Origin of the sequence: Nocardioides sp. NPDC057767 (assembly GCF_042798275.1) — a bacterium.
Lineage (GTDB): Bacteria > Actinomycetota > Actinomycetes > Propionibacteriales > Nocardioidaceae > Nocardioides.
This window is the reverse complement of the sequence record NZ_JBHVKJ010000011.1, coordinates 1-110,921: the sequence shown is the minus strand read 5'-3', so window position 1 is coordinate 110,921 and position 110,921 is coordinate 1. Positions and strand designations below refer to the sequence as shown.

Sequence of the window (110,921 nt, the reverse complement as noted above, 5' to 3'; positions counted from 1 at the left end):
CAGGGTGCTCCAGCCGAGCCCGCCGAGACCGACCACCCCACCGAAGTTGAGGCTGATCAGGCCCCACCCGCTGCACTGGTACTCATAGGCCGACGGACCGAACTCGGACTCGTCCAGCTCGACCCGGGTGATCACCGGCTCGGGGCCGGTGTTGGGGGCGTAGAGCTTGAACGCAGGCCGGGCCGCGAGCAGCGAGGCCGAGGCCGTCGTGGTGATCTCGCTCAGCGGCTGGCCGGGGGCCGAGTAGGCGTCGAAGACCCTGAAACCGAGGTCGAGGGCATAGCCGACGACGAACCGTCGGTCGTCCTGGGCAGCGTAGAAGTTGCGATTGAACACGTTGGGGGGAAACCTCGCTTGTGCCCCACCGACCACCCGCTCTGATTCGCTGCGGATGACCCGGTGGGATGTGGTTCGGGCAGCGCGACACTATCGCGCCAGGCACGTCGACCTGGCAACCGGTTGGTGATCTGTGTCTCTCGCGAGTCCCTCAGGAGTAGGTGCCGCGCACGGTGTCGGTGGTCGGCAGCGACTGACAGCCCAGCCGGATCCCGTCGTCGAGGTCCTCCTGCTCGAGCACGTCGTTGCGCACCATCTTCACCTCGCCCTCGAGCAGCCGGAAGGCGCAGGCCGAGCACTCCCCCTCGCGACAGGAGTACGGCGCCTTGACCCCCTTCGACTCGAGGAAGTCGAGCATCGGGGTGCCCGGGTCCCAGTCGTCGTAGGTCGTCGTGGTGCCGTCGAGCTCGATCTCCAGCGTCACCGGCTGCTGGGCCACACTCTCGCCGTCGACAACCTCCGCCTCGGCCTCCTCGACCGGGGCGACATCCCCGAACGGGTTGCCGCCCAGGGACGCGAACTTCTCCTGGTGTCTCCGCGCCCGCGGGAACTCCAGCTCCTTGAGCGCCGCGATCGTCGCCTTCATGAACGGCGCCGGACCGCAGACGAAGGCGTCGTACGTCAGGTGGTCGGCCGCGAACGCCTTGAGCTGCTCGCCGGTGGGCAGGCCCTGGACCGACTCGAGCCAGTGCACCACCTGCAGCCGTTCCGGATGCTCGGCGGCCAGCCGCGCCCACTCCTCGGCGAAGATCACCGAGCGCTCGTCGCGGTTGGCGTAGAAGACCACGATCCTTCCGGTGCCCTCCCGCAGAGCTGTGCGGGCGATCGAGATGATCGGCGTGACGCCCGATCCGCCCGCGAACAGCAGGAAGTCGGCGTCGATGTCGGCGGGGGTGAAGATCCCGCTCGGCGGGAGCACGCGGAGCGTGTCACCGGGACGGAGGTTGTCACAGATCCAGTTGGAGGCGTAGCCGTCGACGGTGCGCTTGACGGTCACCGTGAGCGGGTCGCCCGGAGCGCTGGACAGCGAGTAGCAGCGGGCCGCGAGACCGTCGCGGTCGCTCGGCACGGCGACGGTGAGGAACTGGCCCGGCTTGGGCTGGAAGGCGTGCTTCACGTCCTCGGGCAGCTCGAAGACGATCGAGTGCGCCTCGGCGGTCTCCTTGACGACATCGCTGACGGGCAGCAGGAAAGAGTCAGTAGCCATCCTCGGCTCCGATCTGGATCCGGCCGTCGGCGACGGCTGCTTCGATGGACGCGGCCAGACGAGGGCAGCGGGCGTGGACGAGCCGCGCGCCGTCGGCGGCGGCCTTGCGGCGTACGAGATCCGGACACTGGGCCTGCGCCTCGGCCGTCCACTGGACGGAGGTCTGGTGCTCGCTGTTCTTCTTGACCCCGACGCGGGCGAGGCAGTCGAGGCACTCCACCTCCACCAGGCGGGCCTGGGTGTAGAGCCGCTGGTCCTCGATGGTCTCCTGCGACGTCGGGACGAACGAGGCCATCAACTGACCCCTGCGTCACTCGACTCGGAGGCGTCAGCGGTCTCTGCCTTCTCTGCCTCGATCCGGCGGAGGTTCTCGGCGACCTCCTCGTGCCAGAACTCGTTGGCCTTGGTGGTGTCGACCTCGAACTCGAAGCGGGCACGCATCTCCGGCTCGATGTCGGCGACGTCGACATAGAACTGCTCGTACCAGCGGCGCAGTTGGTAGACCGGGCCGTCCTCCTCGCACAGCAGCGGGTTCTGCACCGGCGCCTTGTTCTCCCAGATCGCCACGTCCTGGAGGAACCCGTCGCCGAACATGTCGGCGTACTTCTTGCCGATGAAGTTGGCGGTCTTGTCGTCGAGGCCCTCGGGCTTCTTGACGGTGATGCCGTACTGCAGGAGGAACGAGTCCGGACCGGTCGGGATGTGGCAGTTGATCAGGATCACCTCGGTCACGAAGCCTTTGTAGTCGACCTCGAGCCAGTTGATCATGTAGGCGGGGCCGTAGTAGGTCGCCTCGGACTTCAGGAACATGTCGGCGTCGCCGTAGCCGCCGGCCACGTCCGGCCGCCCCTTCGAGGCCATGTACTGCGTCGCGGTGTGGTCCTCGAAGACGTTGCGGAAGTCGGTCGGGAAGGCGAAGTGCACGTAGTAGAAGTGCGCCATGTCGACCACGTTGTCGATCAGCTCGCGGCAGTGGCTGCCCTTGATCGGGACGGTGTTCCAGATCCAGTCGGTGTAGACCTCGCGGTTGCTGACGTCGGGCAGCTCCGGCGGCAGGATGTCGTAGTCGGCCTTCGAACCCTCGGGGTCGTGCCAGATCAGCAGTGAGTCGTTGCGGATCACCGTCTCGTACGCCTTCGTACGGGCACGCAACGGGACCCGGCGGGCGTAGGGGATCTGCTTGCAGCGGCCGTCGGCGCCCCAGCGCCAGTCGTGGAACGGGCAGCCGATCTCGTCACCCTTCACGGTCCCCTGGGTGAGGTCGCCGCCCATGTGGCGGCAGTAGCCGTCGAGCACGCCCAGCTCGCCCTGGGTGTTCTCCCACACGACCAGCTTGCCGCCGAACGCCTCGACCGCGTGCGGCTTGCCGTCCTTGAACTCGCTGGCCAGGCCCAGGCAGTGCCAACCGCGCGCGAAGCGCTCCGGCTGGGAGCCGTGGTCGAGCGTGCGGGTCTGGGTGGTGGGGTCGGCCATGGTCGTACCTTCCGCTGGTCTGTTCGCTGGGCCCTATTCAAAACGTAGAACCTGTTCTAGTTTTATCACATGCATGTGGCCTTGACACCCGCCCAGGAGCAACTTCGCTCAGAGCTCAACTCCTATTTCGCCCAGTTGGTCACGCCGGAGCGCCGCGCGGCGCTCGCGCGAGCGTCTGGCGAGTTCGGCGACGAGGCCGACAAGGAGGTCTACCTCTCGACCATCCGGCAGATCGGCGCGGACGGATGGCTCGGGATCGGCTGGCCGAAGGAGTACGGCGGCCAGGACCGCTCCATGGTGGAGCAGCTGATCTTCACCGATGCCGCCGCCGTGGCGGGGGTGCCGATCCCCTATCTCACGCTCAACACGGTCGGCCCGACGATCATGCGGTTCGGGACCGAGGAGCAGAAGGCGTACTTCCTGCCGAAGATCCTCGCCGGCGAGCTGCACTTCTCGATCGGCTACTCCGAGCCGGGGTCGGGGACCGACCTCGCCTCGCTGCAGACACGCGCCGTTCTCGACGAAGGCACCGGCGAGTGGGTGATCAACGGCCAGAAGATGTGGACCTCGCTGATCCAGTATGCGGACTGGATCTGGCTCGCCTGCCGGACCGAGCCGGAGGCGTCACGTCACAAGGGGCTGTCGATGATCCTGGTGCCGACGTCGTCCTCGGGTTTCTCCTATACGCCGGTCCAGACCGTCGCCGGCGTCGGCACCTCGGCGACCTACTACTCCGACGTGCGCGTGCCGGCCTCGAACCTCGTCTCCTCGCGCGGAGGGGGCTGGGCGCTGATGACCAACCAGCTCAACCACGAGCGGGTCGCGCTCACCTCGGCGGCGCCGCTGGTGCACTCGCTCGGGCTGGTCGAGGAGTGGGCACGCACCACCCTCGTGCCCGACGGCAGCCGCGTGATCGACTCCGAGTGGGTGCAGGTCGCGTTGGGTCGGGCGCACGCGCGGATCGAGGCGCTCTCGCTGATCAACTGGAAGCTCGCCTCCGACGCCGACCACGGCGTCGCGCTATCGCCGGCCGAGGCGTCCGCGACCAAGGTGTACGGCTCGGAGCTGGCCACCGAGGTCTACCGCACGCTCATGGAGATCGTCGGCCCGCACGCCGGAGTGACGGCCGACTCCCCTGGCGCCGTCCTCGCCGGCCGCCTCGAGCGGTTCCACCGCTCGTCGTTGGTCATGACCTTCGGCGGCGGCACCAACGAGATCCAGCGAGACATCATCGGCTACGTGGGCCTCGGCCTCCCCGCCGCCAAGCGCTGACCCATCCACCCGTCGGTCGAGCCGCGAGCGCCAGCGAGCGTGTCGAGACCAACACAGTCGATTGCGAGACACCATGGACTTCTCCTTCACCACCGAATCCGACGACGCGGCCGAGCTCGCGGCCAAGATCATCGGCGATGCCACCTCGCTCGACCGGCTACGTACGGTCGAGACAGACGCCGGCGACCGCGGTCGCTTCGACGCCGCCCTCTGGTCCGCCCTCGGCGAGGCCGGGCTCCTCGGGCTCCATCTGCCCGAGGCGTACGACGGTGCCGGGCTCGGGCTCGTCGAGCTGTGCCGCGTGCTCGTCGAGACGGGGCGACGCGTCGCGCCGGTGCCGCTCGCGGTGCACGGCCCCTGCGGGCTGCTCCTCGCGGAGACCGCTGCGAATGCGCTGACCGGCGTTGCCGACGGGTCTCGCGTGCTGTGTGCCGCGGTCGCCGAGGAGCACTCCCATCTGCCCGACTCCCCCATCGTCATCGCCACGGGCGACACGATCACGGGCGTGAAGACGCTGGTCAGGGCGGGGATGATCGCCGATGCGTTCCTCGTCACCGCCTCGGCACCGGACGGCACCACCGGGGTCTTCCTGGTCGAGGCCTCAGCCGAGGGCGTCGACCGCCGTGCGCAGCACACCAGTGACGGCGACGTCACGGCGCTCGTCTCGTTCGCGTCCGCCCCGGCTCGACGGATCGGCGACGCCTCCACCGCTGCCCGCCTCGGTGAGCTGCTGACCGTCGCTGCCGCCGCCGAGCTGCTGGGCGTCACCGAGGGCGCGCTCGCACTCACCTCGTCCTACGCCAAGACCCGGGAGCAGTTCGGCCGCGCCATCGGCACCTTCCAGGCCGTCTCCCAGCGGCTCGCGGACGGGTTCATCGACGTACTGGCCCAGCGGCTCACCCTCTGGCAGGCCGTCTGGCGGGTCTCCTCCGGGCTGCCCGCCGCCGACCAGGTCGCGGTGGCCAAGCTCTGGGCGGCCGACGCGGCCCATCGCCTGGCCCACACGACCGTCCATGTCCACGGCGGCGTCGGCATCGACCTCGACGGCGAGGCGCATCGCTACTTCACCACCGCCAAGCGCTTCGAGTTCGTCTTCGGAGGTGCCACCGAGCAGGCTCTGCGGATCGGGCGCGCGTTCGCGGCGTCCTGACCTCGAGCAGATCTCAGAGGGGCTCCGGCGATCGCCGGAGCCCCTGTTCTCGCGGCGGTTGTCTGTGCGGTATCGCGGCAAGCAACCAGGATGTGCGATAGCGCGTCGATCTATCGGGAGTGCTGTTGCGGACGGAGACGCCGGCCTGACCGACATCGGCAACGACATCGGCAACGACTTCCGCCTCGACTCCGCCGCGATGACCGTCTTCGCCATCGGGCTCGTGTTCGCGATCGCTGGCGTGCTCGCCGCCATCGCGGTCTGACGCTGGGCTCCCTCCCCTGCTGGAGCGGCGCGCGCCGCTCGCCGCGCTTTCTCGCCCGATACTTCGTGCCGCACGCGGGGCGGGTCGTCTGGGGGCGTTCTCGTTGCCGCTGCGGCCGTGGGGCTCCTCGGCTCTTGGCGGGCGGCGGTGGGCCTTGGCGTGTCGGGGCGCGCGGTTCGCTGGCCGCGATCGGGTGGGGAGGGTTGGGGTGTGTCTCTTTGGTCTCGCATCTGGGTTCCAGCGCGGGTGGGGCCAATACGTTGTTCGGGTTGGGAGATTTACAGGCCAGGGTGTCTGGGTTGGGTGCCATTTGCCTGACTTGTCTGGGTCCCAGCAACGGTTCGGGTTTTGGATGGGGATACCTGTCCCTGATCGGGTTCAGATGAACTGGGTTCGCCTGATCTTGCTTTGTCTGATAGGATCGGCGTAGGCGTAAACGTGATGGCCGACCACCTCGAAAGAGGCGTGCCCACCCCGAAGAAGGTGGGTAATCCAGGGGAACCAGGGGCGTGAGCGCCGAGCTGCGAGGGTAAGTAATAGCCCGTACTGCCGGGCCTCCAAGACCAGCGAACCAGACGGATCTGCGTGTGCAGATCCTTGAGTTCGTACGTCGGGAGGTGACGGTTCGATGACCACGCTGCAACAACCCCCACACCCCGTGCTGGAGGCGGTGGTCACGATCACCGGCGCCCTTGATCGGGTCGCCGATGCGAACCCGTCGTTCATGGCCACCGACCAGAAGGCCGCCACCCTGGTCGAGATCGCCCGGGCCAAGGCCCAGCTGGCCGAGCTCGAACTCCGGGTGATCGCAGCTGCCGATGACGTCGCCGCGGAGTCGGCCGCACGGGATGTGGCGGCCTGGCTGCACCACCACACCCACCAGCGCCCCGAGAGCCTGCGGGCCGACCTCCACCTCGCTACCGCACTGGACCGGACCTACGCCCTGGTCGCCGCGGCGATGCGAGCCGGTGCCTGCAACCCCGCCCAAGCCCACGTCATCGTCAACGCCCTCGACGACCTCCCCGCTGATCTCGATGTCGAGATGAAGACGAAGGCCGAGGAGGCCCTAGTCGCCTACGCGCGCCAGTTCGACCCGGTCCAGCTGCGTCGTCTCGGGCGTCGCATCCTCGAGGTCATCGCCCCCGAGATCGCCGAGGCCGAGGAAGCCCGACGCCTCGCCGCCGAAGAAACACACGCCCGCAAGAAGACCCGCCTGGCCATGCGCCGCCTCGGCGATGGCACCACCCGCATCTCAGCCGTGGTCCCGGACGCAGCAGCGGACCGGCTCGCGACCACCCTGGAAGCCTTCGCCTCACCCCGGCGCGAGGACGGCACCCGCACCGACACGGGTGAGTTTCTTCCTTATGGCCGTCGGCTGGGTCGCGCGTTGTGCCAGCTGCTCGAGACCCTCGACCCCGCCCGGCTGCCCATCCACAGCGGCGACGCCACCACCGTGATCGTCACCATCGACCTCGACCAGCTCCGCACAGAAGCCGGCATCGCCCAGGTCCTCGGCGGCACCCCGATCACCGCCGCCGAGGCTCGGCGGCTGGCCTGCACCGCGAACATCATCCCCGCCGTCCTCGGCGGCAACTCCGAGATCCTCGACCTCGGCCGCAAACAACGCCTCTTCACCGCAGCCCAACGCCGAGCCCTCCTCCTCCGCACCGCCACCTGCGAGGCCGAAGGCTGCGACATCCCCGGCACCTGGGCCGAAGCCCACCACTGGATCGCCTGGGCCCAAGGCGGTGCCACCGACCTCGACAACGCCGCCCTCCTCTGCTCCCATCACCACCACCGCGCCCACGACCCCACCTACCTCCACGAACGCCTACCCAACGGCGACATCCGCTTCGCCAGACGCACATAGACCACCGCCTGGGGCCACTGGCTGTACCCAGCCAGGACGTTGGTGCGGCGAGTCCGGCTGATCGTTCGACGCCACCAATCAGGCTGGAAGCGAGCACATCTCGCTGCGGCGACGGGAGGACGTGTTCGGCCTCGAACTCGGTGTGCCGTCCCGACGCCGCACACAGCTTCGCCGCACCGCCTCCAGTTCGGCGTCGAACCTCACCGCTATTTCCCCATCGAGAAGCGCTTCGAGTTCATCGCTGACCGGGTGACCCAGCAGACGCTGCGGATCGGCCGCCCGTCTGATCTCGTCGCGGGCCCACGCCCGTGCCGGAGTCTGTCGAAGCAGCCTTCATGAAACCGCGAGCGGTCTACGGTGTCTCCCGAACCCCAGGAGGACACATGAGCACAGCCGAGAACAAGCAACTCCTGCGCGAGGCGTTCGACGCCTGGGCCGGCGGCGACATCCGCCTGTTGCTCGCCGCCATGGATGACGACGTGGTTTGGACGGTCAGCGGACACAACAGCTGGGCGGGCAGCTTCACCGGCAAGGACGCCGTTCGTCGAGACCTGCTCGGGCCGTTGGGCGCGCAGTTCGCCGACACGTACACGAACACCGCGAGCCGGTTCGTCGCCGAGGACGACATCGTGGTGGTCGAGGCGGAGGGCCGCGTGACAACGAAAGCCGGCCCGCGCTACGACAACAAGTATTGCTTCGTGTTTCGATTCGAGGATGGCCGGATCCGCGAGATCACCGAGTACATGGACACTCAACTGGTCGCGGAAGTACTGAACAGCCCGCCCCGCTAGATGTACCCGGCCATGAGGTCGGTAGCAGGTCGTTGACGTGGAGAGAGCCTCCGGGTGAGGTGTGGATTGTCGAGATTCACGCCGCCCAGGAGGCGCTCGTATCCCACCGTAACGCTCGCACCACGTTTCACGGCAGGTTGCTGATCATTCATCGTCACCGTGCTGGTTGGCCCCGGGCGCATATCGCCACGGCGACGGGAATCTCGCGTCGCTGTGTCGCGAAATGGATCGGCCGGCTCGAGGCCGAGGGCGAGGCCGGCCTGGTTGATCGTTCGTCGCGACCGCACTCGTGCCCGCGAGCGTCGCGGCCGTGACTGGGTCGCGGTCGAGCTGAACATCTCGCCGCGGACCGTGTCTCGGGTGCTGGCCCGTCATGCCGTGCCGCTCTTGTGCGATCTGGACTCGATCACCGGTGAGCTGTTGCGGGCCTCGAAGAAGACCATGGTGCGCTACGCGCGTGAGCGGCCCGGCGAACTGGTGCACATGGACGTCAACAAACCAGGCAAGATCCCCGATGGTGGCGCCGCCGAGGCCCTCACCGACCAACGGGCGCAGGAGCACGACGCGAGCCTGCAGGTCGCCGGGTTCTACCCGAGCCTGCACCTCAACATCGCCGACAACCTCCGGCGGCTGGGCGCCTTCGCGGCCGCGGCTGAACAGATCGGCAAGGCCGAGGAACGCGTGGCGGCACTTCCACCCGGGGCGTACGGCGACATGATCCGTACGGCCATCCAGGGTGTCGGCGAAGCGATCACGGCTCGCGACACCGCACCCCGGCCGACGTCGCCGACCGCCGGCGGGACGGAGTAGGGACCGCGGCGGCGAGCCAGACCGATGCCGCGCCCGCGACCGCCGTGATCGCCGGCCAGAACCACCACGGGACCGAACCCGGCAGCAGCTGACCGATACCGAGGAATCCGACCACGGCGAGCGGTAGGGCGATCAGGACAGCCAGCCAGGCACGGCCGAAACCGGATGCTCCGAGTGCCAGACCCATCGCCGCCGACGGCATCACCACCACCACGGTGAGCAGCACGACGGCTGCTAAGAAGACCGCGGCAAGCACCGCCCCCAGCGCCCCGAAGCCGCCCGTGAGCGCGTCGCCCACGACGGATCCGGTGTCTGCCTCTTCCACCTCGACGAATCGACCGAAGAAGGTGACGGCCGGCGAGAACAGCAGCTTCATCAGCCCGACCCCCGCCGACGCACCGGCCGCAGCGGCGACACCAGCCACCGCCGCATGGCGCGCCACCCGGCCCGGATCTTCACTCACGCCGATCCGCCCTCGCGATGGTCGAGAGGATCGCGTCGGCAGCCGCCTGGGGCGCCTTGGTGGGGATCCAGTGGCTGACGCCGGTGAGCTCGATGAACTCGTAGGGGCCGGTGACGGAGCTCTCGTTGCCCTCCAGCGCGGTGCGGCCGATCGCGACGTCGCGGTCGCTCCAGAGCATGGTCGTCGGGACCGAGACCCGGCCGACGCGGGGGGCCAGGAAGAGGGCGCGGTACCAGCCCAGGCCTCCCGGGAGCGCGCCGTAGTCGACGATCTCCTCGCGGAAGCGCTCGATGTCGTCGTCGGCCCAGCCGCTCCCCCGCATCATCCGCTCCATCCGGCCGCCGCGCCCGGAGACCAGCTCGGGGAGGAACGGGATGTTGAAGTAGGCCATGTAGGCCGACTTTCGTCGCTGCGGGCCCTTCATCGACCGCGCGAACGGGACCGGATGCGGTACCGACATCGCGGTCCAGCTCCGGACCAGGTCGGGCCGCTTGGCCGCCACTCCCCAGCCGACCGCACTCCCCCAGTCGTGCCCGGCCAGGTGGACCGGACGGCCGATCTGGTCGATCAGCGCGACCACGTCCTCGACCAGCTCGCCGGCGCCGTAGCCGAGGCGGGTGCGCGGCCGGGCACCCGGCGAGTAGCCACGCTGGTCCGGCGCGAGGGTGCGGAAGCCGGCCTCGTGCAGGATCGGCGACACCTCGCGCCAGCAGGTCGCCCGCTCCGGGAACCCGTGTAGGAGCACGACCGGGTCGCCGTCGGCGGGGCCCGAGTCGATCACGTCGAAGGTGAGTCCGTCACGTACGTAGCTCGAGATCGTCACCTGCCCCATCCTGTCAGCCTCTCGCTCCTCGTGGCGGGTTGTGCGTGCGATAGCGGCGGCAGCAACCAGGCTGTGCGATAGTGCTTCGCCGTAGGGCGAACGGACATCTGGGCGTACAAAAGAGGCGCCGGCTCGTTCGAGCCGACGCCTCTGAGGCTTCTACTGCGGGTTCCGCTACCCCTCGGAGATCGCGTCCAGCCGCTTGACGGTCGCCTCGAACTCGGCGATCAGGTCGGCCATGACCTCTGCGACCGTACGCACCTCGTTCATCCGGCCGACGATCTGACCGACCGGCATCGCGACGACATCAGGGTCCCCCGCCGCGTTGATGCGGTTGTGGGCGTCGGAGACGAGCAGGTTCTGCAGCGGCATCGGCAACGGTGCGGGCGAGCCCTCGGCCTCCCAGGCGTCGGTCCACTTCGACTTCAGCAGCCGCGCGGGCTTGCCGGTGTAGATCCGCATCCGCCGGGTGTCGGCCGAGGTCGCGCGGGTGAAGGCGGTCTCCCAGCCGGCGTGGGTGTTGAGGTTGCGGTACTCCGACGTCCCGAGCCAGATGGAGCCGGTCCACACGCCCTGCGCGCCGAGCGCGAGCGAGGCGGCGATCTGCCGGCCCGACCCGATCCCGCCGGCCCCCAGCACCGGCACGTCGGGCCCGACCGCGTCGACGATGTCGGGCTGGAGCACCATCGAGGCGATCTCGCCGGTGTGCCCACCGGCCTCGTAGCCCTGGGCGACGATGATGTCGACGCCGTTGGAGACGTGCGAGACCGCATGCTTCGGGGCGCCCGCGAGCGCGGCGACCTTGATCCCGTGCTCGTGCGCCTTCTCGATCACGTCGTTGGGAGGGGTGCCGAGCGCGTTGGCGATCAGCACCGGCCGGTGCTGCAGCGCGACGTCGACGTGCGAGCGGGCCGTCGAGTGCAGCCAACCCAGCACACCCTCACGCCCCTCCCCCTCGGGCAGCGGCGGGACGCCGAGCGAGAGCAGCGTCTTGTCGACCCACTCGGTGTGCTCTGCCGGGATGTAGGCGGACAGGTCGGTCGAGGTGCCCTCGGTCGGCACCTTCATCGGCATGACCACGTCGACGCCGTAGGGCTTCCCCTCGGTGTTCTCGTCCATCCAGGTGAGGGTGCGGTCGAGCTCCTCGGCGTCGTTGAAGCGTACGCAGCCCAGCACGCCCAGCCCGCCGGCCTTGGAGACCTCCGCGGCCACGTGCTCGGAGGGGGTGAAGGCGAAGATCGGGTAGTCGATCCCGAATGCCTCGCACAATGGCGTACGGATCATGCTGTTGCTCCTTCGGAGTCCTGCTCGGTCGCCTGGCTGGCCAGGGCGATCTCCTTGGCCTTGGGGTACTGGGCCTTGCCGGTGGCGTTGCGGGGCACCTCGTCGACGATGGTCAGGGCTCGGGGCAGCTTGTAGCCGGACAGGTGCGCCCGCAGGAACGTACGCAGCCCCTCGAGCTCGATCGTCGCGCCCGGTCGAGGCTCGACGACCGCGGCCACCGCCTGGCCGTAACGCTCGTCCGGGATGCCGACGACGAGCGTGTCGTAGACGTCCGGGTGTGCCTTGATGGCCGCCTCGACCTCCTCGGGGTAGACCTTCTCGCCACCGGTGTTGATGCAGTTCGAGCCGCGGCCCAGGAGTGTGAGACGGTTGCCCTCCTCGATCCGGGCGTTGTCGCCCGGGATCGCGTAGCGCTCGCCGTCGATCTCCACGAAGGTCTTCGCAGACTTCTCGGGGTCCTTGTAGTAGCCGACCGGCACGTGACCCTTGCGGGCGGTGCGGCCGATCTTGCCGACGTCCTTGGCGAGGTCGAGCGGGTGGCCGTCATCGCCGATCACGGCGGTGTGCGCACCAGCGGTGACCACCGGCCCGTCGGTCGAGAGCGCGGAGGCATCCTGCAGGCCGGTGCCCTGGAAGCCGGTCTCGGTCGAGCCGATCGAGTCGGTGAAGACCGCGTTCGGGAACGCCTTCATCCAGCGCTCCTTGACCGACTTGGAGAAGATCGCGGCGCTGGAGGCGATGGCGAACAGCGACTGACCGTCGAAGCCGCCAGCCTCGTAAGCGTCGATGAGCGGCACCGCCATCGCGTCGCCGGTCATGAACATCATCTGGACCTTCTCGCGGTCGACGATCTCCCAGGTGCGTACCGGGTCGAACTTGGGCTCCAGGATCGTCACCTGGCCGGCGAAGAGGTGCATGAGCAGGCTCGCCTGGGCGCCGCCGTGCATCAGCGGGCTCAACGGGAGCGTGATGAGGCCGTCGCCGGCGGCCTGCTTGGACTGGTCGTACTCCTCCAGCGGCACACCGGTCATGAAGTCGATACCGCCGCCGAGCACCCGCCAGAAGTCCTCGTGGCGCCACATCACGCCCTTGGGGAACCCGGTGGTGCCGCCGGTGTAGATGACGTGGATGTCGTCGGGGCTGCGCTCGCCGAAGTCGCGGGCGTCGGACTGGCCGGCCTGCGCCTCCTCCAGCGTGACGCCGCCGAACGCGCTCAGGTCGGAGTCGTCGCCGGGCTCGAGCGGGTCGGGCACCGCCACGAAGGTCTTCAGTGCCTCCAGCTTCGGAGCGACCTCGGCGACCAGCGGCGCGTAGACGCGGTCGTGGACGAGGGCCTTGAGGTCGGCGTTCTCGAAGAGGTACTCCAGCTCACCGGCGACGTAGCGGTAGTTCACGTTGATCGCGACGGCACGGATCTTGAGGATCGCGAGCAGGGCGACGACGTGCTCGACGGAGTTCTTGGAGTAGAGCCCGACGTGGTCGCCCTTCCCGATCCCCTGGGCGGCCAGGTAGTGGGCCAGCTTGTTGGACTCACGCTCGAGCTCGGCGTAGGTCACTGTGCGGTCGCCGACTTGGACCGACACCTTCTCGGGCGCGGCGTCGACGGCGTGTTCGAAGAGGTCAGCAAGGTTCAGCGCCATGACTGCGAGACTAGAACACGTTTCAGTTTTCCGCTAGGGTCGATGTCATGCCGATCACAGAATCTTCTGCCGAGACGCCGCACGCGATCGTCGAGCAGGACGGCCACAAGCTCATCGTCACGATGAACCGTCCCGAGCGCCGCAATGCGCTCTCCTCCGAGATGCTGCGGATCATGGAGGACGCCTGGGACCGGGTGAACTCCGACCCGGAGATCCGGGTCTGCATCCTGACCGGCGCCGGCGGCTACTTCTGCGCCGGGATGGACCTGAAGACGGCCGACGAGAAGCCGCCATCGGAATCCTTCGAGGAGGGCTTCGACCCGACGGTGCTCAAGGGCCTGCTCAAGGGGTTCCGGCTCACCAAGCCGCTCATCGCAGCCGTCGAGGGACCCGCCATCGCCGGCGGCACCGAGATCCTGCAGGGCACCGACATCCGGGTGGCCGGCGAGTCCGCCAAGTTCGGCGTCGCCGAGGCGCGCTGGTCGCTCTACCCGATGGGCGGCTCCGCGGTCCGCCTCCCCCGCCAGATCCCCTACACCGTCGCCGCCGAGCTGCTGCTGACCGGACGTACGTTGAAGGCCCCCGAGGCCAAAGAGCTCGGCCTCATCGGGCACGTCGTTCCCGACGGCACCGCCCTGGCGAAGGCCCACGAGCTCGCCGACATGATCGCCGCCAACGGCCCGCTCGCGGTCCAGGCCATCCTCCGCACCATGCGCGACTCCGAGGGGAAGCACGAGGAGGAGTGCTGGGCCGACGATGCCAAGGTCGGCGCCGCCGTCTTCGCCTCCGAGGACGCCAAGGAGGGCCCCAAGGCCTTCCTGGAGAAGCGCAAGCCGGAGTTCAAGGGACGCTGAGTCCCGGCTGTCTGATTGAGCAGAACCCGATCGTGGTGTTGGTGAGCGTGGTCGACCGGCCACGCCTCACCGCCACCCCAGGAGGGTTCCCATGTCCGAGACTTCACGCACACCGATCCGACTGACCATGTCCATGACCCTGGACGGGTTCGTCACCGGCCCCGACGACCGCCACGGCCAGGGCCTCGGGCGGGGCGGCGGGCGGATCTTCGACTGGCTCGACGACAGGCACGACGCCGGCGTGAACGGCGACGTCTACCGCGAGTACCTCGCCACCGGAGCGCTGATCTCGGGGCGGCGTACGTACGAGCTCGCCGATCGCTGGGGCGGCGACCACCACGACGGCGTGCCGATCCACGTGCTCACCCATCGCCCCGACGACGTGCCGCCGGGCAGCGCCCGCTACTACACCGACGTCGAGCGGTGCGCCGAGGAGGCACGCGAGGCGGCCGGCGGCAGGGCCGTGATGGCCCACGGCGCCGGCCTCGCCCAGTCGCTCCTCGCCGCCCAGCAGCTCGACGAGATCGAGGTCCACCTGGTGCCGGTGCTCCTCGGCGCCGGGCGACGACTCTTCCCCGACGACGGGGTCGGACCGGTCGAGCTCGAGCCCGTCCGTCGCCTGGAAGGTCGCGGCGTCACCCACCTCCGGTACGCGGTGCGGTACGCCTGAGGTCCTCAGCCGGAGAAGCGGGCCCGGAGGGCCTTCTTGTCGGGCTTACCGAGGGCGGTCATCGGGATCTCGTCGACCTCGATCACCGACTTCGGCGCCTGGACCGAGCCCTTCCGCTCCTTGACCAGCGCCTGGATCTCGGCGACGACCTCGTCGGTGAGGGCCGCGCCGGGACGTACGACGACGGCGGTCACGGCCTCGCCGAACTTCTCGTGAGGGGTGCCGATGACGGCCACCTGGGCGACGGCCGGATGAGTCGCGATGACGTCCTCGACCTCGCGGGGGAAGACGTTGAAGCCGCCGGTGACGATCATGTCCTTGGTGCGGTCGACGATGTACCAGAAGCCGTCCTCGTCCTCGCGGGCGACGTCACCGGTGTGCATCCAGCCGTCCCGGAAGGTCTCGGCGGTGATCTCGGGCAGCTGCCAGTAGCCGCCGGAGAGCAGGGGTCCGGCGACGCAGATCTCGCCCGGCTCGCCGGGTGCGACCGGGGTGCCGTCGGGACCGATCAGGGCCGTACGCACCAGCGCCGAGGGGCGGCCGCAGGAGGTGAGTCGGTGGGTGATCGGCCTGCCGTCGGCGTCGACGTGGTCGGTCTTGGCGAAGTAGGTGATCGCCATCGGAGCCTCGGACTGGCCGTAGTACTGCGCGAAGATCGGCCCGAACCGCTCGATCGCCTCGGCCAGGCGCACGGGGTTGATCGCGGAGGCGCCGTAGTAGACGGTCTCGAGCGAGGACAGGTCACGGGTGCGTGAGTCGGGGTGGTCCAGGAGCGCGTAGAGCATCGTCGGCACCACCATGAGCGAGGAGATGCGCTCGCGCTCGATGGTCGCGAGCACCTCGGCCGGGTCGAACCTCGGCAGCACGAAGAGCGTGCCACCCTTGATCACGACCGGCACGAAGAAGGCGGCCCCGGCGTGCGAGAGGGGCGTGCACATCAGGAAGCGCGGCGCCTCGGGCCACTCCCACTCGGAGAGCTGCACCTGGGTCATCGTCGCGAACGAACCGGCCAGGCCGACGACACCCTTGGGCTTGCCGGTCGTCCCACCGGTGTAGGTGATCGAGGTGACGTGGTCGGGCGGGAGCAGCCGCGCGCTCAACGGCTCGACCGGATACGTCGCGGCCGCGGCGACCAGGTCGACCCCCACCTCGGCCAGCTGCGGCGGCACCGGGCCGATGGTCAGCACCTGCTTGAGGCCCGGGCACAGCTCGAGCAGCTCGACCGCTCGGTCGGCGAAGTAAGGGTCGATGACGATGCCGGTGATCCCGGCGTCGTTGATCACGTACGCCTGGTCCTCGGCGCTGCCCAGCGGGTGCAGCGAGGTGCGCTGGAATCCCTGGGTCTGGCCGGCGCCGAGGATGAAGAGCACCTCGGGACGGTTGAGCGCGAGCAGCGCGGTCGCGGAGCCGGTGCCGGCGCCGAGCGCCTCGAAGGCCTGGACGTACTGGCTGATCCGGGCCGCCACCTCCGCCCCGGTCAGACTCACCGGAGCATCGGTGGTCGAGCCTGTCGAGACCATCATGATCGGACGGTGCTTGTGGCGCTCCAGCGCCGAGACCATCAGATGACCGTTGTGGGGACCGATGCGGCTGGTATCCATGTCCCGCACCATACCGTGAACCTAGAACGTGTTCTAGAGTCTAGGCGTCGCCGACGTGTTCCCGGTCGGCATCGGCCATCGCCTCGCGGGCCCAACGGGGCAGGATGAAGATCCCCTCGGCCTCGACGCACAGCGTCGGCTCGGAGCCGTCGTCCGGACGGGTCAGCAGCCGGCCGCGTACGGTCGCCTTCACACCCTCGGTCGACTCGATCCGCGCCTCGCCGCGGAGCGGACCCAGCGGGGTGCCGTGCCGGTAGACGATCGTCAGGGTGCCGGTCATCCCGGGCCGGCCGCCCGCCGACGCGGCCTCGCCGAGCAGCTGGTCCAGGATCAGCGCGGAGACGCCACCGTGAACGAGCCCCGGCGGGCCCTCGTAGGCCGGGCCGAGCTCGAAGTCGGCCCAGACGTCCTCGCCGTCGCGCCGGACCACCAGCGGCGGGGCGAAGGCGTTGCCCTTCCCGACCACCGGGTTGCCGTAGTTGCGGAAGCCGCCGTCCGCCCCGAACCGGACCCCGTGCGGACCCGGCAGCGCCTCGGCGAGCAGCTCCTCGGTCAGCGCCTCGACCCGGCGGCGTACGTCGTCGAGGACCGCGTCCGGGACCTGGGTGCGCACCACGGCGTCGACGAGCCCGCGCACCGAGTCGGTCAGCGGGACCAGGGCGGCCTCCCGCTCCTTGATCTCGGCGTCGGTCATGTCGTCGTGGACGTAGCCGGGAGGAGCCTTCGGGTGGTGGGCACGTCCGTAGTGCATCGACATCTCGGTCCTCGCGTTCACGATGGGGGCAGCAGGATGGGGTGAGCTTCACCGTAGACGTGCTCGTCGTCGAGGTGGCAGTGGGTCCCCGGGTAGATGGTCGACATGCACAGGTTGCAGTGGGTGCATCGCGACACCGCTGTCGGGTCCTCCCGCAGGCGGTTGACCAGGTCCGGCTCCCGTAGGAGTGCGCGGGCCATCGCGACGTACTCGAAGCCCTCGTCCATCGCGGTCCGCATCCCGGTGAGGTCGGTGACCCCGCCGAGGAGCACGAGCGGCATCGTGAGCGCGCGGCGGAACTCGCGGGCGTTGTCGAGGAAGTAGAGCCGCTTGTAGGGGTACTCCTTGAAGAAGCCCTTCCCCACCATCCGCATCCCCATCCTGATCACCGGGTGCAGCGGCATGTTGGCGGCCATCTCCCGGTAGGGGGCGTCGCCGCGGAAGAGGTACATCGGGTTCATGAACGAGGAGCCGCCGGTGAGCTCGAGCGCGTCCAGGTGTCCGTCGGCCTCCAGCAGCCGCGCGAACTCGACCGACTCCGGCCGGTCGAACCCGCCGCGGTAGCCGTCGCGCATGTTCATCTTGGCGAGCACGGCGACCTGGCCCCCGACCGCCTCCCGGACCGCGGCCAGGATCCGGCGTGGGAAGGAGGCCCGGTTGGCCAGCGATCCGCCGAACTCGTCGGTGCGCGGGTTGAGGCGCGGGCTGAGGAACGAGCTGGGCAGGTAGTTGTGGCCGAGATGGACCTCGATCGCGTCGAAGCCGGTCTCGACCGCCATCCGCGCGGCCGCCCCGTGCTGCTCGACGACCCGGGCGAGGTCCTCGGCGGTCGCGGCGCGGTTGAAGGCCATCCCGAGTGCGTTGAACGACCGCGCCGGCGCCAGCGAGGCGGCGCCGTTGGACTTCGCGTTCGCCACAGGTCCGGCGTGGCCGATCTGGGCCGAGACCTTGGCGCCGGTCTTGTGGATCTCCTCGGTCAGCCGCCGCAGCCCAGCGAGGGCCTCCGGCCGCCAGTAGATGCAGTCGGCATGCGTACGTCCCTCCGGGGCCACCGCGAGATAGGCGACCGTGGTCATCCCGACGCCACCCTCGGCCACGGCGAGGTGGTAGTCGATCAGCCGGTCCGAGACCAGCGCGCCCGGTGATGCGCCCTCGAAGGTCGCCGCCTTGATCACCCGGTTGCGCAGCGTCACCGGGCCCAGGGTCGCGGGAGCGAGCGGGTCGGTCATCGACGTTCCTTCCTGAACTCGCGCATCCTGCGCAGATAGCCCCGCAGCCGCCGGCCGGGCACCGGCCGCGGCCAGTCGTCGGCCCGGAACCAGGCGTCGCTGCCGCCGTCGACCACGACCACGCTGCCGACCATGAAGTCCGCGGCCGGGCTCAGCATGTGGATCACCCAGTCGGCGAGCAGGCCCGGGTCGCCGTAGCCGCCCGCCGGGACCGGGAACGACCGGATCGCCTTCGCCTCGCTCGGCGTGGCCAGCTGCTTCTCCAGCAGCGGCGTCAGCACCGCGCCGGGCGCGATCGCGTTGAGCCGGATCCCGGCACCGATCCAGTCCGGCTCGACCGCACGCCGCCGCAGCCAGCGGGTCACGGCCACCTTCGAGGCGCCGTAGGCCATCGCGGGCGCGTTCCTCCCGAAGACCCGGTACGCCTTCACCGCCCGCTCCGCATCGCCGGCGAGCAGCGCGGCGACCGCCCGGCCCGGGACCAGCGGCATCGTCGTGGTCGAGTTGCTGGAGAAGACCACGACCTTGGCGTCTCCGGCGGCCGCCAGCGCCTCGCGCCAGCCCTCCAGCAGCTCGACGACGCCGACGTAGTTGACCTGGGTGATCAGCGTGGGCCGCTCGCGCCCCGGGGCCGGTCCGAGCCCGGCAGCGAGGACGGCGCCGTCGAGCCGGCCGCCGACCGCTGCCAGCACCTTCTCGACGGCGTCGCGGCGGCCCTCCGAGGTCGACAGGTCCGCGACCACATCGGCGTCGCGCAGATCGACGGTCACGACCCGGTGGCCCGCGTCGACGAGCCGTTCGACCACCGCGGCGCCCATGCCCGAGGCAGACCCCGTGACGGCGTAGACCGCCATCAGCGGACCGCCCGCGAGAGGCGCGCCGCCGTCACCCGAGCACCTCGGCGATCCGGCGGACATCGGCGGCCGAGCCGAGGCTCAGCAGCAGCGTGGTCACACCGGTCTCCTCCCACTGGGCGACCTTGTCGCGTACCTCACCCTCGGTGCCGATGATGTGCAGGTCGTCGACGAGCTCGTCGGGGATGAGCGCGGTCGCCTTCTCCTTCTCACCGGTCAGGTAGAGCGCCTGGACCTGGCCGGCGAGCTCGGCGTAGCCCATCCGCTCGAAGACCTGGTTGTGGAAGTTCTGCTCCTTGGCGCCCATCCCACCCATGTAGAGGGCCGCGAACGGCTTCATCGCCTCGAGCGCCGCCTTCTTCTCCTCCGCGTCCGCGACGATCTGGAGATGGCAGGTCGCGGCGATCTCGAAGTCGTCGGCGGTGCGCCGCGCGCCGGGCCGGGCGAAGCCTTCGGCCAGCCAGTCTGCGTACATCGGAGCGGACCGGGGCGTGTAGAAGATCGGGATCCAGCCATCGGCGATCTCCGCGGTCTGGGCTACGTTCTTGGGCCCCTCCGCGCCGAGCCAGATCGGGATGTCGGCACGTAGCGGGTGGACGATCGGCTTGAGCGGCTTGCCGAGCCCGACCGACCCTTCCCCGGTGAACGGGAGCGGGTAGTGGGGGCCGGCATTCGTCACCGGCGCCTCCCGGGCGAGCACCTTGCGGATGATCGAGACGACCTCGCGGGTGCGGGCCAGCGGCTTGCCGAACGGCTGGCCGTACCACCCCTCGACCACCTGCGGGCCACTCACCCCGAGCCCGAGCACGAACCGACCACCGCAGAGATGGTCGAGCGTCAGCGCGTGCATCGCGATCGAGGTCGGCGTACGTCCCGACATCTGCACGATCGAGGTGCCGAGGCGGACCCTGGAGGTCTCCCGGCCCCACCAGGCCAGCGGCGTGAAGGCGTCGCTCCCCCACGCCTCGGCGGTGAAGATCGCGTCGAACCCGGCCTCTTCTGCGGCGGCGACGAGCTCGCCGACCCCGCTCGGCGGCTGTGCTCCCCAGTAGCCCAGCTGTAGCCCCAGCTTCACTCTCATCGACTCCTTCGTCCGTGGGCTCCGTAGCCGTTCGGCAGGGAGTACGGGTTGTGGCCAATACTAGAACGTGTTTCACTTTCTATCATGAGTCGCACCTTGCAGGCACCCGTGACGGTGGCCTTCGACTACACCAGATCCACAGGCCCGGTGCTCGGCCGCTTCCTGACCGGACTGAGGGACGCCACCATCGTGGGCGGACGCCTCGGTGACGGTCGAGTGGCCGTCCCACCACCCGAGTACGACCCGGTCACGCACCAGGCCGTGACCGAGTTCGTCGAGCTCCCCGACACCGGCACGGTCACGTCGTGGACCTGGGTCAGCGAGCCCGTCGCCGGTCAGCCGTTCCAGAAGCCGTTCGCGTTCGCGCTGATCACCATCGACGGCGCCGACACCCCGTGGCTGCACGCGGTCGAGGTCGCCTCCCCCGACGACATCGAGACCGGGATGAAGGTCCGCGCGCGCTGGGCCGAGGAACGCACCGGGGCGGTCACCGACCTGGTCTTCGTGGCCGATGCCGGCAACGCGCCTGAGACGGGCACGCCCGTGGGAGGCACCGAGGATGTCAGCCTGATCGTCACCCCGGTCAGCCTCGACTACCGCTACGCGGCCTCGCCGGAGGAGTCCTCGTTCTTCCGCGGCCTGGCCGAGGGCCGGATCCTGGGCCAGCGGTGCCCGAAGTGCAGGAAGGTCTACGTCCCGCCGCGCGGCGCCTGCCCGACCGACGGCGTGCCCACCTCGGAGGAGGTCGAGCTCTCCCACGTCGGGACGGTGACCACCTTCTGTGTCGTGAACGTCCCGTTCCTGGGGCAGCGGATCAAGCCGCCGTACGTCTCCGCGTACGTCCTCCTCGACGGAGCCGACATCGCGCTGCAGCACCTGATCCTGGAGGTCCCGGCCGAGGAGGTCCGGATGGGGATGCGGGTAAAGGCGGTGTGGAAGCCACGCGAGGAGTGGGGCACCAGCATCGAGAACATCAGCCACTTCGCGCCGACCGGTGAGCCGGACGCGGACTTCGACAGCTACAAGCACCACCTCTAGGCCCGGGAGAGGACCACATGAGAGACGTTGCCGTCGTCGGGTTCGCCCAGCGACAGATGAAGGACTTCGACGGGTCGCCGAGCATGGCCGAGCTGCTCGTGCCGATCCTGGCCGAGTGCTACGAGCAGACCGGATGGGCGAAGAAGGACATCGGGTTCTGGTGCTCCGGCTCCTCGGACTACCTGGCCGGCCGGTCGTTCTCGTTCGTGAGCGCGATCGACGCGATCGGCGTGCTTCCGCCGGTCAACGAGTCGCACGTCGAGATGGACGCCGCCTGGGCGCTCTACGAGGCGTGGATCAAGATCCAGACCGGCGAGGTCGACACCGCGCTGGTCTTCGGGTTCGGCAAGGCGTCGGCGGGCGTGCTGCGCCGGACGCTGACGCTGCAGCTCGACCCCTACACGATGACGCCGCTGTGGCCCGACACCGTCTCCCTGGCCGCGCTGCAGGCGCGCCTCGGGCTGGACGCCGGGCTCTGGGACGAGGCCGCGATGGCCGAGATCGTCAACCGGTCCCTGACCGACGCCGAGAAGAACGAGTACGCCGTGCGCGCCGGCGGCTCGTCGGTGCGCGAGCTGCTCGCCCGGCCGATGTTCGCCGACCCGCTGCGCAAGCACGACTGTGCTCCGGTGACCGACGGCGCGGCTGCGATCGTGCTCGCCGCCGGCGACCGGGCCTACGAGGCCAACCAGCGTCCTGCCTGGATCACCGGGATCGCGCACAGCTCCGACGGTCTCCACCTCGGCACCCGCGACCTGACCGTCTCGGGCTCGGCGCAGCGGGCCGCGGCCGCCGTGGGCGGCGTCGAAGGGGTCCAGGTCGCCGAGCTGCACGCGCCGTTCAGCCACCAGGAGCTCGTCCTGCGCTCCGCGCTCGGGCTGGGTGGTGACGTACAGGTCAGCCCTTCGGGTGGGGCGCTCGCCGCCAACCCGATGTTCAGTGCCGGGGCGCTCCGGATCGGCGAGGCCGCGAAGCGGATCTGGGACGGCAGCGCCGACAAGGTGCTCGGCCACGCGACCAGCGGGCCGGCACTGCAGCAGAACCTCGTGTGCGTGATGGAAGGACGAAACTGATGGGGAAGATCCCAGCCGCCGTGATCGGGATCGGCCAGACCCACCACCGCGCCAAGCGCGAGGACGTCTCGATGGCCGGGCTGTGCCGGGAGGCGATGGACCGGGCCCTGGAGGACGCCGGGCTGACCCTCGACGAGGTCGACGCCATCGTCATCGGTAAGGCGCCGGACCTGTTCGAGGGGGTGATGATGCCCGAGCTCTACCTGGCCGAGGCGCTGGGCGCGGCCGGCAAGCCGCTGCTGCGGGTCCACACCGCCGGCTCGGTCGGCGGCTCGACCGCCATCGTCGCCTCCTCGCTGGTGCAGGCGGGCGTGCACAAGAAGGTGCTCACCGTCGCCTTCGAGAAGCAGTCGGAGTCCAATGCGATGTGGGCGCTGTCGGTGCCGATCCCGTTCGTGATGCCGGTGCACGCCGGCGCGGGCGGCTACTTCGCCCCGCACGTACGCTCCTACATCCGCCGCGCGAACGCGCCCTCGCACATCGGGGCGATCGTCGCGGCCAAGGACCGCAACAACGCCCTGAGAAACCCCTTCGCCCACCTCCACAACGAGGGCACCACGGTCGAGTCGGTGCTGGCCTCGCAGATGCTGTGGGACCCCATCCACTACGACGAGACCTGCCCGTCCTCCGACGGCGCCTGCGCGATGGTGATCGCCGCCGAGGACGTCGCGAAGACGTACGACGCCCCCGCCTGGATCCACGGCACCGCGATGCGCTCGGAGCCCACCTCGGCCGCCGAGCGCGACCAGGTCAACCCGCAGGCGGGCCGTGAGGCCGCGGCGGCGTTGTGGAAGTCGACCGGGATCACCGACCCCGCCCGCGAGATCGACTGTGCCGAGATCTACGTGCCGTTCGCCTGGTTCGAGCCGATGTGGCTCGAGAACCTCGGCTTCGCGGCGGAGGGCGAGGGCTGGAAGCTCAGCGAGGCCGGCGAGACCGCGATCGGCGGCAGCCTGCCGGTCAACATGAGTGGCGGAGTCCTCTCCTCCAACCCCATCGGCGCCTCCGGGATGCTCCGCTTCGCCGAGGCCGCCCTGCAGGTCAGGGGCCGGGCCGGCGAGCACCAGGTCGACGGCGCCCGCCGGGCTCTCGGGCACGCCTACGGCGGCGGGTCGCAGTTCTTCTCGATGTGGGTCGTGGGGTCCGAGCAGCCGGCGAACTAGCCTCTCGCCTCGGCCACGGTGAAACGCCTGGCTCCCGGACGGTCATCCGTGGTGACCGACCGGGAGCCACCGGCGAAGGCGATCCGCGGCAGGCGTTCAGCCGAGAGTTCCAAGGATGGGCTGGGACTCGATCAAGCCCTCGTCGCTGGGTGCTTGACGGTCGTCGAAGACACGCGCCCGCTGACGCGCACGCAGATCGAGATGCGCCTGGGCCGGCTTGACGTACCCGTAGCGTTCCCGCGCCTGGGCAGGCGTGAGCACGACCGGGTCGAGGGGCGGGATGCCCCGCCAGACGGGCTCCATGATCGGCAGGGTCTTCGGCGCGAGGATGTGGAGCATCCACCGCTGGAGCGTGCGACTCCGGTGGACGACCGCCATCATCACCTTCATGATCGCGGTCACCACGGCGTCCGTCACCCGTGACTGCCGGATGTCGGCGAGCCGGCGCATGTGTCGTGGCAGCGTGGCGATCGTCGCCCGGCAGATCAACGCGTTCGCGACCGGACGAACCAGACCCAGCAGACCCCTGCGGGGAAGGACCGCGTTGGTGCCGTTCAGCAGATGGTGCATCATCCGCTGGGTGGCCTCGCTCGCCGCGAGCCTGGGACGCCACTCCTCGAAGTACGCGCGCACCTCCTCGCGCGTGCGGGGAACCGCGCGGGGGTCGCAGGTCTGGAACTCCGCCGCGATCGCGCACTCCGCCCAGAACCGCTCGACCTCGGCGTCGGAGAGCCTGCCGGGCCCGAACGTCTCGTAGGCGGTCAGGACCGAGTGCCAGCCCGTGACGAGGATCCAGAGCTGGGAGTCGGGGTCGTTGGCGTCGTAGCGGTTGCCGCTGACCGGTTCGATGCCGATCGCCTTGGAGTGGATCTTGACCAGCACGTCGGCCATCTTGGCGACCGTCCGGCTGTCGGCGAACGCCACCGCGGCGAAGTACTGGACCGTCCTGGGGTAGCGGGTGTCGAGCCGGTCGTAGTTCGCGCCGGTGTTGTGGACGGCGGCGAGCAGGTTGGGATCGAGCTCCTCGATCGTCACCGCTCGTACGATGCCCATCAGCGGGACCGCGGGATGGCCCCACACCTTCTGGGTGATGGAGTCCGGGCCGAAGAACCCGTAGTCCTCGTGCGGCGTGATCTCGCGCGTCTTCCTCATCGCTTGCTCCTCCTCGGTCGGTTCACGGGTTCATCGCGTAGGTGCCGGCGGTGGCGCGAGCCTCCGCCCACACCCGGGCGGTGCGCTCGGCGTCGAAGGTCGGACGGCGCTGGATCGCGTCGGCGGCCCTGGCCTGCACGTCGGTCAGCGACGGCTTGCGCGTCAGGGTCAGAGCGTGGGCGGAGACGTCTCCGACCATGACCTCGAAGATGCTCTCGACCAGGTCGTCGTCGACGCCCCAGATCGTCGCCTGCTGCAGGATGAGGTCGCCGTAGGCGATGGTGGTGAAGATGTCGCCGACGACCAGGAGCAGATCCAGGTCGCGCATCTGGGCCTTGGACAGCGGCGTCGCGACGAGCAGCGCCTGGAAGGCGTCGACCTGCTCGAGCAGGAGCCTCACGTTCGGCAGGTGGGCCCATGCGGCGTACACCGCACGCCAGTCGTGGAAGGCCACCGTGCCGAGCCCCTGGGCCGGACCCTGGCGAAAGAGGAAGGTGTCGTCCACGGGATCGCGCCGCCGCGGCGGCAGGGCAGCCGGGCTCGGATCGGTAGGGCTGAAGAGATAGCTCAGCAGGAACTTCAGCGCCAGCGCCATGTTGACGTGGACCGTGCCCTCGAGCCGGGGCAGGCCCATCATGGCGACCGCGCCGACCGGGTAGTACATGTCGTTCTCGAAGCCCCGGGCCGCGATGCAGTCGGCGATCAGGTCGTAGACCTTCGCGCCCTGGCGGCTCACGCTCATCTTCTCGATCGCGTCGAAGAGCAGGTAGCGGCGGTCGTCGGCGCTCCCGGAGCGCATGTAGTCGATGGCGCGCTCGCCGAACAGCTCCATCGCGGCGAGCCGGACCCAGCTCTCGATGAACAGCGCCCGGACCTGCGGGAAGTCGGTGACCTTGGTGTCGAAGAGAACGCGGCCGTCGGCGTGCGTGATGCCCTCGTGCCAGACGTGCTGCACCGCTCCGAGCGACCCGAAGCCGATGTTGAACTTGCCGACGTTGACGGTGTTGATGGCGGCGTCGAACGCCTCCGAGCCGACATGGATGATGTCCTCCTCGCGGATCGGGTAGTCCTCGAGGTCGAAGGCCGCGACGTACATCTGCGAGTTCACGACGTTCTTGCGGAGCTTGTACGCCTCGTGCTGGCTGTCGACGACGAAGAAGACGTAGCCGTCCTGGGTCTTCGGCCCGGTCGGCAGCCCCTCGACGCGACCGAAGACCGACACCATGCCGGCCTTGTTGCCGTTGCCGATGTAGTACTTGCCACCGTTGGCCAGGTAGCCGCCATTGCCGTCCGGGGTCAGAACCATGTCGGAGGTGTAGACGTCCGCGCCGTGCTCGCGCTCCGAGAGGCCGAAGGCGAAGATCGCGCCGTCGTCGAGGAGGCGCGCGGCCCGGCGCTTCACCAGCTCGTTGCCGGACTGCCAGATCGGACCGAGGCCGAGGATCGTGACCTGCCAGACGTACCAGTAGGACATCCCGTAGAAGCCGAGGATCTGGCTGTACATGGCGATGCGGGCCTCGTCCCAGCGCTTGTTCGGGTCGCCGTCGGCCTGGGTCGCCGGGGTCAGCAGCGTCGCGAAGACCTTCTCCCGCTTCTGGAAGGCGAGGAACTCGTCGTACCAGACGCGGTCGCGGTCCTGCTGGAGCAGCCACTCCTTGCCCTTGCTCTCGAAGAAGTCGATCGTCGCCTCGAAGATCCGGCGGGTCTCGTGGTCGAACTCGTCGAAGTCGGGCTTGTGCGGGTTGAACAGCGGCATGTGGACACTCCGTGATGAGGGGACCTCCTCACATTAATACACTCGTGTAGGAATTTGCTACAGGTGTGTAGGAATTTCTCCGATCACCTAGGATCGGCTCATGCCACCGCCCACCACCGGTCAAGCGCAGCGCGCTCGCGCCCCTCATCTGGGTCCGGAGCGCCGGCGCCCTCTCGTCCTCGACGCGGCCCGTACGATCGCCGTCGCCGACGGCATCGGCGCGGTGACCATCGGTTCGGTCGCGGCGGCCATGGGCGTGACCCGGCCCGTCGTCTACGCCTGCTTCGCGGACCGGGTCGAGCTGGTCGACGCGCTCCTCGACCGGGAGTCGAGCGAGCTTCTCGAGGCGATCCTCGCCGCGTTGCACGGATCCGCGAACCCCGACGACCCGGAGCAGGCGTTCGTGGACGGCTTCCGAGCCCTCCTCGACGCCGCCGCTGCCGCACCCGAGACCTGGCGCTTGGTCTTCTCCGGCGAGCCGGACCCGGCCATCGCCGAGCGCTTCCGCGATGCGAAGGCGCTGGTTCAGGCACAGGCGACCGACTGGATCCGACCCGCCATGGAGCGCTGGTGGCAGACCTCCGACCTGGAGCGCAAGCTCCCGGTCCTGATCGACCTCTTCCTGTCCTCGTGCGAGTCGGCGGTGCGGTCGCTCCTCGACTCGAGCAACGACTGGGGTCCGGACGACCTCGGCACCTTCATGGGCAAGGCGCTCCACCGCGCGTTCAAGGACGCCTGAGGGTCTCCCTATCCGGTCGAGCCGGGCGCGTTGTCCGCTCCGCGCACGACCCGGTCGGGCGGCGCGGAGCAGTGGCCGTCCTCGTAGAGCGGCCTGGGGGTGGTGTCGGTGGCCGGATACTTGGGGCCGCCGTAGTCGCACTGGTAGTCGGTGTCGAGGACCAGGCCGCCGTGGATGGCGCCGTCGTACATCGCGTCCGCCAGGGAGCGGATGGCGTCGGGATATTCGGCCAGCAGCTCGCGCAGATGCGGGTCGCGGACGACGAGGATGTCGGTAAGGGCGGTGGTGCGCTCCAGGGTCGGCGGCAGCGTACGGTCCAGGACTCCGACGAGACGGACGAGGTCGGCGAACTGCTCCGGGCCGCGGTCGAAGGCGCGCCGCAGCTCGGGGTCGGCCTTCTCCAGCTCGGCGGTGAGCAGGGCGAGGTCGTGCGCGGCGGCACGTACGTCGGAGGCGTGTCGGTCGCCGATGCGCAGCAGCGACTCGGTGTTGACCAGGACGCGGGAGATGGTGGGCCACTCCTGGTCGAGGGTGACCAGCAGGACCTGGCTGCCCTCGACCAGGTCGGCGAGCTCGTCCTCGCGGCCGGCGAAGGTCGTGCGCAGGCCGGTGACCACGGTGCGCAGCTGCTCGGGGTCGACCTGGTCCATCAGCTCCTCGAGGCTGACCACGGTGCTGGCCAGGGTGGTGGGCAGGTCGACCGCCTCGGCGCGGACCCGGCTGCCGTCGCGGAGGTAGGGACCGGCGGCGGTGGTCGGCTGGAAGTCGAGGTACTGCTCCCCCACCGGGGAGAGGCTGCGCACCTCGGCCGGCGAGTCCTGCGGGATCCGGACGCCCGGCTCCAGCCTGATCCGGGCCAGAGCCCCTCCGTCGGTCGTCAGCTCGATCGTCTCCACCACCCCGGCCTTGGCGCCGCGGTAGGTCACCGAGGAGCCCTCGTACAGGCCGCCGGTGCGCTCCAGGTCGACGGTCACCGTGGCCGGCCGGGACAACAGCGGGATCTCGAGGGTGACCAGGAGGAGGTACGCCGCCACCGCCACGAACACGACCACGGCCGCCCCGAAGCCGACGAAGAGCGGCCGGTCGGTCTCGCGCAGCGCCATCAGCCGACCCCTCCGAGAACGTTGCCCTCGCCCAGGAGGCTGCCGAGGTCCCACTGGCGTTGCTGTGGCAGGACCGGCGCCTCCAGGAGCGGTGGCAGCGGGTTGAGCGGATCCTGCTCGACGGACTCGCCGATGTCGACGTGGAGCTGGATCGGCAGGTGGTCGGCGGGGATGACCTCGAGCAGCTCGTTGATCGCCGAGCTGAACGTGTCGAGGCCGGGGCCGAGATCGCCGCTGATCCGGCGGACCTGGGCGAGGATCGCCCCGGCGTCGCGGACCACGGCGACGGTGTCGTCGTCCATCCGGTCGAGCACCCCGTTGGCGTCGCGGGAGAGCCGCACGAGCCGGTTGAGCAGGGCGATGATCTGTGTCGTCTGCTGCCGGACGGTGCGCGCCGCGGGCCCGATCGCCGCCAGCGCGTCGGTGATGGTCTGCCTCTCCTGGGCCAGTGTCGCCGAGACGGCGTCGAGCGAGGTGAGGGCGCGGTCGATCTCCGCGGTGGTGCGGTTGGCCTGGGTGAGGAAGGTCGCGCTGCGGTCGAGCACCTCGGCCACGTCGGTGCCGTCGCCGACGGCCCGGTTGAGCTCGTCGACGATCCGGCCGAGATCGCCGATGCCGCCGCCGTTGATGAGCAGCGAGGCCGAGGCGAGCGCGTCCTCGACCGTGGGTGCCGTCGTCGACCGCGCCGGGTCGAGCCGTCCTCCCTCGGGGATCGCCCGGCCGCCCTCGGGGGTGGTGACCTCGACGTAGACCTCACCGAGCGGGGTGTCGTAGCGCAACCGTGCCGCGGACAGGTCGGTGAGGCGTACGCCTTTCTCGACGCTCATCTCGGCCACCGCCGAGTAGCCGTCGGTGGACAGGGCGGTGACCCGGCCCGCGTCGACGCCGTTGACGCTCACCTTCGAGCCGACGCCGAGGTTGAGGGCGTCGGCGAAGGTGGCCTCGACCGTGGTCGCGTCGTCCCCGGCGCGGGTGCCGGGCAGGGGCAGCGTACGGGCGTCGATACCGCACCCGGTCAGCAGCAGGCCTGTCACCGCCGACATCAGCACCAGGCGCCTCATGGACGGCCTCCGGTGTTCAGCGGGTCCGTGCCGACGATCTCGCACACGTCCGAGAGGGACTCGCGGCAACGGCCGGCGAGCTCCTCGCTGAGCGCGTCGGTGAGCGGCACACGCAGCATCACGCCACCCGGGGCACGAGCCTGCTCGACGTTCTGCAGGGCCAGCGGAAGCACCTCGACGAACTCCTCGATGTCGTCGGTGTGCGCCAGGATCAGATCGAGCACGGCGTTGACCTGCCTCAGGGCGGCCTGGAGATCCTTGTCGTTGGCCTGCGTGAACCTGGCCAACGCGTCGACCGCCTCCCGGGTCGTACGCAGCGTGCCGGTGAACTCCGTGCGCTGCTCCGCGAGCAGGTCGGAGGTCGCGGCGACGTTCTCGATGAAGAGCTCGATCAGCGCGTCGTGGGCCACCATCGCGCTGGTCAGCTCGTCGGTCTCGTGCAGCGCGGTGACGGCGGAGTCGGTGTGGCCGTTGACCTCGTTCAGCGCGGCGGCGAGATCGGCCAGCGCCGCCCCCGCACGCTGCCCGTTGGGCCCCAGGGTCGCCGATCCGGCCTGGAGGAACCGGTCGACGCTCTTTCCGTCGCCACCCGCGAGCCCGCTGCTGAACCGGTCGAGCGCGTCCAGGATGTCGTCGAAGTCGGCCGGGGTGCGGGTGCGTTCGCTGGCGATCAGGTCGCCGTCGGCGAGCACCGGCCCACCGGCATAGCGTGGGGTGAGCTCGACGTAGCGGTCGTTGGCGACCGAGCGGGAGACGATCAGCGCCTGCGCGTCCGCCGGCACGATGACATCCCGGTCGAGCTCCAGGTCCACCTCGACCCCCGCGCCGGCGGGCGTGATCCGCTCGACCTCGCCGACCTTGACACCCAGCACACCGACGTCGTTGCCGACGAAGAGGCCGGCGGTGTCGGCGAAGGCGACGGTCACCGAGTAGGTGCTGGTCAGCGGGATCGCCGCGGCACCGGCGCCCACCGCGGCGGCCACCGCCACCAGGATCGCGACGTACCTGCCCAGCCAGCCCGAGTTCGACGACGTCCTCATCAGCACAGTCCCTTCAGCCGGCAGGTCAGCCCGTCGGGCAGCGCCCGGTCGTCGGGCCGGATGTCGACCCAGGGTCCGTTGCCGGTGGCGTTGGCAAGGTAGCGGGCAGACGGACCGAGCACGTCGAGCGCGGCGCCGAGCTCCTTCTCCTGAGCGCGCAGCCCCTTGATGACCACGGCCAGCTTGGTCAGCGCGACCTCGAGGTCCCGCTCGTTCTCGGAGACGACCCGTTTCAGGGTGGTGGTGAGCCGCTGGGCATCCGCGAGCAGCTGGCGGATAGCCCCACGGCGGCTCTGCAGCTCGGCCATCACCGCGTTCGCCTGCTTCATCAGCGAGACGATCTCAGTGCTGTTGGCGTTCAGCCGGCTCGTCACATCGGTCGCCGCCCTGACCAGCGCGTCGGCCTGGTCGGCCCGGGTCAGCACGACCTCGGAGACAGCCGAGACACCCTCGAGGGCAGCGGCGAGATCGGGCTGCGAGCTCGCCATCGCACTGCCGACCTCGTCGAGGGTGCGGGAGAGAAGCTCGGGGTCGAGCTCGTCGAGCGAGGCGCTGCCGCGGTCGACGATGTCCTGGAGGTTGTAGGGCACGCTCGTCGCCGAGAGCGCGATCGTGTCCTCGGCCAGCTCTCCCTCGCCGGCCGGCGTGACGGCGAGCAGGTGCGTGCCCAGCAGGGTGGCGACCTCGATCTCGGCACGGGTGCGGGCGCCGAGCCGGATGTGGTCCTCGACGGTGAACTCGACGATCACGTCGCGGGCACCGAGCTCGATCGAGCGCACCTCGCCGACCCGCGCACCGGCCACGGTCACGTCCTCGCCGACCCGGAGGCCGGCGGTGTGCTCGAAATGGGCCACGCAGACCCGCTCGCCGAAGCCGAGCGCTCCGGCACGGAAGACGAAGACGACCGCCAGTGCGGCGAGCACGACGGCGACGATCCCGACCTTGAGCGGGTCCATGGTTCGCAGTGGAGTCATCCGGAGCACACCTCGGAGTAGCGGTCGTCGCTCGGTGGCAGCGCCAGCACGAGCTCGTCGACGGAGAAGTCGTAGCGGCAGACGTAGATGTTGAGCGCGTTGCGGTAGGACGTGATCCGCCCCAGCGTCTCGACCAGCTGCGCGAAGGAGACCACAGCACCCTTGAAGCTGGTCAGGTTGGCCGCGAAGGCGGTCACCGAGACCCGCAGGTTACGGCTCAACGTGCGTGCGGGAGCCTCGATCTGCGTACCGAAGTCGGCGCCGGTGGCCAGGAGCCCGGACAGCTCCTCGACGGAGGCGCCCAGGGCGTCGCGCTGCTCGGCCAGGCCCTTCATCAGCTTCTCCAGCTCGCGCACCGTGGTCTCGAACTCGTCCCCCTGGGCGGCCAGGTCGGCCAGGAACGGGGTCAGGTTGGTCAGCACCCGGTCGAAGACCTGGTCGCGAGTGGCCACGAAACGAGTCAGGTCGGCGGTCTGCTTCAGCAGCACCGGGATGCTGCCACCCTCGTCCTGGAGGACCTTCAAGATGGTGGCGGCGAGCTGGTTGACCTCGGCGGGATCGAGTACGTCGAAGAGCGGCCGGAACCCGTTGAGCAGCTCGGTCAGGTCGAACCCGGCGCTGGTCCGGCTCGCCGGGATCCGTGCCCCGGCATCCAGTGGCCTCCCCGACCCTCGGGTCTGCTCGATCCCGAGGAACCGCTGACCGGCGATGTTCTGGTAGCGGACCGAGAGCCGCGCGGTGTCCAGCACCTGCTGCTTCCGCGAAACCGTCAGCTCCACCGTCGCCTTCCCGGTGGCGGTGACGGTGATGTCGGTGACCTTGCCGACGCTGACCCCGGCGATGCGTACGGCATCGTCCTCGTGCAGGCCGTTCACGTCGGCGAACTCGGCGGTGTAGGTGACCAGGTCCCCGGCGACCGGCGCCTTCAGCGTGCCGAGGACGAGCGCGAAGGCGAGCCCCGCGACCAGGGTGAACGCGGCCAGCTTGAGATAGGTCGCTGTGGGGCGGCCCGAGGAGCCGCGCAGTCCGGACATCAGCAGTCCCCTGACGTGTTGCCGTAGGTCGGGCAGTCGCGCTCGCGGGTGTAGTAGGGCGGCGCCACCCGGTGCAGGATCAGGTCGAGCGCGGCCCGGCCGTCGTCGATCACGGTCGGGATCTCCTGGCCGATCTCGCGGTTGGCCCGGAAGCTCTCCACCACGGCGTCCTCCCGGTTGTCGGCGACGGCGTCGGCGACAACCGCCGCCTGGTCCATCGCCTCGACCAGCTCGGCGCCGTGCTCGTCGAGGAACCGCTGCGCGTCGGCCGTCAGGGTGAGGCCGCCGGAGAGCAGCGCGGCGAGCTGCTCGCGCTTGGCTGCGATCGTCTCGGCGGTCGTCGTGCCGGACTCCAGGGCAGCGAACAGGTCGGCGGCGGAGGCTTCCAGGGTCTCCAGGTTGACCGCCAGCAGGGCCGCCGTGGACCGGATCGTGGGCAGGTCGGCCTCGGCCTGCTCCAGCACGTTCGCGGCGAGCACGAGGGTTCGGTGGATGTCGTCGCCGCGGCCGTCGAGCCCGCCGGCGACCGCCGCCAGTGCGGCGTTGAGGTCGGCCGGGCTGACCGCCTTGACCAGCTCGTCGATGCTGTCCAGCGCCTGCTGCAGCTCGACAGTGCCCTGACGCAGGTCCTGCGGGATGGTGCCGCCCGCCCATCTCCCCGGCCGCGAACCGGTCGAGACCAGGTCGACGTAGGCGGTGCCGAAGACGGTCGCCGGCAGCGCCCGCGCCGCCACGTCCGCCGGGAGCCTGTCCGCCGCCTCGTCGTCCAGGCGGATCGCGACCGAGGCCTTCGAGGACCCGGCGGCCCGCGAGATGCCGGTGACGGTGCCGATGATGACCCCGCCCATCTTCACGTCCGATCCGGTACGCAGCGAAGCACCCACGTCGACCATGGCGGCCCGGGTCGCGACGTCGTCGGAGAACGGGCGCGCGGAGAGCACGATCATCCCGGCGGCGAGCAGTCCGCAGGCCAGGACGCCGGCGGCGCCGCGTACGGCCAGGGTGCGGGGGCTCGTGCCGCGGCTCATCCGGAGATCCTGAAACCCGGGTCGCCACCCCACATGGCGACGGTGAGCAGCATGTTGAGCACGACGATGACCACGAAGCTGGCCCGGATCGAGCGGCCGGTGGCCTCGCCGACGTTGAGCGCGCCCGCCGAGACGGCGAGGCCGTACCAGCAGTGGATCAGCACCACGATCGCGGCGAAGATCAAGATCTTGATCAACGAGAACCCGATGTCGCGCATCGTCAGGAACTCCAGGAAGTAGTGGTCGAACTGACCCGGCGACTGGCCGAAGAGCATCACCACGGTCGACTCGGAGGCGATGTAGGAGCCGAGCAGCCCGATCACGTAGAGCGGCACGATCGCGAGCATGGTGGCGACCAGACGGGTGGCCACCAGGTAGTTGACCGGCCGGACCGACATGACCTCGAGCGCGTCGACCTCCTCGTTGACCCGCATCGCACCGAGCTGCGCGGTGAAGCGACAGCCCACCTGCGCCCCCAGTGCCAGCGCGGCCACCAGCGGACCGAGCTCCCTGGTGTTGGCCGTGGCCGAGATGAACCCGACCAGCGGCGCCAGGCCGACGAGCTCGAGCCCGTTGAACCCCTCGATGCCGAGCGAGGTGCCGACCGAGACCGAGAGCAGCACCATGACGCCGATCGTGCCGCCGCCCACGATGATCGCGCCCTTGCCCCAGCAGATGTCGGAGAAGTGCTGCAGGCAGGTGCGCCAGTGGTGCACCAGCGTGGCCGGCACCGCCAGCAGGACGGCGGCGCTGAAGGTGAGGAAGGAGCCGAACGGCACCAGCGGGCTCGCCCAGCCGGCCGCCGGTCCGTCGGTCTCGACCGCGGCCATCAGGCACCTCCCCCCGGCGCGAGCGCCAGATATCCCTGGGTGACGACGGCGTTCACCACGGCCAGCACGATCACGTTCAGCACGACGGTCTGGTTGACGGCGTCGGCCACACCCTGCGGTCCGCCGGTCGCGCCCAGCCCCTTGTGGGCCGCCACCGTGGTGCCGATCAGCCCGAACAGCACCGCCTTGCCCTCGGCCAGCCACAGGTCGGCGCTCTGGCTGAAGTTGGTGAACGCGTCCAGATAGGTCCCCGCACCGACCACGCCCCGTCCGACGTTCATCACGTAGCCGGTCGCGATCGCGGCCACCGCCACGATCGCGGTCAGCATCACCGAGAGGAAGACCGCCGCCACGATCCTGGGCGCGACCATCCGTTGGACCGGGTTGGTCCCCATCACCTCCAGGGCGGCGATCTCGTCGCGGATCGCACGCATCCCGAGATCGGAGCAGATCGCCGAGCCGACCACGCACGCGATGATCAGCGAGGTGACCAGCGGCGCCGCCTGGCGCAGCACCCCGACACCGTTGACCGCACCGCTGAAGGAGGAGGCGCCGATGCTGTTGGCCACCGCGCCGACCTGGATCGAGGTGACCACCCCGAACGGGATCGCGACCAGGATCGTCGGCAGCAGGGAGACCCGGGCCATGAACCAGGCCTGGTCGGCGGCCTGTGCCCAGTCGAACCGGCCGGTGACGATGTCCCTGGCGGCGTACGCGCACGCCTCGGCCCCCAGCGCGATGGTCTCGCCGACGGTCCTGAGCCCGTCGGCGAAACGGCGCCAGAGGCTGGTCGCCAGCCGTTCGGGCAAGGTTGCGGTCACCCGGGAACTCCTTCTCGTCGGCGGGCGGCGTCAATTACTACACGGGTGTAGATTCGCACATCGTGTGGCTTGTGTCACCCCTTCCGCCGCGCGTCCTCCTACCCGTAACGTTTCGTCGTGATGGCCAACGACCAACCCGCCTCGAGGCGACGCTATGCCGCCCGGATGCCTCTCGAAGAGCGTCGGGAGGCGCTCCTGGACGCGGCGCTTCGCGTGCTCGGCCGTGACGGCTACGGCCACCTCACCATCAGCTCCATCGCCGCCGAGGCAGGCGTGACCCGACCGGTCGTCTACGACGCGTACGGAGGGATCGACCCACTCCTCCACGCCCTGCTCGACCGCACCCAGCAGCGGGCCGCCGACGCAGCACTGGCGCTGATCCCGGCCGACGGCGTCCCGGTCGACCTCGACCGATGGCTGCTCGAGGCGGCCGACGGACTCCTCCGGGCGGTCCAGGCGGATCCGGAGACCTGGCGACCGGTGCTCGGGCTGATCGACGGTGCGCCGCCGGTCGTGCGCGAACGCATCGAGAGCACCCTGGTCCTGCTGCGCGGGTTCGTCGCCGATGTGCTCGGCACCAACCTCGGGCCCGAGTCCCAGCTCGACGTCGAGGTGGTCGCCCATTCGCTCGTCGCCCTGGTCCAGGAGTTCGCCCGGCTGCTCCTGGCGAGACCAGAGGAGTACCCGAAGGAGCGGCTGCTGGCAGCGTACGCCGGGATGCTGGCCGTGCGTCGCTGAACGTAGCCTTCGGGCATGAGCTACTCAGGACTGAGCAGGCTGCTCGCCGTCCCCGCCGGGTTCGAGGCGCCGCAGGTGCTCACCCACGGCGACCTGACCGCACGGCCGCTGTCGCGCGAGTGCCTGGCCGACGACGTACGCGCCATCAACGCCGACCGCGACCTGATCAACGCCACCCGGGGCGGCGGCTGGCCCGTCGGGCCGACCTCGGAGGATGAGGACTACATCGACCTCGTCTGGCACGAGGGCGAGTGGAAGGAGAACAAGTCGTTCTCCTACGTCCTGGAGACCTCAGAGCTCGGCTACGTCGGGTGCGCCTATCTCTACCCGCTGGGCGTCCGGCAGGAGCTGAACGAGGAGCTGGCTGCGTACGACGTGGACGTCAGCTGGTGGGTGACCACCGAGGCCTACGAGCAGGGGCTCTACGAGGTGGCCTATGAAGCACTGAAGAAGTGGGTGCCGGCGGAGTATCCGTTCCGCCGGCCCCACTTCTCCAACGTGGTCGTGCCCTGACGCCCGGAATCAGGCGTAGGTGACCGGCATCTCCTTGATGCCGTTGATCCAGGCGTGGCGCAGCCGGCGCGGGGTGCCGTTGGGCTTGAGGTCGGGCATCCGGTCGGCGATCACGTCGAACATGATCCGCACCTCCATCCGCGCCAGGTTGGCGCCGATGCAGTAGTGCGCACCGTGGCCACCGAAGGCGAGGTGCGGGTTGTGCTCGCGGGTGATGTCGAAGGTGTCCGGGTCGTCGAAGACGTCCTCGTCGTGGTTGCCGGAGGCATAGAAGATGCCGACGCGCTGGCCCTTCTTGACAAGCTGCCCGCCGACCTCGACGTCGTTGAGCGCCGTACGCTGGAAGACGGTGACCGGGGTCGCCCAGCGGATCACCTCGTCGACCATCGTGTCGGGGCGCTCCTTCTTCCACAGCTCCCACTGATCAGGGTGGTCGAAGAAGGCCTGCATACCGTGGGTGATCGCGTTGCGGGTGGTCTCGTTGCCGGCGACCGCGAGCAGGATGACGAAGAAGCCGAACTCGTCGTCGCCCAGCGCGCCACCCTCCAGCTCGGCGTTGACGAGCTTGGAGATGATGTCGTCCTTGGGGTCGGCCTTGCGCTCGGCGGCGAGCGCCATCGCGTAGGACAGGATCTCGATCGAGGCGGCCTCGGGATCGGCGTCGTACTCCGGGTCGTCGTAGGCCAGCATCTGGTTGGACCAGTCGAAGAGCTTGCGCCGGTCCTCCTGCGGGACCCCGAGGAGCTCGGCGATCGCCTGGAGCGGGAGCTCGGCGGCGACCTCGGAGACGAAGTCGCCCTCGCCCTTGGCCAGGGCGTCGTCGACGATGTTGTTGGCCCGCTCGACCAGGCGCTCCTTGAGGGCGTTGATCGCGCGCGGGGTGAAGCCGCGGCTGATGATCTGGCGCAGCTTGGTGTGGTCCGGGGCGTCGTGGTGGATCAGCATCGCGCGCTGGAGCTCGACCTGCTCACGGGTCATGTCGGGCGCGAACCGGATGATCACGCCGTTCTCGTTCGTGCCGAAGTTCTCGCTGTCCTTGGAGACGGCCAAGATGTCCTCGTGCTTGGTCACCGCCCAGAACCCGGTGTCGAGGAAGCCCGCGCGTGCTGCCGGCGACTGCTCGACCCACCACACCGGGGCGGTCTTGCGCAGCTCGAGGAACTCCTGCAGCGGGACGCGCTCCTCGTTGAGCACGGGATCAGTCGGATCGAAATCCACAGGGAGAGCGGTCACGGGTGTGCTCCTTCGAGATCTTTTCTGTAACACGTTCTAGTTTATCGTCACACAGTGCTCAGCATCACACAAGGGTTGCGCCAAACGAGAACACGTTCTAATTTGGGACAATCGAGTGTAACCGGTGTCACGTCACCGGAGTCCAGCGTGCGCGGCCGTGCACCAGCGACTTGTCGAAACCCCCGAAGAGCGAGGTTCCATGGGCACGCCCGTCATCGTCGAAGCCGTCCGCACCCCCATCGGCAAGCGCAAGGGCTGGCTGGCCGGCCTGCACCCGGGCGTGCTGCTCGGTGCCGCCCAGGTCGAGGTGCTCAAGCGCGCCGGAGTCGACCCTGACCTGGTGGATCAGGTCATCGGCGGCTGCGTGTCCCAGGCCGGCGAGCAGTCGAACAACATGGTCCGCCGGGCCTGGCTCCACGCCGGGCTGCCGATCCACACCGGCTCCACCGTCATCGACGCGCAGTGCTCCTCGGCCCAGCAGGCCACCCACCTGATCAACGCGATGATCGCCTCCGACCAGATCAAGGTCGGCATCGCCTGCGGCATCGAGTCGATGTCGCGCATCCCGCTGGGCGCCAACGTCCCCAAGGGAGCCGGCGACCCGCGTCCCGCGGACTGGAACATCGATCTGCCCAACCAGTTCGAGGGCGCCGACCGGATCGTGAAGGACCGCGGCTTCTCCCGCAACGAGGTCGACGAGTTCGGGCTGTGGTCGCAGGTGAAGGCCCGGCACGCGCGCGACGCCGGGCACTTCAAGAGCCAGATCTTCGCCGTCGAGGCCCCCATGCTCGACGACGAGGGCAACCCCACCGGGGAGTTCCGCACCGTCACCGAGGACCAGGGCATCCGCGACACGTCCCTGGAGAAGCTGGCCGGGCTCAGCCCGGTGCTCGAGGGCGGCACACACACCGCCGGCACCTCCTCGCAGATCTCCGACGGCGCCTCGGCACTGCTGCTCATGGACTCCTCGGTCGCCTCGTCCCTCGGGCTGAAGCCGCGGGCTCGGATCGTCACCTCCAACCTGGTCGGCTCCGACCCCTACTACCACCTCGACGGCCCGGTCCAAGCCACCGAGAAGGCACTGAAGGACACCGGCATGACGATCGCCGACATCGACATCGCGGAGGTCAACGAGGCCTTCGCCGGCGTGGTCATGTCGTGGGCGAAGGTGCACCAGGTCCCGGAGGAGAAGATCAACGTCAACGGCGGCGCCATCGCGCTCGGCCACCCGGTCGGCTCCACCGGCACCCGGCTGCTCACCGCCGCGCTCCACGAGCTCGAGCGCCGCGACGCGAGCACCGCCCTGGTCTCGATGTGTGCCGGGGGCGCACAGGCCACCGCGACGATCATCGAGAGGATCTGAGATGGCCCGCGAGAAAGTCACCGAGGCCGAGTACGTCGTCGTCGGCGCCGGCTCGGCCGGCTGTGCCGTCGCCGGCCGCCTGGCCGCGGCGGGCAGGTCGGTCATCCTGCTCGAGGCGGGCAAGAACGACAAGCACAACTACATGGTCACCAAGCCCGGAATGATCGGCCCGATGCACGCCGAGCCGCGACTGAAGAAGCTCGTCGACTGGGGCTATCACACGGTCCCGCAGAAGCACGCCCGCAACCGCGAGCTCCCCCAGCCGCGCGGCAAGGTGCTGGGCGGTTCCTCCTCCATCAACGGTCTGCTGTGGGTCCGCGGCAACCGGGCCAACTACGACGCCTGGGCGGCCGAGGGCAACATCGGCTGGGACGCGGACGCGGTCAACGAGGCGTACCTGAGGATCGAGGACTACGAGGGCGGCGGCTCCGACTACCGCGGCACGGGCGGGCCGATCAAGGTCATGAAGCACCCCCGGCCGACCGAGGCGTCGCTGTCCTTCCAGCGCGCCGCCTCCGAGACCCTCGACGTGAAGGTGCTCGACGACTACAACGGCGCCGAGCAGGAGGGCGTCTCGACGTTCCAGCAGAGCGCGATCGACGGGCTCCGCTACTCGGCCTCCCGCGGTTACCTCCACGACCAGGAGCTGCCCGGCCTGACCACGCTGACCCGCGTGCACGTCTCCCGGATCGTGATCGAGAACGGGCGTGCCACGGGTGTGGAGGTCCTCACCAAGCAGGGGCCGCAGACGATCTCGGCGACGGCCGAGGTGATCGTGTCGGCCGGCGTCTTCGGCTCCGCACAGCTGCTGATGCTCTCCGGAATCGGTCATTCCGACCACCTGGCCGAGCACGGCATCCAGACCGTCCAGGAGCTGCCGGTCGGCGACAACCTGCACGATCACATGTTCGTGCCGACCACCTGGGAGATGCCGACTGCGCTGCACCACGGCACCGCCGCCTACTTCGGCAAGGCGGTCCTCAAGGAGCAGACGGTCGGCAGGTCGTTCCTCGGCCACACCGTCTTCGAGACCGTCGGGTTCGTCCGCACCTCGCTGGCCACCGACGTACCCGACCTGCAGCTGCACGTGCTCCCCTGGGCCTATCCCTCCCCCAACCAGGACGCGCCGATCCGTCACGAGGTCGACCCACGGGCGGCGCTGACGGTGATGTCGTCGCTGATCTACCCGCGCTCGCGCGGGACGCTGCGCCTGCGCAACGCGGACCCGACCGCCGAGCCGCTGATCGACTTCAACTACCTCGCCGAGCCCGACGACAAGCGCGTTCTCCTCGAAGGCGTCGAGATGATCCGCGAGATCATGGCCTCCCCTGCCTTCGGCGACCAGGTGAAGTCCGAGATCCACCCGGGCAAGGCGATCGACGCCGAGGCGATGAAGGAGGAGGTCACCAACCGGGCGACCTCGATCTACCACGGTGTCGGATCCTGCCGGATGGGCGTCGACGAGCGGGCGGTGGTCGACCCACGGCTCCGCGTACGCGGTGTCGACGGCCTCCGCGTCGCCGACGCCTCGATCATGCCGTCCATCATCGGCGGCAACACCAACGCTCCCGCGGTCATGATCGGTGACCGTTGCGCGACGTTCATTCTCGACGAAGACTCCTAGAGCGACCCCGACAACCAGCTGATCGGAAGCAGACATGAGCACTGACACAGCGAAGACAGCAGGCGTACCCTTCGACAAGCTCAGGACATCGCGCCGCCCCGACTGGATCACCGAGGAACTGCTGGGCGAGCTGGTCTCCCGGGTCCCGTCCTCGACGGGTGCGTCCTGGAAGCTGACCGAGGTCTACACCGGTGAGGTGCTGGTGGCACTGCCGCAGTCCTCGCCGGAGGACGTGGAGCGGGCCGCCGCGGCCGGCCGCGCGGCTCAGCGCGCCTGGGCGGCCACCCCGCTCCCGGAGCGGCTGGCCGTCTTCAAGCGGGCCCACGAGCTGATCCTGCGCAACCAGCACAAGATCGCCGACCTCATCCAGGCCGAGTCGGGCAAGGCGCGCCGGATCGCGTTCGAGGAGGTGTGCGACCCGCCGATGGTGATCTCGCACTACCTCAAGCGGGCTCCGAAACTGCTCAAGGACAAGAAGCGCCCGGGCGTGATGCCGCTGCTGTCGAGCTCCATCGAGCGTCACCCGCCGCGGGGCCTGGTGGGGATCATCGCGCCGTGGAACTTCCCGTTCGCGACCGGTCTCTCCGACGCGATCCCGGCGCTGATGGCCGGCAACGCGGTGCTGCTCAAGCCCGACAACAAGACCGCGCTCTCGCCGCTGTTCGGGATCTCGCTCCTCGAGGAGGCCGGGCTGCCCGAGGGACTGTTCCAGGTCGTCTGCGGTGAGGGCCCGGACGTCGGCCCGACGATGCTGGACAACGTCGACTACGCGATGTTCACCGGCTCGACCGCGACCGGCCGGGTCATCGGCGAGCAGGCCGGACGCAACCTGATCGGCGCCTGCCTCGAGCTCGGCGGCAAGAACCCGATGATCGTCCTCGACGACGCCGACATCGATGAGACCGTCGGTGGCTCGATGTTCGCCGTCTTCGGCAACACCGGCCAGATCTGCATGCACATCGAGCGGATCTACATCCCGGACGCGATGTACGAGGAGTTCCGCGACAAGTTCGTCGCCGCCGTCGAGGGGATGCGGATCGAGGCGGCGTACGCCTTCGGGCCGGACCTCGGCGCGCTCGTCTCCCCCGACCATCTGGCGCGGGTGCGGTCGCACGTCGAGGACGCCGTCGCCAAGGGCGCCACCGTGCTCACCGGCGGGACGGCACGCCCCGACATCGGGCCGACGTTCTTCGAGCCGACCATCTTGGAGGGCACCACCAAGGAGATGCTCCACGGGGTGACGGAGACGTTCGGGCCGGTGGTCTCGCTGCACCGCTACTCCACCCTGGAGGAGGCGATCGAGCTGGCCAACGACACCGAGTACGGGCTCAACGCCTCGGTGTGGACCACGAACTTCAAGCGTGCCCAAGCCGTTGCAGCCCGGATCGAGTCGGGCAACGTCAACATCAACGACGGCCTCGCCACCGCCTACGCCTCCAAGTCGACCCCGTCCGGCGGTATGAAGCAGTCCGGGGTCGGCGCCCGCCACGGTGACCAGGGGCTGCTGAAGTACACCGAGACCCAGAACGTCGCCACCCTGAAGAAACAGGTCATGGGGCCGCAGGGCAAGCAGACCTTCGACGACTACGCCAAGCAGATGCAGACGTCGCTGCGATGGATGCGGAAGCTCCACATCCGTTGACGGCTGCAAGGGCCGTCCGCTCCCGCTATGCCGATCTGACCCGGGAGGAGCTCGCCGAGGTCGTACGTGAGCTCCTCCTGATCGGCCAGCTCATCGACCGCTCCGGGATGGCGTGGTGCATCTCCGCCTTCGGGCGTGAGGAGATGCTGCGGATCGCGATCGTGGAGTGGGCCGCGGCCTCACCGATCTACACCCGCCGGATGCAGGCAGCGCTCGGCTACGCCCCGGCTGTGGCGGGACAGGGCGACGTGCCGACCATCTTCAAGGGCCTCCAGCTCGACATCGGCGCGCCCCCGCAGTTCATGGACTTCCGCTACACCGTCCACGATGCCCGCCACGGCGAGTTCCACCTCGACCACTGCGGCGCGCTGATGGACGTCGAGCCGATGGGCGAGGAGTACGTCCGCGGGATGTGCCACGACATCGAGGACCCCACCTTCGACGCCACCGCCATCGCGACGCATCCGCGCGCCCAGGTGCGCCCGGTCCACCGGCCGCCACGGACGCCCGCCGACCGGACGCCCCACTGCCGCTGGACCGTGACCATCGACGACGCCCACCCCGAGGCGGTCGCGATCCCGGAGCTGGCCGTCAACGAGCGCTCCCGGGCCGCCGGGCTCGAGCTCGCGCCGATCGACCCCACCGATGACGGCGCTGCCGACTACGCGGGTCCGCTCGTCTCCGACCTCGACCTCGCGGCGTTCTCCCGCTCCGCGCTGGCGCGCATCGCCGACGAGGTCTGTCTTCAGATGGCGCTGCTCGACCGTGGCTTCACGCTCGCCCTGGAGCCGCGGGCCACCTCACCGGAGCAGCTCCTCGACATCCGCCGCAAGCAGCTCGTCGGAGTCGCCGGCATCGCCGGGGCGCGCCTCTCCCGGGCTCTCGCGCTGCCGCCGGACACCCAGGGCGCGCTGCGGCTGCTCGCGCTCCATCCGATGCTCAACCCTGCTGCGTACGTCTCGGTCGAGGTCGGCCCTTCGTCAAGCTCAGCACACCGCGCCGGCGCGCTGGTCGTGCGTCCCGCGGCCGCCGACGAGGACGGCGCCTGGGTCTCGCTGATCGGGCCGGAATGGTTCGTTCCGCTCCAGGTCGCGGTGCAGGCCCTCGACCCCCACCTCGACGTCGAGGTGACGGCCGCGGGGAGCACGGCCGACGACGGCTGGCGGGTCGAGGTCGTCCGCCGCCCCGAACCCGCCCCCGAGGCATCCGAGGTCGCGGTGGTGCGGTTCAGCACCGGCGCGGACTTCGCCTTCGAGCCGCGCCGGTCGCTGCCGATCACACCGGTCTGAGGATCACCTGCGGCGCAGCGCGAGGACCGGGATGACCCGGTCGGTCTTGGCCTCGTACTCGCCGAACCCCGGGCTCATCGCCTTGAACCGCTCCCAGGCGGCGTCGCGCTCGGCGCCCTTCAGCTCGGCGACCTCGACCTCGACGACGCCCTCGTCGGGAGTCTCGATCTTGGTCTCAGGGTGGGCCAAGAGGTTGTGGTACCAGGCCGGGTTCTCCGGTGCGCCGGCCTTGGAGGCGGCGATCAGCCAGGTGTCGGCGTCCGGATGGAGGTTGGCCACGGGCGAGACGCGCTCCTTGCCGGTCTTGGCGCCGGTGTGGTGCACGAGCACGAGACCGCGCCCGAACGGCACGGAGGTGACATTGCCGTCGTTGGCGCGGAACTCGTCGATGATCGACTGGTTCCAGTCCTTGTATTCGCTGCCTGACATCGAGTGCCTTTCCCCGAGGATCGGTTTTCATCCACTCTGGCAGACATCCCCGATGACCGAGGGTCAAACGCGGGCAAGCGCAGCGATGCGCACCTGCTCCTCCCGGTCGGCCACCTTCGCCCGCGGCCGGCCGATCTCCTTGCCGGACTCGCGCTCGTGGGTGTCGAGCGTGTTCCAGCCGCTCTGGTCGACGACGACCACCCCGCGGGCCGCCAGGAGGTCGTCGAGGGACTCACCGGTGGGCTCGGCGAGCGAGCCGGCGGCATGGTCGTCCAGGAGCGTGCGTACGGTCTCGGCGGCGCAGGCGCGGTTGGTGCCGATCACGCCGCTGGGGCCGCGCTTGGCCCAGCCGGCGGTGTAGGTGGCCTCGGCTCCGATGACCCGGCCGGCCTCGTGGAGGAAGCGGCCGGAGCCCTGCTCTCCTGGCACGCCGGCGACCCCCGCCGAGCGGTAACCGGTGGCCCGGACGACCAGCCCTGCCTCGATCTCCTCACCCGTGGCGAACCGCACCCCGGCGACGGTGTCCGCCCCGAGGATCTCGGTGGGCGTCAGCCCGAAGCGCAGGACCAGCCGCTTCGCGGCCTCCGTACGTGGCCGGGCGGCCAGGTCGCGGAGCAGGTCGGCCTTCTGGAGTGCTGCGAAGGCGCCGGCGTCGCGTTCGGTCAGGTCCGCCTCGGTCGGCAGGGCGGCCAGGTCGGCCCCCTCGACCACGACGTCGATGCCGGGGTCGTCGGCGAGTGCCCGCAGCTCGGGGCTGGTGAAGGCCGCGTGCTCGGCACCCCGCCGGGCGGTGACGACGACCTCGCGGATGCCACTGGCGGCCAGGGCCGAGAGCGCCGCAGGCGCCAGGTCGGAGGCCTGCAGCGTCTCCTCATCGGCCAGCAACAGCCGGGCCAGGTCGAGGGCGACGTTGCCGTTGCCGATGACGACTGCTCGCTCGTGGGCGAGCGGGAAGGTGAGCGCGGCGCGGTCGGGGTGACCGTTGTACCAGCCGACGAGCTCCGCCGCCGACGTCGAGCCCGGCAGCTCCTCGCCCGGGAGACCGAGACTGCGGCCCTCGCCGGCACCGGTCGTGTAGACGACCGCGTGGTGGGCGCCGAGGAGCTCCTCGTGGGTGACGTCGCGCCCGATCTCCACGTTGTAGCGGGTGCGCACCCGGCGATGGCGCGCGGTCTTCGCGAAGCCGGAGACGATCTCCTTGGTGTCCAGGTGGTCGGGCGCGACGCCGTAGCGGACCAGGCCGTAGGGCGTCGCGAGCCGGTCGATGACGGTGATCTCGACGTCGCAGCGTCGGGTGGCGGCGAGCTCCTCGGCGACGTACCAACCGGCCGGGCCGGCGCCGACGACGGCCACCTTGAGCGGGCCTCCGGCGATCTTGGCGCCGGGCGGCGGCAGCGGCGCGGGCTCGTCCTGCTCGCCGGTGAACTCGAAGAAGGCGGCGTTGATGTCCACGTAGGGCGCGAACGCGTCCGGGACCTCGTAGTCCGGGTAGATCGCGTTGACCGGGCAGGCGTCCTCGCAGGCGCCGCAGTCGATGCACTCGTCGGGATGGATGTAGAGCATCTCGGCGGCGCCGAACCCGGGCTCGTCCGGGCCCGGGTGGATGCAGTCGACCGGGCACACCTCCACGCAGGAGGCGTCGTTGCAGCAGGACTGGGTGATGACGTACGTCATGAGTGCTGAGCCTTCCGCCGGGCCTTCCGCTGGGCCTTTCCGATGGTCTCCTCGACGACCGTGTTCATCCTGGCACCGTTCGGCCACCCGGCGTAGTGACTCAGGAACACCACGATCTCGCGGAGCTCGTCGGCGGACAGCTCGCCGTTGGCGTACGCCGCGGGGATCTGGATCCCGAGCACGTCCGCGGCACCCTGGCCGGCGAGCAGCCCGATCAGCAGGAGCCGGCGGTCGCGGGTGGTCAGGCCCGGGCGCTGCCAGATGTCGCCGAAGAGGTGGTCGGCGGTGTAGCGGAAGAAGTCGCCTGCGCCGTCGGCCATGTCGAAGCCGTAGACCTCCTCCATCTTGCGCAGTCCCCTGGCCCGCGCCTCGGGGAGATCGGCGAACTTGTCGTCCGCCTCCGGTCGCGACGTCTTGGGCGACATCCCCAGGCCCGGCGCCAGCCGCTCGAGCGCGAGGCGGGCGAGCGGCACGTCGACCCCGAGCTCGTCGGCGAGCGCGACCGCGAAGCCGAGGTCCTTCTCCCCCAGCGCGACCACGTGACCGAAGACGCCGTGCCAGAAGTCGGTCTCCGCGATCGGTGCGGTGGTGTCGCGGTGCATGATCGCCCCCGGGCCGCCGGTGATCGCGTCGGTGTGGCGTACGACGTCACCGAGCGCGACCAGGTCGAGACCGGCCGCCTGGGCGAGCCGCTGGGCCTCGGTCGCGGCGGTGAACGAGGCGAAGTGGAGCAGGTTGCGAGCCAGCTTCAGCTTCGTCCCGGCACCGATCTCACCGGCATGGACCACCTTGGTGCCCATCGCCGCCAGGACCGGTGCGGCGGCTGCGTACGCCTCGGGGGTGCCGCCGACGAGGATCGCCAGGGTGCCCTCGGCCGCCCCCATCGGGCCGCCGGAGACCGGGGCGTCGAGCACGTTCACGCCGTGCGGCTCCGCGGTCGCGGCCAGCGCGGCGGGGGTCTCCGGGGCGACCGTGGAGTGGACCAGGACCGTCAGCGGTCCCTGCTCGGGGCGGTCGACGGCGAGCGCCTCCGAGAGGACCTGGCGGACCTGGTCGTCATCGCGCACCATCACGCTGAGCACGTCGACCGCGGCCGCCAGCTCGGCGACCGAGGTGGCCGCCGTAGCCCCCGCGGCGACCAGCTCGGCGACGGGCTCCTCGGCGATGTCGTGGACCCACAGCTCGATCCCGTCAGCCGCGGCGAGCCGGAGCGCCATCGGCCTGCCGATGTTCCCGAGCCCCACGAAACCTGCGCGTGTCCCCTGCACCGTGCTCACAGCCGGAACGTCCCTCCACCGTCGACGGCGATGATCTGCCCGGAGATCCACGAGGACTCCTCGGAGAGGAGGAACTTCGCGGTCCCGACCATGTCCTCGGTGGTGCCGAGGCGCTTGATCGCCATGCCCTTCGTCATCTCTCGCGCCGCGTCGCCGGCCTGCACCCGGGTCGCCTCGGTGTCGGTCGGTCCCGGCGCGATCGCGTTGATCCGGATGTTCATCCCGCCGAGCTCGTGGGCGAGCTGCTGGGTCAGCCCGTTGATGCCGACCTTCGCCAGCCCGTAGAAGCCGGAGTAGAGGTAGGCCGCGGTCGAGGACTGGTTGACGATCGCGCCGCCGCCCCGCTTCTGCATCGCCGGGTAGACGGCGCGGGTCATCACCAGGGCGCCGTTGAGGTTCACGCTCATGAACTTCTCGTAGTAGTCCCAGTCGACGGTGATGAGCAGGTCGAAGGCCATGTCTCCGTAGATCGCGGCGTTGTTGACCAAACCGTCGATCCCGCCGTACGCCTCGGTCGTCTCGGCCACCAGCGCAGCCGCCGAGGCGTGGTCGGAGACGTCGCAGCGTACGAATCTGGCGACTCCGCCGGCCGCCTCGATCTCCTTGGCGACCTGCTGGCCCTTGTCCTCGTTCAGGTCGGCGACGACGACGGCGGCGCCCTCGGCGGCCAGACCCTTCGCGTACGCCTCGCCGATCCCCTGCGCCGCCCCGGTGACGACGACGACCTTGTCCTTGAAACGGTCCATCTCTCCCTCTCCCGGTCTCATGCCGGCTCCGCGATCAGCTTGGTCTCCAGGTACTCCTCGAAGCCCTCGACGCCCATCTCCCGGCCGAGGCCGGACTGCTTGTAGCCGCCGAAGGGGGCGTCGGGGCCGAACCACTGGCCGCCGTTGACGCCGATGGTGCCGGTGCGGATCCGGGCGGCCACCGACTTGGCGCGCTCCAGCGATCCGGACTCGACCGAGCCGGAGAGGCCGTAGGGCGAGTCGTTGGCGATGCGTACGGCGTCGTCGTCGCCGTCGTGGGCGATGACCGTGAGCACGGGCCCGAAGATCTCCTCGCGGGCGACGCGGGCGGTGTTGTCGAGGCCGGCGATCACGGTCGGCTGGATCCAGAAACCGTCCGCCAGGTCACCTGACTGGACCGCGACGGTGCCGCCGGTGGCGAAGCTGCCACCCTCGTCCTCGGCGAGCGCGAGGTAGCCGAGGATCCGGTCGCGCTGGACCGCGGAGATCACCGGGCCGCAGATGGTGCCGGGCTCGGCCGGGTCGCCCGCGCCGAGCGAGGCCATGGTCGCGGCGGCGGCCTCGACGGCCGCGTCATAGGACGCCCGGGGCACCAGCAGCCGGGTCGTCAGCGCACAGCCCTGACCTGCGTGCACGGCCACCGAGAAGGCCGCCATCGACGCGGCCGAGGCCACGTCGGCGTCGTCGAGGACGATCGCGGCGGACTTGCCACCGAGCTCGAGGAAGACCTTCTTCAGGCTGGGCGCCGCGGCCGCCATGATCGCGCGACCGGTGGCCGTCGAGCCGGTGAAGGAGACCAGGTCGACCCGTGGGTCCTCGGCCAGCATCGCGGCCACCCGGTTGTCGCGCGGGGTGACCACGTTGAACACCCCTGGCGGGAGGTCCGTGTGCTCGGCCGCCAGGCGGCCCAGCTCCGCGGCCAGCCACGGGGTGTCGGGGGCGGGCTTGAGGACCACGGTGTTGCCGGCCGCGAGCGCCGGCCCGATCTTGGCCAGGTTGATCTGGTTGGGGAAGTTCCACGGGGTGATCGCCGCGACCACCCCGACCGCCTCCTTGCGCACGGTACGGCGCGAGGAGATGCCCATCGTGACCCCGACGCCGAGGTCCCGCTCCCACGCGTAGGACTCGGCCAGGTCGATGGTCCATCGCAGCGTGTCGACCGGGGTGTCGAACTGGGGCCCCGCCACCAGGAAGGCGGGCGCGCCGACCTCGGCGGTGGTCAGCTCGCGCAGCGCCGCGGCGTTGTCGAGGAGCGCCTGGTGCAGCTGGCGCAGGCAGCGGACCCGGAACGCCACGTCGGTGGACCAGTCGGTCTCGTCGAAGGCCCGCCGGGCGGCGGCGATGGCGGCGTCCATGTCCTCGGCCGTCGAGTCGGGCGCGCGGCCGATCTCCTGGCCCGTGGCCGGGTTCAGGATCGCGTACGTCTCGCCGGATGCGGCCGCGCCGAGCTTGCCGTCGACGAGCTGCTGGGCGGGCGGGTTGGTGGGGTTTCGGGTCGTCACACGGACTCCTGGGTCACGAAGTTCCCGGCCGCGACGGGCGGCGGCCAGACGGTCGAGGGCAGGTCGGCGAGGCGATAGTGGCCGGGTTGCTCCATGCCGTTCAGCGACATCCGCTCCAGCAGCCCGGCGGTCGCCTTCTTGGCCTTGACGATGTCGAGGAAGGTGGTCGCGGTGGAGCCGAGATCGAACCAGTCCCGCTGCCAGGCGAACTCCAGCCCGTCGCCGCCGGGTCGCCGCGTGAGACCGAACCAGGAGCCGCCGATGCCGAGGATCTCGTACTCCTCGCCGGTCGCGTCGTCGACGATCCCGGCCCGCTGCCGCCAGAACCCGACCACCATCGCGTTGACGTCGTCGATCACCGTCGCCTGGTAGTCGTAGTGCCAGCCCTCGAGCCCGGCCATCTCGGTGCCGAGCGCCCACTCCCGGATCTGGTCGCGGCCGACGGCCATGAAGTGCTCATCAGGGGTGTACATCCAGCCGTACGTCGCGTCCTCGGCGTACACGTCGGCCAGTGGCGCCCAATCACCCTCAGCCTCTGCTTTACGGTTAAGGTCGAGCCATTCGGCCCAGAACCCCTCGATCTCGGTGCGGTCCATGTCGGGCATTCAGTCCTCCAGGTTGAGAGCGAAAGCGGGGCAGTACTTCACGGCCGCACGCGCGACGGGCAGCTGCTCCTCGGACGGCTCGGCGACGCGTACGACGACCTGGTAGCGGTCTTCGTCGAACCCGAAGAGCTCCGGTGCTTCGGCGAGGCACTCCTGATGTCCCTGGCAGAGCCCGAGGTCGGCGGTGAGCTTCATGCTCGCCTCCGATAGCGGACCCGGCAGGGCTGCTGGAGCTGGATCACCATCTTGGTGAAGTCGTCGGCGTAGGACTCCAGCGGCTGCGCCGCCTCGAACGAGTAGTCGCGCAGGATGACCGAGAAGATCGCCTTCATCTGCATCATCGCGAACGCGTTGCCGACGCAGCGGTGCTTGCCGGCGCCGAACGGGATCCAGGTCCATCGGTTCCGCAGGTCCTCCTGGCGCGGGTCGAGGTAGCGGCTCGGGTCGAAGGACTCCGCCTTCGGGAAGTCGTCCTCGATCCGGTTGGAGACCCGCGGCGAGGCCGCCAGCAGGGTGCCGGCCGGGATGGTCTCGCCGAGCAGCTCGAAGTCCTCGCGCACCAGACGCATCAGGATGATCAGCGGCGGGTGCAGCCGCAGGGTCTCCTTCAGTGCCGACTCGAGCACCGGGATCGAGCGCAGTGCCTGGAAGGAGACCTCAGACCCGTCCGCGTAGAGGTCGTCGAGCTCGGCGACGACATCGGCCATCACCGACGGCTTGCGCAGCAGCTCGATCATCGCCCACGACGCCGTGCCCGAGGAGGTGTGGTGGCCGGCGAACATCATCGAGATGAAGATCCCGGTGATGGTGTCGGTGTCCATGTCGATCGAGATCAGCACGTCGAGCAGGTCGCGCTCCTCGCGCGGAACCGTGCCCCGGGCAACCCTTTTGTCGACGATCGCCTGGACGAGCGCGACCAGCTTCTCCCGGGCGGCGTCGCGCATCCGGAAGCTGTCGATGTCGGCGTACGCGTCGACGTACGCGATCGCGTCCGTGCCGTGCTCCAGCTCGTGATAGTGCCGGGCGAAGGACGAGTCGAGCTCCTCGCGGAACGGCTTGCCGACCAGACAGGCCGAGGTCGTGTAGATGGTCAGCTCGGCGAAGAAGTCGAGCAGGTCGATCTCCCCCTCCTCGCCCCAGCCGGCGATCATCCGGCGGATCTCGGCCTCGATCGTCTGCGCGTGCCCACGCATCATGTCGCCGCGCAGCGCCTGGTTCTTCAGCATCTGCTGCCGCTCCTCCGGCGAGGCGTCGAAGACGACCCCTTTGCCGAAGATCGGCGTCATGAACGGGTACGCAGCCGCCTGGTCGAGCACGTCGTCGGGCGCCCGGAAGAACGCCTCGTTGGCCTCGGCACCGGTGACCAGGACGACGTCCTTGTCGGCCAGCCGGAAGCGGCCGAGGTCGCCGCACTCCTCACGAACGCGGGTGAACAGCGAGATCGGGTCGACGCGCATCTCGGGCAGGTGCCCGGTGCCGCGGATGATCGCGGGGACGGTCGGGTCCTGGTCGTCCAGGACGGTGGAAACGGTGGGGATCGTCATGCTCTCTCCTGCCGCCGGTCGCTTCGCTCCCCGGCCCCTTCGGGAACGACGGGTGCCTCGGGGTTGACGTCGATCGTGCTGATGTGGACGCCACGCGGAGCGGTCACGATCGTCGTGATCGCGTCTGCCTGAGCGCACGCCTTGAGGAAGTGCGGGTGCCGGGCCAGGCCCCAGCGGACCCACTGCTCCAGCACGAACCCGCCGAGCTCGGCGGGCCACTCGTTGCCGATGTCGGAGTGGGTGGGACCGGGCCGCACGATGGACGCCCTGACCCCGGTGCCCTCGAGCTCCATCTGGAGCGCGTTGACCATGCCTTCCAGGCCCCACTTGGAGGCGGCGTACGCACCCATGAAGGGTCGCGGCCTCAGCGCCACGTCGGAGGAGAGGAAGACCAGGTCACCGCGGCGCCGCTCGATCATGCCGGGCCCGAAGGCGCGCAGGACCCGGTGGGCGCCGAACAGGTTGATGTCGACCTGGTCGGCGAAGGTCTCGGTCGGGACGTCGACGGTCGCGCCCGGGTGGGTGACACCGGCGTTGCAGACCACGACCTCGACATCGCCGAGATCGGCGGTCACCTTCGCCGCGAACCCGGCCACCGAGTCGTCGCTGGTCACGTCGAGCGGGTGCGCGACCGCCTCTCCCCCGTCGGCCCGGATCGCGGCGGCGATCTCCTCGACCCGGTCGAGCCGGCGGGCACCCAGCGCGACCGGGAAACCGGCCTTGGCCAGCGCCTTCGCCGTCTCCGCGCCGATCCCCGACGACGCTCCGGTGATCACCGCCGGGCGGCGGTCGGGCTGTGCGTACTTGCTCATCGGCCCGCCCTCCAGGTGAACATGACGGGTAGCTCGGCGAACCCGCGCACGCTCGTGGAGTGCACGCGGACAGCACGGTCGGCGTGGACCTCGAACCCGGACGTACGCCGCACCAGCTCGGCCAGCACGACCTTGGCCTCGAGCCGGGCGAGGTTGGCGCCGAGACAGAAGTGCCGGCCGACGCCGAAGCTCATGATCCTGCTGAGCTCCTCGGGCGGGCGGTGGATGTCGAAGACGTCCGGCGCGGTGAAGACCCGCTCGTCGCGGTTGGCCGAGCCGAGCAGGACGAGCAGCTTCGATCCGGCCGGCACGACCTGGCCGTGCAGCTCGACGTCCTCGGCCACGAAGCGGGCGAGCATCTGGCTCGAGGTGTCGTGGCGCAGGGTCTCCTCGATCCACGGACTCACCAGCGCGGTGTCCTCCGGATCGGAGAAGATCTCGGCCTGCTGAGACGGATGGGCGCCGAGGTGGAAGAGCGCGTTGCCGAGCAGCTTGGTCGTGGTCTCGTTGCCGGCCACGACCATCAGGAAGAGGAACGCGATCACCTCGTGATCGAGCAGCCGGTCGCCGTCCACCTCGGCCTCGAGGAGCGCCGAGGTGAGGTCCTCGCTCGGCTGCCTGCGCCGCTGCGCGACCATCTCGGCGTAGTAGCCGATCAGCTCCAGCGCGGCCGTCATCCCGGCCTCCGGCACGTCGCGTACGCCGTCCTCCCGGTGCACCACCAGGTCGGCCAGCCTGCGCACCTCGTCGCGGTCGGCGGCGGGGACGCCCATCATCTTCGAGATGACGTCCATGGGGAGCTTGCCGGCGAGCTCCGCGATCCAGTCCACCTCCCCGCCGTCCGCGGACGGCGCCACCAGCGCGTCGAGGTAGTGGTCCGCCAGCGCCTGGATCTCCGGCGTCAGCTCGCGGACCCGCCGGGGCGTGAAGCCGGCCGAGACCAGCTTGCGCAACCGCGTCTGTGCGGCCCCGTCCAGGGCGAGGAAGGACATCACCCGGTGGGCGTCGGCGTTCCAGGCGCTGGCGTCGAGCGAGACCCCCATCCGGTTGGAGAAGGTCACGTCGTTCTTGATCGCGGCGTGCACGTCGGCGTGCCGGGAGAGCGCCCAGAAGTCGTCGGAGGCGTTGCGGTAGAGCGGCGCCTCCTCTCGCAGCCGGGCGTAGACCGGGTAGGGGTCCTCGTGGAAGTCGTAGTCGTAGGGGTCGAAGATCTCGGTGGCGGTGCTCGTCATCTCACTCATCTCGACAGGCTCGATACGTCGCCTCGTCGACGATCACGGCGACGACCGGGGCGAGCCGGCCGGCCATCTCGTCGTAGGTCATCAGGCCCATGCCCGCCTGCAGCAGCGCACCCGAGAAGGCGAGCAGCATCGCTTCGCGCACGGCATCCTCGGCGCCGTCCCCGAGCGCCACCTCGAACCGGGCGGCGAACTCGCCACCGATCCGCAGCCGCAGCCGCTCGACATCGGCATCGCTGCCCAGCAGCGCCGGGGTGACCGCGGCCGCGAGCGCCGGTTCCTCGGCGATCCTCGTGGTCAGGCCGCGTACGGCCGCCTGCACCCGCTCCACGCGCGATCCGGGCACGATCGTCGACGAGGCCTGGGTGAGGTGGCGCCAGAAGAGCTCGGCGAAGAGGTGGTTCTTGGAAGCGAGATAGGTGTAGGCCGTCGCCGCGGAGACACCGGCCCGCGCGGCGACCGCACGGATGGTGAGCGCCTCGTGCCCGACCTCACGCAGCTCCTGCAGGCCCGCGGCGAACAGTCGCTCCACCGTCTCCGTCTGTCGGGTGCTCGTTGCGCTGGACACGTGTCCAGATTAGAACACGTTCTCGTTTTCGACAAGGGGTGATCGACGCCCATTCGGGGTACCGCACCCCTATGCCGAGAACTGACGTGCTGGGCGAAGAGCTCCAGCGACAACGCGACGTGCTCAAGCGGGTGGGCGCGACGTTGAAGGCCGCCGAGATCCCGTTCGCGCTGGCAGGCGGGTACGCGGTCTGGACGCGCGGCGGGCCCGAGAGCACCCACGACGTCGACTTCGTCCTGCCCGAGGACTGCGTCGAAGAGGCCGTACAGGCGCTGATCGAGAACGGGATGGATTCGGTCGCCGCGCCCGAGGACTGGCTGGTGAAGGTCGGCCGCGACACCGTGGTCGTCGACCTGATCCACCGGCTGCCGACCGGGCCCGTGGACGAGGGGCTGCTGGTGCGGTGCAGCGAGCTTCCGGTCGACTCCGTGACCATGCCCGTCATGTCGGCGACGGACCTGCTCATCTCGCGCATGCTGGCGCTGAGCGAGCACGCCTGCGACCTCTCGCCGATCCTCGGCTGCGCCCGCGCCCTGCGCGAGCAGGTCGACTGGCAGCTCGTGCGACAGGAGGCGAAGCGGAGCCCGTTCGCGCAGTCCGCACTCGGCCTGCTGGACGCGCTCGACATCCTGGGAGGGGACGATGCCTGACCCGATTCGTGTGGCAGCCGTCGGCGACGTGCATCTCGCCGACGACCTGCGAGGACGCTACGCACCGCTGCTCGAGGGCATCTCCGGCGAGGCGGACGCTCTGCTCGTCGCCGGGGATCTCACCCAGCACGGGACGCTCGAGGAGGCGGGGGCCTTCGCCGACGAGTTCGGCGCCGCCGACGTGCCCGTCCTCGTCGTGCTCGGCAACCACGACTACCACTCCGGGGCCGAACGGGACATCACCCGGCTGCTGGAGGACCGCGGGATGACCGTGCTCGAAGGCACCTCGACCACCATCGACACAGACGCCGGCCGGCTCGGCGTCGCCGGGGTCAAGGGCTTCTGCCTCGGCTTCCTCGGCCGTTCCGCGGCTGACTTCGGAGAGGCGCAGATGAAGGCCTTCACGGGCCACGGCATCGAGACCGCCGACGTGCTGCGTAAAGCTCTCGACGACCTCGGCGACGAGCCCGACGTGACCGTCGCCCTGTCCCACTTCGCTCCCGTCGACGAGACCCTGGTCGGGGAACCGAAGGAGATCTGGCCGTTCCTCGGCAACTACCGGCTCGGCGAGGCGATCGACGAGACCGGCGTCGACCTGGCTCTCCACGGCCATGCCCACGCCGGGCGCGAGAAGGGCCTCACCCCGGCCGGGGTCCCGGTACGCAACGTCGCCCAGCCCGTCATCCAGGCAGCGTTCCGCGTCTACGACGTCGTCCCCAGGAGGTCGGCATGAACGAACAGCTGGCACGAGATCTGGAACGCGATATCGCGACCGACCCACGCACCAACGAGCTGGGCATCCGGGTCCAGGTACGCGGCGACCACCTCGTCGTCTCCGGCGAGGTCGCCTCCGAGGAACGGCGGGCCACGGTCCTGGAGGTCGTCAGGGAGCACGACACCGGGCTCGAGATCGTCGACCACATCATGCTCAGCGCCGAGCCCGGTCCGGGCGGGCCCGGCCACGAGAAGATCGACCCACCACAGAGGAGCTGATCCCCATGAACAGCGCAGTCATCGCGGTCACGATCGGGATGATCGTGTTCTGGACCGTCCTGATGCTGATCGCCGCCTTCCTGGACCGGCGTCGCGGCCGCCAGATCGAGCACGACCTCACCGAGATGGAGCGCGAGTACCACCTCGACGGCAGCGACCGATACGGGAGCTTCGACCAACGACCCCGGTCGCACCACTGAGCCCGCTCAGACCCCCGGCGGAAGCTTCGTGAAGTCGGGCTCGCGCCCCTCGGCGAAGGCGACGAGCGCCTCGATGTTGGCCGGCCCACCGAGCAGCTCGGCGAACTTGGCGTTCTCCAGCTCCCGCGCCGCCTCGATTCCCGGGCGCAGCGGGGCGGTCATGGTCTCCTTGACCGCGACCAGGCTGCTGATCGGCCGCGCGGCGAGGGTGGCGGCATGGTCCCAGGCGGTGGCGAAGAGCTCCCCGGGCTCGGTCACCCGCCACACGAGTCCCATCTGCTGAGCCTCCCCGGCACTGACCCACTCTCCCGACATCAGCATCCAGGCGGCATTCTGCCGGCCGATCAGCCGTGGGAACAGGAAGCTCGACGCCGCCTCCGGCGCGACCCCGAGCGTGGTGAACGGCGTCTTGAACCTCGCCGAGGTGGAGGCGAAGACCAGGTCGGCGTAGCCGAGCAGGGTCGCGCCGATGCCGAGCCCGAGCCCGTTGACCGCGACGACCAGCGGCTTGGAGAACGCCACCAGGGAGTCGAGCAGGCCGATGAACCCGTGCGAGCCGCCGTCGTCGGCATCCCCGCCGGCGCTCGAGGCGGTCTCCTTCATCTCGAGCAGGTCGGTGCCTGCCGAGAAGGCCCGCCCGGCCCCGGTCAGCAGCACGACGGCCACCTCCGGGTCCTCGTCGGCGGCGCGCAACGCCTCGGCGAGCGCTACGTAGAGAGCCTGGTTGAAGGCGTTGAGCTGGTCGGGTCGGTTGAGGGTCAGCGTGCGGACGCGGTCGCGGTCCTCGCTCAGCAACAGGTCGGACATCAGGCCGCCCCGAGGATGAGGTCGGCGGCGCGCTCCCCGATCATGATGGCGGGCGCGTTGGTGTTGCCGCCGGTGATCGAGGGCATCACGCTCGCATCGGCGACCCGCAGGCCGTCGATGCCCTTCACGCGCAGCGACGGGTCGACGACCGCACGCTCGTCCGAGCCCATCCGGCAGGTGCCGACGCCGTGGTAGACGCTGTGCACGATGTTGGGCAGCAGCTCACGGGTGGCCTCGGCGCCGGCGTAGTCGGGGCCCGGCGTGATCTCGCCCTGGTTGTCACCGAGGCCGACCATCATCTCGCGTACCTTCGCGATCCCGTCCAGGAGCACCTCGGTGTCCTTGCCCGACCTCAGGTAGGCCGGGTCGAGCAGCGGGTGCGCGAACGGGTCGGCGCTGGCCAGACGTACGGTGCCGCGGCTCTCCGGATAGATCAGCGTCGGCAGGATGCACAGGCCGGGCTTGCTCGTCGGCGGCCGGATCGCCTTCTCGCCGTCCTGGTTCGGGAACGGGTAGACCCAGTAGAGGACGTGCAGCTGCAGGTCGGGGACCTGGCCGGCCAGGGCACTGCGTACGAAGCCGAAGGCCTCGAACTGCGAACCGGCCGCCCAGCCCTTGCGAGTGAGCCGCGACTTCGCGAAGCCGGCAGCGAAGTAGGCAGGCGTGGGCCGCCGCAGCGCGGAGTCCATCCGGAAGGAGACCGGCACGAAGAGGTGGTCGTGGAAGTTGTCGCCGACCGGGAGGTCGGCGTGGACCTCGATGCCGTGCTCACGGAGGTGGGCGGAATGACCGATTCCGGAGAGCATCAGCAGGTGCGGCGAGCCGTAGACGCCGGCCGAGACGATGACCTCGCGGGTCGCCCGAATGGACTGCTTCTCACCGTCGGCGCCGACCACCTCGACGCCGGTGGCGCGCGAGCCCTCGATGCGTACGCGCGTGGCCTGTGCCTTCGTCAGGATCAGCAGGTTGTCCAGAGGGTTCTCGCGCAGGTAGGCCTTGGACGCGGAGTATCTGCGTCCCTCGGACGCAGATAACTGGACGACGCCGACCCCCTCCTGCTCCTTGCCGTTGTAGTCGTCGAGCGCGCTGACCCCGAGTCGCTTGGGCGCCTCGTCGAGCCAGGTCTGCGTGGCAGGGGTGAGGTCCTTCTGGTAGCGCACCTTCACCGGCCCGCCCTCGCCGCGGAACTCGTCCGCACCGCCCTCGAAGTCCTCCATCCGCCTGAACGCAGGCAGCACGTCGTCGTAGGACCATCCGGTCGCACCGTCGGCCGCCCAGTCATCGAAGTTCTGGCGGTTGCCGCGCACCCAGAGCATGCCGTTGATCGAGGAGGAGCCACCCAGCACCTTGCCGCGGGTCATCGGGATGACCCGGTCGAGGGCCGCGCTCTGCGGGACCGACTTGTAGCCCCAGTCGACCAGCTTCTTCAGCTGCGGCGTCGAGAGCATCGCGGCCACCGCGCCGGGGAGCTCGAGGAGGTTCTTGATCCCGAAGGCGGTGTCCTTGGTGCCCGCCTCGATCACGATCACGCTGGCACCGCTCTCGGCCAGCCTGCGAGCGGTGGCGCAGCCCGCGCTCCCGGCTCCTACGACGATGTAGTCGGCTTCCATCTTCACTTCCCTCTCCCGGCGATCCCTTCCGCAAAGACTAGAACACGTTCTACTGTGGTGTCATGCGCCACGGCATCGTCCTGTTCACCTCGGACCGCGGCATCGCGCCCGCCGAGCTCGCCACCGCCGCGGAAGAGCGTGGCTTCGACACGTTCTACGTGCCCGAGCACACCCACATCCCGGTGCGCCGCGACGCCCTCCACCCCACCGGCGGCACCGAGCTCCCCGACGACCGCTACCTGCGTACGCTCGACCCCTGGGTGACGCTCGGGACCTGCGCCGCAGTGACCTCCCGGATCGGGCTCTCGACCGCCGTCGCCCTGCCGGTCGAGTCCGACCCGATCACGCTCGCCAAGACGATCGCGACCCTCGACCACCTCTCCGGCGGCCGGGTCTCACTGGGCGTCGGGTTCGGCTGGAACACCGACGAGCTCGCCGACCACGGCATCCCCGGCGACCGTAAGCGCACCGCACTGAAGGAGTACCTCGAGGCGATGCGCGCCCTGTGGACCGAGGAGGAGGCCGCCTACGACGGCGAGTTCGTCTCCTTCGGTCCCTCCTGGGCCTACCCCAAGCCACCGCAGGGCCGGATCCCGACGATCGTCGGCGCCGGCGGCGGACCCAAGACGCTGCGCTGGATCGCCCGCAACGCCGAGGGCTGGATGTCGACCCCGACCGAGGCCGGCATCGACGACAAGGTCAAGACGCTGCAGGACGAGTGGGAGTCGGCCGGCCGCGAGGGCAAGCCCGAGGTCCGGGTGCTCGTCGCCAAGAGACCCACCCCGGAGGACCTCACCGAGTGGTCCGTCGCCGACGAGCTGATCTGGGGCGTCCCCGACACCGAACCCGCCGGCGTACTCACCTACCTCGACAAGCTCGCCGACCGCCTGGCCCTGGCCTGACCGACCGCCGACTCGGCGCGTCTGTCCCATCAGACATCGCCGAGTCGGCGCAACTGTCCCAGATTTCGGCGCCCACTCGGCGCGAATGTCCCGCTGCGGTGGAGCAGTTGCGCCGAGTCGGCACTCTCCCACGAGACAGATGCGCCGAGTCGGCGCCCTCACGCGGGACAGACGCGCCGGGTCGGCGTCATCGACTGATCAGCACCTGGTCGAGGAAGGTCACCACGCGGGCCAGGCCGGCGCGCGACGCGGGCGAGATCCCGGGCAGCGTGAGGTAGGCATGGGTCGCCAGGGTCGGACAGTGGACGGCGACGTCCACCCCGGCCGTACGCAGCGCCCCGGCGTAGCGCTCGGCATGCCGGCGCAGCGGATCGAACCGAGCGGTGAGGATGAGGGCCGGGGGCAGGTCCGCATGGGAGGCCGCCCGCAGCGGCGAGGCCGCCCACTCCTCCGCGCGAGACGCGTCACCGCCGAGGTAGTGCTCCACGATCCCGCCGAGCCCCGGCCCGCGCAGGCCGACGAGGTCGACGACCGGGTAGATGAGCACCTGGCCGCGGATCCGGGGCCCACCCTCGTCACGAGCCCGCAGCGCCACCACCGCCGCAAGGGTGCCGCCGGCACTGTCGCCGAGCACGGCGATCCGGCCGGCGTCGGCCCCCAGGTCGGCGGCATGGGCCACCACCCACGTCAGCGCGGCCCAGCAGTCCTCGACCGCCGCGGGATAGGGGTGCTCGGGGGCGAGCCGATAGGCCGGCGCGACCACGACGGCACCCGTGCGGGCCGCGATCCGCCCGGCCATCCAGCGGGACTGCTCCGGCGACCCCCAGCACCAACCGCCGCCATGGAAGGCGAGCACGATCGGCCGCCCGGTCGCGGAGGTCGCGGGAGCTCGCGGGGCGTGCACCCGCAGCCGCATCTCGTCGGCCCAGACCTCCCGCATCACCGCTCCCGGGCCATCTGCACCGAAGACCCAGGTCAAGCGACGGTTCGCCAGCAGCGCCGCACGCCGCTCACGCAGCTCGACCATCCCGTCCACACCGCGATCCTGCACCTCGACGGCGGCCCACGTCGTGACATCTGGCCGACCGACGGCCGAACGGCAGTCCACACTCAGCCCATTTATAGAACACGTTCTACTATGATCAAGCCATGAGTGACATCAGGGAGATCGAGCAGCTCAAGTTCCGCTACGTACGCCTCCTCGACACCAAGCAGTGGGATGAGTTCGCCACGTGCTTCAGCGACGACGCCACCGCCGACTACGCCGGCCTCTCCTTCGGCTCCCCGGGCGAACTGGTCGACTACATGCGCACCAACCTGCCCGCCGAGATCATCACGATGCACCACCTCCACCACCCCGAGATCACGGTCGAGGGCGATGCGGCCTCCGGCCGCTGGTACCTCCACGACAAGGTCTTCGCCCCCGCCTTCGAGTTCGCCCTCGAAGGCGCCGCCTTCTACGACGACCGCTACGTCCGTACGCCGCAGGGCTGGCGCATCGCCCACACCGGCTACGAGCGCACCTGGGAGCTCACCACGAGCCTCAAGGACCAGCCCGGCGCGAAGCTGACCGGACCCGGCGGACCGGCCACGCACGCCTGAGGAGGGCGGTAGGTTCGACACCATGCGGATCGCCTTCGGAGCCGACGACGACAACGAGACGACCCGCGCCGTGCTCGCCGAGCTGCGAGAGCGCGGCGAGGTCGAGGTCGTCGACACCGACTCCTGGCCCGACCTCGGCGCCGGCATCGGCCGGGCGGTCGTCGAGGGTCGCGCCGACGTCGGTGTGGTGATGTGCTGGACCGGCACCGGCACGGCGATCGCCGCCAACAAGGTCCCCGGGGTCCGCGCGGCCCTTGCTTGGGAGCCGTGGATCGCTCGCGGCGCGCGGCTGTGGAACGACGCCAACGTACTGGCGATGAGCCTCAAGCGCCTCGCCCCCGACGTCGCCGTCGAGGTCACCCGGGCCTTCCTCGACGAGCCCGATCCGGATCCCGACGAGGCCGACGCCATCCGCCGCCTCGACGAGCTCTAACCAGTGTCGCCTCAGCCGAGCTCGCGGTAGTCGCTGCGGAAGAAGAGCAGGGGCTCGGTGGCGGGGCCCTCCTCGAGGTCGAGGACGCGGCCGACGACGAGGTAGTGGTCGCCCTCCTCGTGGACCGAGTGGACGGCACAGTCGAGGTAGCCGACCGCACCGGACAGGTGCGGGTCCCCGTGATGCGCCGAGGGGGTCCAGGAGATGTCGGCGTACTTGTCCGCGGCTCGCGAGGCGAACTGGTTGGAGACGGCCTCCTGGTCGGCGGCGAGGATGTTGACCGAGAAATGTCCGGCACGGCGGATCCGGGCCCAGGCGCGCGAGGACTTCGTCGGCGCGAACAGGATCAGCGGCGGCCGTAGCGACACCGAGGAGAACGACTGGCAGGTCATGCCCACCGGTCCTTCCGCGGTCTGCGCCGTGATCACGGTGACCCCGGAGGCGAACCGGCCCAGCACCGCACGGAACCGGGCGTCGGCCTCCGCGTCGGCAGGGGTCTCCGGAGGAGACGGTGGCGCCTCGAAGTCGAAGCGACCGTGGAAGGACTCGATCAGCTCCGGATGCGGCCAGCCCTCGGCGGCATCGGGAGACATCCCATCAGGCACCTCTATACGCATACCCGATCACTGGCCTACGCCGAAGTCGTGGCCCCAGTACGAGACGGCCGTGGACTCCCGGGCGACCCATTTCCGGTCGTCGACCTGCAGCCCCTCGGTCCCGAACTCGATGTCGAACCCGCCCGGCGACTTCACGTAGAACGAGACCATCTCGTCGTTCATGTGGCGTCCGAGCGTCGCCGACAGCTTCGCGCCGTACTTCGTGACCCTCTCCAGCGCCCGGCCGACGTCGTCGAGCTTGTCGACCTCGAGCATGATGTGGACGCACTTGGAGTCGTTGGGGAACGGCAGGAACGCCAGCGAGTGGTGACGCGGGTTGATCCCGAGGAAGCGCAGCCAGATCTTGGTGCCGGGCTCCTTGCCGGCGAACTCGCCGGGCATGCTCATCGAGTCGCGCAGCCGGAACCCGAGGGTGTCGCGGTAGAACTCCAGCGCCTCGACGTCGTCGCTGACCGGGATCACCACGTGACCCATCCCCTGGTCGCCGGTCACGAAGGTGTGGCCGTAGGGAGAGACCGCGGGGCGGCGCTCGTAGGTGATGCCGTGGAAGAGCTCGAAGACGTTGTCGAAGGGGTCGCGGAAGCGCAGCATCTCCTGCACCCGGCGCTCGGCGAGCTCCTCGGGCGTGCCCTCCTCCACCTCGACACCGGACTTCTCCAGGTGCTCACGGGCCTGCGCCAGCGCGGTGTGGTCGGCGACCTCCCAACCGACGCAGCTCAGCTGGTCGACCGCGCCCGGCACGATCACGAGCCGGGCCGAGACCTCGTCGATGCGGTAGTAGAGGTGATCCGGGTCCGGCCCCTTGGCCGTGATCAGCCCGAGGACCTTCTCCGCGAACGTACGCCACGCCTCCAGGTCGGTGCTGGTGACGCGTACGTAGCCCATGGACTTGATGTCGATGCTCATCGCTTCTCCTCGGCAGTACGCTCCTTGTGCCTCTTCAAGAACGAGACCGCGATCTCGCGGAACTCGTCGGCGGCCTCGATCTGTGCCCAGTGCCCACAACGCGGGAAGACATGCAGCTGCGCCTTGGGAATCAGCTTCAGGGCGGGGAACGCGCCGTCGAGCGGGTTCACCCGGTCCTCGCGTCCCCAGGTGAGCAGGGTGTGGTGCTTGAGCTGGTGCGCCTCGCGCCACAGCATGCCGTCCTCGGCCGTCTCGGGGTTGTAGAAGGACCACCCCATCGACGCCATCGCCTCGCGTGCGCCGGGTGCGGTCGCATCGGCGAACCGCTCCTCGACCAGCTCGTCGGTGACCAGCTTCTGGTTGACGACCATGGTGGAGATGAACGCCTTCAGCGCCTCGCGGGTGGGGTCTCCGGAGAAGTCCATCAGACGCTGTACGCCCTCGGTGGGATCGGCGTGGAACAGGTTGAGCGAGAGCCCACCCGGCCCCATGAGCACCAGCCGCCCGACCCGATCGGGGTAGGTCAGTGCGATCCGCATCGCGGTGCCACCGCCCAGCGAGTTGCCCAGCAGATGCACCTTCTTCAGGCCCAGCTCGTCGAGCAGCGCGATCACCGCATCGCCGGCGAAGCGGTAGTAGTTGCCCACCACCTCCGGCTTGTCGGAGGCCCCGAAGCCGGGCTGGTCGACCAGGATCGTGCGGAAGTCGGCCGCGAAGCCCTCCAGCGCGGAGCCGAAGTTGGACCACGACGACGCCCCGGGACCCCCGCCGTGAAGCATCACCAGCGGCAGCCGGCCATCCTGAGGCGCACCCAGGTCGTAGTAGCGCAGCGTGATCTCGCCGGCCGCCTCGGTCTTGATCGCGACGTCGTGGGCGACGTCCCCCTTCACCAGAGCCATCTCAGTACATCCCCGGGTCGACCTTGTGCCCGAACTCGGACGCGCCGTACATCTGCAGCGCCCGCTCGGGGTCGTTGGCGGCGTGGACACGGCCGGCGTGGGCGTCGCGCCAGGCCCGCTGGAGCGGGGTGCCATTGGCGAGAGCCCGGCCACCGGAGGCCTCGAAGAGCAGGTCGATCGCGTCGATCGCCCGCTGCGTACCGAGAACCTGGTCGCGGCGGATGCGCAGCCGCTGGGAGATCGGGATCTTCTCGCCGCGCGCGACGTAGGCCTGCTGCTCGCGGATGTTGCCCATCAGCAGCGCCCAGGCGGCGTCGATGTCGGAGGATGCCGTCGCCACGCGCACCGCGGCGAAGGGATCCAGGGACGCCTTCTCCCCGTAGGACGCGCGCACCCGGTTCTGCTGCATCGCCACGTGCTCCTCGTAGGCGCCGCGGGCCATGCCGATGATCGGCGTGGTGATCGTGGTGGTGAACAGCGAGTGGAACTGCAACTTGTAGAGGTCACCGGTGTTGACCGCCTGGCCGGGGCCCTTGCACCGTCCGGTCTCCGCCATCGAGAGCGTGAAGGTCTCCGGGATGAAGACGTCCTCGACCACGATGTCGTTGGAGCCGGTGCCGGCCAGGCCGACGACGTTCCAGACGTCGACGATCTCGTAGCGCTCGCGCGGCACCAGGAACGTACGGAAGTCGACCACCTGGCCCTCGTCGTTGAAGACGAGACCGCCGAGGAGCACCCAGGTGGCGTGCGCACAGCCCGAGGAGAACGACCAGCGTCCGGAGAGCCGGAAGCCGCCCTCGGTCAGCGACGCCTTACCCATCGGGGCGTACGAGGAGGACACCCGCGTGTCGGGATCGGATCCCCAGACCGCCTGCTGCGCCTCGTCGTCGAAGAGCGCGATCTGCCAGGGGTGCACGCCCAGGACGCTGGAGACCCAGCCGGTCGAGCCGCACGCGGACGCGATGTCGCGCACGCAGGTGTAGAAGTCCACCGGGTCGGCCTCGAGACCGCCGAACCGGGCCGGCTGCAGCAGCTTGAAGAAGCCGACCTCCTCCAGCTCCTTCACGCTCGACTCCGGCACCACCCGGAGACGCTCGGTCTCCTCGGCGCGCTCCCTGATGGTGGGCAGCAGGTCCTGCACCCCGTCCCTGACGGTCTGCGCGTCCTTGTGGGGGCGCTGTGTCGGTTCGCTCACCGCTCTGCCTTCCTGCATGGTGTCCCAGATGTCGTCGGTCGGCGCGATCCGCGCGCTGCCGATGGATCAATACTAGAACACGTTTCAGTTTTGTCGAGTCCTCGGGCGTGTTTCCTCGGCCGTCATCTATGGTAGAACGTGTTTCAGTTCTTAGATAGCGCCGCCTGATGGCACGAGGTTGAGGAGCACCATGGGACAGAGCGACGAGGAGACCTACGACGTCGTGGTGGTGGGCGCCGGGGGCGCCGGCATGACCGCCGCGCTCGCGGCCGCCCGCCGCCACGGGCTCGAGACCGTCGTCATCGAGAAGAGCGCCTACTTCGGCGGATCGACGTCCCGCTCGGGCGGTGGGGTCTGGATCCCGCGCAACCACGCCCTCGCGGCCGCCCACCAGAAGGACTCCCCCGAAGCCGCGAGCCTCTACCTGGAGTCGATCGTGGGCGACGTCGTCCCGGCCGAGCGCCGCGAGACGTTCCTCGACCGCGGCCCGGAGGTGCTCTCGTTCGTCTGCGGAAAGACGCCGGTCCGGTTCAACTGGGTGCCCGACTACGCCGACTACCACCCCGAGGCCCCCGGCGGCCGCGGTGCCGGCCGCTCGGTCGAGCCGGCTCCGCTCGACGCCCGGATCATCGGTGACGAGCTCGACCGGCTGCACCCGCCCTACACGAAGTCCCCGGCCAACATGGTGGTCACCCAGGCCGACTTCCGGAAGATCAGCCTCGGCATGCGCACGATCCGTGGCCCCATCACGATGGTCAAGATCGCGGTCGCGCGGATCCTCGCGGGCCTGCTCGGCAGGAAGATGTACGCCATGGGCGCAGCGCTCGCGATCGGGCTGCGCAAGGGGCTGATCGACGCCGGCGTCGAGGTCCGCTACGAGACGGAGCTGGTCGGCCTGGTCACCGAGAACGGCCGCGTCACGGGCGTCGAGGTGCGGCGCGGCGAGGACGGCCCGACCTCGGTGATCAGGGCGCGGCGGGGGGTCATCCTGGGCTCGGGCGGCTTCGAGCGCAACCTCGAGATGCGGGAGAAGTACCTCCCCTCTCCGACCTCGGTCGAGTGGACCACGGGAGCCTTCTCCAACACCGGCGGCGGCATCCTGGCCGGGATCGCGGCCGGCGCGGACACCGACCTGATGGACGAGTCCTGGTGGGGGCCGACGATCCCGTTCCCGGGTCGGCCGTGGTTCGCGCTCGCCGAGCGCAACCTGCCCGGATCGATCATCGTCAACGGCGCCGGCAAGCGGTTCATGAACGAGGCGCTCCCCTACGTCGAAGCGGTCCACGAGATCTATCGCGGCCAGGAGACGGGCATCTCCCACGTCCCGGCGTGGCTGGTCTTCGACCAGCGCTACCGCAACCGCTACATCTTCGCCGGGCTCGGCCCCGGCCAGCCGTTCCCGGGGCGCTGGCTCAAGAGCGGGGTCGTCGTGAAGGCTTCTTCCGTCGAAGCGCTCGCGGAGAAGATCGAGGTGCCCGCCGACGGGCTCCGCGAGACCCTGGCCCGGTTCAACGGCTTCGCCCGGTCGGGCGTCGACGAGGACTTCCACCGTGGCGAGTCGACCTACGACAAGTACTACTCCGACCCCACCGTCAAGCCGAACTGCTCGCTCAACGTCATCGACCAGGCACCGTTCTACGCGGTCAAGATGGCCCCCGGCGACCTCGGCACCAAGGGCGGCCTGGTCACCGACAAGCGCGCCCGCGTCCTGCGGCCCGACGGCTCCGCCATCGAGGGTCTGTACGCCGCCGGCAACGTCTCCGCCGCCGTCATGGGCCGCACCTACGCCGGCCCCGGCGCCACCATCGGCCCCGCCCTGGTCTTCGGCTACCTGGCCGCCGAGGACTGCGCCCTGACGACTGTCTCACCCGAGGAGGGCAACTGATGCCCATCGACCCCACCAAGGCCATCGGCGCCTCGCTGCCGTCGCAGTCGTTCTCGTGGACCTCGTCCGACGTGCTGCTCTACCACCTCGGCATCGGCGCCGGCTCGCGTCCCGGTGACGCGACCGACCCGGCCGCGTTGCGCTACACGCTGGATTCCGACGCGCTGACCGTGCTGCCGTCATTCGGGGTCGTGGCCCCGACCTTCCACGTGACCGAACCTCCCTCGCTCGACCTCCCGGGCTGCGACATCGACCTGGCTTCCGTTCTCCACGGCTCCCAGGAGATCCGCGTCGACGGCCCGATCCCCGCCTCGGGCGAAGCGGTCGTCTCGACCCGGATCGCCGAGGTCTGGGACAAGGGCAAGGCCGCTGTCATCGTCCAGGAGGGCGTCGCCACGACCCCCGGCGGCGATCCGCTGTGGACCGTCCGGAGCTCGATCTTCGTACGCGGCGAGGGCGGCTTCGGGGGTGAGCGCGGGCCGTCGACGTCGGTGCCGGTTCCCGACCGCGCGCCCGATGCTGTGGCTGCGTACGACGTCACGGAGCAGCAGGCGCTGCTCTACCGGCTGTGCGGCGACCGCAACCCGTTGCACGCCGACCCCGCCTTCGCAGCGAAGGCGGGCTTCCCCCAGCCGATCCTGCACGGACTGTGCTCCTACGGGATCGTGCTGCGCGAGGCGACCGGGCTGCTGCTCGACGGCGACGCGACCCGGGTCGCCGGGTTCGGCGCCCGGTTCGCCGGGGTCGTCTTCCCCGGCGAGACGATCTCGATCGAGGCGTGGGACGGGGAGCCAAGGATTCTGATCCGAGCGACGATCTCGTCGACCGATCCGGCCCGCGACGGCGCCCCGGTCCTCGCCGACTGCTACCTGGAGGCGGCGGCATGAGCGGGACAGCACTGCCCGACGTACTCTCCCCCGCCGACGTCGAGGAGCGCTTCGGCGGCTGGTCGGAGGAGACCGACGTGGTCGTGGTCGGCTTCGGCGTGGCCGGCGGAGCCGCGGCGCTGGAGGCGGCCAGGACCGGCGCTCGCACGCTCCTCCTGGAGCGCGCTGCCGAGCCCGGCGGCACCTCCGCGATGGCCGGCGGCCACTTCTACCTCGGCGGCGGCACCGCGGTGCAGAAGGCGACCGGGATCGAGGACTCGGCCCGGGAGATGTTCAACTACATCCGCGCGGTCTCCAAGGAGCCCGAGGACGACAAGATCCGGGCCTACTGCGACGACTCGGTCGAGCACTTCGACTGGCTCGAAGCGCTGGGCTTCGAGTTCGAGCGCTCGTTCTGGCCCGGCAAGGCGGTGATCCAGCCCGGCACCGAGGGACTGATGTACACCGGCAACGAGAAGGTCCACCCGTTCCGCGACCTCGCCGTCCCGGCGCCGCGCGGCCACAAGGTGCCCGTGCCGGGCGACACCGGCGGCGCCAAGCTGGTCGTCGACCAGATGGCCGACCGCCTGGCCGAGACCAGCGCCGAGATCCGCTACGAGACCGGCGCCACCAACCTGGTGATGGAGCACGGCCGGGTCGTCGGCCTGGCCTGGCGCCGGTTCGAGGAGCGCGGCGCGATCCGGGCCAAGGCGGTGATCCTCGCCGCCGGCGGCTTCGTCGGCAACGCCGACATGGTCGCCGAGCACACGCCCCGGCTCGGCGAGAAGCTCTTCCCGCTGGCCTCCACCTACGACGACGGCCTGGGCCTACGCCTGGGGGCCTCGGCCGGCGGTCGCTGGCGGTTCATGGACGAGCCCTTCCAGACCGCGCCGTTCTACCCGCCCTCGATCCTGCTGACCGGGATCATCGTCAACAAGCACGGCCGGCGGTTCGTGGCCGAGGACTCCTACCACGCGCGTACGGCCGCCTTCGTCATGGAACAGCCGGACTCGGCGGCCTTCCTGATCGTCGACTCGGCGCACATCGAGCACCCGAAGATGCCGCTGTGCCCGTTCATCGACGGATGGGAGACGGTCGAGGAGATGGCGGTCGGTCTCGGGGTCCCCTTCGAGACGCTGAATGCGACGCTGAACTCCTACAACACCCACGCCGCCACCGGCGAGGACCCGGAGCTCCACAAGGCGCCGGAGTGGACCGAGCCGCAGGACACCGGCCCCTGGGGCGCCTACGACCTCTCCCTCGGCAAGGCCATGTACGCCGGTTTCACCATGGGCGGTCTGGCGACCACCGTCGAAGGAGAGGTACGCCGCGAGGACGGCTCGGCGATCGCCGGCCTCTACGCCGCCGGCGCCTGTGCGGCCAACCTCGCCCAGGACGCCAAGGGCTACGCCTCCGGCATGCAGCTCGGCGACGGCTCGTACTTCGGACGGAGGGCCGGGCGTCACGCCGCCGGGCTCAGGTGACGGGCCTCACAGCCCATCCACCTCCGGCGGGACCGATGGTCGGTCATCTCCGGCAGACAGCTAGTCTGTGAAGACGCTCACCGAGCAAACTGTTGCCATATCACATATCCCCTCGGACGTGAATGGCTTCGGTAAAAATTGGGACTTTGGACCCTACGCGCATCGCGAGCCCGGCTGATTATGTATACGCGACGCCACGGGCATCGCCGGTGACCGGCCCTCCCGACGCGTCCGCAGGCCATCGGTCCCCACTCGACGCCTGTCGCCGAACTAGCCGAAAGGAATCCCCATGTTCGACTTCCGGAGCCCGGCCGGCCTGATGGTCATCGCCGCCCTGGTCGTCATCGCGCTCGTGGTGGTCGGTGCCCTCGCCGGCAACAGCCCCTCCTGACCTGACGCCCGGCATCCACACCAGGAAGCCGCAGGCCCCGGCTCGATGAGCCGGGGCCGCGTCCGTTCTGCTTCCGTCAGCGGGTGAAGATCGCCACCGTCCGAGCGGGCACCGTGAAGGTGCCCGAGCCCGAGTCGAACGAGGACGACTTCACGACCTCGTCGGCGCCGCCGGCCTGGGTCGGGTGCAGCTGGTAGCCGGCGCCCTCGGCGTCCTTCACCGTCTGGCGCTGGGTCGTCGTGGTCGCGTTGAAGACCACCATGAGGTCACCGAGGCGCATGGTGATGACGCCCGGCGTCTCCTCCTTCCCCGAGAGCGGGAACGACAGCTTCTCCTGGACCTGTCCGGTGGTGGCCAGGTGGAAGGCCGGCTCGTCCGTACGGATCCTCAGCAGGTCCTGGTAGGCAGCCGAAGCACCGTCGACGTCCGAGCACGACGGGGCCGAGACCGAGCCCAGCAGCGGCTTGGCGTAAGGCCACTTGTCCCGGTTGTCGGTGGCCGGCGGCAGCCCGCGCCCGAAGCCGTTGCCGTCCTCGCAGTCCCAGTGGATGGCGTTGAACCAGTCGCCCGAGTCGTAGGAGTTGCGGTCCAGCGACTTCGAGCGCAGCAGATCGGTCCCGGCCTGGGACAGCGCCGGCCCCTGGGAGAGCGCGGCGGTCGCCATCGCGAGCACCTGCATCCTGGCCCGGTCCGCGGTGCTGGTGGAGGCGGGCAGCTTGAAGGTGAGCGCGTCGTAGAGCGACTCGTTGTCGTGCGCGTCGGCGTAGGCCAGCGCGTCCCCGGGCTCGGCCGCGTAGCCGGCCGGTGAGCCGTTGTAGTCGACCTCGGCCCCCGTCACCCGTCGCCCGTCGGTGTCGGTGAACGAGTAGTCGGCGAGGTTGCCGGAGAGCCCGACCTTGATCAGGTCCTGGTAGTGCAGCAGGCGGGCCCGCTGCTCCGCCTCGGTGCCGTTCGCCGACGAGGAGTTCGGGTCGGTGTAGAGACCGCTTGCGAAACCCTGCACGCCGGGGTCGGCATCGAACGGTCCCCCGCCGCGTACGGCGTCTCGGGCTCGGTCGCTGAAGGTCGCGATGCCGGTGCCGGCCATGTTCTTCTGGGTCGCCTGCACGAAGCGGGCATCGTCGGCGATCTCGCCGAAGTTCCAGCCCTCGCCATAGAGGATGATGCTCTTCCCGTCCACGCCGTCCTTCTCCAGGGTCAGCGCGTCGAGAGCCTTGCGCACCTCCAGCATGTTGGCCTTGGGGTGGTGGCCCATCAGGTCGAAGCGGAAGCCGTCGACCTTGTAGTCCCTGGCCCAGGTCACGATCGAGTCGACGACGAGCTTGCCCATCATCGCGTTCTCCGGCGCGGTGTTGGCACAGCAGGTCGAGTTGGCGACGGAGCCGTCGGCGAGCAGCCGCTGGTAGTAGCCGGGCACGATCCGGTCGAGCACGGACGTCTTCGCCTGGCCGCTGCTGGTGGTGTGGTTGTAGACCACGTCCATCACGACTCGCAGGCCGTCCTCGTTGAGCGCCTTCACCATCCGCCGGAACTCGACGGTGCGGTCGGTGCCGTCCGGGTCGGTCGCGTAGGAACCCTCCGGGACCGTGTAGTGGTAGGGGTCGTAGCCCCAGTTGTACGCATCCCCGGCGGCCGCCGCGGCGACGCACTCCTGCTGCTCGTCGCTGTCCGCGGCGTACGACTCGAGGTCGCAGTCGGGGGTGGTCTGGTCGCCCTTCTTCTCCGGGATCGTGGCGATGTCGAAGGCCGGCAGCAGGTGGACGTACGACGTTCCGGACTCGGCCAGCTTGCGCAGGTGCTTCACGCCGTCGCTGTCCTCGTCCGCGAAGGCGAGGTAGCCGCCCGGGTGCTCGCTGGTCTCGTCCTCGACGGAGAAGTCGCGGATGTGGAGCTCCTGGATCTGGGCGTCCTTCAGTGCCACGGCCTCCGGCTTCTTCAGCGTCGACCAGCCCTTCGGGGCGAGCGATCGGTCTCCGAGCTCGACGACCACACTGCGCTCGGAATCGGCGGTCAGTGCGACCGAGTAGGGGTCGGTGACCTTGTTGGTGACGAGCTTCTGCACGCTCGGCGCCCATACCTTCACCAGGTAGCGGTACTCCTTACCGCGCCAGGAGGAGGCTGAGCCGGTCGCCGACCAGACGCCGCTGGCGCGGTCGCGGCGCATCCGCACCGACTTGCCGTCGAGCTCGAGCTTCACCTCGTGCGCCGTCGGCGCCCACACGGACAAGGTCACCTTGCCGTCCTTGAACACCGGTCCGAGCGACGCCTTCTCCGCCCTCGCGGCGTAGAGGTCGTCGAGGATGCCCTGCGTCTGGACGCCGGTGCCGGTGACCAGGGCACCGTTGCCGATGCGCTGGGTGAGCACGACCTGGCCGGCCAGCGCCTCCCGGATCCGGTCGCGGTCGCGGGGATCGACGGTGAACGCGGCGTACTCCTTCAGGTGCGGGAACCGTGCCTTCTGCTCGTCGCTCAGTGACCCCGGCTGGAGCCGCAGCCAGTGACCCTCGCTGCTGAGCGCACCGTCCTCTACGGTGATGCCGCCGTCACGGTCATAGACCAGCTGCGTGGACAGCGCCGAGCTGCTCGCCTTCTCCTTCGGCAGCACGACGGTGGACTTGTCGATCCACTGCGCGTGCGCCTTGCTCAGGTCGAGCTCGGGGGCCGACCCGACCGACGGCAGCAGGTAGCCGGTGTCGCCGGAGTTGAGCCACACCTCGTGCCCGTACGTCGCCAGGTCGAGCGAGCGGTCGTTGGGAATGTCCTTCTCGTCGCCCTTGTGGACGATGTAGTTGAGCGAGGTGGCACCGTCGACCAGCGGCACCTCGAAGGTGACGCCGTACGCGTCCTTGCCGGTCGGCTGCAGCGGCTTGGACCACTCGGTCGGGTTCGCGGCGCCCGTCCAGGTGTGCAGGCCCCAGCCGTCGTAGTCGCCGTCGGCGCGGTGGAAGTGGATCACGGCCTTCGACGTGTCGGGCGCCGGGTAGACACCCTCGGGCCTGATGGTCTCCTGGCCCTCGTTGCCGGTCTCGACCCAGACCTCGCCGGTCTCGGCGAGGTCGATCGTCCGCTGGCCGCCGTCGGCGGTGCCGTCCTTCTCGACCGTGTAGGTCACCGAGGACGCGCCGTCGGGGAGCTTCACCCAGGCGAAGGCGCCGTAGGCGTCTCGGCCGCTGAACTCGCCGCTCTGGTCTCCCGCACGCAGGGACCACCCGGCGTAGTCGCCGTCGGCGCGCCGGTAGTGCACGACCGCGTAGTCGCGGTCGACGGCACTGGGCGTCTCGGCCTCGGGCGCCTGGCCGGCGGTGGTCTCCGCCAGTGCGCTCGCGGTGCGTCCGTCGCGGTCGACCACCACGGCCTTGTAGCGCAGCGCGGTGCCCTTCGCCACGGTCGCCGGCACGTACTGGGTGATCTTGTAGGGGGCGTGGTCGACGGAGCCGAGGGTGCGCCACTTCCCGGTGCCGATCTGGGCGGCGAAGACGACGCGGGCGTCCGCGGTCTTGCCCGGGTCGGCGGTGAGGGTGACGGTGCCGGTGGCACCTGCGTCGGGGGCGGTCAGCGACAGCGCGGGCTTCGCGGTGGCCGCCGGGAGGGTGTCCTCGGCGCGCAGCACGACCGAGGAGAGGGCCGGGACGGTCACCTCGATCGTGCCGTCCTCGGCGGTCTCGGTGGCCTCGCCGCCGTAGATCGTCTCGAAGGCCGGCGACTCCACGTGCAGGCTGACCGTCTTCGGCTCGGTGGCGTTGTTGAACGCGACCACGTACTCGCGATCCTCGCCGGTGCGCGAGAAGGCGTAGACGGAGTCGGCGGCGTGGAGCTCCTTCTGGGTGCCGTCGGTCAGGGCCGGGTGGTCCTTGCGGAGCTTCGCCAGCGCGGCGATGGCGCTGTAGATCGGGTGGCTGGTGTCGTACGCGTCCGAAGCATGGGTGCGGTCGGTGCCGAGCTGGTCGTCGTCGAGGTAGTCGGCGACCTCGGAGGCGAAGAGCGTCTGACGGGCGTCCTTGTCGCCGCCGGCACCAGTGAAGCCCTGCTCGTCGCCGTAGTAGACGACCGGGTTGCCACGGGAGAGGAACATCAGCTCGTTGGCGAGCCGGGCCCGCCCGACGAGCTCGGCGTCGCTCGCGTCCGGGTGGTCGGCCGCGAGGAAGGTCCCGATCCGGCCCATGTCGTGGTTGCCGAGGAAGGTCACCTGCTCGTAGGCGTTGGCCTTGCCGGTGGCGTACTTGTAGTCATCGGCGAAGACTCCTGCCAGCCGGTCGGCCGGGGCACCGAGCGAGGAGTAGGCGCGGGCGGCGTCCTGGAACGGGAAGTCCAGGGTCGCGTCGAGGCGGCCGCGGGTGACGTACGGCGAGGTGACATCGGTGTCGGCGGAGTAGACCTCGCCGAACATGAAGAAGTCCTCGCGGCCCTGCTCGGCGGCGTAGGCGTCCAGCGCGGTCGCCCACTCGGTCCAGAAGTCGAGGTCGACGTGCTTGACGGTGTCGATGCGGAAGCCGTCGATGTCGAAGTCCCGGACCCACCTCTGGTAGATCTTCGCCATCCCCTCGACGACCTCGGGACGCTCGGTCCACAGGTCGTCCAGGCCGCTGAAGTCGCCATAGGTGGTCGACTCGCCCTCCCAGGTGGAGTCGCCCCGGTTGTGGTAGAGCGTCGTGTCGTTGAGCCAGGCCGGCACCATCTCACCGGTCTTGGCGGTGCTGTCCGGGGTGTAGGGGAACGAGTCCTCGTCGACCTTCGCGTCGTCCGAGGACGGGTCGGCGTCGTCGAAGGGGCGGCCCTCGGCATCCAGGTAGGGAAAGGCGCCCTTGGGTCGGTAGCCGTACTTCTTCTCGGCGTAGTCGACGGTGTCGGCGGTGTGGTTGGTGATGACGTCGAAGAAGACCTTCATGCCCTTGGCGTGGGCCGCGTCGACGAGCTTCGCGAGGTCATCGTTGGTGCCGAAGTGCGGGTCGACCTGGGTGAAGTCGGTGATCCAGTAGCCGTGGTAGCCGGCCGAGGCGTTCGCCCCCTCGCCCTGGACCGGCTTGTTCTTGAAGATCGGCGCCATCCAGATCGCGGTGGTGCCGAGGCCCTTGATGTAGTCGAGGTGCTCGGTCAGACCCTGGAGGTCGCCGCCCTGGTAGAAGCCCTTGTCGGTCGGGTCGAACCCCGTCGACATCCGCGAGCCCGTCAGTCCGCCCTTGTCGTTGGCGGTGTCACCGTTGGCGAACCGATCGGGCAGCACGAAGTAGAACTGCTCCTTGGTCGCGTCGTGACGGGCCGGCTCGGCGGCCAGCTTCGCGTCCGAAGGCGGCTTCGGGGCATCGGCCGCCGAGGCCGGTGTGGCCGTCTGCAGCGCCGTGGCGAGCAGTGCGGTCGCGACGACGGTCGCGGCCATCCGGGGCGCGCCGTGTGCGCCACTTCTTCGATTCACCGGTGAGGGCCTCTCTGTTGTGCGGGGTCGTTCGAGGTCGTGCTGCGTGCCGGCCGGCCGGCGCCCATGGGGGACGGCGCCGGACGGCCGGGCCGAGGGGGTCAGCTGCAGCTCAGCGCGCCGACGTGCAGCGCGAGGGCGGTGTTGGCCCCGAGGGTGGCGGTGAACTGGCCGGAGCCGTTCACGGTGACGCTCCTGCCGCTCTGTACGTCGCAGTAGGTGCCGGCTGCCAGCGACGTCTGGAAGGTGCGGGTGAGCGAGAAGGACTCGTGGTTGATCGCGACGTACGCCTTGCTGCCTCGCCCGAAGGCGATGGCGTCGGCGCCGTTGTCCCACCAGTTCGTGACGGCCTGGCCGCGGGCGGTGTTGCGGAGGGCGACCATCTTCTTGATCTCCGGCCAGGCGTGCTGGCACTTCCAGCCGTCCTGCCAGCAGGCGTTGACCGCGCCGGCGTTGGGCGGGCCGGCGTCCTTGTCGCTCCACTCGTAGCCGGAGTTGATGTCGGGCGAGCCGTAGGGCCAGGCCAGCATGAAGACGTTGGCCAGGGTGTAGTTGGCGCCGTCCTTGTAGTTGAGCGTGTCGCCGCCGCGCTCGGTGTCGTGGTTGTCGACGAAGACGCCCGAGCTGCCCGAGGACATGTAGCCCCAGCCCTCGCCGAAGTTCTTCAGGTAGGCGAGGTTCTCGTTGTTGAAGACGCGCTTCAGGTCCCGGGCGTAGCGGAACTCCTGGACGTCGCCGTTGCCGAGGTACTCGCTGGGTGAGACCGCTTCGCCTGCCCCGTAGATGGCCTCCTGCTTCCAATAGACGTTCGGGTTCGTCAGCCGCGACTTGATGTTGGCCAGGTCCGAGGCGGCCATGTGCTTGGCGGCGTCGATCCGGAAGCCGTCGACGCCGAGGGAGAGCAGATCGTTGAGGTAGCCGGCGATCCTGCCGCGTACGTAGTCCTCGCCGGTGTCGAGGTCGGCGAGGCCGACCAGCTCGCACTCCTGGACGTTGAAGCGGTCCTGGTAGTTGCTGATCGTGGCCGTGCAGTTGTTGAGGTCCCAGCTCGAGTAGAGGCCGGGATAGTCGTACTTGCCGTAGGACGAGCCGCCGGTGCCGGTGCCGGAGCCTGCGGACATGTGGTTGATGACGGCGTCGGCGACGACCTTCACACCGGCGGCGTGGCAGGTGTCGATCATGCTCTTGAAGGCGGTGCGGTCGCCGAGCCGGCCGGCGATCTTGTAGCTGACGGGCTGGTAGGACGTCCACCACTGGGAGCCCTGGATGTGCTCCTGCGGCGGCGACACCTGGACGTAGCCGTAGCCGGCCGGGCCCAGGGTGTTGGTGCATTCCTTCGCCACCGAGGCGAAGTTCCATTCGAACATCACCGCGGTGACGTCCTTGTCTCCCGGTGGCGCGGCCTGTGCCGGGGCCGAGACCGGGATCGTGAGCGCGACAGCAGCTCCCGCCGAGAGGGCAAGTGCGGCAGCCATGGACTTGAGAGCCATGGTTCCTCCTAGGTCGAAGGCACGCGCCGCGTCCGGACAGGTGGTGGGGGTGACACGACGCGCTTGAATCTTGCTGCAAGATCTTGCAGGCTGACCGTATGAGTGATGCCGGTCACACGTCAACCCCTGGAGGGTGGGCATCTCACGACAGCACCCCCGGGCGGAGCCCGGGGGTGCAAGACCTTGCGCAAAATTTCAACGCGGTCAGGGTGGCGTGAGGATCAGTCCACTCGTAGGCACCCCTGTGCCGGCGGTGACGAGCACATGGGCGGCGTCGGCGACCTGGTTCACCGAGGTGCCACGGATCTGGCGTACGGCCTCGGCGATGCCGTTCATGCCGTGCAGGTAGGCCTCCCCGAGCTGACCGCCGTGGGTGTTGACGGGGAGTCGTCCGCCGAGCTCGATGGCCCCGTCGCGTACGAAGTCCTTCGCCTCTCCCCTGCCGCAGAAGCCGAGCTCCTCGAGCTGCATGAGTACGTAGGGGGTGAAGTGGTCGTAGAGGACGGCGGTGTCGATGTCGGCCGGGGTCAGGCCGGACTGGCGCCACAGATCCCTGGCGACGACGCCCATCTCGGGGATGCCGATCTCGTCGCGGTAGTAGGAGGTCATCACGTACTGGTCGGCGGCGCTGCCCTGGGCGGCCGCGGCGATGGTGACCGGCGGGTGGGGCAGGTCGCCGGCCCGCTCCGGGCTGGTGACGACGATCGCGACGGCGCCGTCGGACTCCTGGCAGCAGTCGAGGAGGTGCAGCGGGTCGGCGATCATCCGGGAGGCCTGGTGGTCCTCGAGCGTGATCGGCTTCTGGTAGAAGAACGCGGCTGGGTTGGTCGCGGCGTGGCGACGGTCGGCGACGGCCACGGCGCCGAAGTCGTGGCTGGTCACGCCGTAGTCGTGCATGTAGCGGCGAGCCTGCATGGCGACCGTCGCGGCCGGCGTCGAGAGGCCGAGCGGGTAGGTCCAGGCGTTGTCGAGGCCGTTGGTGTTGACCTGCTGGGCGGCCCAGGGCTGCACCTGGCCGAAGCGCTGGCCCGAGCGCTCGTTGAAGCCTCGGTAGGCGACCACGACGTCGGCGACACCTGTCGCGACCGCCATCGCGGCCTGCTGGACCGTCGCACAGGCCGCGCCGCCGCCGTAGTTGATCCGGGAGAAGAACCTCAGGTCGCCGAGCCCGAGCTCGCGAGCCAACGCGATCTCGGAGCTGGTGTCCATGGTGAAGGTGGTCAGCCCGTCGACGTCTCCCGGCGTCAGGCCGGCGTCCGCCAGGGCTGCCCGGGTGGCCTCGACGCTCAGCTGGAGCTCGGAGCGGCCGGACTCCTTGGAGAACTCGGTGGCACCGATGCCGACGATCGCGGCCTTCCCGCTCAAGCTCATGCGGCGACCCTCACGGTTCCGGTCACGTGTGCGCCGAGCGAGACCGCGCCGGTGACCTGGATGGTGGCGACGCCGTCCGCCACCTCGGTGACCTCGCCGGAGAACGAGAGCGTGTCGTAGGGGTAGGCAGGGGCACCCAGACGGATCGAGATCCCCTTGATCTGCACGTCGGTCCCCGCCCAGTCGGTGACGTAGCGCTCGCACAGCGCCGTCGAGGTCAGGATGTTCATGAAGATGTCCTTCGAGCCGGCAGCCTGAGCCCGGTCGCGGTCGTGGTGCACGTCCTGGAAGTCGCGCGTGGCGAGCGCGGTCGAGACGACCAGCGTCGGGGTGATCGGGAGCTCCCAGGCGGGGAGCTTCTGTCCAGTCTGCAACGTCATGGTCTCCTCCAGATCGGGAGCGTCAGCTCCTCATCGATCACGTTCCAGTCGACGACGAGCCGCTCGCCGATCCGCAGGCCGTCCCCGCCCTCGGCCGGCACGCCGGTCACCTCCGCCACCATGCGTACGCCTTCGGGCAGGTCCAGCAGGGCCACCACCAGCGGGAGCTCCTTGCCGGGCAGCCTGGGGGCGTGGATCACGGTGAACGAGTACACCGTGCCCTCGCCGCTCGCGACGACATGGCCACGGTCGTACGCGTCGCAGCTCAGGCACGCGGGACCCGGCGGGTGCCGCAGGGTGCCGCAGGCGTTGCAGCTCTGGATCCGCAGCTCCTGCTTGGCGGTGCCTTCGAAGAAGTACGCGTTGTCCCGGCCGATCACCGGCCGTACGGGCCCACTCATGACTTCCCCTTGGGGATGAACTTGAGGACGCGGAACAGCATGGTCGCGACGCGTTCGTCCCCGACGTACCAGGTCGATCGGGAGGTCACGAAGTAGCCGACGCCCATCCCGGTGCTCTTCGGGCCGACGACGGAGTCGAGCGCGGTGGTGACCCGGACCTGCTCCCCGACACGGAGATAGCGGTCGTAGCTCTGCTCGGAGTTGGTACCGAGGACCCCGTGGAAGCCGGCATCGGTGAGCACGTTCATCATCGCGTGCAGCGGATCGCGGTCCGGATGACGACCGCCCTGGCCGTACATCGTCCACACCTGGGCCATCGACGGCGGCGCCTCGCCCTGGTGGAAGCGCTCGGACTCGAGTCCCATCGCCTCGAGCCAGTTGTTGATCGTCGGCTGGTTGACCAGGTCGCGGGCGTCGCGCTCGGCGGCCTCGCCCCATGCCTTGATCTCCTCGGCGGCGGCCGTGACCTTCTCGTGGATCGCGTCGTCCACCAGTGGCCCGCTCATCGCGGCACCCTCGGCATCCCGAGTCCGAACATCGCGATCAGCTCGCGCTGGACCTCCTGGACGCCACCGCCGAAGGTGAGCACCAGGTTCCGCTTCGCCTGGGCGTCGAGGTAGTCGAGCAGGCTCTTCGTGACGGGTTCACCGGGGTCGCCGTGGCGGTGGACCAGGGCGATCAGGTCGGCCAGCAGATGCTGGACCTGGTCGGCGGCGAAGACCTTCGAGGCAGACGCGTCGGCGACCTCGATCTCGCCCTGCTCGGCCGCGCGCGCGACCTCCCAGTTGAGCAGCTCGTTGACGCGGAAGACGGCGGTGGTCTTCCCGATCAGCGAGCGTACGTCCGGGCTGTCGGTGACGCCCCGAGCCGTGGCCCACCGCAGGACCCGGTCGCGCAGACCCTCGATCCGGCCGGCCGGGCCCAGCATGACGCGCTCGTGGTTGAGCTGGGTCGTGATCAGCTTCCAGCCCTTGTTCTCCTCCCCCACGAGCATGTCGGCCGGGACCCGGACGTCGTTGAAGTAGGTCGCGTTGACGTGGTGGGAGCCGTCGGCGGTGATGATCGGGGTCCAGGAGAAGCCCGGGTCGGTGGTGTCGACGATCAGGATCGAGATGCCCTTGTGCTTGGGCGCGTCCGGGTCGGTGCGGCAGGCGAGCCAGATGTAGTCGGCGGCGTGGCCGCCGGTGGTCCACAGCTTCTGGCCGTTGACCACGTAGTGGTCGCCGTCGCGCCTGGCGGTGGTGCGGAGCGAGGCGAGGTCGGTGCCGGCCTCGGGCTCGGAGTAGCCGATCGCGAAGTGCACCTCACCGGCGAGGATCCGGTTGAGGAACATCTGCTTCTGCTTCTCGGTGCCGTAGCGGATCAGCGTCGGGCCCACGGTCTGCAGGGTCACGGCCGGCAGGTGCACGTCGGCGTACTGCGCCTCGTTGGCGAAGATCGTCTGCTCGACCTCGCCGAGGCCGTGGCCGCCGTACTCCTTGGGCCAGCCGACGCCCATCCAGCCGTCGTCACCGAGCTGCTTGATGAGCTTCTGGTAGGTCGGGCCGTGTCGGTCCCAGGAGCCCTCGGGGCCAGGGTCGCCCGGCTCACCCTCATGGGAGAGGCCGGCGAAGTAGTCCCTGACCTCGGCCTTCAGCGACCGCTGCGCCTCGGTGAGCTCGTGGTTCTTGGCGTCGTCGGTCTCGACCGGCACGGCATCGGCCGGGGTGTCGAGCAGGTGCGCGATGTCGGTGCCCCAGGTGGTGAACGCGAGCAGCGGGTAGGTCACGTCGACACCCATGCCGCCGTGGAGGTGGTGGCAGGTGCGGAAGGCGTACGGCGCGACCTGGCTGGCCCAGTAGGCGGCGACCTTCAGGTCCGTGCCGGGCGCGCGGCCCTGCGTGACGGTGGCGACCGCGTTGTCCGCGGCGAGGTCCAGCGTGCGGGAGGTGACGTAGACATCGGCCATCTGCAGCGCGACGGCCTGGAACTCAGCGAGGGATCGGCCGAACTGCTGCCGGTTGCTCACGTACGCAGCGGTCAGGTCGCGCGCGCCGGCGAGCACACCGGCCGCACTCACCGCCAGGCCCGCGACAGCCAGGCCGGTCAGCGTCTCGAAGGCCCCCTCGCCGAGCGGCTCGGCCGGAGCGTCCTCGAGGACCACGGTGTGCTGCGGCAGCTCGCCCGAGGTGCTGGCCGGGACCAGCGTGACACCCGGTCCGCGCGGGTCGACCAGCACCACTACCGGCGCCCCGGAATCGGCCGCGGTCGCGGTCACCAGGAGGTGCGCGCTTTCGGCCGCGTAGGTGACCCCGATCTTGCGGCCGCTCACGGTGCCGTCGCGGTAGGTCGCAGAAGGCGTGTCGGGCCGTCCCGGCTCCAGCCACGCCGGGGTCAGCAGCGTCTCGCCGCTCGCCACGCCGGGCAGGATCGCGTCCTGCTGCTCGGAGGTCCCGCGCACGGCTAGGGTCAGCGCGCCGACCGCGAGCGTCTCCCACACCGGCACACGGACCGCGTGGCGACCCGCCTCCCGCAGCAGCACCGCGATCTCGGTCAGCCCGAACCCTTCGCCGCCCTGGGCTTCCGGCACGGGCAGCGCGGTCAGGCCGGCGCTCGCCCAGGCCGACCAGTCACCCCGGTCGGACTCGCGGGCAAGGACCTCGGCCACCACGCTGCGTACGGCATCGAGCGTCTCGTCTCCCATGCCGAAACTGTAACGCGTTCTAGTTTTCCCCGCTACTAGGAGGATGCCACTCCGGCGAGACCCATCGCCTCGGAGTGGAAGCTGAACCGGGCCACCTCGCCCACCCAGGGCCGGAAGTCACCGACCCGCAGACGGCCGTCCGCCGGCCCGCCCTCCTCGTCAGGAGAGCCCGGCGGCTGCACGACGTCGCGGATCCGGCGCCACCCGACGCAGACGTCGCAGCGACCCGCGCCGGTCTGCCGGCGGCGCAGGTGCGGCCCGCTCGGGTCGTGCAGGTGCCTGCTCTGCAGGTCGTCGACCAGGGCGCCCAGGGTGTGGTCCGGGGCATCGACCGACAGCATCTCGGACAGCAGCTCGGAGCCCTGCCGTGGCGCGCCGACCAGCACGGCCAGCAGTGTCGCCGCGGCCTGCCGCGCGGCGTGCACGTCGTCGCCGAGGATGCCCTCTTCCTCCTCCATGCCGAGCCCCGAGGTCAACCGGAGCAGTTGGTAGAGGTTGAGGAACCGCTTCACGGCCCGCGGCGTCTCCTGGGCGGCAGCCAGCGGCCGGAGGTAGTCCCACTCCCGCGGCGTCACGGTCAGCTGCAGGGCCGGGCGACGCTGGTCGAGGTGCTCGGGCGCCGCCGGCGGGGCCACCCCCGCGCCGGCGGCGGACTGGGGATCGGGTTCCTCGATGCGGGGGTCGTCCAGGTCGTGGCTGCGCACCAGGCGGCTGAAGTACTCCTCGGCGTTCGAGGCGTTCATCGGCCGCAGCGCGTACGGGATCTGGATGATCTTGTCGAGGAAGTCCAGCGGGTCGCCGATCTCGTCTCGAAGCCGCCCGCTCACCTCGGAGGCGTCCGGGTCCCCGGGGCGGGTGGGGTCGAGCTCGCGCAGCGACCGCCGCAGCCAGCGCGGGTCGACGCTGACCACGGCGACGAACAGGCGCGTCGCCTGCAGCAGGTTGAGGGTGTGCAGGACCTCGACGACCCGCTCCGGACGGCACCTGTCGAGGTCGTCGACGTGCAGCACGATGCGGCGGATCCGGAGGTCGTCGGCGGCCACCTGGGTGCCGAGCGTGCCGTCCCGGCCCAGCCCGTACGCCTCGGCCAGCTCCTCGAACTGGGTCTGGAGCACCCCGACGACTCCCCGTTGGACGTCGCGCTCGGCGGCCCGCTCCGGGTCGCTGAGGATCGTCTCCAGATCGGCCACCGCCGCCGTGGTCGGACGCGCCTCGGTCCGCTTCAGCCGCTCGTCGATGCGACCGATCTCGGCATCGACACCCGCCGCCACGAAACCCACCAGCCAGGACGCACCGGAGCGCACCTTCCGGTGGATGGCTGCCGCCTTCGGCACACCTTCCAGGATCGTCGCCCACACCGTGGAGAGGACCAGCAGCGCGGGCGCCGAGCGCAGCACGACGTCCGCCCACGCGCGCACCCTGGCGCCGACGTCGAGCCCCCAGGCCTCCCAGCCGAGCACGGTCGCCAGGGCGAGGACGAACGACGCCGCGCTGAGCATCACCAGGATGCGCATGACCTTGTGGTTGCGCCCGAGGACGAGGTCGGGCAGCGTACGCAGCGCGATCAGCGCCGCGCGCGGACGCTGCACCACCGAGTTGGTCCGCAAGGCGTCCTGGGTGCGCTCGAGCCGGCTCCGCGTCGCGGTCAGCGCCTTGCGCTCCTCGACCTGCTCACGCCAGGACGTCTCGGTCGACCCGCCCTCGGCGACGCGGCGCTCCAGGTAGCGGGTCAGCGACTCGAAGATCGCCCGGGACATCCCGACCATGACGTGGGTGTCGCTGTAGTGCCACGGGTTGAACTCCACGACGTCGACGCTGGTGTGGAACGTCGCCGGGTCCTCGGCGGGGAGCTCCACCTCGACCTTGTGCTTGAGCAGGCGCATGAAGGTCGACTTGCCACCGCCCCAGGGCGCCAGCAGGGCGATCGCCAGCGGCGGCTGGGTCGATCTGGCCGCGATCATCCGGCCGAGGGCGTCGACGTCGCTGTCGACGCCGAGCAGGTCGGCCATCGCTGGCCCGTCCTCGAGCGGCACCGCGTGGCGGTGGGCCGAAGGCCGCAGCCGCGGGCGGCGTACCGGCATCCGGTCGGCGCCGACGTCGCGGCGTGCCTTCTGCGCCCAGTCGAGCAGGCGCCGGGCGTGGTCGCTGTAGCGGCTGTGCGCGCCGAACCGCTCCGAGCGCTCGAGGTTGTCCACGTTCTCCTGGTAGAGCGCGATCGCCTCGTCGAACTTGTGGATGTCGGCGTACGCGTTGGCCAGGTCCTGGCGCGCCCGGACCTGGTCGATCATCCGATACGTGCCCTCGGTGAGCACGGCCCTGAGGTGGTCGTCGTAGACCCGGACCTGGCTGGTCGGGTCCTCGAGGAGGAGCCGGTAGGCGCGGGAGAGCTCGGCACGAGCGCTCCGCGCCTGCCAGCTCGGCGGTCCGTGAGCCGCCACCGCTTCGTCGAGGTGCTCGACGAAGACCTGAGCGCACCGCTCAGCCCGGAACTGCCTCCCGTTGGCGTCCGCGTCGCCGAGCTCGCTGCGCGGCGCCAGCAGCGTCGCCCTGGCGAGCGCCCAGCGGGCGTCGCGCGCGTCCTGGTGATAGGGGCCGACCTGCTCCTTGGTACGCCGCAGGATCGCGCGCAACGAGGCGACGCCGCCGTCGGCGCTGTGCCCGTGGCTCTCCCGTTCGATCGTAGGCGCGTCGTTCGGTGCTGCGGCTGCGCCGTCGTGTGGCACGTGAGCTCCTGGGTCCTCGAGATCGGCGACAGCAACCTAGCGCTCCGAGCGCCGCTCGTCAGGTGAAATGCGCCCGCCTAGCGTGGCAGTCCCAGGATCTGCTCGGCGGCCACGTTGCGGAGCACCTGGGTGGTGCCTCCGGCGATGGAGAGACAGCGGGTCAGCTGGGACTGGTGCAGGTCCTCGCGGACCTGCGGGTCGTCGGTGAGCGCGAGCGGACCCAGCAGGTCGACGACGAGCTCGGAGGCGTCCTGGCGGTTGCGCACCGTGAGCAGCTTCGCGACCGAGGACTCCGCACCGGGCCCGCGGCCGGCGAGCGCCTTGAGCGTGGAACGGACCCCGAGCAGCGCGCAGACCGTGGAGAGCGCGACCGCATGGCCGACCCGGGCGAGCTCGGCCTCGCCCCGGCCGTCGGCGAGCGCGACCGCCCGCTCGACGCTGCCGCCGAGGTTGGTCGAGGCCATCGCGACCCGTTCGTTGGCCAGGGTCGTACGGGCCAGCCGCCAGCCGCCGTCGACCTCCCCGACGACGAGCTCGTCGGGGACGAACACGGCGTCGAGGAAGACCTCGTTGAAGAGGGCGTCGCCGGTCAGCTCGCGCAGCGGGCGGACGTCGATCCCCTCGCTGCTCATGTCGACGAGGAAGTAGGTGATGCCCTTGTGCTTGGGGACGTCGGGGTTCGTACGCGCCAGGCAGATGGCCCAGTCGGCCTCGGCCGCGAGCGAGGTCCACACCTTCTGCCCGGTCAGCCGCCAGCCGCCCTCGACGCGCTCGGCCCGGGTGGCCAGCGAGGCCAGGTCGGAGCCGGCCCCGGGCTCGCTGAACAGCTGGCACCAGACGATCTCGCCCCGCAGCGAGGCGTCGACGAACCGCTCGCGCTGGGCGTCGGTGCCGTGCTTGAGGATGGTCGGCACGGCCCACCCGGCGATCTTGATGTCGGGGCGGGACACGCCCGCCGCGGCGAGCTCCTCGTCGATGACGAGCTGCTCGACAGGCCCGGCACCGAGGCCGTACGGAGCCGGCCAGTGCGGCGCCAGATAGGCGGCCTCGACGAGCGCCTCCCGGCGCTCGGCCTCCGGACGGGCGGCGATCGCGGCGACCGTCTCGCGCACCCGGGGACGTACGTCCTCGTCCTGGCCGTCGAGGTCGACCCTGACCGAGCGGCGGGTCCCGGCCACGGCGTGCCCGGCCAGGGCGATCGCGTGCGCGTCGCCGCCACCGAGGAGGCTGCGCAGGGCGACCGCGCGGCGCAGGTAGAGGTGGGCGTCGTGCTCGAAGGTGAAGCCGATGCCGCCGAGGACCTGGATGCAGTCCTGCGCGGCCCGGACCGCGCCGTCGAGCGCGGTGACTCCGGCTACCTCGGCCGCGAAGGCCCACTGGCCGGCGTCTCCCTCCTGGGACAGCGCCGTCTCGGCCGAAGCGGCCGCGTCCCACGCGGTCGCGGCCACCGCCTCGGCGGTCTCCAGCATCTGGGCGCACAGGTGCTTGATCGCCTGGAAGGACCCGATCGGCGCACCGAACTGCTCGCGCACCTTGGCGTACTCCACGGCCGTCGTCAGGCACCACTGCGCGATCCCGGAGGCTTCCGCAGCCGCAAGGGTGAGGGCCGTACGCCGCACGATCTCGCCGCTCAGCCCGGGGATCTCGACCGCGTCCGCGGCATCGATGTCGACCCGCACCTCGGCGACCCGCCTGGTCAGATCCGGGCCGGCCTGGGGACGTACGTCTGCCTGTTCCGCCGCGAGGAGGAACCAGCGCTCCTCACCGTCGCCGCTCCGGGCACCGAGCAGCACATGGGCGGCTCCCCCGCCGTCGTAGACGACGGGAACGGTGCCGACGAGACGCTCGCCGAGCTCGAGGACGGGGTCGAGCGCGATCCCGCACCCACCGGCGGTGACGGCGCCCACCATGTCGCCCAGACCGGCCGCGCCGGCGTGGAAGGCGGCGACCGAGCTGCCGAGGAGCGGGCCCGGAAGCAGCTCGTGGGCGCAGGCCTCGAGCGCGACCGCCGCGTCCAGCAGGGTCCCGCCACCACCGCCCGGCTCGGGCGCCGCGATGCCGGCGACGCCGTACTCCTCGACACCCCGCCACACCTCGTCGAAACGCGCGGAGGCGGCGCCCTCGGCGGCCCGGGCGAGGGCGACGCCGCCCAGCCCCTTCGCCCAGTCGCGCAGGCTCTCGCTGAGGGCTTGGTGTTCGTCGGTGATGCCGATCGGCACAGCGACCTCCTATTGTTTCGGGAGCCAACGTCGGGAATAGAGACTGATGTAGAACGTGTTACAAGTCTAGACTCACGAAGGAACGTGTTTCATTCTCGGGCCGCGATGCGGTTAGCCTGAGAACCACAGATCGAGATCCGGTCATAGTCCTAGGGGGACAACCAGTGACGTCCGTCAGCGCGGAGCCGCGCAACACCGATGGCCACACCCCGGCCGCCCCGCCCACCGGGGGGTCCGCTGCGCAGCGAGAGCGCCGTCGGCGCATCCTCGACGCCACGATCGCGCTCGCGGCCGAGGGCGGGTTCGACGCCGTGCAGATGCGCGCCGTCGCCGAGCAGGCCGAGGTCGCGCTCGGCACCCTCTACCGCTACTTCCCCTCGAAGATCCACCTGCTGGTCTCCGCGCTGGCACGCGAGTTCACCAAGGACGTCGAGCGCTCCGCGGTCCGCGCGACGCCGGGCGAGACCGCCCACGAGCGGATCATGTACGTGCTCAACCGCCGCACCCGCGCCCTGCAGAAGCAGCCCAAGCTCACCGAGGCCCTGGTCCGCGCCTTCATGTTCGCCGACCAGTCGGTGACCGGCGAGATCCACGAGGTCGGCACCAGCCTGACCACGGTCATCGCCCGCGCCATGCACGGCACCCCCGACCACGGCGAGGTCACCGAGGAGGAGGCGGCGATCATCCGGATCATCTCCGACGTATGGCTCTCCGCCCTCATCTCCTGGGTCACCGGCCGGATGGACACCGAGGACGTCGAGAAGTCGATCGACGTCGCCGTGCGCCTGCTGCTGCGCTGAGACCTGCGCCGAAGCGTCACTCCCGTCGGCCGAGACGTCGCCCGGGCCGCCTGAGTCGGCACGACAGCAGCCGCTCGCCTACTCGCAGCGGGGCAGCCCGTGCTCACCTGCATTCATGTCTTCACGCTTGACCACGTGGTCATGGCAGGCCTCATGCCAGGTGTACGGATATGCCTGGGCGTCGGCAAGGCCGGTGATCCCGAATGGCCGGCCCCCGGGTGCCTTGATCGTCATCGACTCGCGCTTGCCGTTGTCGACATAGTCGGCCTCGAGGACCCATCGGCAGGTCGGTCCGGCGCTGCTCGCCTCGATCGAGATGACCACCGTCTCCCCCTTGGCGAGCGTGACCGTTCCGTCGTCGAAGTACGCCGTGCCGTCCTCGGCCGAGGTCAGCTCGGGCACCTTCGCGTCGATGGCGGTCGTCAGCTCGATCTTCGTGCCCTCGCCTGCGGGGAGGTCCTCCACGAGCACGCCGTCCTGGAGCCGCTGGGTGCAGTCACCGATCCGCTCTGGGCGCAGATCGGTGATCACCACCGGGTCGTTATGGCGACCGACGAGAGTCACCTCCCACGTCACCCGTTCGACGGCGTACCACTCGTGCCGCGCTTCCCACTCGGGGTCGTTGACCTTCTCCCGGGCATCGGTCTGGTCGCGGAACTTCGCCGACTCCGCATCCGGGATCAGCACCCGTCCGCTCAGCGGCTGCCGGCGTACGTCCACCACCTTGATGCCGCTGCCGGACTCGTCCCAACCGTCGGGAAGGAGGCCGGCGAACAGGTTCTGCAGGCCCGTGTTGAAGGTCGCGGTCAGCGCGATCGCCACGATGCCGATCACGGCAGCGAGATACTTCTTCAGCAGGAGGCCGACCGACCGAAACCCACCCGAGCGGTGGGGCCCGACCGCTGGCGGCTTCTTCTCCGCCTCGGCCTGGTCCGGCCGCTCAGGCGTCTGCTCCGGCATCAACCAGCACTCCCCTCGAGAACGTCGGCCGCGGAATCCGCAGCGGTCACGGACCTGCCGAAGAGACGATGCGCGAGCGCGACCGATACACCGACGATCCAGCCGAAGCAGGTCGCGAACCGGATCGCGTACGCGACATTCGACAGCGCCACGATGTGCGCAGCCGGGCCCCGGTCCGGCGCCGGTACAACCGCACCCTCGACGAGTCCCACCACCGCGACGAGCACGGCGACCAAGCCCCAGCACGCCAGCACGATGCCGACAGCCTTCGGCGCGTCCCCGCGCCGCCAGCGCGCCACGAGCAGCCGGATCCCGATCCAGACGAGGACGATGAGGGCGGCCGAGGTCAACGTACGCGGCAGCCAGACCGAGGTGTCGAAGGCACCACTGAGCGAATGCGAGTCGGAGGGCGCGGCGAACCGGGCGTGTGCGAACCAGACCGTGCGTACCCAGGTGGCGCCCGGCTCCCGGACGGCATCCGGGTCGGCGTCGGGACCGTAATCCCAGACGAACCCGCCCACGAGCACGACCAGCAGCAGCGGCAGCACGCCCCAGGTCGCCACCTGGCCGGCCCGCGCGGGCGACTCCTCCGGCGTGCGCCGCCAGTCGGCCGCGTCCGCCCCATCGCCTACGCCGACGGCTGCTCCCGCCAGCATCGCGAACAGCACCGAGAAGAACGCCGCGACTCCGCCGACCAGACCCAGGACGATCCCGAGCCAGACGGCGTCGCCCAGCTGTGGCGGAGCGATCTGCGAGAACGGGACACTGCCTGCGGCCGCCAGCTTCGCGGTCGCCTGGGTCACGAGCAGCAGGTTGGTGAACCCGGCCGCGAGGACACATGCGCCGACGACACGGCCAGCAGCGCCCCAGGGCGAACCCGACCCATTTCTGAGGCTCACATGGACCAGCACCGCAACGAGGACGACGAAGAAGACGGTGGGCCACGGCGTATCAGGTGGGGCCGCGTACTCGTTCCTCACCATCGATCCCCACAGGAACGACAGTCCGTCCAGCAGCCGGGTCACCACAGCCCCGAACCAGGCCAGCCCGCGCTCGAACCAGATCGTGTAGACATCACCGGTTCGGATCGGAACCGCCAGCGCGAAGACGTAGCACCAACCGAAGATCCCCAGCACAACGATCGTGGCGACCGCGCTGCGTCGTCGAGACATGTTCAGATGGCCTTCGGCTCGTCCCCGCTGACTGAAACCTTCAGCCGGAAGTATGCCGCAGCGACGCCCTGCACGTGGCCGACTCACCATGCCGAGGCGTCGGTGACGCCTCGGCCGAGCGAGGTGACGCCTCGGCCGCGGTCAGCCGCCGAAGGCGTGGGTGGCGGTGGCGCCGCCGTCGATGGCGATCTCGGCGCCGGTGACGAAGCTCGACTCGTCGGAGGCGAGGTAGACGTAGAGCGGGGCGATGTCCGCCGGGTGACCGACGCGCTTGAGGGCGACCTTCGAGGCGCCGAACTCCATGGCGGCGTCGTCGGCGCCGACGCCGCGGGTCATGGAGGTGTCGATCATGCCCGGGTGGACGGAGTTGACCCGGATGCCGCTGGGGCCGAGCTCGAGGGCGGCGGCCTTGGTCATGCCACGGATGGCGAACTTGGTGGAGGTGTAACCGGCCACGAAGGCCATCCCGGCCAGGCCCTCGATCGAGGAGGCGTTGATGATCGAGCCGCCACCGTTGTCCTTCATCGTCGTGATCACCGAGCGCATCCCGAGGAAGCAACCGAGTGTGTTGACCCGCCACAGCAGCTCGAACTCCTCGACCGGCTGGGTGAGGATCTCGCCGAAGCGGAGGATGCCGGCGTTGTTGGCGAGCACGTTGACCGGACCGTACGCAGCGCCGGTCTCGGCCACCAGCGACGTCCAGGACTCCTCCGAGCTCACATCGTGGTGCACGAAGAGCGCGGACTCCCCCAGCTCCTCGGCGAGCAGCTTGCCGGGCTCGTCGGCCACGTCGGCGATCACCACCTTGGCCCCCTCGGACACGAAGGCGCGCGCGATCGCGGCCCCCTGGCCCTGCGCGCCGCCGGTGACGATCGCGATCTTCCCCTCGAGACGTGCCATCACTGCTCCTCCTGGTCCTTCAGCGTGAGCTGCATGATCGAGTCGGCCGAGAACCCGGCCGCGGGGTCGCGGTCGGCGAACCAGCCGCCGACCTGCTTGTCGAGCGAGTCCAGGTCCCAGGCGGCGTTGTCGAAGCGCTCGGCCACGGTCGGCGGCGCCAGGACCGCGATCATCCCGCCGTAGACGACGAAGACCTGCCCGGTGATCGCGGCGGCGGCCGGCGAGGCGAGGTAGGTGACCAGCGGAGCCACGTGCTCGGGGCCGTAGGAGTCCCCCGAGAGCACGCCCTCGGTCATCGCGGTCGCCGCCCGCGGGCAGATCGCGTTGGCGCGTACGCCGGAACGACCCATCGAGCGGGCCGTCGACATCGTCAGGGCGGTGATCCCCGCCTTCGCGGCACCGTAGTTGGCCTGTCCGGGAGGCCCGGAGAGGAACGCCTCCGAGGAGGTGTTCACCACCGCGGCGTCGACGGGCGCGCCCGTCGACTTCGCGACCGAGCGCCAGTGGGCCGAGGCGTTGCGGGTCAGCAGGAAGTGGCCACGGAGGTGGACGCGTACGACGAGGTCGAACTCCTCGTCGGTCATGTTGAAGAGCATCTTGTCGCGGGTGATGCCCGCGTTGTTGACCACGATGTCGAGGCCACCGAGCCCGTCGACGGCGGCGGCCATCATCGCGTCGGCAGTGGCACGCTCGCTCACGTCACCGGCCGCGATCACCGCCTCGCCGCCGAACCCACGGATCTCTTCGGCGGCCCCCTCAGCGGCACCGGGCAGGTCGTTGAGCACCACCCGGGCACCGGCGCGGGCCAGGGCGACCGCCTCGGCGCGCCCGAGGCCGGCTCCGGCACCGGTGACGATCGCGATCTTGCCTGTCAGATCAACGCTCACGCGGTGTTACTCCTCGATTCTCAGGGCTGCCTTGGGGCAGCCGGCCACGGCCTGCTCGACGCGGTCGCGGTTCTCGTCGGTCACCGTCGGGTCCGCGATCTGCAGGTAGTCGTCGTCGTCGATCTCGAACACGTCGGGAGCGAACGACTCGCACATCCCGTTGGACTCGCACAGGTCGAAGTCCGCGATCACCTTTGCCATGTCCGTCTCCTTGTCCTCGTCATCATCGAAGTCAGCCTTGACCGGGCAGCGCGCCCAGCTTGCGATGGTCCCAGCTTGCGACCTTGTCGGGCTCGATGACGATGCCGACGCGCTTGTGGGCCTGCTTGGACACCAGCTCCTCGCCGAGCTCACCCAGATCCGCACCGCCGGCCATCCGGGTCATCACCCGCGACCCGATGCCCTTGATCTCGTCGTAGTCCTCCACGAGCCGCGCCTTGCCGGTGATGCTCACCCCGCGCAGCTCGAAGTAGTCGACGCCGTCCTCGACCAAACAGGTGACCCGGGGGTCGCGGCGCAGGTTGCGGACCTTCTGCGAGGACCCGTAGGTCCAGAAGACGATCCTGCCCTCGTCGAGCACGTAGAACAGCGTGGTCAGGTGCGGCGCACCGTCGGGACCGACGGTCGCGACCTGCACCTTCATCTGCGAGCCGAGGAACTCCTCGATCTCCGCCTCGGTCAGCTGTACGGACTGGCGTGAGCCGGCCATGTGCCCTCCTCGAGCAGTGAAACTAGAACACGTTCTACCATATCAGGGACAGTGACGTCCCCGAAGGGACCTCATGCTGAGACTAGGCCCCCTCGTCTCGGGCTCCGTCTCGACCTAGGAGGCGGCCTTCATCTCGGAGATCAGCCAGCCGCCGTCGTCCTTGACCAGCGTCAACACCTCCCAGGTCGGGCTGACGACGGTGTTCTTCGTCTTCGGCGCGGTCGCGCTCTGATTGACGAAGAGCAGCACCTTCGCGGACTCCTCGGTGGCGGAGATGATCGATGCGGCGCAGTCCTCGTCGACGCAGGCCTTGCCCTCCTCGGCGGCCTTCGCCCCTTCCTCGGACAGCGGTGCCACCTCGGCGTCGACCTTGATCCCGAGGTCGGCCTGCTCCTTGCGCTTGTCCTCGGCGGGCAGCGTCTTGTCGTACTCCTTCTGCATCGCCGGCGTCATCAGCTTCTTCGCGGCGGCGATGTCCTTCTCCGCGCTGGCGGCCTGGTAGGACATCACCGTCTGGGCCAGCCCGACCGAGTGCTCCATGATCGCCGCCCTGGATCCGGCCGCGGTCAGCTCGCCGCCCGGCGCCACGTCGTCCTTCGACGCCATGTCGACGGCCAGCCAGAGCACGCCACCGGCCACCAGGACGAGTACGCCGAGAACGGCCGTCAGCACACGGCTCCCGTCGCCCAGCCACCGCTCGGCGAACCCCACGCGCTCCTCGTTCTCAGCCTCACCCTCAACCTCAGCTTGAGGCTGTGCTTCGGTCTCCGCGTCCTCCGGAGCAGCCACCTCGTCACGTACGTCCTGGGGTTCCTTCTCGTCCTCGGCCGGCGGCAGCAGGTCGGACCCGCAGTAGCGGCACTTGATCGCGGCGGCCTTGATCGTCTCCGCGCAGAAGGGGCACTCTTTCTGGCCGGTGGAGACCGATCCGTTCGCTCGTACGCCTGTCATCGGACCGCCTCTGCGCTTCGCCCAGTAACTCCCTCGCTCGGCGCGAGCGGACGAGCAAGCTCGCCGCTCGACCTCGCTCCGGTCGTAGCCGTAGCGCACGCGCCATGGTACGGACGCGGCCCGATGAGGATCCCATTGTTCACTCGCTGACGCTCGCTCATCAGTTGACTCCTGCCAGGTCGGACATGCGCCATCCGTCCTTCGTCTTGGCCAGCGACACCTTGAAGCGGTACTTCGAGCACCGCGCACCGTCGTAGGGGCAGGTGTCGCTCTTCTTCAGCTCGGCGGTCTGGCTGCTGGTGACGACCGAGTCGACGGCGACCAGCACGACCGCGCTCTTCGACCCGATCGCCCGGATGCCGACCTGCTTGACCTTGCCCTTGGAGATGGTCTGGGCGGGGATCGCGGCCTGCCGGATCTGCTCGGCGATGGCGGTGTACTCCTTGCCGAAGGTGCCGGTCGAGATCTCCTTGACCGCCTGGATCCGCGGGTCCATGTCACGGTAGTCGACATCGAGGAACGCGATCACCCCGTCCTCGGCGACCGCCTTCACCTCGTCGTAGTCGGCCGCCGCGGCCTCGGCGGGCGTCGTCCAGGGCAGCACCCGGGCGCCGCCGATGAAGACGGCTGCCGCCAGCACGACCAGGACCACGACGAGCACCGCGAGCACGGTGTTGACCCGCCCCAGTCTGGCGAGGGCGAGCTTGACCTCGAGGGGGTTGTCAGAACTCATTCGGATCACTCCTCTCCCAGGATCATCGATCGCCAGGAGTCGTCGGACAGGGCCGAGACGAGGCCTCCGTCATCGGTCGGGGTGGACATCGTGACCGTCTTTCCGTCGGGAAGCTGGGTGCGCCCGGTCTTCGGGTCGTAGGTCGTCACGTACTTTCCGACGCCTTCGGGCTTCGGCACCATGTTGACGCCGCGCTGCATGATCGGGTTGTCGCCCTGGTAGCCGGGCTGGGCCCGCTCGTCTGTGCACTTGGCCGGGTAGAGCGGCTGGTCCTCCATCACGGTGCCGGGGATCCACTGGTCGGCGGGCTTGTAGCCCTCCTGGCACGGCGGTGTGGTGTAGACGTAGCCCATCGACAGGTGACCGTAGCCGTCACCGGGCGAGCCGGTAAACCCCGTCGCGACGACACGCGGGAAGGTCACCAGCGTCTGCTCGATCGCGGGGAGCCGGGCGGTGAGCACCTCGTTGACGGTGCTGAGGTTGGCCAGGAAGACCGGCAGCAGCGGCTGCAGCCCGTCGAGAAGCGACTGCACCTGGACCGCGGTCGCCTCGCCGCCCTGCAAGATCTCGCGGAGCTCCGGGTCGCGCTTGTCCAGCGTCGCGGTGACCTCCTCGAGTCCCTTGGCGAACTCGCGGATGTCGCCGCTGTGCTCCTTCTGCGTCTGGAGCACCGTCTGGCTGGTGTTGAGGAGCCGGATGGTCTCCTCCTGGTGGGCCGAGGCCTCGTCGACGAGCGTGGAGCCCGAGTCGAGCAACGTACGCAGGTTCTCGGCGTTGCCACGGAACAGCGTGCCGAGCTCGGCGACCACGGTGCTCAGGTCCTCGCCGTTGATCGAGGTGGTGAAGCTGTTGAGCTCGGTGAGCAGCTCGTCGGTGGTGCCCGGCATCGCCTCGGGCCCGGCGGTCACGACGTCGCCCTCGGAAAGGTAGGGCCCGGAGGCGGACTCGGGGATGAAGTTGATGTACTGCTCCCCCACCGCCGACAGGTTGTGCACCTCCACCTTCGCGTCCCGCGGCACCTCGGTGCCGGGGTCGAGCTCCAGCTCCGCGCGTACGCCTTCCGCGGTGACGGTCATCGACGCCACCCGGCCGATGCCGATGCCGCGGTAGTTGACCTCGCTCCCGACGTAGAGCCCGCCAGAGGCCGGCAGGTCGACCGAGACGTCCACATGGCGGCCCAGGACCCGGTCGACGACTCCGAGGTAGGCGGCCGAGACGTAGAAGATGCCGACCGCGGCGAGCACCAGGAAGACGACCAGCTTGTTGCGTACGCTCCGTGTCATCAGCTGCCGCCTCCCAGCAGTCCGAGGAGGCCCAGCAGGCCCCCGGTGGTCGGCTCGGCCGTGGGCGAGTCGGTGTCCGCCGGCGCCGAGAGGCCCTCGGCGATCTCGGGGACCAGACCTTCGAGCCCCGGCGTCCTGGTCGAGGTCGAGGCCGAGCTCTTGGGCAGCAGGTCGGAGATGTCGGGCAGCTCGGGCGTCTTCTCGCCCGGCTTGGCCGCGGTGTCCTCCTTGCCGACCACGGAGCACGTGATCTGCATGTTGGTCAGGTCGCACAGCGCCTTGGCCAGTGGCTGGATCGCCTCGCACCCTTTGGAGTAGGAAAGGCAGATCTGGAAGACCTGCGGCAGCAGACCCGGCGACTCGCCGTTGGTGAGGCTGCCGACCAGCTTGCCGAGGTCGAGGTCCATGTGGAACAGCGCGTTGGAGTAGTCGCCCATCGCGAGCCCCGAGGCGTTCTCGGGGAACGGGAAGCTGGCCGCCATCATCAGGCCGCGCGGCAGCGAGTCACCGGCGTCGGCGAGCTCGCGCAGCGTCGGCGCCAGCTCGTCGAGCGCGGTGGTCAGGTTGGCGCCGCTCTGGTTGATCACCCGGGTCGCGACCACGCCGAGCCGGTCGAGCGCCTTCATCATCTTCAGCAGGTCCGCGTGCTGCTGGCGGAGCACCTCGAGGGCGGGCCCGAAGGAGTCGATGGCGGCCTCGATCGACTTGGACTCCTTGTTGAGGGTGCGGGTCAGCCGGTCGACCTGCTCCATCGCCTTGATGATCGAGCCCTTCTGCTGGTTGAGCGAGGCGACCGTGGTCTCCAGGTTGCCCAGCAGCGCCCGCATGTCGCCGGTGCGCCCGTCCATCATGGTGTTGAGCTCGTCGCTGATCGTCTTCAGCTGCCCGACGCCCCCGCCCGCGAGCAGGAAGGAGAGCGCGCCGAGCACCTCCTCGACCTCGGGGTTGCGGTTGGTGCGGTCGAGTCCGATGGTCGCGCCGTCGCCCAGCTTGCCTGCGCTGGCGACGGTGGAGCCCTCGGGGGCCACCAGGGCGATGTACTTCTCTCCGAGCAGGCTGGTCTGGCGTACGTTGGCCAGCGCGTCGGCCGGAAGCTCGATGTTCTTGCGGATGGTCATGGTGACCTTGGCGTGCCAGCCCTCGCGCTCGACCTCGTCGACCTGGCCGACCGGCACGTCGTTGGCCATCACCTTGGTGCGCGGCACCACGTCGACGACGTCGTCGAACTTCGCGGTGACGACGTAGCCGTCACCCTCGGCGACCTCTTTGCCGGGGAGCGGCAGGTCGTAGGCCTGTACGCCGCACCCGCTCGCCGCGGCGACGATGCCGAGCATCGCCAGGAAGACGCGCACCTTCATTTCTTGCCTCCCGACATCAGGTCCTGCAGCGACCCGCTCAGCGCACCGATCCCGCTCTCGGTGACCACCTCGGGCTCCACCTCCGGCTGCTTGGCCTGGGTGCCGGTGTCGAGCGGCAGCCCGGTCTCGGTGTCGCGGTCGGTGGGCGCGCTGCCCTCGGTGAGCGCCTGGCCGGCCGGAGCGGTCGACCCGGTCGGCAGCAGCGCCTTGAACAGCGCGCAGATCTCCTTGGCGCCCGGGATCTGGTCGTTCTCGACGACCATGCAGAGGATGTTGGACAGGTCCGAGCCGATCGGGCCCACCTGCAGCCGGAAGCCCACCGAGCCGGAGGCGGGGTCGAAGGACTCGGCCAGGTTGCCGATGCCCAGCGGGGCCAGGTCGATCACGGTGCCGAGGGTCTCCTTCTCCTTGGCCAGGATGTTGAGCGTCTTGTTGAGCTCCTTGACGTCACCGACCAGGGCGTCACGGTTGTTCTCCACGAAGGACTTGGTCACCTTCACCGCCTGCGCGATCGCGGCGAGCGCCTGGTCGAGCTCGTCGCTCTCCCCCGCCAGCTGGGTGGAGACCGTCGAGAGGTCGGTGAGGAACTTCTCGGTCGTGTCGTCGTTCCTCGCCAGCGTCCTGGTCACCTCGGAGAGCTCGGAGAGGGTGCTGAACAGCTGCTCGGAGTTGCCGCCGAGCACCTGGGCCGCCTCGGACATGTCCGCGATCGCCTGGTTGCCGATCTCGCCGTTGCCCTCCAGGGCGTCGGCCCCCTCCCGCAGCACGTCGCTGAGCGCGCCGTTCTTGTTGGCACCGTTGGGCCCCAGGGCTGTGGTCAGCTCGGAGAGGCTGGCATAGATCCGGTCGAGCTCGACCGGCACCGCGGTGCGCTCGATCGGGATCTCACCGCCGTCGGCCAGGGCCGGCCCACCGGTGTAGGCCGGCGTCAGCTGCACGAACCGGTCCGCCACCAGCGTCGGCGTCACGATCGCCGCCTTCACGTCCTCGGGCAGCTTGTAGTCGCTCTCGTACTCGATCACCGCATCCACGTGGTCGCCCTTCGGCTCCAGTGACGCGACCTTGCCGACCTCGACGCCCATGATGACCACGTCGGAGCCCTCGTAGATGCTCACCGCCTGCGGGAAGCTGACGGTCACCATCTTGGTGTCGGGCGAGGCGACCTCGGAGACGAGCAGCAGCCCGCACATCAGCACGAGCGCGATCGGCAACGCGGCCCACTTGCGGCCCCAGAAGTTCTTTGTCATTCCACGATCCCTGGTCGTCGTCCGGGCACGAACTCGCCACTCACGATGCCGGTCAGATTGGCGAGGTAGGCGTCGAACCAGGGACCGGTGCCGATGATGTTGATCAGGATCGACGCGTACGGCCCGTAGTTCTGGATGGTCTTGGTCAGGTCCTCGTCGCGGGCGTTGAGGAACTTCAGCGCCTGGTTGAGCGCGTCCAGCGCGGGCCCGATCTGCTTCTGGTTCTCCTTGACCAGCGCCTGCAGCTGCTCGGCAAGCGCGGTCGCGTTGACCAGCAGCTGGTGGATGGCCTGGCGGCGCTGGATCAGCTCGGCGAAGACCTGGTCGCCGTTCTCCATCACGCTGATGATGTCCTGCTTGCGCTCGTTGACGAGCTGCACGACCTTCTCGGCGTCCTGGAGCAGCGACTCCAGCTCGTCGCCGCGGGCGGCGATCGTCTGGGAGAGCGCCGCGATGCCCTGGAAGGCGCCCTGCACCTCGGGTCCGGCCTTGTCGAGGGTGCCCGACATCGTGGTCAGCGCCTTGGCCAGCTGCTGGGTGTCGATCGCCTCGGTCGTCTCGGCCAGGTCGCCGAACGTGCCGACGATGTCGCTGCCCGCGCTGGTGCGCGCCAGCGGGATCCGTGAGCCGGCCTCGAGCGTGCGGCCGCCCTGCGGGGTGATGTCGAGGTACTTCTCCCCCAGCAGGTTGAGCACCCCGATCTTCGCCTCGCTGCGATGGCCGATCTCGGTGCCGTCGACCGAGAAGGAGACGACGACCTTGGCGCCGTCGATCTCGATGTCGCTGACCCGCCCGACCCGGATGCCGGCGATCTCCACCCGGTTGCCCACGTGCAGGCCGCTGGTGTCGGAGAACTCGGCCTGATAGGTCGTGCCGGCGAACCAGGGCAGCTTGCGCAGGTTGAACGCCGCGGTGAGCGCCAGCGCGATCGCGACGATGGTGATCACGCCGGTGCGCTTGAGCTGAGTGTCGGAGTGATGAGCCATCAGAGTTTGCACCTCTCCGCCCGGCTGTAGAAGGCCACGTTGTCGAGCTGCTTCTGGATCGCCTTGACGGCGGGCGAGTTGTCGAGCAGCTCACCGAGCGAGGGCAGCTTGATCGAGAAGTCGAGGTCGCAGAGGTAGTAGTTGTACCAGGAGCCGTAGCTGCCGATCCGCGCCTGCGACTCCAGGGTCTCCGGGAGCCGCTCGAGAGTCCGGTCGAGCAGCTTCTGGTTGCCCGGCTTGTTGAGGATGGCCACCACGCGCTCGAGCTGCTTGATGTCCTCCTTCAGGAACGGGCGTACGTCGGTGAGCAACCCGGCCAGCTCGTCGGTGAGGTCGCCGATCGAGGAGATCGAGTCGCCGATCGCCTCCTTGTCGCGCGCCAGGTCCTTCATCCAGCCGCTGAGTTGCTGGATCAGCTCGGCGAGCTCGGTGTGGTGCTCGTTGACGGTGTTGAGCGTCTTGGACAGGTTGGTGATCACGTCGCCGATCAGCTGGTCGCGCTCGGCCAGGGCGCTGGTCAGCTCGGCCGTCTCCGAGAGGAGGCTCGCGACCGTGCCGCCCTCCCCCTGCAGCACCCGGATCAGGTTGAGCGAGAGCTTGTTGACGTCCTTGGGCTGCAGCGCCTGGAAGAGCGGCTGGAAGCCGTTGAAGAGCTCGGTCAGGTCGAGCGCGGGCGTGGTGTTGGCCATCGCGATCGCCTGCCCCTCACGCAACGGCGTCGCATCGGCCTCCGGCTCCTGTCCGGCGTCCTGGGTGAGCGCGAGGTAGCGGTCACCGACCAGGTTCAGGTAGCGGACCTGGGCACCGCTGGCGGTCGTGAGCGGCACCGTCTTGTCGACCCGGAAGGTGACCATCGCGTGGTCACCGCCCTCGATCTCGACGGAGAGCACCTCGCCGACGGTGATGCCGGCGACGCGTACGTCGTCTCCCTCGCTCAGGCCCGAGGCGGTGGTGAACTCGGCACGGTAGGGCACCCGGTCTCCGAAGCCGACGTTGCCCATGATCGAGGCCAGGGTGCCGGTGACGAGGACCGAGATGATGGTGAAGACGACCAGCTTGGTCCCGGCGACGGCGGTCTTCAGATCGCGCTTGTTCACTGCAGACCTCCGTTCCCGGGGGCCCACGGGACGTCCTCGGTGCCGTTCTCCAGCTCCATCGGCCCGGCCGGCACCTTCGGGGTCGGCAGCCCGTCGCACCACGGTCCGTGACCGATCTCGCCCCACTCGGGGCGGTCGTCACGGCCGTACGCCGGCTTCTGGGTGCCGTCGAGGACCATCGTCTGGCGCACCCGGTTCTGCTGGAAGACGGTTGCCAGCAGCTCGGTGTAGTCGTCGAGGCCCCGCAGCAGGCAGGTGTACTCCGGGGAGTAGTCGGCGAGCAGCTTGAGCAGCGGCACGGCCAGCTCGGTCTCGTACCTGATCGCCTTCTCGTTCTCGGCGAGCAGGTCCTTCGAGGTGTCGGCGACACCGGTGACCGAGGTGAGCAGGCCGCCGAGACGACGGCGCTGCTCCGAGACGGTCTTGGCGGTGGTCGTGGTGTTCTCGAGGACCTTGACCAGGTCGGGGGCGGCCATGGAGTAGGTCTCGGCGACGTCGGCCATGTCCTCGAGGTCGCGTTCGAGTGTGGGGAGGTGGACGTTCATCTCTTCGAGGTAGTCGTTGAGCTGGACCAGGGTCTCGCCGAGCTTCTCCCCGTTGCCGGAGAGCGCCGTGGCGAGGGCGTGCAGGGTGCTGTTGAGGTCCTGGGGGCGGATCGACTTCAGCAGCGGGAAGAGCCGGGCCAGGATCACGTCGAGCTCGACGCTGGTGCGGACCCGGTCGGCAGGGATCACGGTGCCGTCGCTGAGCGCGCCGGTCCGCTTTCCGGCGGGGTCGATGAACTCGACGTACTTCTGCCCGAACAACGTCGTCGGCTTGATCGCGACGCTGACGTTGGCCGGGATCTGCTCGGCCTGCTCCGGCTCGAGGCCGAGCTCGATGACAGCCTTCTTCCCATCCTGACGGATCTCGCGGACCTGGCCGACGATGACGCCGTGCATGCGTACGTCGCCGTAGCGCGGCAGCTGCAGGCCGGCCCGGTCGGCCTCGACGCTGACCGTGGTGAACTGCACGAACGCCTTCTGGTAGATCGCCGCGCAGAGCGTGATGAGCAGAGCCAGGGTCACCGTGAAGGCGATCCCGGAGACGAAGAGCTTGGTGTGCTCGGCGCGGGTGTCGCGCTGGATTCCCATCAACATCTGGCCGCCACCGCCCTCATCCCGTGATCCGGACGGTGGTCGTGGAGCCCCAGATCGCGAAGCTCAGGAAGAAGTCGGCGACGACGACGGTCACGATGGACGTACGGATCGCCTTGCCGACCGCGATCCCGACACCGGCCGGGCCGCCGGAGGCGGTGTAGCCGTAGTAGCAGTGGATCAGGATGATCGCGACCGCGAGGATGATCAGCTTGAGGAAGCTGTAGAGGATGTCGATCGGCGGCAGGAATGCCAGGAAGTAGTGGTCGTAGGTCCCGCCCGACTGCCCGTACATCAGCGTCGTGATCAGCCGCGGGCTGAGGTAGGAGGCGCACAGGGCGACGATGTAGAGCGGGATCACCGCCAAGAACCCGGCGATCATCCGGGTGGTGACCAGGTAGGGCAGGCTCGGCACGCCCATCGCCTCGAGCGCGTCGATCTCCTCGCTGATGCGCATCGCGCCGAGGCGTGCGGTGTAGCCGCAGCCGACGGTCGCGGCGAGCGCGATCGAGGAGATCAGCGGGGCGACCTCGCGGGTGTTGAAGAAGGCCGAGATGAACGCGGAGAACTTCGCGACCCCGATCTGGCTCAGGCTCGCGTAGCCCTGGATGCCGACCTCGGAGCCGGCGAAGAACGCCATGAACGCGATCACACCGACGGTGCCGGCGATCATCGTCAGGCCACCGGCGCCGAAGGCGACCTCGGCCAGGATGTTGAGCACCTCCCGCTTGTAGCGGCGGATGGTGCGGGGTGCCCAGGCCAAGGCCTTGGCGTAGAAGAGCAGCTGGTCGCCATAGCCCTCGACGGCCTGGCGCTGCTCCTTGACGATCTGGTTGCCCACCTGGGCCAGCGTGTTGGACACCGGAGGATCACAACCCGTCCTGAGGAACGATCTGGAAGTAGATCGCGGTCATGATGGAGTTGAGGACGAACAGCATCATGAAAGCGATGATCACGGCCTCGTTGACCGCTCGGCCGACGCCGCTGGGGCCACCCTGGGCGTTGAGGCCGTTGTAGGCGCCGATGATCGCGGCCAGGAACCCGAACAGGGCCGACTTGACCATCGAGATGTAGAGGTCTGGCAGGCTCGCCAGCGCGGTGAAGCTCGACAGGAACGCTCCGGCCGAGCCGCCCTGGACGATCACCGTGAAGAAGTAACCACCACCGATGCCCGTCGCGATGACGATCCCGTTGATCATCACCGAGACGAACAGGCAGGCGAGGACGCGAGGGACCACCAGCCGGACGACCGGGTCGATGCCCAGCACCTCCATCGCGTCGATCTCCTCACGGATCTTGCGCGACCCCATGTCGGAGCAGATCGCCGACCCGGCGGCCCCGGCGATGATCAGCGCGGCCGCCATCGGCGCCGCCTCCCTGACCACCGCGAGCACCGCGGTCGCGCCGGCGAACGACTGTGCCCCGAGCTGACCGGCGAGGTTGCCGACCTGCAGAGAGATGACGGCTCCGAACGGGATCGAGACCAGCACCGCGGGCATCATCGTGACACTCGTGATGAACCAGGCCTGCTCGAGGAACTCCCGCATCTGGAACTTGGTCGTGAACGTCCCCTTGACGACCTCTCCGGTCATCAAGCCCATCCCGCCGACACCTCGGACCAGCGAGGCGAACTGCACTGCCATCCTGCACCTTCCGCGAGGTCTTGTGACTCGGCTCACGTTTCGCCCTGTAGTAGAACACGTTTCAGTTCTGAGGGCAACGACCCGGCCCCGACGTGTCCACGAACAGGTTGGGAGGTATTCGAGTTCAACGACTTACCCGCCAGTAGGTGACGGGGATCACAGATCCTCCACCCGGTCTCACGCCGCCGTGAAGGTCGTTCTCGCATGCTGGTCGGAGGGTGGCCGCGACCGCTGAAACCATCGGCATGGGGTAGATGACCGCACCGGTGTGTCTGGCAGGGACGAGCCGGTTAGATTGGAACCGTGATGAGACTGTCGCCGGGGGGCGTCATGAGGTTCCTACGCCGCCTGCTCCTCGCCGTCTTCGGCGTGCCGGTCGCGCTTGCCATCGTGCTGAGCCTCGTCGACGCCTACCGCAGCCGCGGAAAGCGCGCCCAGCCGTTCCCGGTCACGCCGCCGCGGACGAACGGGGTCGGCGACGGCACGGTGACCACCTACACCTTCGGCAACGACCTCTATGAGGACATGATCGCCGCCATCGAGGGCGCGAAGAAGCAGATCTTCCTCGAGACGTACATCTGGAAGGGTGACGAGGTCGGCCAGCGGTTCAAGCAGGCCCTGGCCGCGGCGACCGAGCGCGGCGTCGAGGTCTACTGCATCTTCGACGAGCTCGCCAACCTCGTGGTCCCGGCCCGTTTCAAGCGCTTCCCCGAAGGTATGCACGTGCTGCGCTACCCGACCTACGCGGCCGGCTGGCGCTTCTTCGACCTCTCCCGCTACGGCCGCGACCACCGCAAGATCCTGGTCGTCGACGACACCGTCGGGTTCGTCGGTGGCTACAACCTCGGGACCGCGTACGCCACCGAGTGGCGCGACACCCACGTGCGGATCACCGGGCCCGGTGTGTGGGATCTGCGCAGGGCGTTCGCCGACTTCTGGAACCTCAACCGGCGCCGGCCGCACCCGCTGACCCATCGGGCCGGCACCGAGGGTCCGCTGCTGATCGAGACCGCGCCCTCCTGGGATCCCGACCTGCGGTTCCACCGCAACGTGCCGCGGCTGTGGATGTTCCCGATCCGCTCGATGTACCTGGAGGCGATCAACCGAGCCTCCCGCAACATCTATCTGACCACCGCCTACTTCGTCCCCGACGAGGACTTCGTGAACGCCCTCAAGGCCGCCGCGCAGCGCGGGGTCGACGTCCGCATCCTGCTGCCGCTGAAGTCCAACCACGTCGTGGTCGACTGGATCTCGCGCGGCTACTTCTCCCAGCTGCTCGACGCGGGGGTGCGGATCCTGCGGTTCAAGGACGCGATGATCCACGCCAAGACGGCCACCGTCGACGGCTTCTGGTCGACCGTCGGCACCGCCAACATCGACCGCCTCTCGCTGACCGGCAACTACGAGATCAACCTGGAGATCTTCGACCGCGACGTCGCCAAGCAGATGGAGGAGATCTTCTCCCGAGACGAGTCCAACGCGCTCGAGCTGACCGCTGCCGAGTGGGCCGCCCGCGACATCCACCGCAAGTTCACCGAGCTCGTGCTAACCCCCTTGCGACCGCTGCTCTGAAGGCCTGCCGAGTCGGCGCATCTGCCCCCGTGTCTGGCGAGCGAAGCGAGCCAGAGGGGGCTGATGCGCCGACTCAGCAGTAAAGCCAGATGGATCAAGAAGGCAAGTGCGTCCGAGGCGACATCTTCGGCCCCCGCCGAGGCCGCTTCCCGGCGCCCCGATAGATCAGCGCGACGACGCGAGCCCGATGCGGCCGGAAGCTCTCCAGATAAACGCGAAGCCGATCGTCGTCCCACGGCTTGTTGGTCAGCGCCCACCCGACGTCCTTGGCCAGGTGGTAGTCGCCGAAGCTGACCGCGTCCGGATCCCCGAGCGCCCGCTGGCGCACCTCGGCGACGGTCCACTCGCCGACGCCCGGGATCGTGGTCAGCCGGCGCTCGACCTCCTCGCCGGGAAGCGCCGCGGTGCGCTCGACGGCGGCGGCCACCCGAGCCACCTGCAGGACGGCCTTGGACCGGGCGGGGTCGACCGGCAGCCGCAGCCAGTCCCAACTGGGAATCGTGCGCAGCGTCTCCGGCGAGGGCTGCACCCGGAGGCCGTGGTCGGCGCCCGGCCCTGGAGCGACCTCGCCGAAACGCCGGACCAGGTTGCCGAAGCCCCGGAACGCCTCGCTGCTGGTCACCTTCTGCTCGATGATCGAAGGCACCAGCGCCTCCAGCATCAGTCCGGTGCGCCCGAACCGGGGCACCTCGAAGCGCTCCAGCAGCGTGGTGAGCAGCGGGTCGTCGGTGCGGAACTCCTCCGGGCGGTCGTCGGCCCCGAGCAGCGCCGGCACCTGCTCCAGCGCCCACTCGGCGCCCTCGCCCCACGCCTCGGACTCCACCTCGCTGTCGCGCTGGCGCAGCCTCAGCGTGGCGGGTCCGTGCGGCGTACGGACAGCGCGCCAGTGGTCCTCGCCGAGGATCTTGTACGTCGGGTCCCCGAGCCCGCGCCGGAGCGGCCGCAACATCGAGGCGAGGCCCACCGGGTAGCCCGGACGGACCGTCCGCTGCGCGCTCATGCGTCGAGGTCAACCCGAGGGAAGACCCGGCTCGTGGTCAGATGCGTGGCGCGCCCGCCCCGGTCGCGGCCGGTGAAGCCGAAGACGTGGTGCACGCCGTGCACGGGGTCGGCGGTGACCACCTGGTCGGTGGCGTACGGCAGGACCTCATAGCTCCGCGGCTCGTCCCCGACGGCGGCTGCCTCGGGACCGGGGATCTCCTCGGCCCGCAGCCGCCCGTCGGGTGCCCGGCGCAGCGTCCAGTCGACGATCCGGGCGCGGTAGGTGCCGAGCAGGCGGTCGGCGTCGAAGCCGGGCGGAGGCCGGCGGGGTGGCACCGGGTCGGGCGCGATGCGTACGCCGGCGAGGTCGTGGAGGAGGTGGCCGACGACGTCGTGGTAGAGCCCATAGGTGTCGCCGCCGTTGGTGAGCAGTGCGACCGCCAGGCGGTGCTCGGGCACCATCCGGAAGAACGCCGACTGCCCGATCGTCTGACCGTCGTGGCCGACGATCCCCTGTCTGGTGTCGTCGAGCGACCAGCCCAGCCCGCGCGCCTCCGACCGGGTGGAGGCGGGGTGGCCGACCTGCCGGGTCAGCACATCGGCGCAGGAGGCCGCAGAGACGACGCGGGTCCCGTCGCCGGCGATGCCGCCGGCCAGGTGCATGGCGGCGAAGGCGAGCAGGTCGCGTACGCGCATCGAGAGCATCGCGCCGACGGGACCGCTGGCCCGTGCCATCCCCCAGGACGGGCCAGGGCGGAGCACATGCTCAGGGCCCGGGTCGATGTGACCCATGGCGGTGCGGAACCGGATCGCGTCATAGGGCGTCGTGGCGATGTGGGTGAGACCCAGCGGGGCCGCCAGGTGCTCGTGGAGCGCCCGGTCCCAGGTGGTGCCGCGCAGCACCTCGACCAGGCGCCCGAGCACCGCGAAGCCCGCGTTGGAGTAGGAGAACCGCTCCCCCGGCGTGAAGACCTGCGGCAGGTCGCCCATCGAGGCGACGAACCGCTCGACCGCGTCGTCGCCGGGTCCGTGGTCGGTGAAGACGTCGCCCTCGAAGCCGGCCGTGTGGGCGAGCAGCTGACGCACCGTGATCGTTCGGGTCGCGTCCTCGTCAGCGACCCGGAAGGTTGGCAGGTGGCGGATGATCTCGTCGTCGAGGCCGATCCGGCCCTCGTCGAGGAGCTGCATCACCAGGTCGGTGGTCCACAGCTTGGTGATCGAGCCGATCTGGAAGAGCGAGTCGGTGGTGGCCTCGACCCCGGTGTCGAGGTTGAGGATGCCGACGGCGTGGTCGAGGACCTGACCGTCCTGGAGAACGCCGACGGCGGCAGCGGGCACCCGGTGCCTCTTCATCAGGTCCGGCAGCTCGTCCCGGAGCCACGCCCGGGTGGCGGCGAGCGTCCCGCTCAACGGCCGGCCTCGGCCAGAGCCGCCAACGCCCGCTCGAACCCGGCTCGGTCGCCGGGGTCCAGATCGGCCAGCAGCTCAGTCTCCATGGCTCCGATGGCCTCGCGACAGCGGGCGAGAACCCGCGAGCCGGCGGGCGTCAGGGACACGATCCGGTTGCGTCGGTCGGCGGGGTCGGGCCGGCGCTCGACCATGCCTTCGGCCTCGAGGCGGTCCAGGTTGCCGATCAACCGGGTCTTGTCGCGCCCCGTGGTCGCGGCGAGCTGTGCCTGCGTGGGCGCGTCCGACTCCGCCAGCGCGGTCAGCACCGCGTAGTCCCACATCTCCAGTCCCGCGGCATCGAGGATCGGCTTCTCGCGCGCCATCACCTCGCGCATCAGACGGGACAGCAGGTAGCCGAGCTCGGGTCGATCCACCGCAGAATGGTAACCGTTCGACATATCATCTACCTCTGCTTACGATATACGAATGCTTACTTTTTCTGACATGCTCGTGGAGTACGACCGCGCCCTCGACGACACCACCGCGCTCGCCTCCGAGGTGGGCGACCTGGCCGTCCCCACCCCGTGCGCCGACTGGGACCTGGCCGACCTGTTCGGCCACATGGTCGGGCAGAACCTCGGCTTCGCCACCGCGCTCGCCGACGGCGACGCGCCGGTCGCGGCCTACGAGTCCGTGCCGGTGTCCGTCGACGACGTCGCCCGGCGATGGCGGGACTCGGCGGGTCGGGTTCGTGACGCGTTCGGCGCCGCGGATCCGGAGGCCACCATCCACCTCGCCGAGTTCGGTTTCCGGCCGACCGTCACGGTGGCACTGAGCATGCAGCTGCTCGACGCCGCCGTCCACGCCTGGGACGTCGCGACGGCTCTCGGGCGCAGCTACCGGCCCTCGGAGAGCACCATCGCCCTCGTCCTCGACCTGGCCCGGCAGATCGCCGCCCGCCCCGGCGGCACGCCGGTGTTCGCCGCGCCGCTCGCCGCACCTCTCGCCGCGCACGGCGAGGACCCGTGGCACGACGCCCTGAGCCTCCTCGGCCGCGACCCGGAACGGCTGCCTGCCGCGTAGGCGAGTCGCGAGGTCACCCCGGTTTGTCGGTGCCGTGAGGTTCACTGGAGGCATGCTGCTCGCCGACATCGTCTCCACCTCGAACGCCGTCGCCGCGACCCGGTCACGGAAGGCGAAGGTCGCCGCGCTGGCGGATTGCCTCGCCGCCACGTCGCGCCACGAGCTTCCGGTCGTGACAGCCTATCTGTCCGGGACGCTGCTGCAGCGGCGTACGGGACTGGGCTGGCGTTCGCTCAGCGCGCTCCCGTCGCCAGCCGCCGAGCCGTCGCTGACGGTCGGCGAGGTGCACGAGGCGTTCGAGCGGATGTCGCGGGTGGCCGGGGCCGGCTCGCAGGTCGAGCGAGCGCGCGAGGCCGAGGCGCTCTTCGGCGCGGCGACGGAGGCGGAGCAGGCATGGCTGCGGGGCGTGGTGACCGGAGAGGTCCGCCAAGGCGCCCTCGACTCGCTTGTCCAGGAGGCACTGGCAGCAGCGGCGCAGGTGCCGTTGCCGGCCGTACGCCGCGCCGCGATGCTCGCCGGGTCGACCGTGGTGGTCGCCGGGCTCGCCTTCGACGGCGAGGAGGCACTCGCCGAGGTCGGGCTGGTCGTGGGCAGGCCCGTCCTGCCGATGCTGGCCTCCTCCGCGGGCTCGGTCGAGGAGGCGATGGCCAAGCTCGGCGAGGCGGTCATGGTCGACACCAAGCTCGACGGCATCAGGATCCAGGCCCACAAGTCCGGCTCGGAGGTACGCATCGCGACCCGCACCCTGGAGGACATCACCTCGCGGCTGCCCGAGGTGGCGGAGATCGTCGCCTCGTTCCCGGCCGACACGCTCGTGCTCGACGGCGAGGCGATGACCCTCGGCCCCGACGGCCGACCGCGACCGTTCCAGGAGACCGCCTCGCGCACGGCGACCCGTTCGGCGCCCGGGTCGGTCGTGGTGCCGTACTTCTTCGACATCCTCCACGTCGACGGCCGCGACCTGATCGACCTCGCTCTCGACCAGCGCCTCACCGAGCTCGACCGGGTCGTTCCGGAGCAGCATCGGCCGCCGCGGCTGGTCACGGTGGACACCGAGGAGGCGGAGCTGTTCGCCACCGACGTGCTCGCCGCCGGCCACGAGGGCGTCGTCGTCAAAGGCGTCGGCCTGCCCTGGGAGGCGGGACGCCGCGGCTCGGGCTGGATCAAGGTCAAACCCGTCCACACCCTCGACCTCGTCGTCATCGGCATCGAGTGGGGCTCGGGACGTCGCAAGGGCTGGCTCTCCAACATCCACCTCGGCGCCCGGGGCGCCGACGGCGAGTTCGTGATGATCGGCAAGACGTTCAAGGGCATGACCGACCAGATGCTCGCCTGGCAGACCGAGCGGTTCACCGAGCTCGCCCTCGATGGCACCGACGACTGGCAGGTGAAGGTGCGACCCGAGCAGGTGGTCGAGATCGCCTTCGACGGGGTGCAGCGCTCCACCCGCTATCCCGGCGGCGTCGCGCTGCGGTTCGCCCGGGTGGTCCGCTACCGCGACGACAAGACCCCCGCCGAGGCGGACACGATCGAAACCGTCAGGACGTATCTACAGTGACCTGATCTGGATACCGGGTGGAGGTGCGCCCGCTCGAACCGTTGACCTCAATCCGCGTGCACCTGTGCGCCCGCCTCGTCGCCCTGCTCGCGACGCTGGCGATGGTCCCCGGGCCTTTCGCCTTCACCGCGGTCCCCGCCGTCACCAGCGGCGCCTCGGCCGAGGTCACGGCTGCAGCCCCCTCCCCCAGCGTCGCCGGGCCGATCCTGCGGGAGTCCTACACGCTGAGCGGATCGATCGGGCCCAGCGTGAGCCGGGTGGTGCGGCTGGAGCGCTACCACGACGGCGGCTGGCAACCGGTTCAGAGCCGGACCGCCGCGACCTCCGGGCGCTACACCTTCACCGTGACCCAGTCCTCCTGGCGAATGCCTTGGCGGGTCCTGGCCCCCGGCGTCGAGCGCCACGGTCGGACCTGGCCGCAGCGGGTCACGGAGCCACGTACGCTCATCGGGCAGCCGCAGACCGTCACGACCCGCATGGCGAGGTCGGTGCGCGCCGGCAGCGCGGTGCGGATCTCGCTCGCCGCCGCCCCCGCCCGGCCTGGCCGGGTGCTCACTCTCCAGCGCCACGACGACCGAGGGTGGACGAAGGTCGCCGACCTCACCAGCGACGCGACCGGCCATGCCGCGTACGTCTTCAGGACCCGGGACGTGGCGAAGACCCGGTTCCGGACGATCGCCCAGGAGCACCACGGCGCACCGAGGTTCGTGGGATCTCCCGCGGCCGTCTACGCCATCGGGAGCAGGCCGGTCGGAGTGATGGCGTGGCGCGGCGACTCGTCCGACTACCCGGAGAACACCCTCGACGCGTTCCGCAGTGCGGTACGCGAGCGGGCCGACTTCATCGAGATGGACTTCCAGCCCACGGCCGACGGCGAGTGGGTCCTGCTGCACGACGACGACTTCAGGCGGACGACCGACGTCGAGACCCGCTTCCCCGAGCGCCGGACCGCGAGCCCTCGTGAGTTCACGCTCGCCGAGGTGCAGTCGCTGGACGCGGGCTCGTGGATGGCACCGCAGTTCCGGGGCGTTCGGGTGCCGACGATCGAGGAGACCTTCGACGCCATCGACGCGGCCGAGCGGGTCCACGGGCACCGGGTGCGGCTCGTCGTCGAGCTCAAGGGCCAGAGTGCCGCCGAGATGCGTGCGCTCTACCGCAAGGTCGTCTCGCTACGACCCGGCTGGGTATCCCGGAAGGGCCACGGCGACAAGGCGATCTTCATGAGCTTCGAGGCGAGCCACTTCGACTTCCCCGGCGCTGAGCGCACGGGCATGGAGAAGGTGGCGGTCAAGGACGAGCCCGACCCCACGGACATCCACGACGGAGACTTCGCGCAGGTGCACATCCACACCCGGCTGCTCGACGCCGCGCTCGCCGACCGCTACCGCCGCCAGGGCGCCGCGGTCGGCACCTGGCCGGCGGTCGGCACGGCGTCCGTGCTCCGCGCGGCGGTCGCCGGGGTCGACTACGTCACCACGGGCGACGTCGCGAGCGCTCGGGAGGCGCTTCTCCAGCGGTGAGGTGTGAGGCGGCGCACTCAGAGTGCAACTCGGAGTTGCACACCGCGTACAGTGTGCTTGTGAGCACCCGACCAACGACCGCCGGATCCGCATCGGACGGCCGCCGCTCGGCCGCTGCGGCCCGCCGACGCGCACGTGAGGCAGACATCGTCGCGGCCACCCGCAAGCTCTTCGACGAGCGCGGGGTGAGCGACGCCCAGATCGAGGACATCGCCAAGGCCGTCGGCATCAACCGCGCGATCGTCTACCGGCACTTCACCGGCAAGGACGAGATCTTCGCCCTGACCCTGGTCGGCTATCTCGACGAGCTGCGCGAGCGGATGCTCATCGCGACCGAGGGCGACAGCTCACCCATCGACGTGGTCCGCGACGTCGTCGGCACCTTCGTCGACTACGGCATCGAGCACCCTGCCTTCGTCGACTGCGCCCAGACACTGATGCGCCGCAGCGGCTCCGACCTGCTCGACGAGCTCTCCGAGAGCGCACTGTTCCGCCTCGGCCGCGCGATGAACGGCTGCCTCACCATCCTGACCACGGTCTTCGAGGACGGCGCCGCCACCGGCGAGCTCCACGTCAAGGACGCCAACCTCCTGGCCAACACGCTCTACGCCTCCGGCCTGGGCGCCCTCCAGCTCGCCCGCGTCGGCATCCTGGTCTCCGAGTCAGCCCCCGGCGTACCCACCGTCGGCTCCGTCTCCCCCGACCAGGTCCGCGACTTCCTGGTCACCTCTGCTCTCGCCCTCACCGCCAAATAGCCCCCGCCGAGTCCTCAGTTCCGGCGCGCCGAGAAGGCAGTTGTGGGC

The 110,921-nt window shown here is 69.9% G+C and carries 103 protein-coding genes and 1 pseudogene (1 of these 104 running past the window's edge); 34 read left to right on the top strand and 70 right to left on the bottom strand.

The window, feature by feature from the left end; translation table 11 throughout:
* The 4 genes from ACFVDI_RS08240 to ACFVDI_RS08225 all read right to left on the bottom strand — a co-directional run.
* Positions 1 to 336, bottom strand: the 5' portion of a protein-coding gene (locus tag ACFVDI_RS08240) for a hypothetical protein (RefSeq protein WP_378902748.1). It extends 246 nt beyond the left edge of the window; only the first 336 of its 582 coding nucleotides appear in the window; it begins with the start codon at positions 334 to 336; its stop codon lies off the left edge, out of view.
* A gap of 151 nt (positions 337 to 487) precedes the next feature.
* Entirely contained in the window at positions 488 to 1,543 is a 1,056-nt protein-coding gene (locus ACFVDI_RS08235) for a 2Fe-2S iron-sulfur cluster-binding protein (protein ID WP_378902745.1), read from the bottom strand.
* Positions 1,533 to 1,838: a hypothetical protein gene (locus ACFVDI_RS08230; RefSeq protein WP_008360072.1), complete on the bottom strand. Its 306-nt coding sequence runs from the start codon at positions 1,836 to 1,838 to the stop codon at positions 1,533 to 1,535. The genes ACFVDI_RS08235 and ACFVDI_RS08230 overlap by 11 nt, the downstream gene beginning before the upstream one ends.
* The gene (locus ACFVDI_RS08225) at positions 1,838 to 3,016 is read right to left on the bottom strand and encodes a Rieske 2Fe-2S domain-containing protein (RefSeq protein WP_378902741.1); all 1,179 of its coding nucleotides are present in this window, start codon (positions 3,014 to 3,016) and stop codon (positions 1,838 to 1,840) included. The genes ACFVDI_RS08230 and ACFVDI_RS08225 overlap by 1 nt, the downstream gene beginning before the upstream one ends.
* 69 nt (positions 3,017 to 3,085) lie before the next feature.
* Between ACFVDI_RS08225 and ACFVDI_RS08220 the strand changes: the two genes are divergently transcribed.
* From ACFVDI_RS08220 to ACFVDI_RS08195, 6 genes and pseudogenes are all read left to right on the top strand, one after another.
* The gene (locus tag ACFVDI_RS08220; RefSeq protein WP_378902738.1) at positions 3,086 to 4,288 is read left to right on the top strand and encodes an acyl-CoA dehydrogenase family protein; all 1,203 of its coding nucleotides are present in this window, start codon (positions 3,086 to 3,088) and stop codon (positions 4,286 to 4,288) included.
* 73 nt (positions 4,289 to 4,361) lie between these two features.
* The gene (locus ACFVDI_RS08215; protein WP_378902735.1) at positions 4,362 to 5,438 is read left to right on the top strand and encodes an acyl-CoA dehydrogenase family protein; all 1,077 of its coding nucleotides are present in this window, start codon (positions 4,362 to 4,364) and stop codon (positions 5,436 to 5,438) included.
* 58 nt (positions 5,439 to 5,496) lie between these two features.
* Complete coding sequence (locus ACFVDI_RS08210) at positions 5,497 to 5,703, top strand: hypothetical protein (RefSeq protein WP_378902732.1); 207 nt, start codon at positions 5,497 to 5,499, stop codon at positions 5,701 to 5,703.
* 628 nt (positions 5,704 to 6,331) lie between these two features.
* Entirely contained in the window at positions 6,332 to 7,573 is a 1,242-nt protein-coding gene (locus ACFVDI_RS08205; protein WP_378902729.1) for a DUF222 domain-containing protein, read from the top strand.
* Between the two features lie 383 nt (positions 7,574 to 7,956).
* Complete coding sequence (locus ACFVDI_RS08200; RefSeq protein ID WP_378902726.1) at positions 7,957 to 8,364, top strand: nuclear transport factor 2 family protein; 408 nt, start codon at positions 7,957 to 7,959, stop codon at positions 8,362 to 8,364.
* A 74-nt stretch (positions 8,365 to 8,438) separates the two neighbouring features.
* Positions 8,439 to 8,898: pseudogene (locus tag ACFVDI_RS08195) on the top strand (helix-turn-helix domain-containing protein); the annotation flags it as partial.
* A 217-nt stretch (positions 8,899 to 9,115) separates the two neighbouring features.
* Here the strand turns inward: ACFVDI_RS08195 and ACFVDI_RS08190 are convergent.
* From ACFVDI_RS08190 to ACFVDI_RS08175, 4 genes are all read right to left on the bottom strand, one after another.
* The gene (locus ACFVDI_RS08190; RefSeq protein ID WP_378902723.1) at positions 9,116 to 9,637 is read right to left on the bottom strand and encodes a hypothetical protein; all 522 of its coding nucleotides are present in this window, start codon (positions 9,635 to 9,637) and stop codon (positions 9,116 to 9,118) included.
* Positions 9,630 to 10,460 carry an alpha/beta fold hydrolase gene (locus ACFVDI_RS08185; RefSeq protein ID WP_378902720.1) on the bottom strand — a complete coding sequence of 277 codons (831 nt, stop codon included), beginning with the start codon at positions 10,458 to 10,460 and terminating at the stop codon, positions 9,630 to 9,632. Before ACFVDI_RS08185 ends, ACFVDI_RS08190 begins: the two co-directional genes overlap by 8 nt.
* A 174-nt stretch (positions 10,461 to 10,634) precedes the next feature.
* A complete protein-coding gene (locus tag ACFVDI_RS08180; protein WP_378902717.1) occupies positions 10,635 to 11,744 on the bottom strand; it encodes an NAD(P)H-dependent flavin oxidoreductase in 1,110 nt (369 codons plus the stop codon).
* Complete coding sequence (locus ACFVDI_RS08175; RefSeq protein ID WP_378902714.1) at positions 11,741 to 13,384, bottom strand: acyl-CoA synthetase; 1,644 nt, start codon at positions 13,382 to 13,384, stop codon at positions 11,741 to 11,743. Before ACFVDI_RS08175 ends, ACFVDI_RS08180 begins: the two co-directional genes overlap by 4 nt.
* Positions 13,385 to 13,431: 47 nt before the next feature.
* On the opposite strand from ACFVDI_RS08175, the gene ACFVDI_RS08170 reads away from it, so the two are divergent.
* Together ACFVDI_RS08170 and ACFVDI_RS08165 are read left to right on the top strand one after the other, a co-directional pair.
* The gene (locus tag ACFVDI_RS08170; protein WP_378902711.1) at positions 13,432 to 14,238 is read left to right on the top strand and encodes a crotonase/enoyl-CoA hydratase family protein; all 807 of its coding nucleotides are present in this window, start codon (positions 13,432 to 13,434) and stop codon (positions 14,236 to 14,238) included.
* Positions 14,239 to 14,329: 91 nt separating this feature from the next.
* On the top strand, positions 14,330 to 14,908 hold the full coding sequence (locus ACFVDI_RS08165; protein ID WP_378902708.1) for a dihydrofolate reductase family protein: 579 nt from the start codon (positions 14,330 to 14,332) through the stop codon (positions 14,906 to 14,908).
* A gap of 5 nt (positions 14,909 to 14,913) precedes the next feature.
* On the opposite strand, the gene fadD8 is transcribed toward ACFVDI_RS08165, so the two are convergent.
* Genes fadD8 through ACFVDI_RS08140 form a run of 5 tightly spaced genes read right to left on the bottom strand, consistent with a single transcriptional unit; the run spans position 14,914 to position 20,427 of the window.
* On the bottom strand, positions 14,914 to 16,509 hold the full coding sequence (gene fadD8 / locus ACFVDI_RS08160; protein ID WP_378902705.1) for a fatty-acid--CoA ligase FadD8: 1,596 nt from the start codon (positions 16,507 to 16,509) through the stop codon (positions 14,914 to 14,916).
* Between the two features lie 40 nt (positions 16,510 to 16,549).
* A complete protein-coding gene (locus ACFVDI_RS08155) occupies positions 16,550 to 17,266 on the bottom strand; it encodes a PaaI family thioesterase (RefSeq protein WP_378902702.1) in 717 nt (238 codons plus the stop codon).
* 14 nt (positions 17,267 to 17,280) lie between these two features.
* On the bottom strand, positions 17,281 to 18,492 hold the full coding sequence (locus tag ACFVDI_RS08150) for an NADH:flavin oxidoreductase (protein ID WP_378902699.1): 1,212 nt from the start codon (positions 18,490 to 18,492) through the stop codon (positions 17,281 to 17,283).
* On the bottom strand, positions 18,489 to 19,346 hold the full coding sequence (locus ACFVDI_RS08145) for an SDR family oxidoreductase (RefSeq protein WP_378902696.1): 858 nt from the start codon (positions 19,344 to 19,346) through the stop codon (positions 18,489 to 18,491). Before ACFVDI_RS08145 ends, ACFVDI_RS08150 begins: the two co-directional genes overlap by 4 nt.
* A 31-nt stretch (positions 19,347 to 19,377) precedes the next feature.
* Positions 19,378 to 20,427, bottom strand: coding sequence for an LLM class F420-dependent oxidoreductase (locus ACFVDI_RS08140; protein ID WP_378902694.1), 1,050 nt, complete (start codon positions 20,425 to 20,427; stop codon positions 19,378 to 19,380).
* Between the two features lie 84 nt (positions 20,428 to 20,511).
* Here ACFVDI_RS08140 and ACFVDI_RS08135 point away from each other — a divergent pair, with 84 nt between their 5' ends.
* From ACFVDI_RS08135 to ACFVDI_RS08125, 3 genes are read left to right on the top strand one after another with little or no spacing between them, the layout of a single operon-like run.
* A complete protein-coding gene (locus ACFVDI_RS08135) occupies positions 20,512 to 21,465 on the top strand; it encodes a Zn-ribbon domain-containing OB-fold protein (protein ID WP_378902691.1) in 954 nt (317 codons plus the stop codon).
* A gap of 17 nt (positions 21,466 to 21,482) precedes the next feature.
* Entirely contained in the window at positions 21,483 to 22,538 is a 1,056-nt protein-coding gene (locus ACFVDI_RS08130; protein WP_378902688.1) for a thiolase domain-containing protein, read from the top strand.
* Positions 22,538 to 23,701 (top strand): thiolase domain-containing protein, encoded by a 1,164-nt coding sequence (locus ACFVDI_RS08125; RefSeq protein ID WP_378902685.1) that lies wholly within the window; start codon positions 22,538 to 22,540, stop codon positions 23,699 to 23,701. The genes ACFVDI_RS08130 and ACFVDI_RS08125 overlap by 1 nt, the downstream gene beginning before the upstream one ends.
* Before the next feature lie 96 nt (positions 23,702 to 23,797).
* On the opposite strand, the gene ACFVDI_RS08120 is transcribed toward ACFVDI_RS08125, so the two are convergent.
* Positions 23,798 to 24,853 (bottom strand): oxygenase MpaB family protein, encoded by a 1,056-nt coding sequence (locus ACFVDI_RS08120; RefSeq protein ID WP_378902677.1) that lies wholly within the window; start codon positions 24,851 to 24,853, stop codon positions 23,798 to 23,800.
* Between the two features lie 22 nt (positions 24,854 to 24,875).
* Complete coding sequence (locus tag ACFVDI_RS08115; RefSeq protein ID WP_378902673.1) at positions 24,876 to 26,609, bottom strand: acyl-CoA dehydrogenase family protein; 1,734 nt, start codon at positions 26,607 to 26,609, stop codon at positions 24,876 to 24,878.
* Between the two features lie 100 nt (positions 26,610 to 26,709).
* Here ACFVDI_RS08115 and ACFVDI_RS08110 point away from each other — a divergent pair, with 100 nt between their 5' ends.
* Complete coding sequence (locus tag ACFVDI_RS08110; RefSeq protein ID WP_378902670.1) at positions 26,710 to 27,348, top strand: TetR/AcrR family transcriptional regulator; 639 nt, start codon at positions 26,710 to 26,712, stop codon at positions 27,346 to 27,348.
* 8 nt (positions 27,349 to 27,356) lie between these two features.
* Here ACFVDI_RS08110 and ACFVDI_RS08105 read toward each other — a convergent pair whose 3' ends face one another.
* From ACFVDI_RS08105 to ACFVDI_RS08070, 8 genes are read right to left on the bottom strand one after another with little or no spacing between them, the layout of a single operon-like run.
* Entirely contained in the window at positions 27,357 to 28,451 is a 1,095-nt protein-coding gene (locus ACFVDI_RS08105) for an MlaD family protein (RefSeq protein ID WP_378902667.1), read from the bottom strand.
* Positions 28,451 to 29,512, bottom strand: coding sequence for an MCE family protein (locus tag ACFVDI_RS08100; protein WP_378902664.1), 1,062 nt, complete (start codon positions 29,510 to 29,512; stop codon positions 28,451 to 28,453). Before ACFVDI_RS08100 ends, ACFVDI_RS08105 begins: the two co-directional genes overlap by 1 nt.
* The gene (locus ACFVDI_RS08095; protein ID WP_378902661.1) at positions 29,509 to 30,552 is read right to left on the bottom strand and encodes an MCE family protein; all 1,044 of its coding nucleotides are present in this window, start codon (positions 30,550 to 30,552) and stop codon (positions 29,509 to 29,511) included. The genes ACFVDI_RS08100 and ACFVDI_RS08095 overlap by 4 nt, the downstream gene beginning before the upstream one ends.
* A complete protein-coding gene (locus ACFVDI_RS08090) occupies positions 30,552 to 31,526 on the bottom strand; it encodes an MCE family protein (RefSeq protein WP_378902658.1) in 975 nt (324 codons plus the stop codon). Before ACFVDI_RS08090 ends, ACFVDI_RS08095 begins: the two co-directional genes overlap by 1 nt.
* On the bottom strand, positions 31,523 to 32,560 hold the full coding sequence (locus tag ACFVDI_RS08085) for an MlaD family protein (RefSeq protein ID WP_378902655.1): 1,038 nt from the start codon (positions 32,558 to 32,560) through the stop codon (positions 31,523 to 31,525). Before ACFVDI_RS08085 ends, ACFVDI_RS08090 begins: the two co-directional genes overlap by 4 nt.
* Positions 32,560 to 33,588: an MCE family protein gene (locus ACFVDI_RS08080; protein WP_378902652.1), complete on the bottom strand. Its 1,029-nt coding sequence runs from the start codon at positions 33,586 to 33,588 to the stop codon at positions 32,560 to 32,562. Before ACFVDI_RS08080 ends, ACFVDI_RS08085 begins: the two co-directional genes overlap by 1 nt.
* Complete coding sequence (locus ACFVDI_RS08075) at positions 33,585 to 34,418, bottom strand: ABC transporter permease (protein WP_378902648.1); 834 nt, start codon at positions 34,416 to 34,418, stop codon at positions 33,585 to 33,587. The genes ACFVDI_RS08080 and ACFVDI_RS08075 overlap by 4 nt, the downstream gene beginning before the upstream one ends.
* The gene (locus ACFVDI_RS08070; RefSeq protein WP_378902645.1) at positions 34,418 to 35,239 is read right to left on the bottom strand and encodes an MlaE family ABC transporter permease; all 822 of its coding nucleotides are present in this window, start codon (positions 35,237 to 35,239) and stop codon (positions 34,418 to 34,420) included. Before ACFVDI_RS08070 ends, ACFVDI_RS08075 begins: the two co-directional genes overlap by 1 nt.
* Before the next feature lie 165 nt (positions 35,240 to 35,404).
* Here ACFVDI_RS08070 and ACFVDI_RS08065 point away from each other — a divergent pair, with 165 nt between their 5' ends.
* Positions 35,405 to 35,977, top strand: a complete 573-nt coding sequence (locus ACFVDI_RS08065; protein ID WP_378902642.1) for a TetR/AcrR family transcriptional regulator — start codon at positions 35,405 to 35,407, stop codon at positions 35,975 to 35,977.
* A gap of 15 nt (positions 35,978 to 35,992) precedes the next feature.
* A complete protein-coding gene (locus ACFVDI_RS08060) occupies positions 35,993 to 36,490 on the top strand; it encodes a GNAT family N-acetyltransferase (RefSeq protein WP_378902639.1) in 498 nt (165 codons plus the stop codon).
* Positions 36,491 to 36,499: 9 nt separating this feature from the next.
* Here ACFVDI_RS08060 and ACFVDI_RS08055 read toward each other — a convergent pair whose 3' ends face one another.
* Entirely contained in the window at positions 36,500 to 37,723 is a 1,224-nt protein-coding gene (locus ACFVDI_RS08055) for a cytochrome P450 (protein ID WP_378902636.1), read from the bottom strand.
* Positions 37,724 to 37,922: 199 nt separating this feature from the next.
* Here ACFVDI_RS08055 and ACFVDI_RS08050 point away from each other — a divergent pair, with 199 nt between their 5' ends.
* Genes ACFVDI_RS08050 through ACFVDI_RS08035 form a run of 4 tightly spaced genes read left to right on the top strand, consistent with a single transcriptional unit; the run spans position 37,923 to position 43,641 of the window.
* Positions 37,923 to 39,086 carry a steroid 3-ketoacyl-CoA thiolase gene (locus ACFVDI_RS08050; RefSeq protein WP_378902633.1) on the top strand — a complete coding sequence of 388 codons (1,164 nt, stop codon included), beginning with the start codon at positions 37,923 to 37,925 and terminating at the stop codon, positions 39,084 to 39,086.
* A 1-nt stretch (position 39,087) separates the two neighbouring features.
* Entirely contained in the window at positions 39,088 to 40,710 is a 1,623-nt protein-coding gene (locus ACFVDI_RS08045; RefSeq protein WP_378902630.1) for a GMC family oxidoreductase, read from the top strand.
* 34 nt (positions 40,711 to 40,744) lie between these two features.
* Positions 40,745 to 42,352 (top strand): succinic semialdehyde dehydrogenase, encoded by a 1,608-nt coding sequence (locus ACFVDI_RS08040; RefSeq protein WP_378902627.1) that lies wholly within the window; start codon positions 40,745 to 40,747, stop codon positions 42,350 to 42,352.
* Positions 42,349 to 43,641 carry a hypothetical protein gene (locus ACFVDI_RS08035; RefSeq protein WP_378902624.1) on the top strand — a complete coding sequence of 431 codons (1,293 nt, stop codon included), beginning with the start codon at positions 42,349 to 42,351 and terminating at the stop codon, positions 43,639 to 43,641. Before ACFVDI_RS08040 ends, ACFVDI_RS08035 begins: the two co-directional genes overlap by 4 nt.
* Positions 43,642 to 43,644: 3 nt before the next feature.
* On the opposite strand, the gene ACFVDI_RS08030 is transcribed toward ACFVDI_RS08035, so the two are convergent.
* From ACFVDI_RS08030 to ACFVDI_RS07980, 11 genes are all read right to left on the bottom strand, one after another.
* Complete coding sequence (locus ACFVDI_RS08030; protein WP_378902621.1) at positions 43,645 to 44,070, bottom strand: nitroreductase/quinone reductase family protein; 426 nt, start codon at positions 44,068 to 44,070, stop codon at positions 43,645 to 43,647.
* Positions 44,071 to 44,133: 63 nt separating this feature from the next.
* A complete protein-coding gene (locus ACFVDI_RS08025) occupies positions 44,134 to 45,744 on the bottom strand; it encodes an FAD-dependent oxidoreductase (RefSeq protein WP_378902618.1) in 1,611 nt (536 codons plus the stop codon).
* The gene (locus ACFVDI_RS08020; RefSeq protein WP_378902615.1) at positions 45,741 to 47,021 is read right to left on the bottom strand and encodes an NAD(P)-binding domain-containing protein; all 1,281 of its coding nucleotides are present in this window, start codon (positions 47,019 to 47,021) and stop codon (positions 45,741 to 45,743) included. The genes ACFVDI_RS08025 and ACFVDI_RS08020 overlap by 4 nt, the downstream gene beginning before the upstream one ends.
* Positions 47,018 to 47,767: an SDR family oxidoreductase gene (locus ACFVDI_RS08015; protein WP_378902612.1), complete on the bottom strand. Its 750-nt coding sequence runs from the start codon at positions 47,765 to 47,767 to the stop codon at positions 47,018 to 47,020. The genes ACFVDI_RS08020 and ACFVDI_RS08015 overlap by 4 nt, the downstream gene beginning before the upstream one ends.
* Positions 47,768 to 47,784: 17 nt before the next feature.
* Positions 47,785 to 49,269: an aldehyde dehydrogenase gene (locus ACFVDI_RS08010; protein ID WP_378902609.1), complete on the bottom strand. Its 1,485-nt coding sequence runs from the start codon at positions 49,267 to 49,269 to the stop codon at positions 47,785 to 47,787.
* Entirely contained in the window at positions 49,266 to 49,874 is a 609-nt protein-coding gene (locus ACFVDI_RS08005) for a hypothetical protein (protein WP_378902606.1), read from the bottom strand. Before ACFVDI_RS08005 ends, ACFVDI_RS08010 begins: the two co-directional genes overlap by 4 nt.
* Entirely contained in the window at positions 49,875 to 50,069 is a 195-nt protein-coding gene (locus tag ACFVDI_RS08000) for a ferredoxin (protein WP_378902603.1), read from the bottom strand.
* Positions 50,066 to 51,418 carry a cytochrome P450 gene (locus ACFVDI_RS07995; protein WP_378902600.1) on the bottom strand — a complete coding sequence of 451 codons (1,353 nt, stop codon included), beginning with the start codon at positions 51,416 to 51,418 and terminating at the stop codon, positions 50,066 to 50,068. Before ACFVDI_RS07995 ends, ACFVDI_RS08000 begins: the two co-directional genes overlap by 4 nt.
* The gene (locus ACFVDI_RS07990; protein WP_378902598.1) at positions 51,415 to 52,230 is read right to left on the bottom strand and encodes an SDR family oxidoreductase; all 816 of its coding nucleotides are present in this window, start codon (positions 52,228 to 52,230) and stop codon (positions 51,415 to 51,417) included. Before ACFVDI_RS07990 ends, ACFVDI_RS07995 begins: the two co-directional genes overlap by 4 nt.
* Positions 52,227 to 53,471 carry a cytochrome P450 gene (locus ACFVDI_RS07985; RefSeq protein WP_378902595.1) on the bottom strand — a complete coding sequence of 415 codons (1,245 nt, stop codon included), beginning with the start codon at positions 53,469 to 53,471 and terminating at the stop codon, positions 52,227 to 52,229. The genes ACFVDI_RS07990 and ACFVDI_RS07985 overlap by 4 nt, the downstream gene beginning before the upstream one ends.
* Complete coding sequence (locus tag ACFVDI_RS07980) at positions 53,464 to 54,036, bottom strand: TetR/AcrR family transcriptional regulator (RefSeq protein WP_378902592.1); 573 nt, start codon at positions 54,034 to 54,036, stop codon at positions 53,464 to 53,466. The genes ACFVDI_RS07985 and ACFVDI_RS07980 overlap by 8 nt, the downstream gene beginning before the upstream one ends.
* A 71-nt stretch (positions 54,037 to 54,107) precedes the next feature.
* Here ACFVDI_RS07980 and ACFVDI_RS07975 point away from each other — a divergent pair, with 71 nt between their 5' ends.
* From ACFVDI_RS07975 to ACFVDI_RS07960, 4 genes are read left to right on the top strand one after another with little or no spacing between them, the layout of a single operon-like run.
* Positions 54,108 to 54,686 (top strand): nucleotidyltransferase family protein, encoded by a 579-nt coding sequence (locus ACFVDI_RS07975; protein WP_378902589.1) that lies wholly within the window; start codon positions 54,108 to 54,110, stop codon positions 54,684 to 54,686.
* Positions 54,679 to 55,419 (top strand): metallophosphoesterase, encoded by a 741-nt coding sequence (locus ACFVDI_RS07970; RefSeq protein WP_378902586.1) that lies wholly within the window; start codon positions 54,679 to 54,681, stop codon positions 55,417 to 55,419. Before ACFVDI_RS07975 ends, ACFVDI_RS07970 begins: the two co-directional genes overlap by 8 nt.
* A complete protein-coding gene (locus ACFVDI_RS07965; RefSeq protein ID WP_008360156.1) occupies positions 55,416 to 55,679 on the top strand; it encodes a BON domain-containing protein in 264 nt (87 codons plus the stop codon). The genes ACFVDI_RS07970 and ACFVDI_RS07965 overlap by 4 nt, the downstream gene beginning before the upstream one ends.
* 5 nt (positions 55,680 to 55,684) lie before the next feature.
* Entirely contained in the window at positions 55,685 to 55,879 is a 195-nt protein-coding gene (locus ACFVDI_RS07960; RefSeq protein WP_378902583.1) for a hypothetical protein, read from the top strand.
* Between the two features lie 6 nt (positions 55,880 to 55,885).
* On the opposite strand, the gene ACFVDI_RS07955 is transcribed toward ACFVDI_RS07960, so the two are convergent.
* The gene (locus tag ACFVDI_RS07955) at positions 55,886 to 56,686 is read right to left on the bottom strand and encodes an enoyl-CoA hydratase/isomerase family protein (protein ID WP_378902580.1); all 801 of its coding nucleotides are present in this window, start codon (positions 56,684 to 56,686) and stop codon (positions 55,886 to 55,888) included.
* Positions 56,686 to 58,296 carry a GMC family oxidoreductase gene (locus ACFVDI_RS07950; RefSeq protein ID WP_378902760.1) on the bottom strand — a complete coding sequence of 537 codons (1,611 nt, stop codon included), beginning with the start codon at positions 58,294 to 58,296 and terminating at the stop codon, positions 56,686 to 56,688. Before ACFVDI_RS07950 ends, ACFVDI_RS07955 begins: the two co-directional genes overlap by 1 nt.
* Before the next feature lie 62 nt (positions 58,297 to 58,358).
* Here ACFVDI_RS07950 and ACFVDI_RS07945 point away from each other — a divergent pair, with 62 nt between their 5' ends.
* Positions 58,359 to 59,198, top strand: a complete 840-nt coding sequence (locus ACFVDI_RS07945; RefSeq protein WP_378902577.1) for an LLM class F420-dependent oxidoreductase — start codon at positions 58,359 to 58,361, stop codon at positions 59,196 to 59,198.
* Positions 59,199 to 59,385: 187 nt separating this feature from the next.
* On the opposite strand, the gene ACFVDI_RS07940 is transcribed toward ACFVDI_RS07945, so the two are convergent.
* Positions 59,386 to 60,225 (bottom strand): alpha/beta hydrolase, encoded by an 840-nt coding sequence (locus ACFVDI_RS07940; RefSeq protein WP_378902757.1) that lies wholly within the window; start codon positions 60,223 to 60,225, stop codon positions 59,386 to 59,388.
* Positions 60,226 to 60,347: 122 nt separating this feature from the next.
* Here ACFVDI_RS07940 and ACFVDI_RS07935 point away from each other — a divergent pair, with 122 nt between their 5' ends.
* Together ACFVDI_RS07935 and ACFVDI_RS07930 are read left to right on the top strand one after the other, a co-directional pair.
* Positions 60,348 to 60,800: a nuclear transport factor 2 family protein gene (locus ACFVDI_RS07935; protein ID WP_378902574.1), complete on the top strand. Its 453-nt coding sequence runs from the start codon at positions 60,348 to 60,350 to the stop codon at positions 60,798 to 60,800.
* Between the two features lie 22 nt (positions 60,801 to 60,822).
* A complete protein-coding gene (locus ACFVDI_RS07930) occupies positions 60,823 to 61,233 on the top strand; it encodes an RpiB/LacA/LacB family sugar-phosphate isomerase (RefSeq protein ID WP_378902571.1) in 411 nt (136 codons plus the stop codon).
* A gap of 11 nt (positions 61,234 to 61,244) precedes the next feature.
* Here the strand turns inward: ACFVDI_RS07930 and ACFVDI_RS07925 are convergent, their stop codons facing one another.
* Genes ACFVDI_RS07925 through hsaA form a run of 4 tightly spaced genes read right to left on the bottom strand, consistent with a single transcriptional unit; the run spans position 61,245 to position 64,850 of the window.
* Positions 61,245 to 61,826: a flavin reductase family protein gene (locus ACFVDI_RS07925; protein WP_378902568.1), complete on the bottom strand. Its 582-nt coding sequence runs from the start codon at positions 61,824 to 61,826 to the stop codon at positions 61,245 to 61,247.
* Between the two features lie 30 nt (positions 61,827 to 61,856).
* Complete coding sequence (gene hsaC, locus ACFVDI_RS07920) at positions 61,857 to 62,756, bottom strand: iron-dependent extradiol dioxygenase HsaC (RefSeq protein WP_378902565.1); 900 nt, start codon at positions 62,754 to 62,756, stop codon at positions 61,857 to 61,859.
* Complete coding sequence (gene hsaD / locus ACFVDI_RS07915) at positions 62,753 to 63,655, bottom strand: 4,5:9,10-diseco-3-hydroxy-5,9,17-trioxoandrosta-1(10),2-diene-4-oate hydrolase (RefSeq protein ID WP_378902562.1); 903 nt, start codon at positions 63,653 to 63,655, stop codon at positions 62,753 to 62,755. Before hsaD ends, hsaC begins: the two co-directional genes overlap by 4 nt.
* 1 nt (position 63,656) lies before the next feature.
* Complete coding sequence (gene hsaA, locus ACFVDI_RS07910) at positions 63,657 to 64,850, bottom strand: 3-hydroxy-9,10-secoandrosta-1,3,5(10)-triene-9,17-dione monooxygenase oxygenase subunit (protein ID WP_378902558.1); 1,194 nt, start codon at positions 64,848 to 64,850, stop codon at positions 63,657 to 63,659.
* Between the two features lie 190 nt (positions 64,851 to 65,040).
* On the opposite strand from hsaA, the gene kstD reads away from it, so the two are divergent.
* The 3 genes from kstD to ACFVDI_RS07895 are packed head-to-tail and all read left to right on the top strand — an operon-like array spanning position 65,041 to position 69,085.
* Complete coding sequence (kstD, locus tag ACFVDI_RS07905) at positions 65,041 to 66,735, top strand: 3-oxosteroid 1-dehydrogenase (protein ID WP_378902555.1); 1,695 nt, start codon at positions 65,041 to 65,043, stop codon at positions 66,733 to 66,735.
* Positions 66,735 to 67,622, top strand: coding sequence for a MaoC/PaaZ C-terminal domain-containing protein (locus ACFVDI_RS07900; RefSeq protein WP_378902552.1), 888 nt, complete (start codon positions 66,735 to 66,737; stop codon positions 67,620 to 67,622). Before kstD ends, ACFVDI_RS07900 begins: the two co-directional genes overlap by 1 nt.
* Positions 67,619 to 69,085, top strand: coding sequence for an FAD-binding protein (locus ACFVDI_RS07895; RefSeq protein ID WP_378902549.1), 1,467 nt, complete (start codon positions 67,619 to 67,621; stop codon positions 69,083 to 69,085). The genes ACFVDI_RS07900 and ACFVDI_RS07895 overlap by 4 nt, the downstream gene beginning before the upstream one ends.
* 467 nt (positions 69,086 to 69,552) lie before the next feature.
* On the opposite strand, the gene pulA is transcribed toward ACFVDI_RS07895, so the two are convergent.
* The 9 genes from pulA to ACFVDI_RS07850 form a co-directional block, all read right to left on the bottom strand.
* A complete protein-coding gene (gene pulA, locus ACFVDI_RS07890) occupies positions 69,553 to 74,850 on the bottom strand; it encodes a pullulanase-type alpha-1,6-glucosidase (protein ID WP_378902546.1) in 5,298 nt (1,765 codons plus the stop codon).
* A 137-nt stretch (positions 74,851 to 74,987) separates the two neighbouring features.
* On the bottom strand, positions 74,988 to 76,376 hold the full coding sequence (locus ACFVDI_RS07885; RefSeq protein ID WP_378902543.1) for an alpha-amylase family protein: 1,389 nt from the start codon (positions 76,374 to 76,376) through the stop codon (positions 74,988 to 74,990).
* A 204-nt stretch (positions 76,377 to 76,580) separates the two neighbouring features.
* Positions 76,581 to 77,747, bottom strand: a complete 1,167-nt coding sequence (locus ACFVDI_RS07880; protein ID WP_378902540.1) for a lipid-transfer protein — start codon at positions 77,745 to 77,747, stop codon at positions 76,581 to 76,583.
* Positions 77,744 to 78,127, bottom strand: a complete 384-nt coding sequence (locus ACFVDI_RS07875; RefSeq protein WP_378902537.1) for a MaoC family dehydratase — start codon at positions 78,125 to 78,127, stop codon at positions 77,744 to 77,746. The genes ACFVDI_RS07880 and ACFVDI_RS07875 overlap by 4 nt, the downstream gene beginning before the upstream one ends.
* Positions 78,124 to 78,528: a Zn-ribbon domain-containing OB-fold protein gene (locus ACFVDI_RS07870; protein ID WP_378902534.1), complete on the bottom strand. Its 405-nt coding sequence runs from the start codon at positions 78,526 to 78,528 to the stop codon at positions 78,124 to 78,126. The genes ACFVDI_RS07875 and ACFVDI_RS07870 overlap by 4 nt, the downstream gene beginning before the upstream one ends.
* On the bottom strand, positions 78,525 to 79,034 hold the full coding sequence (locus tag ACFVDI_RS07865; protein WP_378902533.1) for a MaoC family dehydratase N-terminal domain-containing protein: 510 nt from the start codon (positions 79,032 to 79,034) through the stop codon (positions 78,525 to 78,527). Before ACFVDI_RS07865 ends, ACFVDI_RS07870 begins: the two co-directional genes overlap by 4 nt.
* Positions 79,031 to 81,211, bottom strand: a complete 2,181-nt coding sequence (locus tag ACFVDI_RS07860; RefSeq protein WP_378902531.1) for an acyl-CoA dehydrogenase — start codon at positions 81,209 to 81,211, stop codon at positions 79,031 to 79,033. Before ACFVDI_RS07860 ends, ACFVDI_RS07865 begins: the two co-directional genes overlap by 4 nt.
* A gap of 35 nt (positions 81,212 to 81,246) precedes the next feature.
* A complete protein-coding gene (locus ACFVDI_RS07855; protein WP_378902529.1) occupies positions 81,247 to 83,934 on the bottom strand; it encodes a P-loop NTPase fold protein in 2,688 nt (895 codons plus the stop codon).
* A gap of 77 nt (positions 83,935 to 84,011) precedes the next feature.
* Entirely contained in the window at positions 84,012 to 86,153 is a 2,142-nt protein-coding gene (locus ACFVDI_RS07850; RefSeq protein ID WP_378902527.1) for an acyl-CoA dehydrogenase family protein, read from the bottom strand.
* A 164-nt stretch (positions 86,154 to 86,317) separates the two neighbouring features.
* Here ACFVDI_RS07850 and ACFVDI_RS07845 point away from each other — a divergent pair, with 164 nt between their 5' ends.
* Positions 86,318 to 86,953, top strand: a complete 636-nt coding sequence (locus tag ACFVDI_RS07845) for a TetR family transcriptional regulator (protein ID WP_378902525.1) — start codon at positions 86,318 to 86,320, stop codon at positions 86,951 to 86,953.
* Positions 86,954 to 87,031: 78 nt separating this feature from the next.
* Here the strand turns inward: ACFVDI_RS07845 and ACFVDI_RS07840 are convergent, their stop codons facing one another.
* The 16 genes from ACFVDI_RS07840 to ACFVDI_RS07765 all read right to left on the bottom strand — a co-directional run bounded on the left by ACFVDI_RS07840 (position 87,032) and on the right by ACFVDI_RS07765 (position 101,973).
* A complete protein-coding gene (locus ACFVDI_RS07840; RefSeq protein WP_378902522.1) occupies positions 87,032 to 87,913 on the bottom strand; it encodes a hypothetical protein in 882 nt (293 codons plus the stop codon).
* The gene (locus ACFVDI_RS07835; RefSeq protein ID WP_378902519.1) at positions 87,913 to 89,085 is read right to left on the bottom strand and encodes a hypothetical protein; all 1,173 of its coding nucleotides are present in this window, start codon (positions 89,083 to 89,085) and stop codon (positions 87,913 to 87,915) included. The genes ACFVDI_RS07840 and ACFVDI_RS07835 overlap by 1 nt, the downstream gene beginning before the upstream one ends.
* 141 nt (positions 89,086 to 89,226) lie before the next feature.
* Positions 89,227 to 89,985: a glucose 1-dehydrogenase gene (locus tag ACFVDI_RS07830; RefSeq protein ID WP_378902516.1), complete on the bottom strand. Its 759-nt coding sequence runs from the start codon at positions 89,983 to 89,985 to the stop codon at positions 89,227 to 89,229.
* The gene (locus ACFVDI_RS07825; protein WP_378902513.1) at positions 89,985 to 90,872 is read right to left on the bottom strand and encodes an SDR family oxidoreductase; all 888 of its coding nucleotides are present in this window, start codon (positions 90,870 to 90,872) and stop codon (positions 89,985 to 89,987) included. Before ACFVDI_RS07825 ends, ACFVDI_RS07830 begins: the two co-directional genes overlap by 1 nt.
* Before the next feature lie 6 nt (positions 90,873 to 90,878).
* Complete coding sequence (locus tag ACFVDI_RS07820) at positions 90,879 to 91,073, bottom strand: ferredoxin (protein ID WP_165112007.1); 195 nt, start codon at positions 91,071 to 91,073, stop codon at positions 90,879 to 90,881.
* A gap of 31 nt (positions 91,074 to 91,104) precedes the next feature.
* Positions 91,105 to 91,581: a TIGR03618 family F420-dependent PPOX class oxidoreductase gene (locus ACFVDI_RS07815; protein ID WP_328530520.1), complete on the bottom strand. Its 477-nt coding sequence runs from the start codon at positions 91,579 to 91,581 to the stop codon at positions 91,105 to 91,107.
* Positions 91,582 to 91,695: 114 nt separating this feature from the next.
* The gene (locus ACFVDI_RS07810; protein ID WP_378902509.1) at positions 91,696 to 92,532 is read right to left on the bottom strand and encodes a hypothetical protein; all 837 of its coding nucleotides are present in this window, start codon (positions 92,530 to 92,532) and stop codon (positions 91,696 to 91,698) included.
* A 160-nt stretch (positions 92,533 to 92,692) separates the two neighbouring features.
* On the bottom strand, positions 92,693 to 93,265 hold the full coding sequence (locus tag ACFVDI_RS07805) for a hypothetical protein (protein ID WP_378902506.1): 573 nt from the start codon (positions 93,263 to 93,265) through the stop codon (positions 92,693 to 92,695).
* Between the two features lie 5 nt (positions 93,266 to 93,270).
* A complete protein-coding gene (locus ACFVDI_RS07800) occupies positions 93,271 to 94,548 on the bottom strand; it encodes an MCE family protein (RefSeq protein ID WP_378902503.1) in 1,278 nt (425 codons plus the stop codon).
* On the bottom strand, positions 94,548 to 95,906 hold the full coding sequence (locus ACFVDI_RS07795) for an MCE family protein (RefSeq protein WP_378902500.1): 1,359 nt from the start codon (positions 95,904 to 95,906) through the stop codon (positions 94,548 to 94,550). Before ACFVDI_RS07795 ends, ACFVDI_RS07800 begins: the two co-directional genes overlap by 1 nt.
* A complete protein-coding gene (locus tag ACFVDI_RS07790; RefSeq protein ID WP_378902497.1) occupies positions 95,903 to 97,153 on the bottom strand; it encodes an MCE family protein in 1,251 nt (416 codons plus the stop codon). The genes ACFVDI_RS07795 and ACFVDI_RS07790 overlap by 4 nt, the downstream gene beginning before the upstream one ends.
* The gene (locus ACFVDI_RS07785; RefSeq protein WP_378902494.1) at positions 97,150 to 98,139 is read right to left on the bottom strand and encodes an MCE family protein; all 990 of its coding nucleotides are present in this window, start codon (positions 98,137 to 98,139) and stop codon (positions 97,150 to 97,152) included. Before ACFVDI_RS07785 ends, ACFVDI_RS07790 begins: the two co-directional genes overlap by 4 nt.
* A complete protein-coding gene (locus tag ACFVDI_RS07780; RefSeq protein ID WP_378902491.1) occupies positions 98,139 to 99,236 on the bottom strand; it encodes an MCE family protein in 1,098 nt (365 codons plus the stop codon). Before ACFVDI_RS07780 ends, ACFVDI_RS07785 begins: the two co-directional genes overlap by 1 nt.
* On the bottom strand, positions 99,233 to 100,375 hold the full coding sequence (locus tag ACFVDI_RS07775) for an MCE family protein (RefSeq protein ID WP_378902488.1): 1,143 nt from the start codon (positions 100,373 to 100,375) through the stop codon (positions 99,233 to 99,235). The genes ACFVDI_RS07780 and ACFVDI_RS07775 overlap by 4 nt, the downstream gene beginning before the upstream one ends.
* Before the next feature lie 16 nt (positions 100,376 to 100,391).
* Complete coding sequence (locus ACFVDI_RS07770) at positions 100,392 to 101,234, bottom strand: ABC transporter permease (protein ID WP_045549369.1); 843 nt, start codon at positions 101,232 to 101,234, stop codon at positions 100,392 to 100,394.
* 7 nt (positions 101,235 to 101,241) lie between these two features.
* Positions 101,242 to 101,973, bottom strand: coding sequence for an MlaE family ABC transporter permease (locus tag ACFVDI_RS07765; RefSeq protein ID WP_378902754.1), 732 nt, complete (start codon positions 101,971 to 101,973; stop codon positions 101,242 to 101,244).
* 372 nt (positions 101,974 to 102,345) lie between these two features.
* Here ACFVDI_RS07765 and ACFVDI_RS07760 point away from each other — a divergent pair, with 372 nt between their 5' ends.
* Complete coding sequence (locus ACFVDI_RS07760; protein ID WP_378902485.1) at positions 102,346 to 103,587, top strand: phosphatidylserine/phosphatidylglycerophosphate/cardiolipin synthase family protein; 1,242 nt, start codon at positions 102,346 to 102,348, stop codon at positions 103,585 to 103,587.
* A gap of 94 nt (positions 103,588 to 103,681) precedes the next feature.
* Here the strand turns inward: ACFVDI_RS07760 and ACFVDI_RS07755 are convergent, their stop codons facing one another.
* The 3 genes from ACFVDI_RS07755 to ACFVDI_RS07745 are packed head-to-tail and all read right to left on the bottom strand — an operon-like array spanning position 103,682 to position 106,391.
* Entirely contained in the window at positions 103,682 to 104,587 is a 906-nt protein-coding gene (locus ACFVDI_RS07755) for a DNA-3-methyladenine glycosylase family protein (protein ID WP_378902483.1), read from the bottom strand.
* Entirely contained in the window at positions 104,584 to 105,978 is a 1,395-nt protein-coding gene (locus ACFVDI_RS07750; RefSeq protein ID WP_378902480.1) for a serine hydrolase domain-containing protein, read from the bottom strand. Before ACFVDI_RS07750 ends, ACFVDI_RS07755 begins: the two co-directional genes overlap by 4 nt.
* Positions 105,975 to 106,391, bottom strand: coding sequence for a MarR family winged helix-turn-helix transcriptional regulator (locus ACFVDI_RS07745; RefSeq protein ID WP_378902477.1), 417 nt, complete (start codon positions 106,389 to 106,391; stop codon positions 105,975 to 105,977). The genes ACFVDI_RS07750 and ACFVDI_RS07745 overlap by 4 nt, the downstream gene beginning before the upstream one ends.
* A gap of 52 nt (positions 106,392 to 106,443) precedes the next feature.
* On the opposite strand from ACFVDI_RS07745, the gene ACFVDI_RS07740 reads away from it, so the two are divergent.
* The 4 genes from ACFVDI_RS07740 to ACFVDI_RS07725 are packed head-to-tail and all read left to right on the top strand — an operon-like array spanning position 106,444 to position 110,873.
* Positions 106,444 to 107,040: a TIGR03086 family metal-binding protein gene (locus ACFVDI_RS07740; RefSeq protein WP_378902475.1), complete on the top strand. Its 597-nt coding sequence runs from the start codon at positions 106,444 to 106,446 to the stop codon at positions 107,038 to 107,040.
* A 52-nt stretch (positions 107,041 to 107,092) separates the two neighbouring features.
* A complete protein-coding gene (locus ACFVDI_RS07735) occupies positions 107,093 to 108,598 on the top strand; it encodes an ATP-dependent DNA ligase (RefSeq protein WP_378902473.1) in 1,506 nt (501 codons plus the stop codon).
* 41 nt (positions 108,599 to 108,639) lie between these two features.
* Positions 108,640 to 110,118: a glycerophosphodiester phosphodiesterase gene (locus ACFVDI_RS07730; RefSeq protein WP_378902471.1), complete on the top strand. Its 1,479-nt coding sequence runs from the start codon at positions 108,640 to 108,642 to the stop codon at positions 110,116 to 110,118.
* Between the two features lie 59 nt (positions 110,119 to 110,177).
* Positions 110,178 to 110,873, top strand: coding sequence for a TetR/AcrR family transcriptional regulator (locus tag ACFVDI_RS07725; RefSeq protein WP_328530505.1), 696 nt, complete (start codon positions 110,178 to 110,180; stop codon positions 110,871 to 110,873).
* The last annotated feature ends 48 nt before the right edge of the window (positions 110,874 to 110,921 follow it).

What these genes read in the sequence shown, in the direction of transcription:
- pulA (WP_378902546.1), bottom strand. Translation starts at nt 74,850, where the DNA reads ATGGCCGCGACCGTCGTCGCGACCGCACTGCTCGCCACGGCGCTGCAG.
- ACFVDI_RS07895 (WP_378902549.1), top strand. Translation starts at nt 67,619, where the DNA reads ATGAGCGGGACAGCACTGCCCGACGTACTCTCCCCCGCCGACGTCGAG.
- ACFVDI_RS08065 (WP_378902642.1), top strand. Translation starts at nt 35,405, where the DNA reads ATGCCTCTCGAAGAGCGTCGGGAGGCGCTCCTGGACGCGGCGCTTCGC.
- ACFVDI_RS08025 (WP_378902618.1), bottom strand. Translation starts at nt 45,744, where the DNA reads ATGACGTACGTCATCACCCAGTCCTGCTGCAACGACGCCTCCTGCGTG.
- ACFVDI_RS07805 (WP_378902506.1), bottom strand. Translation starts at nt 93,265, where the DNA reads ATGAGTTCTGACAACCCCCTCGAGGTCAAGCTCGCCCTCGCCAGACTG.
- ACFVDI_RS07955 (WP_378902580.1), bottom strand. Translation starts at nt 56,686, where the DNA reads ATGTCCGACCTGTTGCTGAGCGAGGACCGCGACCGCGTCCGCACGCTG.
- ACFVDI_RS07875 (WP_378902537.1), bottom strand. Translation starts at nt 78,127, where the DNA reads ATGACGTTGCAGACTGGACAGAAGCTCCCCGCCTGGGAGCTCCCGATC.
- ACFVDI_RS08205 (WP_378902729.1), top strand. Translation starts at nt 6,332, where the DNA reads ATGACCACGCTGCAACAACCCCCACACCCCGTGCTGGAGGCGGTGGTC.
- ACFVDI_RS08155 (WP_378902702.1), bottom strand. Translation starts at nt 17,266, where the DNA reads ATGTCGATGCACTACGGACGTGCCCACCACCCGAAGGCTCCTCCCGGC.
- ACFVDI_RS08140 (WP_378902694.1), bottom strand. Translation starts at nt 20,427, where the DNA reads ATGAGAGTGAAGCTGGGGCTACAGCTGGGCTACTGGGGAGCACAGCCG.
- ACFVDI_RS08235 (WP_378902745.1), bottom strand. Translation starts at nt 1,543, where the DNA reads ATGGCTACTGACTCTTTCCTGCTGCCCGTCAGCGATGTCGTCAAGGAG.
- ACFVDI_RS08075 (WP_378902648.1), bottom strand. Translation starts at nt 34,418, where the DNA reads ATGGCCGCGGTCGAGACCGACGGACCGGCGGCCGGCTGGGCGAGCCCG.
- ACFVDI_RS07840 (WP_378902522.1), bottom strand. Translation starts at nt 87,913, where the DNA reads ATGCCGGAGCAGACGCCTGAGCGGCCGGACCAGGCCGAGGCGGAGAAG.
- ACFVDI_RS07870 (WP_378902534.1), bottom strand. Translation starts at nt 78,528, where the DNA reads ATGAGTGGGCCCGTACGGCCGGTGATCGGCCGGGACAACGCGTACTTC.
- ACFVDI_RS07835 (WP_378902519.1), bottom strand. Translation starts at nt 89,085, where the DNA reads ATGTCTCGACGACGCAGCGCGGTCGCCACGATCGTTGTGCTGGGGATC.
- ACFVDI_RS08060 (WP_378902639.1), top strand. Translation starts at nt 35,993, where the DNA reads ATGAGCTACTCAGGACTGAGCAGGCTGCTCGCCGTCCCCGCCGGGTTC.
- ACFVDI_RS07860 (WP_378902531.1), bottom strand. Translation starts at nt 81,211, where the DNA reads ATGGGAGACGAGACGCTCGATGCCGTACGCAGCGTGGTGGCCGAGGTC.
- ACFVDI_RS08200 (WP_378902726.1), top strand. Translation starts at nt 7,957, where the DNA reads ATGAGCACAGCCGAGAACAAGCAACTCCTGCGCGAGGCGTTCGACGCC.
- ACFVDI_RS08000 (WP_378902603.1), bottom strand. Translation starts at nt 50,069, where the DNA reads ATGAAGCTCACCGCCGACCTCGGGCTCTGCCAGGGACATCAGGAGTGC.
- ACFVDI_RS08170 (WP_378902711.1), top strand. Translation starts at nt 13,432, where the DNA reads ATGCCGATCACAGAATCTTCTGCCGAGACGCCGCACGCGATCGTCGAG.
- ACFVDI_RS07810 (WP_378902509.1), bottom strand. Translation starts at nt 92,532, where the DNA reads ATGACAGGCGTACGAGCGAACGGATCGGTCTCCACCGGCCAGAAAGAG.
- hsaD (WP_378902562.1), bottom strand. Translation starts at nt 63,655, where the DNA reads ATGGCTCTGGTGAAGGGGGACGTCGCCCACGACGTCGCGATCAAGACC.
- ACFVDI_RS08090 (WP_378902658.1), bottom strand. Translation starts at nt 31,526, where the DNA reads ATGACTCCACTGCGAACCATGGACCCGCTCAAGGTCGGGATCGTCGCC.
- ACFVDI_RS07785 (WP_378902494.1), bottom strand. Translation starts at nt 98,139, where the DNA reads ATGGCTCATCACTCCGACACTCAGCTCAAGCGCACCGGCGTGATCACC.
- ACFVDI_RS08115 (WP_378902673.1), bottom strand. Translation starts at nt 26,609, where the DNA reads ATGCCGCTGTTCAACCCGCACAAGCCCGACTTCGACGAGTTCGACCAC.
- ACFVDI_RS07965 (WP_008360156.1), top strand. Translation starts at nt 55,416, where the DNA reads ATGAACGAACAGCTGGCACGAGATCTGGAACGCGATATCGCGACCGAC.
- ACFVDI_RS07985 (WP_378902595.1), bottom strand. Translation starts at nt 53,471, where the DNA reads ATGAGTGAGATGACGAGCACCGCCACCGAGATCTTCGACCCCTACGAC.
- ACFVDI_RS07995 (WP_378902600.1), bottom strand. Translation starts at nt 51,418, where the DNA reads ATGACGATCCCCACCGTTTCCACCGTCCTGGACGACCAGGACCCGACC.
- ACFVDI_RS07775 (WP_378902488.1), bottom strand. Translation starts at nt 100,375, where the DNA reads ATGTTGATGGGAATCCAGCGCGACACCCGCGCCGAGCACACCAAGCTC.
- ACFVDI_RS08100 (WP_378902664.1), bottom strand. Translation starts at nt 29,512, where the DNA reads ATGAGGCGCCTGGTGCTGATGTCGGCGGTGACAGGCCTGCTGCTGACC.
- ACFVDI_RS08095 (WP_378902661.1), bottom strand. Translation starts at nt 30,552, where the DNA reads ATGAGGACGTCGTCGAACTCGGGCTGGCTGGGCAGGTACGTCGCGATC.
- ACFVDI_RS07970 (WP_378902586.1), top strand. Translation starts at nt 54,679, where the DNA reads ATGCCTGACCCGATTCGTGTGGCAGCCGTCGGCGACGTGCATCTCGCC.
- ACFVDI_RS07900 (WP_378902552.1), top strand. Translation starts at nt 66,735, where the DNA reads ATGCCCATCGACCCCACCAAGGCCATCGGCGCCTCGCTGCCGTCGCAG.
- ACFVDI_RS07945 (WP_378902577.1), top strand. Translation starts at nt 58,359, where the DNA reads ATGCGCCACGGCATCGTCCTGTTCACCTCGGACCGCGGCATCGCGCCC.
- ACFVDI_RS08230 (WP_008360072.1), bottom strand. Translation starts at nt 1,838, where the DNA reads ATGGCCTCGTTCGTCCCGACGTCGCAGGAGACCATCGAGGACCAGCGG.
- ACFVDI_RS07830 (WP_378902516.1), bottom strand. Translation starts at nt 89,985, where the DNA reads ATGGCACGTCTCGAGGGGAAGATCGCGATCGTCACCGGCGGCGCGCAG.
- ACFVDI_RS07760 (WP_378902485.1), top strand. Translation starts at nt 102,346, where the DNA reads ATGAGGTTCCTACGCCGCCTGCTCCTCGCCGTCTTCGGCGTGCCGGTC.
- kstD (WP_378902555.1), top strand. Translation starts at nt 65,041, where the DNA reads ATGGGACAGAGCGACGAGGAGACCTACGACGTCGTGGTGGTGGGCGCC.
- ACFVDI_RS08130 (WP_378902688.1), top strand. Translation starts at nt 21,483, where the DNA reads ATGAGAGACGTTGCCGTCGTCGGGTTCGCCCAGCGACAGATGAAGGAC.
- ACFVDI_RS08040 (WP_378902627.1), top strand. Translation starts at nt 40,745, where the DNA reads ATGAGCACTGACACAGCGAAGACAGCAGGCGTACCCTTCGACAAGCTC.
- ACFVDI_RS08145 (WP_378902696.1), bottom strand. Translation starts at nt 19,346, where the DNA reads ATGGCGGTCTACGCCGTCACGGGGTCTGCCTCGGGCATGGGCGCCGCG.
- ACFVDI_RS07925 (WP_378902568.1), bottom strand. Translation starts at nt 61,826, where the DNA reads ATGTCTCCCGATGCCGCCGAGGGCTGGCCGCATCCGGAGCTGATCGAG.
- hsaC (WP_378902565.1), bottom strand. Translation starts at nt 62,756, where the DNA reads ATGAGCATCGACATCAAGTCCATGGGCTACGTACGCGTCACCAGCACC.
- ACFVDI_RS07885 (WP_378902543.1), bottom strand. Translation starts at nt 76,376, where the DNA reads ATGGCTCTCAAGTCCATGGCTGCCGCACTTGCCCTCTCGGCGGGAGCT.
- ACFVDI_RS08125 (WP_378902685.1), top strand. Translation starts at nt 22,538, where the DNA reads ATGGGGAAGATCCCAGCCGCCGTGATCGGGATCGGCCAGACCCACCAC.
- ACFVDI_RS08225 (WP_378902741.1), bottom strand. Translation starts at nt 3,016, where the DNA reads ATGGCCGACCCCACCACCCAGACCCGCACGCTCGACCACGGCTCCCAG.
- ACFVDI_RS07815 (WP_328530520.1), bottom strand. Translation starts at nt 91,581, where the DNA reads ATGGCCGGCTCACGCCAGTCCGTACAGCTGACCGAGGCGGAGATCGAG.
- ACFVDI_RS08005 (WP_378902606.1), bottom strand. Translation starts at nt 49,874, where the DNA reads ATGCCCGACATGGACCGCACCGAGATCGAGGGGTTCTGGGCCGAATGG.
- ACFVDI_RS07740 (WP_378902475.1), top strand. Translation starts at nt 106,444, where the DNA reads ATGCTTACTTTTTCTGACATGCTCGTGGAGTACGACCGCGCCCTCGAC.
- ACFVDI_RS07990 (WP_378902598.1), bottom strand. Translation starts at nt 52,230, where the DNA reads ATGAGCAAGTACGCACAGCCCGACCGCCGCCCGGCGGTGATCACCGGA.
- ACFVDI_RS08220 (WP_378902738.1), top strand. Translation starts at nt 3,086, where the DNA reads ATGCATGTGGCCTTGACACCCGCCCAGGAGCAACTTCGCTCAGAGCTC.
- ACFVDI_RS08105 (WP_378902667.1), bottom strand. Translation starts at nt 28,451, where the DNA reads ATGGCGCTGCGCGAGACCGACCGGCCGCTCTTCGTCGGCTTCGGGGCG.
- ACFVDI_RS08175 (WP_378902714.1), bottom strand. Translation starts at nt 13,384, where the DNA reads ATGGCGCTGAACCTTGCTGACCTCTTCGAACACGCCGTCGACGCCGCG.
- ACFVDI_RS08165 (WP_378902708.1), top strand. Translation starts at nt 14,330, where the DNA reads ATGTCCGAGACTTCACGCACACCGATCCGACTGACCATGTCCATGACC.
- ACFVDI_RS08085 (WP_378902655.1), bottom strand. Translation starts at nt 32,560, where the DNA reads ATGTCCGGACTGCGCGGCTCCTCGGGCCGCCCCACAGCGACCTATCTC.
- ACFVDI_RS07950 (WP_378902760.1), bottom strand. Translation starts at nt 58,296, where the DNA reads ATGGAAGCCGACTACATCGTCGTAGGAGCCGGGAGCGCGGGCTGCGCC.
- ACFVDI_RS07765 (WP_378902754.1), bottom strand. Translation starts at nt 101,973, where the DNA reads ATGGGCTTGATGACCGGAGAGGTCGTCAAGGGGACGTTCACGACCAAG.
- ACFVDI_RS08180 (WP_378902717.1), bottom strand. Translation starts at nt 11,744, where the DNA reads ATGATCCGTACGCCATTGTGCGAGGCATTCGGGATCGACTACCCGATC.
- ACFVDI_RS07935 (WP_378902574.1), top strand. Translation starts at nt 60,348, where the DNA reads ATGAGTGACATCAGGGAGATCGAGCAGCTCAAGTTCCGCTACGTACGC.
- ACFVDI_RS07820 (WP_165112007.1), bottom strand. Translation starts at nt 91,073, where the DNA reads ATGGCAAAGGTGATCGCGGACTTCGACCTGTGCGAGTCCAACGGGATG.
- ACFVDI_RS08050 (WP_378902633.1), top strand. Translation starts at nt 37,923, where the DNA reads ATGGGCACGCCCGTCATCGTCGAAGCCGTCCGCACCCCCATCGGCAAG.
- ACFVDI_RS08080 (WP_378902652.1), bottom strand. Translation starts at nt 33,588, where the DNA reads ATGAGCCGCGGCACGAGCCCCCGCACCCTGGCCGTACGCGGCGCCGCC.
- ACFVDI_RS07940 (WP_378902757.1), bottom strand. Translation starts at nt 60,225, where the DNA reads ATGGTCGAGCTGCGTGAGCGGCGTGCGGCGCTGCTGGCGAACCGTCGC.
- ACFVDI_RS07790 (WP_378902497.1), bottom strand. Translation starts at nt 97,153, where the DNA reads ATGACAAAGAACTTCTGGGGCCGCAAGTGGGCCGCGTTGCCGATCGCG.
- fadD8 (WP_378902705.1), bottom strand. Translation starts at nt 16,509, where the DNA reads ATGGATACCAGCCGCATCGGTCCCCACAACGGTCATCTGATGGTCTCG.
- ACFVDI_RS07735 (WP_378902473.1), top strand. Translation starts at nt 107,093, where the DNA reads ATGCTGCTCGCCGACATCGTCTCCACCTCGAACGCCGTCGCCGCGACC.
- ACFVDI_RS08045 (WP_378902630.1), top strand. Translation starts at nt 39,088, where the DNA reads ATGGCCCGCGAGAAAGTCACCGAGGCCGAGTACGTCGTCGTCGGCGCC.
- ACFVDI_RS08015 (WP_378902612.1), bottom strand. Translation starts at nt 47,767, where the DNA reads ATGGACCGTTTCAAGGACAAGGTCGTCGTCGTCACCGGGGCGGCGCAG.
- ACFVDI_RS08120 (WP_378902677.1), bottom strand. Translation starts at nt 24,853, where the DNA reads ATGAGGAAGACGCGCGAGATCACGCCGCACGAGGACTACGGGTTCTTC.
- ACFVDI_RS07880 (WP_378902540.1), bottom strand. Translation starts at nt 77,747, where the DNA reads ATGAGCTTGAGCGGGAAGGCCGCGATCGTCGGCATCGGTGCCACCGAG.
- ACFVDI_RS08215 (WP_378902735.1), top strand. Translation starts at nt 4,362, where the DNA reads ATGGACTTCTCCTTCACCACCGAATCCGACGACGCGGCCGAGCTCGCG.
- ACFVDI_RS07755 (WP_378902483.1), bottom strand. Translation starts at nt 104,587, where the DNA reads ATGAGCGCGCAGCGGACGGTCCGTCCGGGCTACCCGGTGGGCCTCGCC.
- ACFVDI_RS08150 (WP_378902699.1), bottom strand. Translation starts at nt 18,492, where the DNA reads ATGACCGACCCGCTCGCTCCCGCGACCCTGGGCCCGGTGACGCTGCGC.
- ACFVDI_RS08110 (WP_378902670.1), top strand. Translation starts at nt 26,710, where the DNA reads ATGCCACCGCCCACCACCGGTCAAGCGCAGCGCGCTCGCGCCCCTCAT.
- ACFVDI_RS07960 (WP_378902583.1), top strand. Translation starts at nt 55,685, where the DNA reads ATGAACAGCGCAGTCATCGCGGTCACGATCGGGATGATCGTGTTCTGG.
- ACFVDI_RS07975 (WP_378902589.1), top strand. Translation starts at nt 54,108, where the DNA reads ATGCCGAGAACTGACGTGCTGGGCGAAGAGCTCCAGCGACAACGCGAC.
- ACFVDI_RS07865 (WP_378902533.1), bottom strand. Translation starts at nt 79,034, where the DNA reads ATGAGCGGGCCACTGGTGGACGACGCGATCCACGAGAAGGTCACGGCC.
- ACFVDI_RS07795 (WP_378902500.1), bottom strand. Translation starts at nt 95,906, where the DNA reads ATGAAGGTGCGCGTCTTCCTGGCGATGCTCGGCATCGTCGCCGCGGCG.
- ACFVDI_RS08030 (WP_378902621.1), bottom strand. Translation starts at nt 44,070, where the DNA reads ATGTCAGGCAGCGAATACAAGGACTGGAACCAGTCGATCATCGACGAG.
- ACFVDI_RS07930 (WP_378902571.1), top strand. Translation starts at nt 60,823, where the DNA reads ATGCGGATCGCCTTCGGAGCCGACGACGACAACGAGACGACCCGCGCC.
- ACFVDI_RS07800 (WP_378902503.1), bottom strand. Translation starts at nt 94,548, where the DNA reads ATGACACGGAGCGTACGCAACAAGCTGGTCGTCTTCCTGGTGCTCGCC.
- ACFVDI_RS08135 (WP_378902691.1), top strand. Translation starts at nt 20,512, where the DNA reads ATGAGTCGCACCTTGCAGGCACCCGTGACGGTGGCCTTCGACTACACC.